The 97,371-nt window shown below is 61.2% G+C and carries 98 protein-coding genes and 3 pseudogenes (1 of these 101 running past the window's edge); 49 read left to right on the top strand and 52 right to left on the bottom strand.

Translation table 11 applies throughout. The annotated features are described in order from the left end of the window. The 6 genes from AC1ECN_RS09680 to queF all read left to right on the top strand — a co-directional run. The coding region (locus tag AC1ECN_RS09680; RefSeq protein WP_477952852.1) for a TonB-dependent receptor domain-containing protein at positions 1 to 1,063 on the top strand (1,063 nt) is incomplete at its 5' end. A 266-nt stretch (positions 1,064 to 1,329) separates the two neighbouring features. Further along, positions 1,330 to 3,519, top strand: a complete 2,190-nt coding sequence (locus AC1ECN_RS09675; protein ID WP_477952850.1) for an anthranilate synthase — start codon at positions 1,330 to 1,332, stop codon at positions 3,517 to 3,519. 121 nt (positions 3,520 to 3,640) lie between these two features. Then, a complete protein-coding gene (locus tag AC1ECN_RS09670; RefSeq protein ID WP_003561395.1) occupies positions 3,641 to 3,880 on the top strand; it encodes a hypothetical protein in 240 nt (79 codons plus the stop codon). Between the two features lie 14 nt (positions 3,881 to 3,894). Next, complete coding sequence (locus tag AC1ECN_RS09665; RefSeq protein ID WP_130672944.1) at positions 3,895 to 4,566, top strand: DUF2161 domain-containing phosphodiesterase; 672 nt, start codon at positions 3,895 to 3,897, stop codon at positions 4,564 to 4,566. Between the two features lie 319 nt (positions 4,567 to 4,885). After that, positions 4,886 to 5,800, top strand: coding sequence for a CDF family cation efflux transporter EmfA (emfA, locus tag AC1ECN_RS09660; protein ID WP_130672943.1), 915 nt, complete (start codon positions 4,886 to 4,888; stop codon positions 5,798 to 5,800). Further along, positions 5,800 to 6,264 carry a preQ(1) synthase gene (gene queF, locus AC1ECN_RS09655; protein WP_026238726.1) on the top strand — a complete coding sequence of 155 codons (465 nt, stop codon included), beginning with the start codon at positions 5,800 to 5,802 and terminating at the stop codon, positions 6,262 to 6,264. Before emfA ends, queF begins: the two co-directional genes overlap by 1 nt. Before the next feature lie 125 nt (positions 6,265 to 6,389). Here queF and AC1ECN_RS09650 read toward each other — a convergent pair whose 3' ends face one another. Further along, entirely contained in the window at positions 6,390 to 7,178 is a 789-nt protein-coding gene (locus tag AC1ECN_RS09650; protein ID WP_130672942.1) for a DUF2076 domain-containing protein, read from the bottom strand. A 231-nt stretch (positions 7,179 to 7,409) separates the two neighbouring features. Here AC1ECN_RS09650 and AC1ECN_RS09645 point away from each other — a divergent pair, with 231 nt between their 5' ends. From AC1ECN_RS09645 to leuA, 3 genes are all read left to right on the top strand, one after another. Beyond that, on the top strand, positions 7,410 to 7,994 hold the full coding sequence (locus AC1ECN_RS09645; protein WP_003561390.1) for an ATP-dependent Clp protease proteolytic subunit: 585 nt from the start codon (positions 7,410 to 7,412) through the stop codon (positions 7,992 to 7,994). 191 nt (positions 7,995 to 8,185) lie between these two features. Beyond that, positions 8,186 to 9,385: a benzoate/H(+) symporter BenE family transporter gene (locus AC1ECN_RS09640; protein ID WP_130672941.1), complete on the top strand. Its 1,200-nt coding sequence runs from the start codon at positions 8,186 to 8,188 to the stop codon at positions 9,383 to 9,385. A 429-nt stretch (positions 9,386 to 9,814) separates the two neighbouring features. After that, a complete protein-coding gene (gene leuA / locus AC1ECN_RS09635; protein ID WP_477952846.1) occupies positions 9,815 to 11,584 on the top strand; it encodes a 2-isopropylmalate synthase in 1,770 nt (589 codons plus the stop codon). 91 nt (positions 11,585 to 11,675) lie between these two features. On the opposite strand, the gene AC1ECN_RS09630 is transcribed toward leuA, so the two are convergent. Further along, the gene (locus AC1ECN_RS09630) at positions 11,676 to 12,089 is read right to left on the bottom strand and encodes a winged helix-turn-helix transcriptional regulator (RefSeq protein WP_032988639.1); all 414 of its coding nucleotides are present in this window, start codon (positions 12,087 to 12,089) and stop codon (positions 11,676 to 11,678) included. Between the two features lie 56 nt (positions 12,090 to 12,145). Between AC1ECN_RS09630 and AC1ECN_RS09625 the strand changes: the two are divergent. Continuing rightward, positions 12,146 to 12,940 (top strand): annotated as a pseudogene (locus AC1ECN_RS09625) (quinone oxidoreductase family protein); the annotation flags it as partial. Positions 12,941 to 12,997: 57 nt separating this feature from the next. Here the strand turns inward: AC1ECN_RS09625 and AC1ECN_RS09620 are convergent. The 4 genes from AC1ECN_RS09620 to AC1ECN_RS09605 form a co-directional block, all read right to left on the bottom strand. After that, positions 12,998 to 13,843, bottom strand: a complete 846-nt coding sequence (locus AC1ECN_RS09620) for an anti-sigma factor family protein (RefSeq protein ID WP_477952844.1) — start codon at positions 13,841 to 13,843, stop codon at positions 12,998 to 13,000. Between the two features lie 2 nt (positions 13,844 to 13,845). Then, positions 13,846 to 14,355 carry an RNA polymerase sigma factor gene (locus tag AC1ECN_RS09615; RefSeq protein WP_018073932.1) on the bottom strand — a complete coding sequence of 170 codons (510 nt, stop codon included), beginning with the start codon at positions 14,353 to 14,355 and terminating at the stop codon, positions 13,846 to 13,848. Positions 14,356 to 14,542: 187 nt separating this feature from the next. Next, positions 14,543 to 15,103, bottom strand: a complete 561-nt coding sequence (locus AC1ECN_RS09610) for a tetratricopeptide repeat protein (RefSeq protein ID WP_018073933.1) — start codon at positions 15,101 to 15,103, stop codon at positions 14,543 to 14,545. A 159-nt stretch (positions 15,104 to 15,262) separates the two neighbouring features. Continuing rightward, a complete protein-coding gene (locus tag AC1ECN_RS09605; protein WP_032996029.1) occupies positions 15,263 to 16,171 on the bottom strand; it encodes a metallophosphoesterase family protein in 909 nt (302 codons plus the stop codon). Between the two features lie 73 nt (positions 16,172 to 16,244). On the opposite strand from AC1ECN_RS09605, the gene AC1ECN_RS09600 reads away from it, so the two are divergent. After that, positions 16,245 to 16,721 (top strand): NUDIX domain-containing protein, encoded by a 477-nt coding sequence (locus AC1ECN_RS09600; protein WP_012758478.1) that lies wholly within the window; start codon positions 16,245 to 16,247, stop codon positions 16,719 to 16,721. Between the two features lie 3 nt (positions 16,722 to 16,724). Here the strand turns inward: AC1ECN_RS09600 and AC1ECN_RS09595 are convergent, their stop codons facing one another. Beyond that, positions 16,725 to 17,711 carry a glutathione S-transferase family protein gene (locus AC1ECN_RS09595; RefSeq protein WP_075224566.1) on the bottom strand — a complete coding sequence of 329 codons (987 nt, stop codon included), beginning with the start codon at positions 17,709 to 17,711 and terminating at the stop codon, positions 16,725 to 16,727. A gap of 193 nt (positions 17,712 to 17,904) precedes the next feature. Between AC1ECN_RS09595 and AC1ECN_RS09590 the strand changes: the two genes are divergently transcribed. Beyond that, a complete protein-coding gene (locus AC1ECN_RS09590; RefSeq protein WP_075224565.1) occupies positions 17,905 to 18,468 on the top strand; it encodes a GNAT family N-acetyltransferase in 564 nt (187 codons plus the stop codon). A gap of 155 nt (positions 18,469 to 18,623) precedes the next feature. On the opposite strand, the gene AC1ECN_RS09585 is transcribed toward AC1ECN_RS09590, so the two are convergent. The 5 genes from AC1ECN_RS09585 to AC1ECN_RS09565 are packed head-to-tail and all read right to left on the bottom strand — an operon-like array spanning position 18,624 to position 25,870. Next, positions 18,624 to 19,040, bottom strand: a complete 417-nt coding sequence (locus AC1ECN_RS09585) for a GNAT family N-acetyltransferase (protein WP_075224531.1) — start codon at positions 19,038 to 19,040, stop codon at positions 18,624 to 18,626. A gap of 4 nt (positions 19,041 to 19,044) precedes the next feature. Next, complete coding sequence (locus tag AC1ECN_RS09580) at positions 19,045 to 21,114, bottom strand: hypothetical protein (protein ID WP_130662017.1); 2,070 nt, start codon at positions 21,112 to 21,114, stop codon at positions 19,045 to 19,047. Position 21,115: 1 nt separating this feature from the next. Continuing rightward, on the bottom strand, positions 21,116 to 23,929 hold the full coding sequence (locus AC1ECN_RS09575; RefSeq protein WP_130672940.1) for a DUF4159 domain-containing protein: 2,814 nt from the start codon (positions 23,927 to 23,929) through the stop codon (positions 21,116 to 21,118). Continuing rightward, complete coding sequence (locus AC1ECN_RS09570; RefSeq protein WP_018073941.1) at positions 23,926 to 24,846, bottom strand: DUF58 domain-containing protein; 921 nt, start codon at positions 24,844 to 24,846, stop codon at positions 23,926 to 23,928. Before AC1ECN_RS09570 ends, AC1ECN_RS09575 begins: the two co-directional genes overlap by 4 nt. A 13-nt stretch (positions 24,847 to 24,859) precedes the next feature. After that, positions 24,860 to 25,870, bottom strand: coding sequence for an AAA family ATPase (locus tag AC1ECN_RS09565; RefSeq protein ID WP_018073942.1), 1,011 nt, complete (start codon positions 25,868 to 25,870; stop codon positions 24,860 to 24,862). Between the two features lie 157 nt (positions 25,871 to 26,027). Here AC1ECN_RS09565 and AC1ECN_RS09560 point away from each other — a divergent pair, with 157 nt between their 5' ends. The 3 genes from AC1ECN_RS09560 to AC1ECN_RS09550 are packed head-to-tail and all read left to right on the top strand — an operon-like array spanning position 26,028 to position 28,548. Next, a complete protein-coding gene (locus tag AC1ECN_RS09560) occupies positions 26,028 to 26,651 on the top strand; it encodes a DUF1285 domain-containing protein (protein ID WP_477952838.1) in 624 nt (207 codons plus the stop codon). Beyond that, positions 26,648 to 27,298, top strand: a complete 651-nt coding sequence (locus AC1ECN_RS09555; protein WP_018073944.1) for a CoA pyrophosphatase — start codon at positions 26,648 to 26,650, stop codon at positions 27,296 to 27,298. The genes AC1ECN_RS09560 and AC1ECN_RS09555 overlap by 4 nt, the downstream gene beginning before the upstream one ends. After that, positions 27,295 to 28,548: a CCA tRNA nucleotidyltransferase gene (locus tag AC1ECN_RS09550; RefSeq protein WP_130672938.1), complete on the top strand. Its 1,254-nt coding sequence runs from the start codon at positions 27,295 to 27,297 to the stop codon at positions 28,546 to 28,548. The genes AC1ECN_RS09555 and AC1ECN_RS09550 overlap by 4 nt, the downstream gene beginning before the upstream one ends. Here the strand turns inward: AC1ECN_RS09550 and AC1ECN_RS09545 are convergent, their stop codons facing one another. From AC1ECN_RS09545 to hemF, 3 genes are all read right to left on the bottom strand, one after another. Further along, entirely contained in the window at positions 28,549 to 28,734 is a 186-nt protein-coding gene (locus AC1ECN_RS09545) for a DUF1059 domain-containing protein (protein ID WP_018073946.1), read from the bottom strand. It abuts the gene before it with no gap. A gap of 114 nt (positions 28,735 to 28,848) precedes the next feature. Then, positions 28,849 to 29,118, bottom strand: coding sequence for a hypothetical protein (locus AC1ECN_RS09540; RefSeq protein ID WP_024319518.1), 270 nt, complete (start codon positions 29,116 to 29,118; stop codon positions 28,849 to 28,851). 103 nt (positions 29,119 to 29,221) lie between these two features. Then, positions 29,222 to 30,133, bottom strand: coding sequence for an oxygen-dependent coproporphyrinogen oxidase (hemF, locus tag AC1ECN_RS09535; protein WP_477952836.1), 912 nt, complete (start codon positions 30,131 to 30,133; stop codon positions 29,222 to 29,224). A 175-nt stretch (positions 30,134 to 30,308) separates the two neighbouring features. Between hemF and AC1ECN_RS09530 the strand changes: the two genes are divergently transcribed. After that, positions 30,309 to 30,569: a hypothetical protein gene (locus AC1ECN_RS09530; protein WP_003541775.1), complete on the top strand. Its 261-nt coding sequence runs from the start codon at positions 30,309 to 30,311 to the stop codon at positions 30,567 to 30,569. Between the two features lie 3 nt (positions 30,570 to 30,572). Here the strand turns inward: AC1ECN_RS09530 and AC1ECN_RS09525 are convergent, their stop codons facing one another. Together AC1ECN_RS09525 and AC1ECN_RS09520 are read right to left on the bottom strand one after the other, a co-directional pair. After that, positions 30,573 to 32,219: a Na/Pi cotransporter family protein gene (locus tag AC1ECN_RS09525; RefSeq protein WP_130672936.1), complete on the bottom strand. Its 1,647-nt coding sequence runs from the start codon at positions 32,217 to 32,219 to the stop codon at positions 30,573 to 30,575. A 211-nt stretch (positions 32,220 to 32,430) separates the two neighbouring features. Continuing rightward, entirely contained in the window at positions 32,431 to 32,892 is a 462-nt protein-coding gene (locus AC1ECN_RS09520) for a tRNA (cytidine(34)-2'-O)-methyltransferase (RefSeq protein ID WP_018073950.1), read from the bottom strand. A 386-nt stretch (positions 32,893 to 33,278) separates the two neighbouring features. On the opposite strand from AC1ECN_RS09520, the gene AC1ECN_RS09515 reads away from it, so the two are divergent. After that, positions 33,279 to 35,135, top strand: a complete 1,857-nt coding sequence (locus AC1ECN_RS09515) for an ABC transporter ATP-binding protein (protein WP_018495879.1) — start codon at positions 33,279 to 33,281, stop codon at positions 35,133 to 35,135. A gap of 111 nt (positions 35,136 to 35,246) precedes the next feature. Here the strand turns inward: AC1ECN_RS09515 and AC1ECN_RS09510 are convergent, their stop codons facing one another. Beyond that, positions 35,247 to 35,477, bottom strand: a complete 231-nt coding sequence (locus AC1ECN_RS09510; RefSeq protein ID WP_130662010.1) for a ribbon-helix-helix domain-containing protein — start codon at positions 35,475 to 35,477, stop codon at positions 35,247 to 35,249. Positions 35,478 to 35,639: 162 nt separating this feature from the next. Here AC1ECN_RS09510 and AC1ECN_RS09505 point away from each other — a divergent pair, with 162 nt between their 5' ends. Continuing rightward, positions 35,640 to 37,553 carry an ABC transporter ATP-binding protein gene (locus tag AC1ECN_RS09505; protein WP_477952832.1) on the top strand — a complete coding sequence of 638 codons (1,914 nt, stop codon included), beginning with the start codon at positions 35,640 to 35,642 and terminating at the stop codon, positions 37,551 to 37,553. On the opposite strand, the gene AC1ECN_RS09500 is transcribed toward AC1ECN_RS09505, so the two are convergent. Beyond that, entirely contained in the window at positions 37,509 to 38,441 is a 933-nt protein-coding gene (locus AC1ECN_RS09500) for an endonuclease/exonuclease/phosphatase family protein (protein ID WP_130662008.1), read from the bottom strand. The two genes, AC1ECN_RS09505 and AC1ECN_RS09500, sit on opposite strands and share 45 nt — an antisense overlap. A 284-nt stretch (positions 38,442 to 38,725) precedes the next feature. Between AC1ECN_RS09500 and petA the strand changes: the two genes are divergently transcribed. The 4 genes from petA (at position 38,726) to AC1ECN_RS09480 (ending at position 42,155) form a co-directional block, all read left to right on the top strand. Then, positions 38,726 to 39,304, top strand: a complete 579-nt coding sequence (gene petA / locus AC1ECN_RS09495; RefSeq protein WP_026154254.1) for a ubiquinol-cytochrome c reductase iron-sulfur subunit — start codon at positions 38,726 to 38,728, stop codon at positions 39,302 to 39,304. A 14-nt stretch (positions 39,305 to 39,318) separates the two neighbouring features. Continuing rightward, positions 39,319 to 40,587: a cytochrome b gene (locus AC1ECN_RS09490; RefSeq protein ID WP_018073954.1), complete on the top strand. Its 1,269-nt coding sequence runs from the start codon at positions 39,319 to 39,321 to the stop codon at positions 40,585 to 40,587. A gap of 25 nt (positions 40,588 to 40,612) precedes the next feature. After that, a complete protein-coding gene (locus AC1ECN_RS09485) occupies positions 40,613 to 41,497 on the top strand; it encodes a cytochrome c1 (protein ID WP_018073955.1) in 885 nt (294 codons plus the stop codon). 115 nt (positions 41,498 to 41,612) lie between these two features. Next, positions 41,613 to 42,155: an adenine phosphoribosyltransferase gene (locus tag AC1ECN_RS09480; RefSeq protein WP_018073956.1), complete on the top strand. Its 543-nt coding sequence runs from the start codon at positions 41,613 to 41,615 to the stop codon at positions 42,153 to 42,155. 85 nt (positions 42,156 to 42,240) lie between these two features. Here the strand turns inward: AC1ECN_RS09480 and AC1ECN_RS09475 are convergent, their stop codons facing one another. Both AC1ECN_RS09475 and AC1ECN_RS09470 read right to left on the bottom strand, forming a co-directional pair. Further along, complete coding sequence (locus AC1ECN_RS09475; RefSeq protein WP_130672935.1) at positions 42,241 to 42,708, bottom strand: MaoC family dehydratase; 468 nt, start codon at positions 42,706 to 42,708, stop codon at positions 42,241 to 42,243. After that, positions 42,705 to 43,169 (bottom strand): MaoC family dehydratase, encoded by a 465-nt coding sequence (locus AC1ECN_RS09470; protein ID WP_130662006.1) that lies wholly within the window; start codon positions 43,167 to 43,169, stop codon positions 42,705 to 42,707. Before AC1ECN_RS09470 ends, AC1ECN_RS09475 begins: the two co-directional genes overlap by 4 nt. A gap of 81 nt (positions 43,170 to 43,250) precedes the next feature. Here AC1ECN_RS09470 and AC1ECN_RS09465 point away from each other — a divergent pair, with 81 nt between their 5' ends. Continuing rightward, on the top strand, positions 43,251 to 44,345 hold the full coding sequence (locus AC1ECN_RS09465) for a hypothetical protein (RefSeq protein ID WP_130662005.1): 1,095 nt from the start codon (positions 43,251 to 43,253) through the stop codon (positions 44,343 to 44,345). A gap of 72 nt (positions 44,346 to 44,417) precedes the next feature. Here the strand turns inward: AC1ECN_RS09465 and ychF are convergent, their stop codons facing one another. Continuing rightward, complete coding sequence (gene ychF / locus AC1ECN_RS09460; protein ID WP_026171046.1) at positions 44,418 to 45,521, bottom strand: redox-regulated ATPase YchF; 1,104 nt, start codon at positions 45,519 to 45,521, stop codon at positions 44,418 to 44,420. A 153-nt stretch (positions 45,522 to 45,674) separates the two neighbouring features. On the opposite strand from ychF, the gene AC1ECN_RS09455 reads away from it, so the two are divergent. From AC1ECN_RS09455 to clpS, 3 genes are all read left to right on the top strand, one after another. Beyond that, a complete protein-coding gene (locus AC1ECN_RS09455; protein ID WP_018073961.1) occupies positions 45,675 to 45,953 on the top strand; it encodes an AbrB/MazE/SpoVT family DNA-binding domain-containing protein in 279 nt (92 codons plus the stop codon). After that, positions 45,943 to 46,341 carry a type II toxin-antitoxin system VapC family toxin gene (locus AC1ECN_RS09450; RefSeq protein WP_130655968.1) on the top strand — a complete coding sequence of 133 codons (399 nt, stop codon included), beginning with the start codon at positions 45,943 to 45,945 and terminating at the stop codon, positions 46,339 to 46,341. Before AC1ECN_RS09455 ends, AC1ECN_RS09450 begins: the two co-directional genes overlap by 11 nt. 95 nt (positions 46,342 to 46,436) lie before the next feature. Continuing rightward, on the top strand, positions 46,437 to 46,748 hold the full coding sequence (clpS, locus tag AC1ECN_RS09445; protein WP_003541733.1) for an ATP-dependent Clp protease adapter ClpS: 312 nt from the start codon (positions 46,437 to 46,439) through the stop codon (positions 46,746 to 46,748). Between the two features lie 31 nt (positions 46,749 to 46,779). Here the strand turns inward: clpS and AC1ECN_RS09440 are convergent, their stop codons facing one another. From AC1ECN_RS09440 to AC1ECN_RS09420, 5 genes are all read right to left on the bottom strand, one after another. Next, positions 46,780 to 47,232 carry a GNAT family N-acetyltransferase gene (locus AC1ECN_RS09440; protein ID WP_018073964.1) on the bottom strand — a complete coding sequence of 151 codons (453 nt, stop codon included), beginning with the start codon at positions 47,230 to 47,232 and terminating at the stop codon, positions 46,780 to 46,782. Between the two features lie 5 nt (positions 47,233 to 47,237). Then, positions 47,238 to 47,969, bottom strand: coding sequence for an aminoacyl-tRNA hydrolase (gene pth / locus AC1ECN_RS09435; RefSeq protein ID WP_477952825.1), 732 nt, complete (start codon positions 47,967 to 47,969; stop codon positions 47,238 to 47,240). A 106-nt stretch (positions 47,970 to 48,075) separates the two neighbouring features. Next, positions 48,076 to 48,789, bottom strand: coding sequence for a substrate-binding periplasmic protein (locus AC1ECN_RS09430; protein WP_024319530.1), 714 nt, complete (start codon positions 48,787 to 48,789; stop codon positions 48,076 to 48,078). Between the two features lie 25 nt (positions 48,790 to 48,814). Continuing rightward, positions 48,815 to 51,166: an EAL domain-containing protein gene (locus AC1ECN_RS09425; protein WP_130662003.1), complete on the bottom strand. Its 2,352-nt coding sequence runs from the start codon at positions 51,164 to 51,166 to the stop codon at positions 48,815 to 48,817. A gap of 184 nt (positions 51,167 to 51,350) precedes the next feature. After that, positions 51,351 to 51,959 (bottom strand): 50S ribosomal protein L25/general stress protein Ctc, encoded by a 609-nt coding sequence (locus tag AC1ECN_RS09420; protein WP_018073968.1) that lies wholly within the window; start codon positions 51,957 to 51,959, stop codon positions 51,351 to 51,353. A gap of 296 nt (positions 51,960 to 52,255) precedes the next feature. On the opposite strand from AC1ECN_RS09420, the gene AC1ECN_RS09415 reads away from it, so the two are divergent. After that, positions 52,256 to 54,340, top strand: a complete 2,085-nt coding sequence (locus AC1ECN_RS09415) for a putative bifunctional diguanylate cyclase/phosphodiesterase (RefSeq protein WP_477952822.1) — start codon at positions 52,256 to 52,258, stop codon at positions 54,338 to 54,340. 100 nt (positions 54,341 to 54,440) lie between these two features. Beyond that, complete coding sequence (locus AC1ECN_RS09410; protein WP_024319533.1) at positions 54,441 to 55,916, top strand: hypothetical protein; 1,476 nt, start codon at positions 54,441 to 54,443, stop codon at positions 55,914 to 55,916. Between the two features lie 47 nt (positions 55,917 to 55,963). Here the strand turns inward: AC1ECN_RS09410 and AC1ECN_RS09405 are convergent, their stop codons facing one another. Next, positions 55,964 to 56,869 carry a LysR family transcriptional regulator gene (locus AC1ECN_RS09405; RefSeq protein ID WP_477952820.1) on the bottom strand — a complete coding sequence of 302 codons (906 nt, stop codon included), beginning with the start codon at positions 56,867 to 56,869 and terminating at the stop codon, positions 55,964 to 55,966. Positions 56,870 to 56,986: 117 nt separating this feature from the next. Between AC1ECN_RS09405 and AC1ECN_RS09400 the strand changes: the two genes are divergently transcribed. The 3 genes from AC1ECN_RS09400 (at position 56,987) to AC1ECN_RS09390 (ending at position 60,066) form a co-directional block, all read left to right on the top strand. Continuing rightward, positions 56,987 to 58,015 carry an aldo/keto reductase gene (locus AC1ECN_RS09400; protein ID WP_130672932.1) on the top strand — a complete coding sequence of 343 codons (1,029 nt, stop codon included), beginning with the start codon at positions 56,987 to 56,989 and terminating at the stop codon, positions 58,013 to 58,015. A 127-nt stretch (positions 58,016 to 58,142) separates the two neighbouring features. Further along, the gene (locus tag AC1ECN_RS09395) at positions 58,143 to 58,763 is read left to right on the top strand and encodes a PadR family transcriptional regulator (protein WP_245497016.1); all 621 of its coding nucleotides are present in this window, start codon (positions 58,143 to 58,145) and stop codon (positions 58,761 to 58,763) included. A 4-nt stretch (positions 58,764 to 58,767) separates the two neighbouring features. Then, positions 58,768 to 60,066: an FAD-dependent oxidoreductase gene (locus tag AC1ECN_RS09390; RefSeq protein ID WP_018483215.1), complete on the top strand. Its 1,299-nt coding sequence runs from the start codon at positions 58,768 to 58,770 to the stop codon at positions 60,064 to 60,066. 53 nt (positions 60,067 to 60,119) lie between these two features. Here the strand turns inward: AC1ECN_RS09390 and AC1ECN_RS09385 are convergent, their stop codons facing one another. The 6 genes from AC1ECN_RS09385 to lgt form a co-directional block, all read right to left on the bottom strand. Next, a complete protein-coding gene (locus AC1ECN_RS09385; protein ID WP_018073974.1) occupies positions 60,120 to 61,052 on the bottom strand; it encodes a ribose-phosphate pyrophosphokinase in 933 nt (310 codons plus the stop codon). A 105-nt stretch (positions 61,053 to 61,157) separates the two neighbouring features. After that, complete coding sequence (locus AC1ECN_RS09380; RefSeq protein WP_130672931.1) at positions 61,158 to 61,979, bottom strand: hypothetical protein; 822 nt, start codon at positions 61,977 to 61,979, stop codon at positions 61,158 to 61,160. 91 nt (positions 61,980 to 62,070) lie between these two features. Continuing rightward, a complete protein-coding gene (locus AC1ECN_RS09375) occupies positions 62,071 to 63,222 on the bottom strand; it encodes a M24 family metallopeptidase (RefSeq protein WP_018073976.1) in 1,152 nt (383 codons plus the stop codon). A gap of 5 nt (positions 63,223 to 63,227) precedes the next feature. Then, complete coding sequence (pgeF, locus tag AC1ECN_RS09370; RefSeq protein ID WP_018073977.1) at positions 63,228 to 64,022, bottom strand: peptidoglycan editing factor PgeF; 795 nt, start codon at positions 64,020 to 64,022, stop codon at positions 63,228 to 63,230. A 111-nt stretch (positions 64,023 to 64,133) separates the two neighbouring features. Then, positions 64,134 to 65,234, bottom strand: a complete 1,101-nt coding sequence (locus tag AC1ECN_RS09365; RefSeq protein WP_075224520.1) for a class I SAM-dependent methyltransferase — start codon at positions 65,232 to 65,234, stop codon at positions 64,134 to 64,136. A gap of 19 nt (positions 65,235 to 65,253) precedes the next feature. Next, positions 65,254 to 66,102 carry a prolipoprotein diacylglyceryl transferase gene (gene lgt, locus AC1ECN_RS09360; protein WP_075224519.1) on the bottom strand — a complete coding sequence of 283 codons (849 nt, stop codon included), beginning with the start codon at positions 66,100 to 66,102 and terminating at the stop codon, positions 65,254 to 65,256. A 201-nt stretch (positions 66,103 to 66,303) separates the two neighbouring features. On the opposite strand from lgt, the gene AC1ECN_RS09355 reads away from it, so the two are divergent. The 4 genes from AC1ECN_RS09355 to AC1ECN_RS09340 all read left to right on the top strand — a co-directional run bounded on the left by AC1ECN_RS09355 (position 66,304) and on the right by AC1ECN_RS09340 (position 68,635). After that, positions 66,304 to 66,564 carry an accessory factor UbiK family protein gene (locus tag AC1ECN_RS09355; protein WP_003541711.1) on the top strand — a complete coding sequence of 87 codons (261 nt, stop codon included), beginning with the start codon at positions 66,304 to 66,306 and terminating at the stop codon, positions 66,562 to 66,564. Between the two features lie 389 nt (positions 66,565 to 66,953). Next, positions 66,954 to 67,454 (top strand): type III secretion system chaperone family protein, encoded by a 501-nt coding sequence (locus tag AC1ECN_RS09350; protein ID WP_003541709.1) that lies wholly within the window; start codon positions 66,954 to 66,956, stop codon positions 67,452 to 67,454. 1 nt (position 67,455) lies between these two features. Continuing rightward, positions 67,456 to 68,283 (top strand): pyrroline-5-carboxylate reductase, encoded by an 828-nt coding sequence (gene proC, locus AC1ECN_RS09345; protein ID WP_130672930.1) that lies wholly within the window; start codon positions 67,456 to 67,458, stop codon positions 68,281 to 68,283. 10 nt (positions 68,284 to 68,293) lie between these two features. Beyond that, positions 68,294 to 68,635, top strand: coding sequence for a tRNA-binding protein (locus AC1ECN_RS09340; protein WP_130672929.1), 342 nt, complete (start codon positions 68,294 to 68,296; stop codon positions 68,633 to 68,635). A gap of 222 nt (positions 68,636 to 68,857) precedes the next feature. Here the strand turns inward: AC1ECN_RS09340 and AC1ECN_RS09335 are convergent, their stop codons facing one another. Further along, entirely contained in the window at positions 68,858 to 69,553 is a 696-nt protein-coding gene (locus AC1ECN_RS09335) for an MBL fold metallo-hydrolase (protein WP_130672928.1), read from the bottom strand. Between the two features lie 287 nt (positions 69,554 to 69,840). Here AC1ECN_RS09335 and AC1ECN_RS09330 point away from each other — a divergent pair, with 287 nt between their 5' ends. Then, positions 69,841 to 70,458, top strand: a complete 618-nt coding sequence (locus tag AC1ECN_RS09330; protein ID WP_024319541.1) for a DUF1236 domain-containing protein — start codon at positions 69,841 to 69,843, stop codon at positions 70,456 to 70,458. A 183-nt stretch (positions 70,459 to 70,641) separates the two neighbouring features. Continuing rightward, positions 70,642 to 70,911, top strand: a complete 270-nt coding sequence (locus AC1ECN_RS09325) for a hypothetical protein (protein WP_003541697.1) — start codon at positions 70,642 to 70,644, stop codon at positions 70,909 to 70,911. Positions 70,912 to 71,046: 135 nt separating this feature from the next. Here AC1ECN_RS09325 and AC1ECN_RS09320 read toward each other — a convergent pair. Both AC1ECN_RS09320 and AC1ECN_RS09315 read right to left on the bottom strand, forming a co-directional pair. Beyond that, positions 71,047 to 71,785: pseudogene (locus AC1ECN_RS09320) on the bottom strand (branched-chain amino acid aminotransferase); the annotation flags it as partial. A 102-nt stretch (positions 71,786 to 71,887) separates the two neighbouring features. Continuing rightward, positions 71,888 to 72,015 (bottom strand): annotated as a pseudogene (locus AC1ECN_RS09315) (branched-chain amino acid aminotransferase); the annotation flags it as partial. A 279-nt stretch (positions 72,016 to 72,294) separates the two neighbouring features. Between AC1ECN_RS09315 and AC1ECN_RS09310 the strand changes: the two are divergent. Genes AC1ECN_RS09310 through AC1ECN_RS09300 form a run of 3 tightly spaced genes read left to right on the top strand, consistent with a single transcriptional unit; the run spans position 72,295 to position 74,889 of the window. Beyond that, entirely contained in the window at positions 72,295 to 72,786 is a 492-nt protein-coding gene (locus tag AC1ECN_RS09310) for a MarR family winged helix-turn-helix transcriptional regulator (RefSeq protein ID WP_477952811.1), read from the top strand. Then, positions 72,787 to 73,488, top strand: coding sequence for a response regulator (locus tag AC1ECN_RS09305; RefSeq protein ID WP_018073989.1), 702 nt, complete (start codon positions 72,787 to 72,789; stop codon positions 73,486 to 73,488). A gap of 24 nt (positions 73,489 to 73,512) precedes the next feature. Next, positions 73,513 to 74,889, top strand: a complete 1,377-nt coding sequence (locus tag AC1ECN_RS09300) for an ATP-binding protein (RefSeq protein WP_024319542.1) — start codon at positions 73,513 to 73,515, stop codon at positions 74,887 to 74,889. Between the two features lie 100 nt (positions 74,890 to 74,989). Here the strand turns inward: AC1ECN_RS09300 and AC1ECN_RS09295 are convergent, their stop codons facing one another. Beyond that, complete coding sequence (locus AC1ECN_RS09295; RefSeq protein WP_197727413.1) at positions 74,990 to 75,448, bottom strand: winged helix-turn-helix transcriptional regulator; 459 nt, start codon at positions 75,446 to 75,448, stop codon at positions 74,990 to 74,992. A 34-nt stretch (positions 75,449 to 75,482) separates the two neighbouring features. Here AC1ECN_RS09295 and AC1ECN_RS09290 point away from each other — a divergent pair, with 34 nt between their 5' ends. Continuing rightward, a complete protein-coding gene (locus AC1ECN_RS09290; protein WP_130725881.1) occupies positions 75,483 to 76,376 on the top strand; it encodes an oxidoreductase in 894 nt (297 codons plus the stop codon). 146 nt (positions 76,377 to 76,522) lie between these two features. Here AC1ECN_RS09290 and AC1ECN_RS09285 read toward each other — a convergent pair whose 3' ends face one another. The 3 genes from AC1ECN_RS09285 to AC1ECN_RS09275 all read right to left on the bottom strand — a co-directional run bounded on the left by AC1ECN_RS09285 (position 76,523) and on the right by AC1ECN_RS09275 (position 78,716). Then, positions 76,523 to 76,975 carry a BA14K family protein gene (locus tag AC1ECN_RS09285; protein WP_032996031.1) on the bottom strand — a complete coding sequence of 151 codons (453 nt, stop codon included), beginning with the start codon at positions 76,973 to 76,975 and terminating at the stop codon, positions 76,523 to 76,525. A 147-nt stretch (positions 76,976 to 77,122) separates the two neighbouring features. Then, the gene (locus AC1ECN_RS09280; protein WP_003561293.1) at positions 77,123 to 77,338 is read right to left on the bottom strand and encodes a cold-shock protein; all 216 of its coding nucleotides are present in this window, start codon (positions 77,336 to 77,338) and stop codon (positions 77,123 to 77,125) included. 487 nt (positions 77,339 to 77,825) lie between these two features. After that, positions 77,826 to 78,716 (bottom strand): DMT family transporter, encoded by an 891-nt coding sequence (locus AC1ECN_RS09275; RefSeq protein WP_075224563.1) that lies wholly within the window; start codon positions 78,714 to 78,716, stop codon positions 77,826 to 77,828. Positions 78,717 to 78,816: 100 nt separating this feature from the next. Here AC1ECN_RS09275 and AC1ECN_RS09270 point away from each other — a divergent pair, with 100 nt between their 5' ends. Then, complete coding sequence (locus AC1ECN_RS09270; protein WP_130672927.1) at positions 78,817 to 79,287, top strand: DUF3052 domain-containing protein; 471 nt, start codon at positions 78,817 to 78,819, stop codon at positions 79,285 to 79,287. A 637-nt stretch (positions 79,288 to 79,924) separates the two neighbouring features. Here the strand turns inward: AC1ECN_RS09270 and AC1ECN_RS09265 are convergent. Genes AC1ECN_RS09265 through AC1ECN_RS09255 form a run of 3 tightly spaced genes read right to left on the bottom strand, consistent with a single transcriptional unit; the run spans position 79,925 to position 84,278 of the window. After that, positions 79,925 to 81,067: a PQQ-dependent sugar dehydrogenase gene (locus AC1ECN_RS09265; protein ID WP_130672926.1), complete on the bottom strand. Its 1,143-nt coding sequence runs from the start codon at positions 81,065 to 81,067 to the stop codon at positions 79,925 to 79,927. 60 nt (positions 81,068 to 81,127) lie between these two features. Continuing rightward, entirely contained in the window at positions 81,128 to 81,901 is a 774-nt protein-coding gene (locus AC1ECN_RS09260; protein ID WP_130672925.1) for a class GN sortase, read from the bottom strand. After that, complete coding sequence (locus AC1ECN_RS09255) at positions 81,891 to 84,278, bottom strand: marine proteobacterial sortase target protein (protein ID WP_130672924.1); 2,388 nt, start codon at positions 84,276 to 84,278, stop codon at positions 81,891 to 81,893. Before AC1ECN_RS09255 ends, AC1ECN_RS09260 begins: the two co-directional genes overlap by 11 nt. A 384-nt stretch (positions 84,279 to 84,662) precedes the next feature. Between AC1ECN_RS09255 and AC1ECN_RS09250 the strand changes: the two genes are divergently transcribed. From AC1ECN_RS09250 to AC1ECN_RS09235, 4 genes are all read left to right on the top strand, one after another. Next, complete coding sequence (locus AC1ECN_RS09250; RefSeq protein WP_130672923.1) at positions 84,663 to 85,865, top strand: pyridoxal phosphate-dependent aminotransferase; 1,203 nt, start codon at positions 84,663 to 84,665, stop codon at positions 85,863 to 85,865. A gap of 285 nt (positions 85,866 to 86,150) precedes the next feature. Next, positions 86,151 to 87,041 carry a glycosyltransferase family 8 protein gene (locus AC1ECN_RS09245; protein WP_477952805.1) on the top strand — a complete coding sequence of 297 codons (891 nt, stop codon included), beginning with the start codon at positions 86,151 to 86,153 and terminating at the stop codon, positions 87,039 to 87,041. Positions 87,042 to 87,088: 47 nt separating this feature from the next. Then, positions 87,089 to 87,958, top strand: a complete 870-nt coding sequence (locus AC1ECN_RS09240; protein WP_018074002.1) for a hypothetical protein — start codon at positions 87,089 to 87,091, stop codon at positions 87,956 to 87,958. Positions 87,959 to 88,053: 95 nt separating this feature from the next. Then, positions 88,054 to 88,743 carry an LPS glycosyltransferase gene (locus tag AC1ECN_RS09235; RefSeq protein ID WP_018074003.1) on the top strand — a complete coding sequence of 230 codons (690 nt, stop codon included), beginning with the start codon at positions 88,054 to 88,056 and terminating at the stop codon, positions 88,741 to 88,743. A 40-nt stretch (positions 88,744 to 88,783) separates the two neighbouring features. Here the strand turns inward: AC1ECN_RS09235 and AC1ECN_RS09230 are convergent, their stop codons facing one another. Continuing rightward, positions 88,784 to 89,881, bottom strand: coding sequence for a calcium:cation antiporter (locus AC1ECN_RS09230; RefSeq protein WP_024319553.1), 1,098 nt, complete (start codon positions 89,879 to 89,881; stop codon positions 88,784 to 88,786). 231 nt (positions 89,882 to 90,112) lie between these two features. On the opposite strand from AC1ECN_RS09230, the gene AC1ECN_RS09225 reads away from it, so the two are divergent. Continuing rightward, positions 90,113 to 90,400: a DUF2188 domain-containing protein gene (locus AC1ECN_RS09225; RefSeq protein ID WP_018074005.1), complete on the top strand. Its 288-nt coding sequence runs from the start codon at positions 90,113 to 90,115 to the stop codon at positions 90,398 to 90,400. Here AC1ECN_RS09225 and AC1ECN_RS09220 read toward each other — a convergent pair. Beyond that, positions 90,397 to 90,912 carry a GrpB family protein gene (locus AC1ECN_RS09220; protein WP_477952801.1) on the bottom strand — a complete coding sequence of 172 codons (516 nt, stop codon included), beginning with the start codon at positions 90,910 to 90,912 and terminating at the stop codon, positions 90,397 to 90,399. The two genes, AC1ECN_RS09225 and AC1ECN_RS09220, sit on opposite strands and share 4 nt — an antisense overlap. Before the next feature lie 104 nt (positions 90,913 to 91,016). Then, positions 91,017 to 91,916 carry a LysR family transcriptional regulator gene (locus AC1ECN_RS09215; RefSeq protein ID WP_130672922.1) on the bottom strand — a complete coding sequence of 300 codons (900 nt, stop codon included), beginning with the start codon at positions 91,914 to 91,916 and terminating at the stop codon, positions 91,017 to 91,019. A 95-nt stretch (positions 91,917 to 92,011) separates the two neighbouring features. Here AC1ECN_RS09215 and AC1ECN_RS09210 point away from each other — a divergent pair, with 95 nt between their 5' ends. Further along, complete coding sequence (locus tag AC1ECN_RS09210) at positions 92,012 to 93,034, top strand: NAD(P)H-binding protein (protein WP_130672921.1); 1,023 nt, start codon at positions 92,012 to 92,014, stop codon at positions 93,032 to 93,034. On the opposite strand, the gene AC1ECN_RS09205 is transcribed toward AC1ECN_RS09210, so the two are convergent. The 4 genes from AC1ECN_RS09205 to AC1ECN_RS09190 form a co-directional block, all read right to left on the bottom strand. Beyond that, positions 93,031 to 93,819, bottom strand: coding sequence for an aminoglycoside phosphotransferase family protein (locus AC1ECN_RS09205; protein WP_477952798.1), 789 nt, complete (start codon positions 93,817 to 93,819; stop codon positions 93,031 to 93,033). The genes AC1ECN_RS09210 and AC1ECN_RS09205 overlap by 4 nt on opposite strands. Before the next feature lie 74 nt (positions 93,820 to 93,893). Further along, positions 93,894 to 95,018: an alkene reductase gene (locus AC1ECN_RS09200; RefSeq protein WP_477952796.1), complete on the bottom strand. Its 1,125-nt coding sequence runs from the start codon at positions 95,016 to 95,018 to the stop codon at positions 93,894 to 93,896. 25 nt (positions 95,019 to 95,043) lie between these two features. Next, positions 95,044 to 96,210 (bottom strand): MFS transporter, encoded by a 1,167-nt coding sequence (locus tag AC1ECN_RS09195; protein WP_024319559.1) that lies wholly within the window; start codon positions 96,208 to 96,210, stop codon positions 95,044 to 95,046. 1 nt (position 96,211) lies between these two features. Then, positions 96,212 to 96,505 carry an ArsR/SmtB family transcription factor gene (locus AC1ECN_RS09190; protein WP_018484589.1) on the bottom strand — a complete coding sequence of 98 codons (294 nt, stop codon included), beginning with the start codon at positions 96,503 to 96,505 and terminating at the stop codon, positions 96,212 to 96,214. Positions 96,506 to 96,723: 218 nt separating this feature from the next. Here AC1ECN_RS09190 and AC1ECN_RS09185 point away from each other — a divergent pair, with 218 nt between their 5' ends. Then, positions 96,724 to 97,032 carry a hypothetical protein gene (locus AC1ECN_RS09185; RefSeq protein WP_130661997.1) on the top strand — a complete coding sequence of 103 codons (309 nt, stop codon included), beginning with the start codon at positions 96,724 to 96,726 and terminating at the stop codon, positions 97,030 to 97,032. Between the two features lie 26 nt (positions 97,033 to 97,058). On the opposite strand, the gene AC1ECN_RS09180 is transcribed toward AC1ECN_RS09185, so the two are convergent. Then, a protein-coding gene (locus AC1ECN_RS09180; protein ID WP_018446649.1) for a LysR family transcriptional regulator VtlR crosses the window boundary here: on the bottom strand, positions 97,059 to 97,371 show its 3' portion. It continues 584 nt past the right edge of the window; 313 of the gene's 897 nt are visible here — the last part of the coding sequence; its start codon lies beyond the right edge, outside the window; its stop codon occupies positions 97,059 to 97,061.

Below are 97,371 nucleotides of genomic sequence, written 5' to 3'. Positions count from 1 at the left end.
GACCCAGTACAGCTCCGCGCTATGCCCGACGCCGACGACATGCCCTTCGCTCAACAACCAGTCGGAAGTGCCCGACGTCGAGAGCAAGACGATCGGCCTGTCGATCGAAGACAAGATCGAGTTCGGCGATACGAATTTTGCGTTGACGCCGGGCATTCGTTTCGACTGGTYCAGCTATGATCCGTCAACGAGCGGCGGGTTCGCCAGCAATCCGGCGCTTGCCAAGTTCGGCACGCTGTCCGACCGCAGCGATCAGCACGTTTCGCCGAAGGTGCTCGCCACCTACGAACTGACACCCGATGTGCAGCTCTACACCCAGCTGTCGTCGGCCTTCCGCGCACCGACTGTCGATGAGCTCTACAGCCGCTTCTACAATGCGGGCGGCAACTATGCCCAGCTCGGCAACCCTGACCTGAAGCCAGAAACTGGCTATGGGGTCGAGATGGGCGCCAATTTCGACACGGGTGATTTCAACGGCCGTCTGGCGGTCTTCCACAACCGGTATCACAACTTCATCGAAACGGTGACGAGCGTCAACGCGACCACTGGCATCACGGAGTTCAACTATACCAACGTCAGCAGTGTGACGATCTCCGGTATCGAAGCGAGCGCCGACAAGACGTTCAACAACGGCATCAACCTGCATGCCGCACTTGCCTATGCCTATGGCAGGAATGAAGAAACCACTCAGCGCCTGCGCTCGGTGGCGCCATTCAAGGCGATCGTCGGCGGCGGCTGGAGCAACGAGACTTTCGGCTTCGATCTTTCTTCTACGCTTTCGGCGGGCATGCTCACTGACCATCTCAATACGCCCGTCACCAACACCGCCGACACGACCTTCGATGCGCCCGGCTACGCGATCGTCGACCTGACCGGCTGGTGGACACCGGACCAGATGCCGGGCCTGCGCGTGCAGGCCGGCGTCTACAACATCTTCGACCAGGAATATTTCAACGCGCTCGCCGTGCGCGATGTCAACCTGATCTCGACGGCGTCGCAGCCGCGCGATTGGTATTCCGAGCCCGGCCGCACTTTCAAGGTCTCGCTGACCAAGACCTTCTGATCGCGATCACGCTTTCAGGGCTGGGGATGGGCGGCTTTCGGGCCGCCCTTTTTCATTCCCGCATTCGCCTCTTGCGCAATGGCTGATCTCAGGCTAACAATTTTTTCCATGATCAAGTCCTTGAACATTGCAGTTTGGTGGTGGGTTCGCTAAGGCGGCCTCGACCAATCGTGTTCAAAGACGACGAGTGAGCCGCCCGAAACTTCGAGGCGGCTTTTTTGTTTTATGGCCGCCTGTCGTCCGGGCCCCGATAACGGAGTGGAACAATGGTAACGATCCTGCGGGATGATGGTGCGGAAATCTACGAGACCAAGGGCGGCATATCCGTCACGCGGCAGCGGCGGGCGATCCCCTACGGCGATGCGGTCTCTTCCTATGTCGACAAGCTCGACGAGCGCCGCGGTGCGGTGTTCTCGTCGAACTACGAATATCCGGGCCGCTACACGCGTTGGGATACCGCCGTCGTCGATCCGCCGCTCGGCATCTCCTCCTTCGGGCGTGACGTCTGGATCGAAGCCTATAATGAACGCGGCGAAGTGATCCTCGGCTTCGTGACCGAGCGGCTGAAGACGGTGTCCGAAATCGTGCTCGGCGTGTCCTCCGCCCGTCGCCTCGACCTCACCGTCAAGTCGCCGGACCGGGTGTTTACCGAGGAAGAGCGCTCGAAGATGCCGACGGTCTTCACCGTGCTGCGCGCCGTCACCGACCTGTTCTACTCGCAGGCGGATGCGAGCCTCGGGCTCTACGGCGCCTTCGGATACGACATCGCCTTCCAGTTCGATGCGATCGATCTGAAGCTGACGCGGCCCTCCGACCAGCGCGACATGGTGCTCTACCTGCCGGACGAGATCCTCGTCGTCGACAACTACGCCGCCAAGGCCTGGGTCGACCGTTACGACTTCGAAAAAGGCGGCGTGTCGAYCGAGGGCAAGGCCCAAGATATCGCGGCGGAGCCCTTCAAACACACGGATGCCATTCCGCCGAAGAGCGATCACCGGCCGGGCGAATATGCCGAGCTCGTCACCAAGGCGAAGGAAAGTTTCCGCAAGGGCGACCTCTTCGAAGTCGTGCCCGGGCAGAAATTCATGGAGCGCTGCGACAGCAAGCCGTCCGACATTTCCAAGCGGCTGAAGGCGATCAATCCGTCGCCCTATTCCTTTTTCATCAATCTCGGCCACCAGGAATATCTGGTCGGCGCCTCACCCGAAATGTTCGTGCGCGTTTCCGGCCGTCGCATCGAAACCTGCCCGATTTCGGGTACGATCAAGCGCGGCGACGATCCGATCGCCGACAGCGAGCAGATCCTGAAGCTCCTGAATTCCAAGAAGGACGAGTCCGAGCTTACCATGTGCTCTGATGTCGACCGCAACGATAAAAGCCGTGTCTGCGAGCCGGGTTCGGTCAAGGTCATCGGCCGCCGGCAGATCGAGATGTATTCGCGCCTCATCCACACGGTCGACCATATCGAAGGGCGGCTGCGCGACGACATGGACGCCTTCGACGGTTTCCTCAGCCACGCCTGGGCCGTCACTGTCACCGGCGCCCCGAAGCTCTGGGCGATGCGCTTCATCGAGAGCCATGAAAAAAGCCCTCGCGCCTGGTACGGCGGGGCGATCGGCATGGTCGGCTTCAACGGCGACATGAACACCGGCCTGACGCTGCGTACCGTGCGCATCAAGGATGGTATCGCCGAGGTGCGTGCTGGTGCGACGCTGCTCAACGATTCCATTCCTGAGGAAGAAGAAGCCGAAACAGAACTGAAGGCCTCCGCCATGCTTTCCGCCATCCGAGACGCCAAGACGGGCAATTCCGGCAGGATCCAGCGCGACGTCGCGAGCGTCGGCAAGGGCGTCAGCATCCTGCTCGTCGATCATGAAGACAGCTTCGTCCACACGCTCGCCAATTATTTCCGCCAGACGGGGGCGACGGTTTCGACCGTGCGCACACCAGTGCCGGAGGAAATCTTCGACAAGCTGAACCCGGACCTCGTCGTGCTGTCGCCCGGACCTGGAACGCCCAAGGATTTCGACTGCAAGGCGACGATCAAGAAGGCGCGGGCGCGCAACCTGCCGATCTTCGGCGTCTGCCTCGGTCTGCAAGCGCTCGCCGAAGCCTATGGCGGGGAACTGCGCCATCTGGCGCTGCCGATGCACGGCAAGCCCTCGCGCATCCGCGTGCTGGAGCCTGGCATCGTCTTCTCCGGCCTTGCCAAGGAGGTGACGGTCGGCCGCTACCACTCGATCTTCGCCGATCCCTCGACGCTGCCGCGCGAATTCATCATCACGGCGGAAAGCGACGACGGCACGATCATGGGTATCGAACACGCCAAGGAACCGATCGCTGCGGTGCAGTTCCATCCGGAGTCGATCATGACGCTCGGTGGCGATGCCGGGATGCGGATGATCGAAAATGTCGTGGCGCATCTGGCGCGCAGGGTGAAGACGAAGGCTGCGTGACGGCAATTTTGCCTGGCCCTTCCTACTGCGGGAAGGGCCAGGCATCAGGCCGTCGGGCCGCGACTTGACTTCTTCCGGCAAATCAGAACATTTCAGGAACGATCAATCGGAACCTATTGCCGTGGCCAATGCTGAAAAGTTCATCGTTCTCCCTTACCGCAAGAACCGCGGCAATCTCGTGCCCGGCGAAATGCGCCAGGCATCGAACTCCGTCAGTGCGGAAAAGATCGCTTCGGCGATGGCTGAGCGTTTCGTCGGCGTGGCGGCCTATGCCGTGATCGTCGATGAAGAAACCGGCGACATGTCGTCGCCGCGATTGCTTGCACGATATGGCGAGATTGCCGATCTCAACGCCGCCTGAGGCGCCGTTTTTACATGGAGACGTCGCTCTACCTGCCGGTCAAAGCTTTCTTGGAGGCGGCGGGTTATGTCGTGAAGGGCGAGGTCGGCGGATGCGATCTCGTCGGCTTGAGCGATGCCGAGCCGCCGGTCGTGGTGGTCTGCGAACTGAAACTCTCCTTCAACCTTGAACTGCTTCTCCAGGCGGTTGACCGCGCGGCGATGAGTGATGAAGTCTGGGTTGCGGCCCGCGTTTCCGCCAAAGGCCGAGGGCGGGAGGCCGACAAACGATACCGCAACCTCTGCCGGCGACTTGGTATCGGCATGCTTGGCGTCTCCGATGGCGGCGAGGTCAGCGTCATCGTTAGTTCCGTCTCGCCTATGCCGCGCACCAATCCGAAGCGGCGGTCGCGCCTCGTCAAGGAGCATCAGCGCCGCCGTGGTGATCCCGCCGTCGGTGGCGGCTCGCGGGTGCCGATCATGACCGCCTATCGCCAGCAGGCGTTGCTCTGCGCGTCTGCACTCGATGGGGGGCTCAAGCGGCCGCGAGATATGAAGATGCTTGTGCCCAATGCCGGCCCGATCCTGCGCGACAACGTCTACGGATGGTTCGAGCGGATAGAAAAGGGTGTTTACGCCCTGACGTCTGCAGGGCAGGCTGCTCTCCTACGCTGGCCGCAGCCTGTCCTTTCCGACCCGGCTCCTTGAGCCGGCGCAGTACCGAGCAACGGGGATCGCTCGTCGAGGGTTGCCTTCCGGCTACTGCGTAATTCCTTGAATCGGAATCGATATGAGGATGAAATTATGCAGTAATTCAAAGTGTTACAGCGCCTTTTGCGCGTCCGAAAGGATGCGCGGCGCTGTAAGGCCGGCAACGCCTGTGAACGGCGTGTCATTCCCCTTTGACAAATCCTCCGTCATCGCCCATATCACCCTGAAATGAACCGCCTGCGCGACATTCGCGTGGGCGGTTTTGCGTTTCAACGGCTTGAAAGCTGCAATTCATTCGCAACCGCAGGGGGACGAAATGAGTGACAACGGCGATCTTACGGTTCGGAAGCTGGCGATGTGGGGGATTCCACTGTCGCTCGGCGTCATGGGTCTGAAGATGGTGGCGTGGTGGGTCACCGGGTCAGTGGCGCTGCTGTCGGACGGGCTCGAATCATCGGTCAATGTCGTTGCCGCCTTCATCGCCTTCTTCGTCATTCGCTATGCGCAGAAGCCGGCCGATCACGACCATCCCTTCGGCCATCATAAGGCAGAATATCTGTCTGCCGTCACCGAAGGCGTGCTGATCGTCGTGGCCGCCCTGCTGATCGTCAACGAGGCGGTTGGTTATCTCGCCGAGCCGCGCATGCTGGATGCGCCCGTGCTTGGCCTTGCGATCAACTTCGCAGCCGGTGTCATCAATGCGATATGGGCGCGGTTGCTGATCAGAACCGGACGCAGACATCGCTCGGCAGCACTGACGGCGGATGGGCATCACATCATGTCCGACGTCGTGACCTCCGTCGGCGTGCTCGTCGGCCTGCTGCTGGCGCTGGCAACGGGTTATGCGATCTTCGATCCGGTGCTTGCCATTCTCGTTGCCGTCAACATCCTCTATCAGGGCTGGAGGGTGATCTCGCAATCGATCGGCGGGCTGATGGACCAGGCGGTCGAGCCGCACGAGGAGGAGGCGATCAAGCAGGCGATCGCCACCCACGCGGCCGGCTCGATCGGCGTGCATGACCTGAAAACGAGGCGGGCGGGTACCGTCACCTTCATCGATTTCCACATGGTGGTGCCCGGCGCGATGTCGGTGCGGCAGGCGCATGATATATGCGACCGCCTTGAGGATGCCATCAGGGCGGTGCACGAGGGCGCCACCATCGCAATTCACGTGGAGCCGGAGGGCGAAAAGGCTCACGGCATCCGAGTCAAAGTCGTCAAGGAGGCATAATGCCGAGTACCGATGTTTCCAACCTGTCGATGCTGGGTCAGCAAACTGAAACCGCGCAATCGCCGGAGGAGGCGGTGCTTGAAAAAGTGCCGTCCAACCATGCCGGCACCGATTACGTCGTGCGCTTCACCGCGCCGGAATTCACCTCGCTCTGCCCGATGACCGGGCAGCCGGATTTCGCCCATATCGTCATCGACTACATTCCGGGCGAATGGCTGGTGGAATCGAAGTCGCTGAAGCTCTTCCTGCATTCCTTCCGCAATCATGGCGCTTTCCACGAGGATTGCTCCGTCTACATCGCCAAGCGCATCGTCGAGCTGCTCGATCCGAGGTGGCTGAGGATCGGTGCCTACTGGTATCCGCGCGGCGGCATTCCGATCGATGTCTTCTGGCAGACGGGCACGCCGCCGGAAGGCGTGTGGCTGCCGGAGCAGGGCGTTGCCACCTATCGCGGCCGTGGGTGAGCCGCGGTCGGGCGCAGCCCGAGCAATCGATCCAGTGAATCGATTGCAGCGGTGAACGCCCTGAGCTTAGAGCGAAGGGCCGGGCAACGGCGCGGCAATCGCTGCCCGTCTCCGGCCGCTAGATCTCACACATCCGTCGTGTCGTCGCCGGACGAGTCGTCGGTGTAATCGTCGCTGTCGTCGTAATCGGCCTGCTGGATATTGTCGTTATCCTTGTCGTCTGACGCGGTATCAGCGGCCTGGCGGGTGTCGTCATTGCCGTAGTAATTGTTGATGACGGTTTCCTCGGTCGGCGCGCTGGCATTGCCGAAGGGATTGGCGCCGAAGGGCGAGCCCCAGCCGAGCGAGGACATGTGGTTGCCGAAGATGCCGCTCAGCGAGTTGGCAAGCAGCATGCCGCCAGCGACACCCGCCGCCGTGCCGAGCGCGCCGTGCAGGAAGCTGCCGCCCGCAGACGGCGCAGAGACCTGCTGGGTCCAGGGGCCGGTCGGCTGTTGGGGCGGCTGGCGGACATCGCGGTCGTAGCCGCGGGAATCGTCATAGCCGCGGGACTGCTGGCCCCAGGGACCGGGATTGGAGGGGCCAGGATTCGAGGGAACTGGGGCCGGCTGCTGCGTCTGGGTATTGCCGAAAATCGAGCTCAGGAAACCGCCGCCCTGTTCGGCCTGGCGGTGTTCGCTCTCGCCGGCTTCCAGCTGGCGGAGACGCTCTTCCAGTTCCTTGATGTGGTTGGCGGCCGCCTCCAGTCCCTTTTCCTGAACGATGACGGCCTGGGCGAGATAATAGGTGGCGGAGGGCTGTTCGCGCGTCGCCTGGTCGATCAGGGCTTCGGCGTCGCGGTCGCGCGGTGTGGCCGCGGCGGTGCGTACGCGGTCGAAGAGGGCGGTCAGCAATTGGCGTTCTTCGGGTGACATTGTCCTGCCTCCTAATCATCTGATGCGGCGTTTGCCGCGTGAGGCTGAGGTAGGAACCGATTTGGGCTTTTCAAAGCCTTTCGCCGTTACAATTCGGTAAGGCTTGCAGAACGGCGCGCGGCTTCTTAAGGATATCTCTATCGCTTCGGTGCCTTGTGTTTTTCCCGCATTGTTTTAGGCATTGAGTCGCACTATGTGCGAGGAACCCGAATTCATCTCCAAGAGGTTCGAATGAACGACGAAGACCAGGACGACAAGACGAAGGAACTGCCGCTCGGCAAGGAAACGGAGGCGAATCTTTTCAAGTCGCGTTCGATCTTCATCTACGGACCGATCAATCAGGAATTGGCGCAGAAGGTCTGCTCGCAGCTCGTGGCGCTTGCCGCGGCCAGCGACGAGGACATTCGCATCTATGTCAATTCGCCCGGCGGCCACGTCGAATCCGGCGATTCCATCCATGACATGATCAAGTTCATCAAGCCGAAGGTCTGGATGATCGGCACCGGTTGGGTCGCCTCCGCCGGCGCGCTGATCTATGTCGCCACTCCGAAGGAGCGGCGCCTGTGCCTGCCGAACACGCGCTTCCTGCTGCATCAGCCCTCCGGCGGCACGCGCGGCATGGCATCCGACATCGAAATCCAGGCGCGCGAAATCATCAAGATGAACGAGCGCCTGAACAGGATCATGGCAGCGGCCACCGGCCAGCCGCTCGACAAGATCGACAAGGATACGGATCGCGACTACTGGCTTTCGGCCGAAGAGGCGAAGGAGTATGGCCTCGTTTCACGGATCGTGACGTCGCAGGCCGATATCTAAGTTTTCTCAGCCAAGCTGCCAAGAACCCGCCCTTGCCTRCCGATCGCAGGTGAGGGCGTTCTGTTTTCGGATAGTGCTTGAACGGAGATGATCTCCTAGCGGCAAGGTCTGAACGGAAAGCACTGAATCCAGACTTGCACCTGGGGCAACCATCATGCTCCATGCGCCATTAGCGCAGCTCGAGTCCCGCCATGTTCAAAGATTTTTCCGTCCAAGCCCTGTTCATGGGGCTGCTGACCGCCTTCGTCGGTTCCGCCAGCTCCTTCGCCGTTGTGCTGCATGGGCTGCAGGCGGTCGGCGCCACGGATGTACAGGCGGCTTCCGGGCTGATGGCATTGTCGATTTCCATGGGCATCTGTGCGATCGTGCTGAGTGCCGTGACCCGATTGCCGGTCAGCATCGCTTGGTCGACACCGGGCGCCGCACTGCTGGCAAGCACCGGGGCGATCGAGGGTGGCTTCAATGCGGCGGTCGGAGCATTCCTGATCTGTGCTGCCCTGATTATTGTTGCGGGACTGTTCAAGCCGCTCGGGCGAGCGGTTGCCGCCATTCCGGCGCCACTCGCCAATGCGATGCTTGCCGGCGTGCTGATCGGCCTTTGTTTCGCGCCGGTGAAGGCGATCGGCTTCAATCCGCTGTTCGGCCTGCCGATCGTCGTCGCCTGGATCGTCGTCGGCGCCTTCAAGCGGCTCTGGGCAGTGCCGGCAGCACTCGCGGCCTTCGTGCTGGTGCTCGCCTTCGGTGTCGATATCCCCGACGGTGCGCTCAGCTCGCTGGAGCAGTCGCTGGTGCCGACGGCGGAGTTTGTCCGACCGGTGTTCAATCTCGCCGGCCTCGTCTCGATCGCACTGCCGCTCTTCATCGTCACTATGGCTTCGCAGAACATTCCGGGTATCGCGGTGCTGAAGGTCAACCACTACGACCCGAAGCCCGGTCCGCTCTTTGCCGTCACCGGCTTCTTCTCGCTGCTGTCGGCGCCGTTCGGCGGCCACGCGGTCAATCTGGCGGCCATCACCGCGGCAATGTGCGCCGGACAGGACGCCCATGCCGATCCGAAGCGGCGCTATTGGGCGTCCCTGATCGCCGGCGTCGGTTATATCATTCTCGGGCTGCTTGCCGGCGCTGTGACGGCCTTCGTCGCGCTCGCGCCTTCCATCTTGATCGAGGCGGTAGCTGGGCTGGCGCTGGTCGGCGCCTTTTCGTCCTCGGCGATGTCGGCCTTCCAGGCGCCGGACTCGCGCGAGGCGGCGGCGATCACCTTCCTCGTCACCGCCTCCGGCGTTTCCTTCGGCGGTATTTCCGGTGCCTTCTGGGGTCTGATCGCGGGTGGGCTGATGCTGGCGCTGTCGCGGCTGGTGAAGATTTGGAAAGACCGAGCTCAGTCGAGGTAACGGAGGGTCGTTGTGCTCCCCAAATGCCGGATCCTGGCGCTTCAAGCAGTTCCGCCAGCAATAAGTGCGCAGTTCGTCGATTGTTGGCGGTGACCAAAAGCCCGGCAAGGACTTGCCAGCATCACCGCCCGAGGCTATAAGCGCGGTCATGAAGACCACTGGCGCCAGAATTTCTGACACGATTGCACGCGGCCGTATCGCCCTGCGTGACAATACGCGCGCCCTGACCTCGCTTCTTCTCCTCGGCCTTACGCGCGGTTGCCGGGTCCTTTGAGGAGCGCCCGGCGGCCGAAAGCCCGCCCGGCCATCGCTCCTCGCGACTCACTTTCAAAATTGACCTAACGACCGACAAGGTCCGCATTTGTTTATCGCCAAGCCCGACATGATCGGCTATGAGGCGGGCAAATGCCGGGACGAGGAGACGATACGATGGACGCGAAGACGCAATCCTCAGAGAATAAGATGGCCTCCGTGAATAACATGGCCTCCACAAACAAGACGGCCCCCGCAAAAGGCATGCCCGACGCCGCGGTAAAATACCGGGCCTACCCGCAGGTAAACATTCCCGATCGCACCTGGCCGACGAAGACCATTACCAAGGCACCGGTCTGGTGCTCGGTCGACCTGCGCGACGGCAACCAGGCGCTCGTCGACCCGATGGGCCACGATCGCAAGGCGCGGATGTTCCAGCTGCTGATCGAGATGGGCTTCAAGGAAATCGAAATCGGTTTCCCCTCGGCTTCGCAGACCGATTTCGACTTCGCCCGCTGGTGCGTGGAGGAGGGCAATGTGCCCGACGACGTCTCCCTGCAGGTGTTGGTACAGTGCCGCCCGGAAMTCATCACCCGCACCTTCGAAGCGCTGGAAGGCGCAAACCGGCCGATCGTGCACTTCTACAACTCGACCAGCGAGTTGCAGCGCCGCGTCGTCTTCGCCAAGGATGTGCAGGGGATCAAGCAGATCGCCGTCGATGCCGCCAAGATGATCACCGATATGGCCACGAAGGCCGGCGGCGGTTACCGTTTCGAATATTCGCCGGAGAGCTTCACCGGCACGGAACTCGATGTGGCGCTGGAGATCTGCAATGCCGTCATCGAGGTCGTCAAGCCGACGCCCGACAACAAGCTGATCATCAACCTGCCGTCCACCGTCGAGATGGCGACGCCGAACGTCTATGCCGACCAGATCGAATGGATGTGCCGCAACCTCGACAATCGCGAGAACCTGATCGTTTCCCTGCATCCGCATAACGATCGCGGCACCGGCATCGCCGCTGCCGAACTGGCATTGCTGGCAGGTGCCGACCGCGTCGAAGGCACGCTGTTCGGCAATGGCGAGCGCACCGGCAATGTCGACATGGTGACGATGGCGCTGAACATGTTCACGCAAGGCGTCGATCCCGAGATCGACTGCTCGAATATCGAACGCATCAAGGAAGTGTTCGAATATTCGAACCAGATGGTGATCGGCGAGCGTCATCCCTATGTCGGCGAACTGGTCTATACGGCCTTCTCCGGCTCGCATCAGGATGCGATCAACAAGGGTATGAAGGCAGCACAGGTCGCCAATCATCCCGTGTGGGAAGTCCCGTACCTGCCGATCGATCCGCGCGATGTCGGTCGTTCCTACGAGGCAATCATCCGCATCAATTCTCAGTCCGGCAAGGGCGGCATCGCCTATATCCTGCAGCAGGATTACGGGCTGAACCTGCCGCGCAACCTGCAGGTGGAACTCCGCGAAGAGATCCAGCGCATCACCGACGTGGAGGGCAAGGAGCTTCCGTCCCGGCGCATCTACGACCGCTTCATCGAGCGCTACGTGACGCAGCCGGAAGGCCGCCTGCGCTTCGTCGACCATCACACCTATCCTGACACTGAGCACAAGGGCCAGCGGATCGTCGCAGCCGAGATCACCGACAATGGGGAGATCAAGCGCATCGAAGGGCGCGGCAACGGCCCGATCGACGGCTTCATCAACGCGCTGTCGCATTATCTCGGCATCGAGATGTCGGTCGAGGACTATTCCGAGCATTCGCTCCAGCATGGCTCGAACGCGGCGGCGATCTCCTATGTCGAGACCTCCTATCCCGGCGGCAAACTCTTCGGCGCCGGCATCAATACCAACATCGTCGCGGCATCGCTGGAAGCGATCGTCTCGGCCGCCAACCGTGTGCTCGACGTGAAGGCCGGCAAGGCCTGATCTTAAAAGGACTCAGGCCGCGACCGCACTACTGCACAATTCCTTAAATCGGAATCGATTTAAGGATAAAATTATGCAGCAATTCAAAGTGTTACAGCGCCTTATGCGCGTCTGAAAAGAGGCGCGGTGCTGTAGCGCGGCGCGGCCTGACGATGCAGTCGGCGACTTTGTCGGCTTCGTTTCGCGCTTCGGCGTGGCGTTGGCCCCATTGGCAGAGCGCCAGCAGCACCGGTTCGAGCGCGAGGCCGAGTTCGGTCGCGTTGTATTCGACGCGAGCAGGGACTTCGGCGAAGATCTGGCGGGCGACCAGCCCGTGCTCCTCCATCTCGCGCAGCTGCTGGATCAGCACCTTCTGGGTGATGGCGGGCATCATCCGCTTCAACTCCGACAGACGCTTCGGACCGGAGAAGACGTAGTAAAGGATGACCGGCTTCCAGCGTCCTGAAATCACCTTCAGCGCGCGCTCGACCGGCAGCTCGGGGAGTCTTTTCATCGGCTCGGCCATGGTCACCTCCTGGTGGGTAGGACACGAAAGAGTGTGTATTTTTGCCGGATATTCGTGTCGAGGTCGCGGGTACAATCGAGCGAGCAGGGACTGGTGCCGACCCGTCGCTCCTTGGCAGGCGGGTTGGCGTTCCTCTCTTTGCGATCGGGCGCGGTTCGGGCGGTTATGCCGAATTCGTCGCGGTCGATGGCGGGGCGGTGGTGCTGCTGCCCGATGCGCTTTCCTTCGCGGCGGCGGCCGCGCTGATGGTGCAGGGGCTGTCGGCGCTGCATCTCCTGCGCCGCAGTCCGGMGAAAAACAAAAACGTTCTCGTGAGTGCGGCAGCGGGCGGTGTCGGATCGCTGCTTGTGCAGCTGGCGAGACGCGACGGGGCGAAGATGGTGATCGCGGCGGCCAGCAGCGACGAGAAGCGGGGGCTTGCCCTATCTCTCGGCGCCGATCATGCGGTCGATTATACGGCGCCCGGCTGGCAGGAGGACGTCAAAAGGCTGACCGGAGGGCTCGGTGCGGATATCATCCATGAAACCGTCGGCGGCGCGTTTTCAAAGGCGGCGCTCGATGCGCTGGCGCCTTGCGGCGAGCTGGTGCTGGCGGCGATGGGGCGATTCGGGCTTGGGGCGGCCGATGTTGAGGACATGCTTGATGACAATCAGTCGATCAAGGGATTTTCGCTGTTGCCGCTGCTGACGTCCCAGGGTGTGCGGGAGGATCTTGCCGAACTCTTCGAGCTTGCCGCGGCTGGCGCCCTGACGGTTATCGACGGCGGTCGTTTCCCACTGCATCAAGCGGCGGAAGCGCATCGCGCCATCGAAGGGCGGAGGGCGGTCGGCAAGGTGGTGCTGGTGCCTTAAATCAAAGAAGGCGAGCACGACGTGGTGCGAAAACCGCTCGACGTCATGCTCTATCAATCAGATCGCCGTGGCGATCTCCATGGCGAGCTGTCCGAGGGTTGCTTCGGCGGAGGGGCCGGCAAGCACATAGGAGGTGCCGGCATTGTGCCAGGTCACGAGGCCGATCTCGTCCTTGATCGTTTCCTTGAAGTCGTCGGTCTCGGGCGGCTGCGCGTCCTTGCGGAAACAGATGGAGATAACGTCGCCGTCGGCGTTGGAATAAACGAGCTGCCCGACAGGGCGGCTATCGCCGAGGATGACGCGCGCGCCCTGGAAGGTCCAGGCTTCGGCGCTGAGATCAGGCACGCGGAAGGGCACGCCGATCGCGGTCGTCAGCCAGCTGGAGATTTCCTCGGCCTGCGAGGCGGGCACTTCGACGAGATGGCGGGGCTGGCGGATCAGCAGGCGCTGATAGGCGGTGACGTCGCCCAGCCAGTCGTTGGTATTGGTCGGTGCCGTATTGGTGGTGGCCATGGTGGCGATCTCGTCGGCATCGGGGCCTGCGCCGACGAAATAGCCGATGCCGCAACCGACGACGAAGAGGATGATGGCGGCGGCCAGCGCCTGCGGGCCGCTCGGCGCCAGTTTCACCTGCGGACGCGTGGCGCGCTGGGCGATCGGCGTTTTCGGCGGCTGTGTGCTCTTGATGGAGCGGACGAGGGCGAGCGGCACCGGCTCCTTCAGGATATCGTCGAGGCGGYGGCGGCCAAAATCGGCGCCATGACGTAGCTTCTCATGCAGCCGGCGCGCATTCTCGTCACTTGCCAGACGCTGTTCCAGTTCGTGCCGCTGTTCGGGCGAGACTTCGCCGTCTAGAAGGGCGGTGAGCTGGGCCTCGAGCGGCAATTTCCTAAAATCGAGCAAATTCAGTACCTGTGGATCGGGTGAGTGCCGGCAAGCCCGGCGAAATGCAGCCTCGCGGTGGCGAGCTGAGAGACGACGTTTGCCACCGGAATGCCCATGATGTCGGCCGCCTGCTGGTAGCTGTGGCCTTCGACGTCGACGAGCAGGAACATGCTGGAAACGCCATCCGGCATATCGGAAATCATGTGATGGATGGTGTCGGGATCGACCGCAGCCGAGCGTTCGCGCGCGGCCTCGCGAATATCGGTGACGTTGCCGCGGACGGAAGCCTTCGGTTTGCGCTTGCGGTTGTCGTCGGCCCATTGCTGGCGGGCAAGCGTGTAGATCCAGCTTTCCAGACGGCCTTCGCCGCTCCATTGATGACCTTTGGAGATGGCACGCTGACAGACGGCCTGAACGAGTTCATCGGCCACGGCAACCTCACCCGCGAGCGTGATCGCGAAGCGGCGAAGGCGGGGCAGGAGGCCGACGAGATCACGCCGGAGATCGATGGTCGTTGCGGGCTGACGCATTGTCTATCCAAGAAGCATTCACAATAGTTTCGCGGACGAAGGGTTCGCCGTCGGGCGCGAAACCGACTTTATCGACGCCGTCGATGCATGTGCTTTATGAAACAAGTCTCCTGCACTTCGCAAGCATCCGGTCGTCTTCATCCCTCTTTCCCAAGGGATTTTCGTATTGTGGCCCGCAAAGCTTGCGTCAATATGTCTTGTAGCCGTTCAAGCTTTGCAGCAGGGAGCGATAGGCCCAGGTGCCTTCGCCGCCGCGATCACGGATTTCGACAAGCTGGACGCGGGCGCCCTGGATGTCTCCCTGTTCCACCAGCGCCATGCCCATATAGGAGCGGGCGAGGATATAATTCTCATCCGCCTGCAGCGCCTTGCGGTAGTAGGACATGCCGAGCTCCATGCGGCCTGCCTTGCGGTTGGCGTAGCCGAGATAGTTCAGGACGCGCGGGTCGTTCTGGTTGCGAGCGAGATTGAGCACCGTGATGGCGTTGTCATACTGCCCGGCATAGGCAAACTCGCGGGCGAACTGATAGAGATCGTCGTCGTTGAAGCTGCTCTTCTTCGGGTTGACACATTCCTTCTTGGCCTTGTCCCAGACCTTGCCGCCGGTGCAGGTCTTGGTCGTCTGGGTCTTCGGCGGCGGATTGGTGTCATCGTTGCTGTCGCCGGCCGCGAAAGCGGTCGTGGCGATGCCGAAGGCAAAGCCGGCGGCGAGCGAAAGTCTGGACAGGTAACGGAAAGAAGAAGTCATCGGCGCGCTCCGTTCTCAGGCAATGCAGTTGCTCGGATTGTACGCTTACCACTAAAAATACCAAGAGGGTAAGCAACCTCCATGGCAAATGTTGCGACGGTGGCCCGATGTCCTCGCAGATCGATTCAAGTGCTGCATAAAAAGCGTTCAGAGGTGACGCTAAGGCGCGAAAATATCGGCGCTTTCCGGCATCACCGCGTCGCCGGCCCTGTTGAGGCTGAAGCGCTCGCCGCTGAGCTCCCAGGCGCCGGGAGAGCCGTCGATGGAGAAGAGGTTGTAGGCGGCGGCCGGCTTGACGCTGCCCGGTCCCTGCGAGGCTGAGGCAATGCCGACGACCGGCACCGGCTGCACCTGGCCGCGCAGCCAATGCAGCGTGTTCAGGTGCGTATGGCCGTGCAGCACGAGTTCGGCGCCGCCCGTCGAAATCACGGCGGCGAAACGGCGGATGCCGATCATCCGTTTGTAGAAGGCCGTGGCGCCGCGGATCGGCGGATGATGGATCATGACAACGCGGAAGAGTCCGGCTTCGCCAGCCGCGCGCAACATGTTGACAGTATCGCGGGCCTGTCGCGCGCCGAAAAAGCCGGAGGCGGCGAAGGGAGGGGTGGCGACCGCCGTCGAACAACCGACAATCGCGACTTTGCCGCGAACACGCAGATAGGGGAAGATATGGCGGTCGTCCTGCCATTGCGGCGGAGCCAGATCGCCGCGGACATAATCGTACCAAGCGCGCATCGACTTCTCATATGCGCCTGGTACATAGGCGTCATGATTGCCGGGAACGACGGACGTGTTCGCGGGGTCGCCGAACGCGCGCAGCCATGCAGCGGCGGCGCGAATCTCAATGCCGCTCGCCAGATTGACGAGGTCGCCGGTGACGGCCAGGTGATCGGCCTGGTGGGCGCGGATGTCGTCGAGCAGCAGATCCAACGTGCTGCCGAAAAGGTGCTTGCGTCGATTTCGATGCCAGTTCACAAAGCCTGTTATGCGTTTTGAAAACAGCTCTTGAATGGAAAGACTGGGCAGCGGCCCGAGGTGGACGTCGGAGATATGCGCGAGCTTGAACATGTTACGAGACATAGACCAGCTTATTGACAAATCAAACACATTGGGCGCGATGAAGAGCTGAAACGGAGTGATAGTGGATAAAGAGAACCGGCCCCTTCACATGAGGCTGGCATTGCGCCTGCTGCATGTCTATTTCAGTTTCGTCCGCAGCATGACCGTGGGCGTGCGGGCCGCTTGTTTCGATGCAGACGGACGCATCTTTCTCGTGCGCCACAGCTATATCGGCGGCTGGCATATGCCGGGCGGCGGGCTGGAGCGCAACGAGACGGTCGAGGAAGCGCTTGCCAAGGAATTGCGCGAGGAGGGCAACCTCAGGATCATCGGCAAGCCGCAGCTGATCCAGGTCTATTTCAATACCACCACCACAAGGCGCGACCATGTCGTCTTCTACCGGGCAATCGTCGAGCAGACGGCGCCGCGGCCGCCGGACTGGGAGATATCCGACAGCGGCTTCTTTTCCCTCGACAGCCTGCCCGAGGGCACGACCAAGGCGACGCATCGCCGTCTTGCCGAGCTTCGCGGCGAGCAGGAGCCCGCCCACCGCTGGTAATTCTCAGGCGGCGGCAAGCCTGGCACGATCGTGCGGACTGTCGAAATCGAGCGCTGGGCCGACGGGAACGATGCCGGTCGGATTGATCGTCTTGTGGCTGCGGTAATAGTGTTCCTTGATGTGCTTCAGGTTCACCGTCTCCGAAACGCCCGTCGTCTGGTAGAGATCACTGAGATAGTCGGGCAGGTTGGGGTAGTCGGCGATGCGGCGGATGTTGCACTTGAAATGGCCGACATAGACGGCGTCGAAGCGCACCAACGTGGTGAACAGGCGCCAGTCGGCCTCGGTCTGCCTGCTACCGAAGAGGTAGCGGCCCTTGCCGAGGCGTTCATCGAGCATGTCGAGCGTTTCGAACAGATTGCCGACGTTTTCTTCATAGGCTTGCTGGGTGGTGGCAAAGCCGGCCTTGTAGACGCCGTTGTTGACGGTGTCGTAGACGGTGGCGTTCAGTGCATCGATTTTGGAGCGAAGGTCCTCGGGATAGTAATCGGCCTTCGAGCCGGTCAGCCCATCGAAGGCGCTGTTGAACATGCGGATGATCTCGGCGGATTCGTTGCTGACGATCGTGCCGGTCTTCTTGTCCCAGAGCACGGGAACGGTGACGCGGCCGGAATAGTGCGGATCGGCCCTGACGTAGATCTGCCAGAGCGCGGACGCGCCGAAGAGGTGGTCGCCGGTGGCACCGTCGCCGACGTTGAACTCCCAGCCGTTCTCGACCATCAGCGGATCAACGACCGAGACCGAAATCAGCTCTTCCAGCTTCTTCAGCTTGCGGAAAATCAACGTGCGGTGCGCCCACGGGCAGGCGAGCGAGACATAGAGATGGTAACGCCCGGCCTCGGCCTTGAAGCCGCCGCTGCCCGAAGGGCCGGCCTCACCGTCCGATGTCACCCAGTTGCGGAATTGCGAGGGCTGCCGCTTGAAATGGCCCTTGCTCTCCTTCGTATCGTACCAGACGTCATGCCAGACGCCATCCACCAGCATTCCCATGGTCTTCATTCCCTTGATTGCGTGTTGGAACGGAAGATATCGCAGATGGCAGCGCTTTACAGGCGACAAAGATTGAACAGTGCGTCACGTCGCGCATTTTGCGTTGGACGGCGGAAATTTTTCCTGCTATCGGCGTTTCACGATTTTCGGACCCCTGCCTGATGTTCATTTCCAGAAACCCGCGACGACGCTGATGCTCCCGAACGCCCAAGGCGTGTTCGAGACCCATCAATCTGTCCATCCGGTTTCTGTCATCATGTACAAGCACGATCTCGTCTACCTCACTGAAGACGCGTCTCATGACGCCGCCATCGAACACATCAACGAAGAAGCCTTCGGTCCTGGCCGCTTCACGCGCGCGGCTGCGCGCATCCGTGAGCAGGGGCCGCATGATCTGTCGCTCTCCTTCATCTGCACCGATAACGGCGAGACGATCGCCTCCGTGCGCATGACGCCGGTGGTGGCGGGCACGGTGAAGGGCCATCTTCTCGGCCCGCTCGCCGTCCGCCCCTCCCACAAGAACAAGGGCATCGGCCGGGAACTGGTGCGGATCGCGGTGGAAGCGGCAAGACGCAAGGGCTCGGAAGCCGTCATCCTCGTCGGCGACCCGCCCTATTACGGCCCGCTCGGCTTCGAGAAGGTCGCCTATAACGCGCTTTCCTTTCCAGGCCCGGTCGATCCCGGCCGTGTGCTCGTCGTTCCGATTGCGGAAGGCGTGCACGCGCGGCTGAGGGGTACGATCGCCTGGCGCGAATGATTTAGAGCGCCGTGCGTCCTTTCGAACGCACAAAGGATGCTCTAACTCGTTTGAAACGACGCATCCAGCAAAAGTGCACAGCGGTTTTGCGTCCGGAATTGCATGAAAACAAAGAGATAGAGCACTTCCGTGATTCGAAGAAAAACGGAAATGCTCTAGAGACTTTTCCGGAGGAAGCTGCGCCTGCGGCCTTCCGGGAAATCCTCAAGCTCCCCGAAGACCTCGTAACCCTGACGCAGATAGACGCGCAGAGCCTGCGGGCTGAACGTGTCGATCCAGGCGCCGCGGCATCCCCGGGCTCTCGCCTCTTCTTCCGCCTTTGTCAGGATATTGCCTGATATACCGGTGCCGCGCAGTGTATCGGGAATGTAGAGCATCTGGGTGAAGAGCCAGCCCCAGGCGGTAAAGCCCGAAAGACCGCCCGTCACCTTGCCGTCGGTATCGCGGATAAGGACCGCGAGCGGTCGGCGATCCGAGGGGCCGGCATCGCTGTTGTTGAACGCCGAGAGCGCATCGGTGATTGCCGCGAGTTCCTCCGGTGAGGGCGAGGCGGTGAGCTCGAATTCCGGCATGAGATTACCGCCCTTCGCGCCACCACATGGCGCCGAAGGCGAGCAGCAGGATGCCGACGCCGGCGAAACCGGCAAAGAGGGGCAGCGTGTTGATGCCCTTCAAGACGGTCTCGCTGGTCATGCGGATCATCATGCGATCGTTGTCAGAGACGCGCACCTGACCGCGCACCGGCAGGATCGGTGGCACGGAGATCGCGCCATTTGCATTGGAGACGCGGGCGACGAGACCCTTGCTTCTGTCGGCGACCGGCTGCAGCACATCGGTCGTCGAGATCATCGCCTTGAATTCCGGCGCATCGACGGCGCCGATATGGACAAGCGTCGACAGCTTGCCGTTGCGGATTTCGAAGAGGCCGATTTCGTCCATCCTCTTCTCGGCCTTGTAGAGGCCCGGTTCGGACTGGGTAAGCGGCAGGGTTTCGGTCTTGCCGGAAGGATAACGCACGGTGGCGTTGCCGGGATTGTCGCCGATCGTCTGGCGCGTGACTTCAAGAGTCCGGCCAGATGCGCGCGCCGTCAGCGCTTCTTCCTCAAGCGCCGGCTCCTTCATCAGCCAATGGGCGATACGGCGATAGAGCGAAACGTTCGGACCGCCGCCTTCGAAGCCGCGCGCCCAGAGCCAGCCCTGATCGGAAAGCAGCATGGCGACGCGGCCCTGGCCGGCGCGGTTCAGCACCAGCAGCGGGTGATTGTCGGCACCGAGCATGATCGTCTCGCCCTGCGGCCGGTCGACATCGACGCTGCGGAACCAGCGGCCCCAATGCGGCGGGTCCTCGCCCGACCCGTCAAGGCCGCGCGTGACGGGATGTTTGCGGCCTTCCTCGGAGAGGCGGGGATAGAAGGCCTTTTCGATCATCTCTCCGGTGGGCGTTGCCGGCAGGACCGAGGAAAGTGGCGTCAGTGCAATGGAATCGGGGCCAGCGTGCTCGGGACCGGCGGCGATCAGCAGCGCGCCGCCGTTGTCGACATATTGCGCGATGTAATCGTAATAGAGCAGCGGCAGCACGCCGCGGTGCTGGTAGCGATCAAAGATGATCAGGTCGAAATCCTTGATCTTGTCGACGAAGAGCTCACGCGTCGGGAAGGCGATCAGCGACAGCTCGTTGATCGGCGTGCCGTCCTGCTTTTCCGGAGGACGCAGGATGGTGAAGTGGACGAGATCGACCGACGCATCGGATTTCAGCAGGTTGCGCCAGGCGCGCTCACCGGCATGCGGCTCGCCGGAAACGAGCAGGACGCGGAGATTCTGGCGGATGCCGTCGATGACGTGGACGGCACGGTTGTTGGCGGTGGTGACTTCGCCGGGAAGGGCTGCGACCGAGAACTCGAGCACATTGCTGCCGCCACCCGGCACCTTGAACGAGAAGGGCGTATCCTGCCCGGGTGTCGCCTGCAGGGTGGCGATCTCGTCACCATTCAGCTTCACCGTGACATCAGCCGTGCCGCCGGGGCTCGGGCCGTCGTCGAAGACGCGCAAGATCACCTGCTGCTCTTCGTTGACGATGCCGAAGCGCGGCCCCTTGATGACTTCGATGCGGCGATCGAATTCGTTGGCCTTGCCGGTTACGAGGCCATGGATCGGCGCGTCGAAACCGAGCGCCTGATTGGCGGCCGGAACATCATGGACTTCACCGTCGGTCAGCATGATGGCGCCGCCGATGCGGGCGGGCGGTACATCGGCGGTGTTGGCCGACAGTGCGTCGAACAGGCGTGTCGACGGCACATCGGAATTGACGTCGCCTTCGACATCGACGAAGCGGGGCTCTATCTGGGGGAAGCGGGCGAGCTGTCCTTTCAGGGCCGCAAGCGCATCGTCGGTCATCTTGACGCGATCGGGCGTCTGCTGGCTCTGGCTTCGATCGACAAGAACGGGGACGATCGTCGACAACTGATCCCTGTCTTCCTGCAGCAGCACAGGATTGGCAAGGGCGGCCAGCATGGCGAGTGCTGCCAGTGTTCTGATCCAGGCACCGCGAATGCCGCGCCAGATCGCGAAGGCGGCGATAACAGCGCTGACCACGGCAAGTGCAGCCAGAACCGACCAAGCCAGGAAGGGCGAAAAGTCGAACGTCATCTCATTGCCCTAACCGTTCGAGGAGGTCGGGAACATGGACCTGGTCGGTCTTGTAGTTGCCGGTCAGCATATACATCATGATGTTGACGCCGGAACGGTAGGCATATTCGCGCTGCGTTTCATCCGACGGCACGGTTGGCAGTATCGGTACGCCGTTGTCGTCGATCGCCCAGGCGCCGGCGAAATCATTGCCGGTGATCAGGATCGGCGAAACGCCGTCGGCCGTTGCCGCCGATTTTTCGCTCGGCTCCTGACCGCCCTGCCGGGACTCGATCCAGAGGGGGCTGCCAGTATAACGACCGGGAAAACTCGACAGGAGATAGAAGGATTTCGTCAGCACATGGTCTGATGGTACCGGTTCGAGCGGCGGAATGTCGAGATTGGCGAGGATTGCCTGCAGCCTCTCACCGTTGGCGCTGACATTGCCGCCATTGTCCAATGCGCTGATCTGATCGCGCGTATCGAAAAGCACGGTGCCGCCATTGCGCATGTAGGCGTCGATACGGCTGATCGCCGCCGTCGACGGCATCGGCGCCGTTGCCGAAACCGGCCAGTAGATGATCGGATAGAAGGAGAGCTCGTCTTTGGTGAGGTCGATGCCCACGGGCGGTGCCGGCTCCAGCGTCGTGCGAAAGGTCAGGAACTGGGTGAGTCCCTCGAGACCCCGCTCGGATATATTGTCCACCTCCTGTTCGCCGGTAACGACATAGGCGAGGTGTGTATTATCAAGCCTCTGCAAGATGAGGTCGTCGCCGGGCTGGGAGTCGTCGGCGTGAAGCGTGCCGGGTTGCACGAGAAAGCCGGCGCCGACGGCGATCGCGATCATCGCTGCGGTGCGGACGGCCGGGCGCAATCGCGAGAACGCGCCATTCATGAAAAGGACGATCAGGCTATCGGCCAGGAGCAGCAGAAAGGCCGCGAGAAAGAGTGCCGGTTTTGCCGACCAGCTTTCGCCGCCGATCAGGCCTTCGCGCACGGCATTGGTCCCTGTTGTGTCGAGCGGCTTCAGTTCGGCGTTCTCGGGCAGCACGTTCAGGGAGGTGAAACCGTCCTCCGAACCGTAGAGCCCGGGCGGGTTGTCGAAATTCGCCGTCGGTTCAGCTCCGGCCTGTGGAATAAGCGGCCGCGCCGAACCCGTCTCGGAGACGAGCGTGCCCTTGGACGTCAGCATACGGAATGGCGGCAGGGTTTCGGAAACACGCGCATTGCCGCGCGCCTCCGATGTCACGCCGCCCGAGCGCGATATCTGCAGGAGGTGACGCAGCATGTCGACGAAAGTGCCCGAGATCGGCAGATCGGACCAGGTTGCTTCCGCGGTGACGTGAAACAGGACGATCTGGCCGGATGCGATCTGCTTCATCGTGACGAGCGGCGTGCCGTCAGCCAGGCTCGCCCAGGTGCGCTCGGCAAGATCGGGTGTCGGTTCGGCAAGCACCTGCCGCTTGACGACGACATCGGCGGGACGCGCTATGCGGGCGAAAGGCCCGAAACTTGGAAATTCCGCAAGCGACTGCGGCTCGCTCCAGGACAATGTACCGCCCAGTGCCCGTTCTCCCTGACGCAGGATGACAGGGATCAGCGGATCGTCGGCGGGTGCGGCCGCCATGCGCGGGCCGGCAAAACGCAAGAGCATGCCGCCATTCGATATCCAGCGCGTCAGAGGCTCGTAAGTCTCCTCCGGCAGTCGGCCGATATCGGCCATGATGATGATGGAGGGATTGTTGGCGAGAAGTTTTGGTATCGCGACCGAAAGATCGGAATCGGCGGGTTGGATCAAATCCGCATAGGGCTGCAGTGCCCGCTGGATATAATAGAGCGGCGAGAGCAGCGGTTGGAACTCATCGCCTCCTTCACCCGATAGCAAGACGACGCGGCGCCGCTTGAATGCGTCGTCGAGAAGGTGGACCGCGCCTGCCGTGGCGCCATTGTCGACGCTGACGCGCGCGAAATCGTTGCGCATCTCAAAGGGTGCGGTGATCGAACTCGTTGCGACACTCTGGCCGGGGCGGAAGTCCACCCTGCCGTTGGCGATCGAGCGGCCCTGGGTATCGACGGCGTTCAACGCCACGGATGCGGCATGCGAGGTGTTGAGCCGCGTGACTTTGACGGTCATGGCGTCTGCCGCATTGTTGGCCGCGGTGATCGCCACTGTCCGCGCAGCATCGCCCTCGATCAGGCGGAGATCGGCGGGCTGGAGTTCGGCGAGCCTGCGCACCGTTGCGTCGTCGGCCTTGGCGGCGGCGCCGTCAGTCAGGAAGGCGAGAGTGCCGGGCTTGATGCCGTTCAGGGCCGTGCGCAGCGCCTGGAAGGCGCGTTCGCGGTCGGGTACCAGCGGTCGCGGCTCGGCGGCGCGCAGCTTGTCGCGGGCGGCAGCGGCGGTGCCGGGCACAGCATCGTTGGTCGGATCGGCGGTGAAGGCGATCGACACGGGCGTGCCGGCGGATTCGGCGTCGTCTATCAACGCGTCGGCAGTCTGGATGCGGCGCTCCCAGTCGGGTGCCGCCGCCCAGCTATTGTCGACGAAGAGGACGAGTGGGCCACCTGATGCGAGCGAACTGGTGCGCGGATTGAAAACCGGATCGGCGATTGCAAGGATGATGGTGGCGGCGAGCACCATGCGCAGCAGCGTCAGCCACCACGGGCTTTTCGCCGGCGTCTCCTCGCGCTTCAGCACGGAGGCGAGGATCTTCAGCGGCGGGAAGACTTCGGTCTTCGGACGTGGTGGCGTCAGCCGCAGCAGCCACCAGATGACCGGCAAGGCGACGAGCGCGCCGAGAATGGCGGGGTAGGCGAAAGCGAAGGGAAGGGCGTTCATAGCTGCCCTCCATGCGTCGCCTTGGCCGGCATGCCGGACAGATACATGTGCACTGCGACCAACGCCTCGGAAGCAAGATGATCGGTGCGATGGGTGGCGAAGGTCCAGCCGAGATGGCGCAGCGACTGGCCGAGGCTGTCCCTGCGGGCGAGGTAGGCGTTGCGATAGGCCTCGCGGATGTGTTCGGCGCGGCCGGAGACGAGCTTGGCGCCGCTCTCCGGATCGGTGAATTCTGTGCGGCCGCTATAGGGGAATATCTCTTCGGCGGGATCCGCGATCTCGACCACATGGCCGCGCAGGCCGCGGCGGGCAAGCGGGCCGAGCCGTTCCATGATTGCCGGCGCATCGTCGAGGAAATCGCCGATAAGGACGAGATCGCTCCAGCCGCGGATCATCGCCGTTTCCGGCAGGCCGCCGGTTAGCGGCGTGTGCATGAGTGCGGCTGCGAGGCGTTCAGCGGCGTTGCGGGCGGAGGCGGGTTCCATGATGCCGGGGCACCCGATGCGCTCGCCGGAGCGGGCGAGGATTTCGGCAAGCGCCAGCATGATGACCAGCGCGCGGCTTTCCTTGGAGACGTTGCCATAGCTCGACTTGTACATCATCGAGGGCGACATGTCGCACCAGAGCCAGATCGTGTGCGCCGCCTCCCATTCGCGCTCGCGCACGTAGGTATGGTCGTCTCGGGCGGAGCGGCGCCAATCGATGCGCGACAGGCTCTCGCCCTCGGCATAGGGTCGGAACTGCCAGAAATTCTCGCCGATGCCGCGCTTGCGGCGGCCATGCCAGCCGGCGATCACCGTATTGGCGATGCGCTTGGCTTCCACCAGGCAGTCTGGCACCAGGGCGGCCCGCTGCCTGGCGCGGGAAAGGGCATCGCTGCCGGGTGTCGGATTGACGATCTGTCCGATAGATGCCACGCGTCCGGCTTCCTTATCCCTTTGCCTGCTTGACCAGTCCGGCGATGACGTCACGCACCGACATGCCTTCGGCGCGGGCTGCGAAAGTCAGCGCCATGCGGTGCTGGAGAATGGGTTCGGCGAGCGCGAAGATATCGTCCAGAGACGGTGCGAGACGGCCTTCATAGAGCGCGCGGGCACGTGCGCAGAGCATCATCGCCTGGCCGGCGCGCGGGCCAGGACCCCAGGCGACGTTCTTGTCGGTCGAGGCATTGCCCTGTCCGGGGCGGGCGGAACGCACCAGCGCCAGGATGGCATCGACGACCGTGTCGCTGACCGGCATCTGGCGCACCAGGGTCTGGATCTCGATCAGCCGCTGCGCATCGATGATGGCTTCCAGCCGGGTTTCGCCCAAGCCCGTCGTCTCAAGCAGGATCTGGCGCTCGGCGGCGAGTTCGGGATAGTTGACGTCGACCTGCAGCAGGAAGCGGTCGAGCTGGGCTTCAGGCAGAGGATAGGTGCCTTCCTGCTCGAGCGGGTTCTGGGTGGCGAGCACATGGAAGGGCGCCGGCAGGTCATAGCGCTGGCCGGCGATCGTGATATGGTATTCCTGCATGGATTGCAGAAGGGCCGATTGGGTACGCGGCGAGGCGCGGTTGATCTCGTCGGCCATCAGGAGCTGGGCGAAGACCGGGCCTTTGACGAAACGGAAGGAGCGCCGTCCACTGTCGTCCTGGTCCATCACCTCGGAGCCAAGAATATCCGAGGGCATCAGGTCCGGCGTGAACTGGATGCGGTTGGCGGCAAGGCCGAGCACCTCGCCGAGGGTCGTCACCAGTCTGGTCTTGGCAAGGCCGGGAACGCCGACGAGCAGAGCATGACCGCCTGACAGCACGGCGAGAATGGTGTTCTCGACGACGCTTTCCTGACCGAAGATCACCTTCGAGACTTCCCCGCGGATGGCGGCGATATCGGAGAGCGCCCTTTCGGCGGCGGCGACGATCGCCTTTTCATCGAGGCTGGCTTCGGTCTTCATCATACCCATGCGTATCTCCAACGGCTGAATCATTCGGCAGCGAATCGGCGGACTTATACATGTGCCTCATACCCGATAGAGTTATGGAGATGTGACGGGCTGACAAGTTCGTTGCGAATGACTATCTCGTGACTTTACTTCGTTAAGGACAAACCGGGACGGAAGAATGGCAGCCGAGGAAATCAGCGGACAGGCGGATGCGGCGGGACTTGCCGCACTGATTTCGCGCGCGTCTCAGGAAAATGCCGGCAAAAAACGAGGATTACCGCCGGTCGAGCGGTGGAATCCGCCTTTCTGCGGCGATATCGACATGGAAATCCGGGCGGACGGCACCTGGTTCTACATGGGCACGCCGATCGGCCGACCGGCGCTGGTGCGGCTGTTTTCGACGGTTTTAAGAAAAGATGACGACCAGAAGACCTATCTCGTAACTCCTGTGGAAAAGGTCGGTATAAGGGTCGTCGACGCGCCTTTCATCGCCGTGGAGATGAGCGTGACGGAGGGGGAAGGCCAGCAGGTGCTGACCTTCCGCACCAATGTCGGCGATGTCGTGGAGGCGGGAGGAGAGCATCGGCTGCGCTTTGCCATTGCGGGCGAGAATGCCGAATTGAAACCCTATCTGCATGTGCGCGGGCGACTGGAGGCGCTGGTGTCGCGTGCGGTAATGTATGAACTGGTCGCGCTCGGCGAGACTTTCGACGTGGAGGGGCAGGCGATGTTTGWGATCCGCTCCGCCGGCGAGGTCTTCCCGGTCATGCCGGCCGACGAACTGGATGCGCTTTGCCGATGAATGATGCAATCACCCACCGCTACCCGCTGTTTTCCGCAACCGAATTCCGCCGCCGCGCGCTCAACCAGAATGGCGGACCGATCGATCACGCCTGGCGCGATCATGGAGACCACATCCTCAACCCTGATATCGTCGCCGAGGTCGAGACCTTCAAGCTGCGCGACGCCGCCGTGCTTGTGCCCGTCGTCGACGACGGGGAGGAAGCGCATGTGATCTTCACCAAGCGCACGGCGACGCTGCGCAAACATTCCGGGCAGATCGCCTTTCCCGGCGGCTCGATCGATCCTACCGATATCTCGCCCGAAATGGCGGCGATCCGCGAAACGGAGGAAGAGATCGGCCTAGCTGGTTCCTTCGTCGAAACCGTCGGGCGGCTGCCGAATTACCTTGCCTCGACGGGCTTCCGTATCACGCCGGTGCTCGGCGTCGTCACGCCTGGCTTTGCGCTGACGCTGAATCCGGCCGAGGTGGACGACGTGTTCGAGGTGCCGCTTTCCTTCCTGATGGATCCTGCCAATCACACCCGCGACAGGCGTGTCATCGACGGCATCGACCGGCATTTCTACCGCATGCCCTATGAAACCAGAATGATCTGGGGCATCACCGCCGGCATCGTCCGCACGCTTTATGAAAGGCTTTATGCATGACCGGCCTTGCCGACCAAGCATGGTTTCGCGACCCGGCGCTCGGCCGGATCCTAACACTTCTCAGCGCCGATGGCGGGGAAGGTCGGGTGGTTGGCGGTGCGGTGCGCAACAGCCTGATGGGCCTGCCGGTCAACGATGTCGACATAGCCACGACACTCAGACCGGAGGCGGTGATGGAGCGGGCGGCGGCGGCCGGCATCAAGGCAGTCCCAACCGGCCTGGAGCACGGCACGGTGACGCTCGTCATCGACGGCAAGCCCTTCGAGGTGACGACGCTTCGCACCGACGTCGAGACCGACGGACGCCATGCCAAGGTTGCCTTCAGCACCGACTGGAAGGCCGATGCCGAACGGCGGGACCTGACGATCAACGCGCTTTATGCCGATGCAAAGGGCGAGGTGGTTGATCTCGTTGGCGGACTTGCCGACATTAAGACGCGCAACATCCGCTTCATCGGCGATGCCGCAAGGCGTATTGCCGAGGATCATCTACGCATCCTGCGTTTTTTCCGGTTCTTTGCCTATTACGGTTCCGGACGGCCGGATGCGGAAGGGCTGAAAGCGTGTTCCGCGGCGCGTTCGAAACTGACGACGCTTTCGGCAGAACGCGTCTGGTCTGAACTGCGAAAGCTACTTGGCGCCGGCGATCCCGGCCGGGCACTGCTCTGGATGCGGCAGGTGGCAGTGCTGACGGAAATCCTGCCGGAATCGGAACGGTGGGGGATCGATGCGATCCCTTCGCTGATCACCACCGAAAAGGCGCTCGGCTGGACGCCCGATCCGTTGCTGCGCCTTGCGGCGATCGTGCCGCCCGATGCGATGCGGCTGGAAGTGCTCGCAGCCCGGCTCAAGCTCTCGAATGCGGAGGCGGCCACTCTCAAGGCGTGGGCAATGGCAGCACCCGCCAATGACGAGATGTCGTCGGCTGCTTTCGAGCGGCTGCTTTACCGCAACGGTGCCGATGGCATCACGACGCGGCTGAAGCTCGCGCTTGCGGTGGCGCGCGGCAAGGCTGAAAGCGATTTCGACGAAATGGCGCGGTCGGCGCGGCTCATCAAGCTGCTGGACAGGGCAATGCAATGGAAGAAACCGCAGTTTCCGCTGAACGGTGGCGACGTGATTTCGGCAGGAATTGCGTCCGGCCCGCGCGTCGGCGAGCTGCTTGCCGGCCTGGAAAGCCAGTGGGTGGAGGAAAACTTCGTTTCCGACCGGGCGGCGCTGCTCGCCCGGCTCCAGGAACGCGTGCAATAATCAGGCTGCGTTCACCTCGTCGCGGATGCGAGCCTTGATATTATCCACCATGTTCTCGCGGATCGTGGTTTCGCCGTGAGCGCTTTTCAGGTGCTCGACGGCCCGGCGGACCACCTCGGCGTCACTATCCGCCCTGGTATGCCAGGCGCAGCCGGGAACGAGTGTGCCACATTCGAAAAGTCGCATGGTCTTTTCCTCTATCCTGAACACAACGACAATCGCGCTTTCACGCGACTGATGAATGTGCGGGAGGAGAGAAGGTTCCGGCCGGCATCGACATGCCAGCCGGTGAAAGCAGTATCAGTCGGGCATCGCCCAGGCTTTGTAGGTATCCGAAAGGTGCTCGGGCATGTTGCTGTTTGCGGCCGCTGCCTCATTCTGCAGCTGTTCCGGCGACTTTCCGCCTGCCAGTTGCAGCTTGACCTGCTCGATGAAGCAGGACAACGGCAGATCGGAGCCGCTCTTCGTTCTGAGTTGCTCGGCGATGCGCGTTAGAAACTCCGGGGTGTCGATCGTGCGGGATGTTTCCTGAACATCCGCGGACGCAGGCGAGCCACTTTGTATCGTCATGACAATCCTCCTCCGATTGTTACGCACATACATATAAAGTTAGGACGCACTGAGTTTTCGTGAAGGTCTATCACCTCGAATTTATCGATGAGATATCACAGTTTCATGGCCAGCGGACAACAGGGGGCAACGATGAGAGAATGGATTCAACGTTGCCGCCGGTTTTCAGGCCGAAGATCGTGCCGCGATCATACAGCAGATTGAATTCGACGTAGCGGCCCCGGCGGATCAATTGTTCGTCACGGTCGGCCTCTGTCCACAATTTATTGAAGTTGGAGCGGACGATCTTCGGGTAGACCATGGCAAAGGCCCGGCCGACATCGCGCGTGAAGGCGAAATCGGCGYCCCAGCCGCCGGCTTCCTCGCTTGAATGCAGCCAGTCGTAGAAGATGCCGCCGATGCCGCGGGCCTCGTTGCGGTGCTTCAGGAAGAAATATTCGTCGCACCAGGCCTTGTAGGCGTCGTAATCGGCGACGGCATGATTGCGGCAGGCGATCTCCATGGCCTTGTGGAAGAGCTGGCTGTCCTCGTCCTCCTGCGTGCGGCGGCGCGACAGCACCGGCGTCAGGTCGGCACCGCCGCCGAACCAGCGGCTGGTGGTGACGACCATGCGGGTGTTCATATGCACGGCCGGAACGTTTGGGTTGACGGGATGGGCGATCAGCGAGATGCCCGAGGCCCAGAAACGCGGATCGTCCTTGGCGCCGGGTATCTGGGCGCGGAAATCCGGGGCGAATTCGCCGTAGACGGTGGAGGTGTGAACGCCGACCTTTTCGAAGACGCGGCCTTCCATCATCGACATCCGGCCACCGCCGCCGCCGGCGTTTTCGCGCGACCAGTCCTTGGCGACGAAGCGGCCGGGCTCCTGGTCGGAGAGCGGCCCTTCCAACTCATCCTCGATGGCCTCGAAGGCGGCGCAGATCGTATCGCGCAATCCCTCGAACCAATTGCGGGCGGCGGCCTTCTTCTCTTCGATATCGTCGGGCAAGCCGATCGGCAGTTCCGGTCTTTCCATTTACGCCTCCGACGGTCGACATCTCCTTCGGAGGCGACTCGCTCATTCCTGATTGCACGCCATGATTAGCAGTTGGGGCCGCATCTCGCCAAGCCGAGGCAAGGACTGGGCGCTTCCAAGATTCGACTCGCAAATCGAGAATTTCGATATTACCTTTTCCGAGGAGGTAGGTTTGATGAAAAAAGTTCCAGGACCTCCGTCCTTCGACGGCCTGAAGCGCAGGATAGCGAGACATCGGGCGGAAAATCCCCCGAGCAAGAAAGACCATTTCGTGCGTGAGACATATTGCCTCGGCCTCATGGACGCACGCGCCAAGGCGCGCGAATGGTTCGACGAATATCCGAAAGCCGCTTACTGGACCGAGGTGGAAAGCTGGCGCCAGCTCGACGGCGACCAGATCGAATTCACCATGCGCCGCCTGCCTTCGGCCGACTGACCGTCACTTCGCGTCAGCGCGCACGCGGCTTTCGATCAAGAGGCCGCTTTCGTCCATGATCGGATGCGCCACAGAGACGATGTGGGCGTTGAGGCGCTTCAGGTCGCGTAGCATGTCGAGATGCAGCGAACTCGTCTGCAAGCTGTCGGCGCGGCCGTCACGCAGACGTTCGAGATGGCGCTCGGCAGACTGTTTTTCCATCCGGCGCACCTCGACCTTTACCTCCATCATCTGACGCGCGAGATTGAAGTCCCGGGTGACGAAGATCGTCTGGGCGACGCGCAGATTGTCGATCGTCAGATCGAACAGCTTGCGCAGTTCCTGATGACCGTCCTCGGAAAATTTCAGGCCGAGGGAGATCTTCTTCGCCACCTGCTCCAGCAAGCCCTTCTCTATGATGTCGCCCATATGTTCGAGGTTGATCGCATAATCAATGACGACGATCGAGCGGCGAGCGTTCTCGTCGCTGAGACCCTCGCGGCCAAGCTTCGAGAGATAGACTTTCACCGCCTGCTGCAGCCGGTCGACGCGCTCTTCGAGGGCCGGGATCTCGGCAAGTTTGGATGCACTGTTATGCTCGAAAGCTTCGGAGACCCGGATGAGCATGCGCTCGATCAAGTCGCCGACGCCGAGCACTTCGCGGGTGGCGCTGGCGAGGGCAACGACCGGCGTCGAAAGCTCCTGTGCATCCAGATATTTCGGCGCGTTATCGGGCTCGGCCTGATCCGGCACCAGTCGGGCCATCAGGGTGGCGAGCGGCCGGGAGAAGGGCCAGGCCAGCGCCGCCAGCAGAAGGTTGAAGGCAAGATGCGCATCGACCGGCAGCTTGGCGGAACCGAAGGGCAGCATTTGGATGAACTCCGCGCCATATCCCGCCAGAGGCAGCGCGATGAGGCAGCCGAGCGTGCGGACGGCGAGGTTGCCGAGGGTGACGCGCCTCGCCGAAGCCGGGCCGGACAATGTCGCGATAACCGGCGGTATCGCACCTCCGAGATTAGCGCCGAGCACAAGCACGATGACGAGTTCGGCGGAGACCACGCCGGCCGAGGCGAGCGACAGGATGAGCACCACCACTGCGAGGCTCGACGAGGACGCGAAGGCGAGTGCTGCCGAGACGAGCATTGCTACGGGCAGAGCGCCGTCCAGCAGGCCGATGAAGGCGGCGAGAGCAGGAGAGGCGCGCATCGGTTCCGTCGCAAGGCCAAGGAGATGCAGCGACAGCAGCATCAGCCCAATGCCGATCAGCGCCGTGCCGCCGCCTTGGCTGGAGCTTGAACGGCCGCGGTAAAGCACAATGCCAACAAGAATCAGAAGAGGAGAGAGCCATTCGATGCCGGTGGCGACGATCCAGGCAGTGATTGCCGTGCCGACATTGGCGCCGAGCAGGACGATCTGCGCCATGCGCGGCTTGATCAGGTCGCGCTCGACGAAGGAGGCTGTCATCAGTGCTGTGGCCGTCGAGCTCTGCAGCGCGACGGTTGCAACGAGGCCTGACAGGAAAGAACGAAGACTGCCACGCGTGCCGGTCGCCAGGCCTGTTCTCAGGCGGGCGCCGAAGGCCCTCGTCACGCCATCCTTCACCTGCGCGAGGCCGAACAGCAGCAGAGCCACGGCGCCGAACAGGTTGATCATGATGATTGTGGAGTCCATTTTTTGTTTTTATTCTTCTTTCGTCGGTCTGAAGAGATGCTGTTTTCCTCTCTGGCCCCAAGTTATTGGAATCGTGGAGGCTATACGAAAGTTTTGGTTGTTCGGCTAATAAATATACCCCAGTCTGACCGATTGACAACGCCGTTTTGCGACATATTCCGGAGCTGTTCGGTAAATCCATCGCATGTGCTCCGCCAGCGCTGCGAGTTGGTCAGGCCCAGACGGTTTGGCGCATTGCTTCGCCGACGATCATCGCAGCCGAAACCGCGACATTGATTGAGCGTTGGCCTTCGACCATCGGAATCAGGACGCGAGCATCGGCTGCCTCATGCACCTGATCCGGCACGCCGGCGCTTTCGCGACCGAAGAGCAGGATATCGTCCGGCCGGAAGGCAAGATTGGTGTAGCGCTCCGCAGCTTTGGTCGAGGCGAGGATCAGGCGGCGGCCGGTGGTCAGACGCCATGCCTCGAAGCGGTCCCAGCTGACATGGCGGGTGAGGGCGGCGGCGGCGATATAATCCATTCCCGCCCGTTTCAGGTTGCGGTCGGAGATGTCGAAGCCGGCGGGCTCGATTAGATCGACCGCAAAGCCAAGGCAGGCGGCAAGACGCAGGATCGTGCCGGTATTGCCTGGAATATCCGGCTGATAGAGTGCCAGTCTGAGTGAAGTCATGATCCGCCATCTTCCTGCTTTCACCGCAAAACGCCTAATGCAACTGTGATTTCGACGCAACAGGGCGCGTTTTGACCCGAAAAGATGAAATTTTTGGCAGAACAGGGCTGGAAAATTCTTCGTTTTCGCGTTATCGGTGCATATCTTTAATCGCCAGCAAGGAGCGCCAGAATGAATATTTTGCTGTATGTGCGCCTCCCGGCCGTGATGCCAAGCGGTGCGATTTTCCGCCGATAGTGCGGGTTTCTTCCCTGAATTTCCTTTTTTGATCCCTTGTGCGGCTGTCTCAGCCTCGCCCCTTGAACGTTCGGTTCCCATATGTGCTTGCATAGCGCTGGGATGGCGCGAAGCCGGGAGCCGGAATGATGACGTTTCGGAGCAATTTCATGTTTGGCTGGTTCGAACAGCGACTCAATCCCTTTCCGAGCGAGGAGCCCGTCGCCCCGCCGAAAGGTCTTTTTGCCTTCTGCTGGCACTACAGCAAACCGGCTGCGCCCTGGCTCGGCCTGATGGCGGTGCTGACCGCGCTGATCGCGATCGGCGAAGTGGCGCTCTTCCAATTCCTCGGCGACATCGTCGACTGGCTGACCAATGCCGACCGCGCCACATTCCTGGAGAGAGAAGGCCACAAGCTGTTCTGGATGGCGGCGCTGGTGCTGGTCGGCCTGCCGCTGACGGCCGGGCTCGATTCGCTCATCATGCATCAGATGATGCTCGGCAATTATCCGATGATCGCACGCTGGCAGATGCACCGCTTCCTGCTGCGCCACAGCATGTCGTTCTTTGCCAACGAGTTTGCCGGGCGTGTCGCGACCAAGGTGATGCAGACGTCGCTTGCCGTACGCGAAACGGTGATGAAGATCCTCGACGTCTTCGTCTATGTCGTCACCTACTTCCTGACGATGATCATCGTCATCGCAGCCGCTGACTGGCGGCTGATGATCCCGATCCTCGTCTGGCTCGCAGTCTATATCAGCATCGTCGCCTATTTCGTGCCGCGGCTTCGCAAGATCGCGGCGGCGCAGGCGGATGCGCGCTCGATGATGACGGGGCGCGTGGTCGACAGCTATACGAATATCGCGACGGTCAAGCTGTTTTCGCATGCGGGCCGCGAGGAGGTCTATGCCAAGGAGGGCATGGACGAGTTCCTGCAGACCGTGCACAAGCAGATGCGCAAGGTGACGCTCTTCCACATCTGCGTCTATGTGAACAACTGCGTTGCGCTCTTCGTCATCTCGGGCCTGTCGATCTGGTTCTGGCTGAATGGGGCGATCTCGGTCGGCGCCATCGCCATCGCCATCGGTCTTGCCATGCGTGTCAACGGCATGTCGCAATGGATCATGTGGGAAGTCTCGGCACTGTTTGAGAATATCGGCACGGTCTATGACGGCATGGAGATGATGAGCAAACAGCACGACATCGTCGACAAGCCGGGCGCACCGACCCTGACGGCGAAGAAGGGTGCGATCCACTACGACCGCATCCGCTTTCACTACGGCAAGAGCAAGGGCGTCATCGACAACCTTTCGCTCGACATCAAGGCGGGTGAGAAGGTCGGCCTGGTCGGCCGCTCCGGCGCCGGCAAGACGACGCTGATGAACCTGCTGCTGCGCTTCTATGATTTGGAGGCCGGCCGCATCACCATCGACGGGCAGGACATCGCCGGCGTCTCGCAGGAAAGCCTGCGTTCGCTGATCGGCGTGGTGACGCAGGACACCTCGCTGCTGCATCGCTCGATCCGCGACAACATCGCCTATGGTCGCCCCGATGCAACGGACGCCGAGGTGATCGAGGCCGCCAAACGCGCGAATGCCTGGGAGTTCATCGAAGGTCTCGTCGACTTGCAGGGCCGCGAAGGGCTGAATGCGCAGGTCGGCGAACGCGGCGTCAAGCTCTCCGGCGGCCAGCGGCAGCGCGTCGCGATCGCCCGCGTCTTCCTCAAGGACGCGCCGATCCTGGTGCTGGACGAGGCGACCTCGGCGCTCGATTCGGAAGTTGAGGCGGCGATCCAGGAAAACCTCTTCGCCCTGATGGAGGGCAAGACGGTGATCGCGATCGCCCACCGGCTTTCGACGCTGACGGAGATGGACCGGCTGATCGTGCTCGACAAGGGCCGGATCATCGAGGCCGGTTCGCACAGCGAACTGATCGCGGGAGGCGGCATCTATGCCGACCTCTGGAACCGCCAGTCCGGCGGCTTCCTCTCCGATCATGCCGAGGAAGCGGAAGTGGCGGCGGAATAAGATGAAATGAGGCCCTCCCCACGGAAGCGGGAGGGCCTCTTGAATTCTTAGGATGGCAGTGAGCTTGCCGGACGGTTGCTGAAGACCTGACCGCGTTTGCTTCTTAGCTGTTCAAAGGCTGTCGGCCCAATCAATCGCGCGGTGATGTTCGATGAGGACGATGGTGTTGGCGGCGGCGATCGTGCGCAGCGCTGTGATGCGGCGGCGCTCCTCCTGGTCGATCCAGGCGGTGATGGCCTCGGTGACGATTTCATCGCGCGGCAGCGCCAGGTCGATGGCCAGGGCATCCAGCCTTTCTGCAAGCGGAAGCGGAATATGCGCATCGAGCATTTTCGTTTCCATGGACGTTGTCTCCGGTGAAGCGCGATCGTATCGTCAGATTGTGACCGGTTGAGGGGCAGTCAATGCCGATGCCGCCGATGTTATCGATAATTACCAAAATATAACATTCTGTCCGCTTTTCATTCCCTTTGCCGGGTCGGCTAATCCGCCTATATCGCTTCTATGTTGCTGAACCCCATCCTCCGCCGGTTCGAAACCTGGATCGACCCGTTCCGCCCACGCGCCAATCTCCAACCGCCGCGCTCGACGCTCGGATTCATCTGGTTCTATATCGGCCAGGCGAGGATGCCGTTTATCGCCATGCTCGTTCTCGGTGGGACGTCGGCGGCAATCGAGGCTGCATTGTTCTGGTTCGTCGGACGCTTGGTCGATATCCTCGGGAGCATCACGCCGGGTGCGGGCTGGAACGGTCTTCTCGCCGCCCATGGCGGCGAATTGTTCGGCATGCTCGCCCTTATCGGGCTCGTACGCTTCGTCGTCGCCTTCCTGATCGCGCTCGTCGACCAGCAGGTGATCACGCCGGGCTTCTACAATCTCGCTCGCTGGCAATCCTATCTCCACGTCTCCAGGCAGTCATTGTCGTTCTTCCAGAGCGATTTCTCCGGGCGCATCGTCACCAAGGTCTGGTCGGCGGGGCAGGCAACCGGCGATCTCGTCACCTCGCTGATGGAAAGCGTCTGGTTCGTCGGCATCTATGCCGTAACGACGCTCGTGCTCGTCGCCCGGCTGGACTTTTCCCTAGCCGCCGTCGTGCTGTTCTGGCTTTGCGCCTTCAGCCTGCTTGCGCGCCACTTCGTTCCGCGGATCCGCCATCATTCCCGCGAAACGGCGGAAGCCGGATCGATGCTGAATGGCCGGATGGTCGACTCCTACAGCAACATGCAGACGCTGAAGCTGTTTGCACGCGACGAGGAGAGCGATCGCTACATGCGGCAGGGCTTCGATATCTATCAGGATACGGTGCTGCGCTTCACGCGGTTCATCACGGGCGTCAGGGCCTCCATGGCGCTGCTCTCCGGCCTGATGATCGTAACGATGGCGGGGCTGAGCGTCGATCTCTGGCTGCGCGGCCTGGTGAGTTCCGGCGCCGTGGCGTTTTCGCTGGCGCTGGTGCTCAGGCTGAATTTCCTGCTCGGACGGCTGATGACGCAGTTCAACGGCATCATGCGCAATCTCGGTACCATCCAGAATGCCGCCGAGCTGATCTCCCAGCCTCTGGTGCTCGTCGATCGGGCGGATGCGAAGAGCCTGGTGATCCGGCAGCCCGGCATCCGCTTCGACAATGTTTCGTTCCGCTACGGCAAGGGTCATCAGCCGGTCGTCGAGAATTTTTCCCTGACCATCCGCCCGGGCGAAAAGGTCGGGATCGTCGGCCGTTCGGGCGCGGGGAAATCAACGCTGATGAACCTGCTGCTGCGTCTCTACGATATTCTGGATGGCCGCATTCTGATCGACGGCCAGGATATTGCAGCCGTGACGCAGGAATCTCTCAGGATGCAGATCGGCGTCGTCAGCCAGGACACCTCGCTGCTGCATCGTTCCGTGCGGGACAATATCCTGTTCGGACGGCCGGATGCCGGCGAGGAGGGGCTGGTCGAGGCAGCCAGGCGCGCCGAAGCCATCGACTTCATCGAACGCCTGCAGGATCAGCAGGGCCGCAGGGGTTTCGATGCACATGTCGGCGAACGCGGCGTCAAACTGTCGGGCGGGCAGCGGCAGCGTATCGCGATTGCCCGCGTCATGCTGAAGGACGCGCCGATCCTCGTTCTCGACGAAGCGACGTCGGCGCTCGATTCGGAAGTGGAAGAAGCGATCCAGTCCAATCTCCACCGGATCATGGAAGGCAAGACGGTGCTTGCGATCGCCCATCGGCTGTCGACGATCGCCGCGCTCGACCGGCTGATCGTCGTCGATCTCGGCCGGATCATCGAGGAAGGCAGTCATGACGAACTGCTTCGCCGCGGCGGCCTCTATGCCGAACTTTGGGCGCGCCAGTCCGGCGGCTTCCTCGCTACGGATGAGGACACGGGCTCAAGGGTCGATGACAAATTCCGCCATCAGGCCAAAATGATTTGATCCGAAGCCGCTCTCGATACGGCGGACCGATTTCAACCGCAGCGGCGCCCGGGTAAAGACGTGATCGATCGGAATACCGAAGGCGCCAGCCCGGATCGGCCATGTCGCGGGCTCCAGCGATACCGTGCCCAAGCCCTGGGTGCGCATGAGATACTGCACGTCTGGCGCCAGAATCGACGTATTGAAATCACCGGCAAGGACGAGTGGTCCCGAAAGGGAGGGGATGATCTCTGCTAGATCCCAAATTTCGAGGCCGTGGAACTCATCGTAATAAGGTTTTGTCAGGTGCGCGGCGAGGAAATTGACCTTCTGGCCGTCGAAATCGATCGTCGAGATCGTCAGCCGATTGCGCCAGAGCAGGCCGAGATTGCGGATGCGGGGTTCGATCAGCGGACGTTTCGACAAGACCAGCGTATCGCATTGCTCCATGCCGACGCCGCATCCGATATAATAGGGATAGGCCTTCAACAACCGCGGCAGTTCAGACAGCAGCGGTTCGGCCTCCAGGATGTTGACGACATCGGCGCCCGAGGCGATGACCATGTCGGCGATGCCAGGGCCGTTTGCGAAATTATCGTTCTCGATATTGAAGGACATCAGCCTGAACAGGGCCGGGCGGCTCTCCTCGACTGATGGTTCGATGAACTCGCGCATCATCACGACGCCGTGGACGGCAAGGACCGCCGATACCGCGAGGGTCAGCAGTGCATACCAGTGCCGCTTGACGAGAAGGGCTGCGAGCGAGGCCACTACGCCGGCCACCGCCAGATGGACCTGGAAGCTGTAAAAGAACGACAGCAGATAGAAATCGGCAACATATCGCAGGGAGACGATGGCGAGAACGAGGGTCGTCAGGACGCTGAATACGCAAAAAATCGTGTCTCTCATCCGCTCCGGTCCGGCTCGCTGGCGTGGCTGCGACTGCGCCTATCACGAGGCCGTTTTTGTTGCAATGCAACATAATGGCAAGCGCGTGTTTGCCTTAAAAAATTCATCCGAAATTTCCCGCGACATTGTGCCCTCATCCCCTTGCCAAGGCTGGACATAATTTGCGATCAAGCATAGAACGCGCCGGATTGCCGGGGAATCTATGGCCGAATTGTGTCCAGAGAGATTCGCCGGTAGAGGGGGCAGGGCGGAATTCCGCGAAAATTGCGCAGAGGATGTTAGCCGTGAGCGAACACGAAACGACAAGCGAGGGCATGGGCGAACCCACTCGCCGTGATTTCCTTTATCTCACCACTGGTATGGCAGGCGCCGTCGGCGCCGTTGCGGTCGCTTGGCCATTCATCGATCAGATGCGTCCTGACGCTTCGACGCTCGCTCTCGCCTCCATCGAAGTCGACGTTGCCAGCCTTGAGCCTGGCATGTCGCTGACGGTCAAATGGCGCGGCAAGCCGATCTTCATCCGCAATCGCACGCCTGAGGAAGTGGAAGCGGCAAACGCCGTCCAGCTTGGTGATCTGAAGGACCCGATCGCGCGCAATGCAAACCTTCCTGTCGACGCTCAGGCAACGGGTGTTGACCGTTCCGGCGGCAAGGGCAAGGAAAACTGGATCGTCATGATCGGCACCTGCACGCATCTCGGCTGCGTGCCGCTCGGCCAGGCCGGCGAATACAATGGTTGGTTCTGTCCCTGCCATGGCTCGGTCTACGACACGGCCGGCCGCATCCGCAAAGGTCCGGCGCCGCAGAACCTGGCGATTCCGACCTTTTCATTTTTGTCCGATACCAAGATCAAGATCGGTTGAGGGGAGACTGATTAATGAGTGGCCATTCCAGCTACGAGCCATCAACCGGCCTCGAGAAATGGGTCGATGCGCGCCTTCCACTGCCGCGCATGGTCTATGACAGCTTCATCGCCTATCCGGTTCCGCGTAACCTGAATTATGCCTACACTTTCGGCGCCATGCTCGCCGTCATGCTGGTGGTGCAGATCCTGACGGGCGTCACACTCGCCATGCATTACGCTGCCGAATCGTCGGTCGCCTTCAACTCCGTTGAAAAGATCATGCGCGACGTCAACCACGGCTGGCTGCTGCGCTATATGCATGCCAACGGCGCGTCCTTCTTCTTCGTCGCGGTGTACCTGCACATTGCCCGCGGCCTCTATTACGGCTCCTACAAGGCGCCGCGCGAAATCCTCTGGATCCTCGGCGTGGTCATCTACCTCCTGATGATGGCGACCGGCTTCATGGGCTACGTTCTGCCCTGGGGCCAGATGTCCTTCTGGGGCGCCACCGTCATCACCGGCTTCTTCTCGGCTTTCCCGCTGGTCGGCGAATGGGTGCAGCAGTTCCTACTCGGCGGTTTCGCGGTCGAAAACCCGACCCTGAACCGCTTCTTCTCGCTGCACTACCTGCTGCCGTTCATGATCGCCGGTGTCGTCATCCTGCACATCTGGGCGCTGCACGTCGTCGGCCAGACGAACCCGACGGGCGTCGAGGTCAAGACGAAGACTGATACGGTGCGCTTCACGCCTTATGCGACGATGAAGGATGCTCTCGGCGTCTCAATCTTCCTGCTGGTCTACGCCTATTTCGTCTTCTACCTGCCGAACTTCCTCGGCCACGCCGACAACTACATCCCGGCCGACCCGTTGAAGACGCCGGCCCACATAGTTCCGGAATGGTACTTCCTGCCGTTCTACGCGATGCTGCGTTCGATCACCTTCAACGTCGGTCCGATCGACTCCAAGCTTGGCGGCGTGCTCGTGATGTTCGGCGCGATCATCGTGCTGTTCTTCCTGCCCTGGCTCGATACGTCGAAGGTGCGCTCGGCCGTCTACCGCCCCTGGTACAAGCTGTTCTACTGGCTGTTCGTGATCAATGCGATCATCCTCGGCTGGCTCGGCTCGCAGCCGGCAGAAGGCTTGTACACCACGATCTCGCAGATCTGCACGCTCCTCTACTTCGCTTTCTTCCTGGTCGCGATGCCGGTTCTCGGCTTGGTGGAAACACCGCGCCGCATCCCGAACTCGATCACCGAAGCGGTGCTCGAAAAGCGCAACATGACCGCAGCGGTCAAGGCATAAGCGAGCGACGGAAGGGAATAGAAATATGAAAACGCTTGTTACAAGCATTCTCTCGTTCGCATTCGCCGCCGGTCTCGGCAGTGCGGTGCTGGCCCAGGAGGCGACGCCCGCCAACGGCGCGGCTGCGGCCCATCACGAGGAAAGTGCGACACCGCACTATCCGCTGAAGGAGCCGAAGGAGGAGGAATGGACTTTTGCCGGTCCGTTCGGCCATTACGACAAGAGTCAGCTTCAGCGTGGCCTCAAGGTCTATACCGAAGTCTGTTCCGCCTGCCACTCGATGAACCTCGTGCCCTTCCGCATGCTCGACGAACTCGGTTATTCCGAGGCGCAGGTGAAGGCTTTCGCTGCGAACTACGAGGTTCAGGACGGCCCGAACGCCGCCGGTGAAATGTTTACCCGCAAAGCGGTGCCATCCGATCACTTCCCGGCGCCTTTCGCCAATGCAGAGGCGGCGGCGGCTTCCAACAACGGCGCGGCTCCGCCCGACTTTTCGCTGATTGCGAAGGCTCGCGAAGTCGAGCGCGGCTTCCCGCAATTCGTCTTCGACATTTTCACGCAGTATCAGGAAGGTGGCCCGGATTACATCCATTCGCTGCTGACCGGTTATGAAGAGCCGCCGGCCGGTTTCCAGGTGCCGCAGGGCGGACATTATAACCCCTATTTCCACGCTGCGGCGGTCCTTGCCATGCCGAAGCCGCTCTCCGATGGCCAGGTGACCTATGACGATGGTGCGCCGGCGACGGTCGACCAGTATTCGAAGGACGTCTCCGCCTTCCTGATGTGGGCCGCCGAGCCGCATCTCGAGGAACGCAAGCGTACGGGCTTCATGGTCATGATCTTCCTCTTGATCTTCACGGTGCTGATCTACCTGACGAAGCGGTCGATCTACGCCAACAAGGAACACTGAGCGGTTCCCGATCGACATTCAAAAGGCGGCCTCGGGCCGCCTTTTTTGTTGGTTCCGCCCCTGGCAATTGATAGGGTGCGGCCAGTTTCATGCCCTCGCAGAATATGGACTTTCCATGGACAATACGACTTCGGAGCTCGCAGCCAGCATCCGCTCCATTCCCGACTATCCCAAGCCCGGCATCATTTTCCGTGATATCACCACGCTGCTCGGCAACCCACGCGCTTTCCGCAGGGCGGTTGACGAACTGGTGCAACCCTATGCGGGCACCAAGATCGACAAGATCGCCGGCATGGAGGCGCGCGGCTTCATTCTGGGCGGTGCGGTGGCCCACCAGCTTTCCTCGGGCTTCGTGCCGATCCGCAAGAAGGGCAAACTGCCGCACGAGACCGTGCGCATCGCCTACAGCCTGGAATACGGCGTCGACGAGATGGAGATGCATCGCGATGCGGTGCAGCCCGGCGAGAAGGTGATCCTGGTCGACGACCTGATCGCCACCGGCGGCACGGCCGTCGGCGCAACGAAGCTGCTGCGCCAGATCGGCGCGGAAGTGGTCGGCGCCTGCTTCGTCATCGACCTGCCGGATCTCGGCGGCCGCAGGAAGCTGGAAGAACTCGGCGTTATCGTGCACACGCTGGTCGAATTTTCCGGGCATTAGATCAAAGAAATAGAGCATGATGTCGTCCGAAAACCGCTCACACTTTTCGGCATCATGCTCCGAACCACTTCCATTGCGGGCGGCGTCAGTCGAATTCGAGGACGCCGCTTTCGAAGCGGATAACGGGATCGCCGTTTTGATTGACGCCTTCGCAGAGGATCGTGTTGACGTGCCAGCCCGGCCGTGAGGCGAGCGCCCGGCTGGAGAGCAAGGCGACGGAATAGGTCACGTCATCGTCGACGAACACCGGCCGCAGCCATTGCAGCTTCTGAAAACCCGGTGAGGGGCCGAGCTTCGGTGCTGTCAGGCCCTTTTCCGCGAGTGCTGCGCTCTGCCTTTCCCAAAAGGCAATGAAAGTCCGCATCCAGGCGGCCGTCGTGTGCCAGCCGGAGGCGCAGAGATCGCCGAAGAGGCTTTCCTTTGCCGCCTGCCTGTCGATATGAAAACGCTGTGGATCGAAGCGCTTGGCGAAGCGGATGATGCTTTCCTCGGTGAAGGTGTAGCTGCCGATCTCGGCCTTCTCGCCGACGGTGTAGAGGTCGGACATTTTCATGCTGATGTCTCCGGGCGCATGCGGAGCATGACCGAATTTTCTGAGACCAAGACGAGTTGACCTCGCTGGTTTTCCACCTCATGGCGGAACTTGACGATGCCCATGCCGGGCCGCGAGCGCATCGGCCGGGATTCGAGCACAGTCGAATGGCCCAACAGCGTGTCGCCGGCAAGGACAGGCTTGCGCCATTCCATCAAATCGATACCAGGCGCGCCCTCGGCGAGCGCGGTCAGGAGATAGCTGTCGGCCATCATGCGCATGAACATCGAAGAGGTGTGCCAGCCGGAGGCGGCAAGCCCGCCGAGAATGCTGGCGCGGCCGGCAGCCTCATCAAGATGCATCGGCTGCGGGTCGAATTCGCTTGCGAACTCAATGATTTCCTCGGTGGTTACCGGCTTCGGGCCGAGCACGAAGCGGCGGCCGGGCCGGAAATCCTCAAAGGAAAGCTTTTCTGCCGACATTCGCTCCTCCCGCCATATGCAGCGCACAATGCTTACAATAGCATCCGCGCGGGCTCAATGATTCCGGGGAGATAAACCGGTATGACGGAACTGAGATCGATACTCGACGAAGCTGCACGCCAGGGGCTGATTTCGCCGGAGGCGGGCGGGCGGCTTTTGCCGTTTCTGGCCGAGCGCGGCGTCACCGTCATAGAGGCGCGGCCGGCAATGGCAGCGCAGGAAGAGCAGGCCTGGTCGGATACCGAGACACCGCGTTTCGTGCGCGGCTTTCACGATGTGCTGATCACGATCGGTGTCGTCGTGGCGCTCGGCGGCCTCTGGGGGCTTGCCGCACTTTATGCCGTGCTGCCTGCGATCATTGTGCTTTCGGAGATCCTGGTGCGCCGGCAGCGGCTTGCCCTGCCGGCCGTCAGCCTGACGATCGCGCTGTTCTGCTGGACATTCCTGCTGATGTCCTTCTTCTTCAAGCCGATAACATCCGCTTTCAACGGGGCGGAGGCGACGCAGTTCGTTGCCGGCTTCCCTATCATTCTCGGCGCCTATTATGTCCGCTATCGGGTGCCGTTGGCGTTGGCGCTCTGCATCATGTCGGCCCTTGCTTTCGTCCTCACCCTACTTTTGCGGCTCATGCAATGGGCGAGCGGGGATCCGCAATTCTTCGCCAACCATCCCGTCTTGCTCGCGGTGGTCTGCCTCGTTTGCGCGCTCGGGCTCTTTGCAACGGCGCTGTATTTCGACCTTGGCGATCGGATGCGCCGGACGACACGCTCCGATATCGCCTTCTGGCTTCATCTGGGTGCTGCACCGGCGCTGCTCTTCAGCGTCCGCCTGCTGATTTCGTTCGACGGCAATTTGCTGGATGTTGCCCAGACGGTTTCGATCAAGACACCGATCATCGTTATCAGCGTTGGGGTGCTGATGCTGATCGGCCTTGTCATCGACCGGCGCGCCTTCGTCACGTCTGGACTGCTGTCGCTCGGTTTTGCGATTTACGGCATTTTCCGGCAGGGAAGTGCGACGGTTGATACCTATATCTTCACGACGCTGATCGTCGTCGGGGCGATCGTACTCGTCATCGGAACGGGCTGGATGCCGCTGCGCCGCATCGTGCTGCGGGCGCTGCCGGCCGCCATTTCGCAAAGACTGCCGCCGGCCGTCTTAGGGGCAACTCGGTAAATCTTACGATTTCGCCCAAACCGCTGAGCGATTTGGGCGAAATGAATAGATCGGGATAGCGGCAGTTTCCGTTCAGGTGTTGAAGCGGAAATGGATGACGTCGCCGTCCTGAACGACGTATTCCTTGCCTTCGTCGCGTGCCTTGCCGGCATCCTTGGCGCCGACTTCACCGTTGTATTTGATGTAGTCGTCATAGGCGATGGTGTTGGCGCGGATGAAGCCGCGTTCGAAATCCGAATGGATGACGCCGGCGGCCTGCGGCGCCTTGGTGCCGCGCTCGATCGTCCAGGCGCGTGTTTCTTTCGGGCCGACAGTGAAATAGGTGATGAGGTGGAGCAGCTTGTAGCCAGCGCGGATTAGCCGGTCGAGGCCCGCCTCATCAAGGTCGAGGGCGGAGAGGAATTCCTTGGCTTCCTCCTCGGGAAGCTGGGCGACCTCAGACTCGATCGCCGCCGAGATGGTGACGGTTTCAGCACCCTGCTCCTTCGCCATGACAGCGACGGCCTCGGTGAATTCGTTGCCGGTCGAGGCATCGCCTTCGGCGACGTTGCAGACGTAGAGCACCGGATGCGAAGTCAGAAGATTGAGGCTCTTGAGGATGACGATTTCTTCCGCATCGAGCGTCGACAGCAGCGTGCGAACCGGCTTGCCTTCGTTGAGCAGCTTCAGCGAGGCTTCCATGATCGGCAGCATCGCCACCGAATCCTTGTCCTTGCTGGTGGCGCGCTTGCGGGTCTGCTCGGTGCGGCGCTCCAGGCTTTCGAGGTCGGCAAGCATCAGCTCGGTCTCGATCGTCTCGGCATCGGCGACCGGGTTGATGCGGCCCTCGACATGAGTGATGTCGCTGTCTTCGAAGCAGCGCAGCACATGCACGATAGCATCGACCTCGCGGATATTGGCGAGGAACTGGTTGCCGAGGCCTTCACCCTTCGAGGCGCCGCGCACCAGGCCGGCGATGTCGACGAAGGAGATGCGGGTCGGGATCAGTTCTTTCGACTTGGCGATATCGGCAAGCTTGCGCATGCGCGGATCCGGCACGGCGACTTCGCCGGTGTTCGGCTCGATGGTGCAGAAGGGATAATTCGCCGCCTGTGCCGCCGCCGTCTTGGTGAGCGCGTTGAAGAGGGTCGATTTGCCGACATTCGGCAGCCCGACGATACCGCATTTGAAGCCCATGGCTTGATCCATATCTATTGGTAACTTTGCCCTGCCTATGCGGGAATGGCCGCCCTGGGTCAAGGGTTCGCAACATGAATTGAAAAAGCTGAGGCGCTCGGATTGAAGGTAAGGCGATTTAGCCTTACTTTTGGAGCAAAGGATACCATCAGCATGGCAACTCTGACTGTGACGGCAAAGGGGCAGGTCACCCTGAAAAAGGAGGTGCTTCAGCATCTCGGCGTCAGGCCCGGCGACAAGATCGATGTCGATCTCCTGCCTGGCGGCAAACTTGAGGTCATTGCTGTTAAGAGGCGGCCGGTCGCCGGCTCGGTGGAAAGCTTCTTCGGGAGTCTGGAGAACAAGGAGAATATTCATGCGACGCTCGAAGAGATCGATGAGGCCATAAAGGCGGGCTGGGCAGGCGAGGTCGGCGTCGACAATGATCGTTGATACGAATGTGCTCGTACGTTCGGCCGTGCACGACAATCCGAAGCAAACTGAGCGTGCAAGGACGTTCATGCGCGAGGCCGAACGCCTGTTCATTTCCAATCTGACGTTTTGCGAATTCGTCTGGGTCGCCAGCCGGGTCTATCGCAAGAGCGCTTCAGAGATCTCAGCGGCCATCCGGCTGCTGATATCGGACAGGAAGGTTGTCTACGACAGAGTTGCCGTCGAAGCCGGATTATCCTGTCTCGATGCTGGCGGGGATTTCGCCGACGGCATCATCGTCTTCGAAGGTCGCAGACTTGGCGGCGAAACATTCGTGACATTCGACAAGAAGGCTGCCGCAATCCTGGAAAAAGCCGGCCAGAATTGCCTCCTGCTCTCCGCGGAATAACACTCCGTCATTGAACTGCCGTGCTTACGGTGCAATATATTGGTGGCGGATGTTTTCTCCGCCTTTTCCATGTCATCAACGGGTGGATTTTTCCGATGAGTGACAATGACATTGCCCTGAAACCGAAGGCCAAAGTGAAGCTCAAGCTGGACAAGCCGAAGCTCTACAAGGTCATTCTCGTCAATGACGATTATACGCCGCGCGAATTGGTGATCATGATCCTGAAGGCCGTCTTCCGCATGAGCGAGGAGACCGGCTACCGGGTGATGATGACGGCGCACAAGCTGGGTTCCTGCGTGGTCGTGGTCTGCGTCAGGGACATCGCCGAGACCAAGGCCAAGGAAGGCATCGACCTTGCCAAGGGCATGGGCTTTCCGCTGATGTTCACCACCGAACCGGAGGAATAGGCGCTTTCCGAGGGCCGCCGCGAATATGGAGTCAGGGCCGGCGGATCTGATAGCCGGTCTTTTCCTGCACGAAACCGCAATTCTCATAGAAGCGCAACGTTGCCGGATTCTTGGAGCCGGTAAGCAGCATCACCTTGTAGCATCCGGCATTCCAGGCCTCGGCGACCGCGTGGCCGATGACGGTGCGGGCATAACCGCGCTTGCGATGATCGGCATGGGTGACGACGTTTTCGATGAGCGCATAGGGCGCGCCGTTCCGTGTCAGGTTCGGCACGACGACGCTTGTGACGGTGGCGACGGCGACCTCACCCGCAACACCGATGAAGACGGTCATGCCGGGCTGGGCCAGGATGGCGGAAAAGCGTTCCTCGGCACTGGCCTCGTCAAGAACCGGATCGGTGGGGTTCAGCTGGCGGTAGAGGGCCAGGAGACCGGGAAGATCGCCGCGGACTGCGGGCCGGATGATGACGTCTCCATCCGGCATCAAGCTCAATCGCCCTTGTTGCCGAACATCTTTTTCAGCATGTCGGCCATCGGGCCGGTCACCGGCAGCTTCGGCTGGTTGTGGCCGCGAGCCTGATGGATATGCGACTGGCCGGCCGGCTTCTTCTCGGCGTCCTTTTTTTCCTTCGCTGGCTTCTCCTCCTCGGCCTTGCCGCCGAGCGCCAGCGCGATCTTGTTCATCAACTGCGAATCCTCGTTTCGCACCAGCATATCGGCATTGTCGGCGAGCGTGTCCAGAAGCGGCTCCACCCAGGCCTTGTCGGCCTTGGCGAAATCGCCGAGCACGTGGTTCTGCACCATTTCCTTGACGCCGGGATGGCCGATGCCGAGGCGCAGCCGCCGATACTCCTTGCCGCAATGGGCGTCGAGCGACTTGATGCCGTTGTGGCCGTTGTGGCCGCCACCGGTCTTCAGCCGCGCCTTGCCCTGGGGAAGGTCGAGTTCGTCGTAGATCGCCACGAGATCGGCCGGCTGGAGCTTGTAGAAACGCATCGCTTCGCCGACAGACTCGCCGGAAAGATTCATGAAGGTCTGCGGCTTGATCAGCAGCACCTTCTCGCCGCCGAGCTCGCCCTCGGCGATCTCGGCCCTGAACTTCTTCGACCAGGGCGAAAAGCTGTGGCGCCGATGAATGGCATCGACGGCCATGAAGCCGATATTGTGGCGGTTGCCGGCGTATTTGCCGCCGGGATTGYCGAGACCCGCGATGATCAGCATGGTCTGTTTTTCCTTGCTAGAACTTCCCGCCGTTCACCACCGCGAAATGAAAGCAAAGTCAAGCGGAAAGGGCAGCGGTCTGTCGGCCAAGGTCGCTCAGACAGGGTCAGTCCGACAGGTTCATGCCGTATTTCAGGAAGATCTGCTTCTGGTCACCATCGGCGATCAGCTTGTCGAGGGCAGCCTGCATCCTGGCGAGCAGATCGGCCGGAAAGTTCTTCTCGCAGGCGATGCCCATCGGCTGGGAGGAGAGCACGGTCACCATCTCCACCGGCTGGTCGACCTGCAGCTTTTCGAAATAGAGTTCGGAGATCGGCATCATGTCGATGCGCCCGCCAAGCAGTTTGCGCAGCGTCGCGTTGAAGTCGCTGGCGACATCGAGCTTGGTGAAGCCCTTCTCCTTCAGGATCGTCTCGGTGTAATCCTCGCGCTGAGTGCCGACCGTATATTTCTTCGCCTCGTCCAGATTGCTGGCGGTGACATCAGAACCCTTGCGGGTGATCAGGATGTTGCGGTCGATGAGCAGCGGCTCGACCCATTTAAACAACGGGTCGCGCGCGCCGTTATGGGCGGTCGCAAAGACACAGGTCATCGGCGCCGTGCGGGCAAGGCTGAAAGCACGCGCCCAGGGCATGATCTCGATGGTGTAGTCGACGCCGATGGCGGCCATTATCTTTTCGACCTGCTCGACGGTCGCGCCCTTGATCTCCTTGCCTTCGCGGTAGTTGAAGGGGGCATAATCCTCGGTCGCGAAGGTCACCGTTTGCGCATGGGCGGTGCATGGCAGCACCAGGCATGCGAGAAGCAGGAGCTTTTTCATCGGTATCATCTCCTTCGTTCTTCGTTTACGAGGCGCGTGCGATGGCCGATTGCGAGGCCATCAGTTCCTCGATCAGCGTGGCTGCGTGCTGCGGACGGTGGAAGAGGTAGCCCTGGCCATAGTCAAGTCCCATCTGGTGGAGCGTGCGGCACTCCTCTTCGGTCTCGATGCCTTCGGCAATAACGGTGCAGTCCATCTTGTGGGAGAGCGTGGTGATGCCTTCGATCAGCATGCGGCTCTTCTGGCGCACGTCGTCATCGCGGTCGTTGATCGCGCGGGTGAACGACTGGTCGATCTTGATGATGTCGACAGGGAAGCGGTTAAGGTAGCTCAGCGACGAATAGCCGGTGCCGAAATCGTCAAGCGCGATACGGCAGCCGAAGCGACGAAGCTCGGTGACGATCATGCGGATCTCAGGGTTGTCGTGCATCAGCACGGCCTCGGTGATCTCGACGACGATGCGCTCGGGGCGGATGCCGTGGCGACCGACGATGGCGGCAAGACGGGCCGGCAGCGCCGGCTCGAACTGCAGCGGCGAGAAGTTGATGGCGAGATAGGTATCCTGCATACCGGGGATGCGGGAAATCTTCGCGAGGTTGGCGACCGCCTTTTCCATGATGACGTTGCCGACGCGGACAATTTTTGCCGTCTCCTCGGCGACACTGATGATCTCGGCCGGCGGCATCAAGCCCTTCTGTGGATGGTTGAGACGCAATAGCGCCTCGAAACCTGATATGCCGCGACCGTTCAGGTTGACGATCGGCTGCAGGAAGGCCTCGAACCAGTTGTCGACGAGGCCGGCTTCGATATTGGCTTCGATCTCGGCGCGGCTGCGGGCACGGTCGAGCATGGCATTGTCGAAGAGCTGCGCGCCGTTTTTGCCGTCGCGTTTCTTGGCATACATCGCCATGTCGGATTTCTGCAGCAGTTCGGCCGCGGTTGCGGCATGATGCGGATAGATGGCGATGCCGACGGAAGCGCTCAGATGCATGTCCGGGGCGAATGGCGTTTCGAAGAGCGTGGCAATCTGCTCGCACATTGCCTTGGCGCGTTTTTCGGCATCCTTCGCCGGCAGCAAGATGGCAAATTCGTCGCCGCCGAGACGGGCTGCCTCGTCGGAGGGGGCAAGATGCGTTTTCAGGCGCTCGACGAGCTCGACCAGCGCCATGTCGCCGGCGGCATGGCCCATATTGTCGTTGATCCACTTGAAACGGTCGAGATCGACGAAGAGACAGGCGAGTTCCTGGCCGGCGGCGTCGGCGGCGGCGATCTTGTTGTCGAGGACGGCTTCGAAGCCCTGGCGATTAAGAAGCCCGGTCAGGTGATCGGTGATTGCCTGGCGGTGGTTGCGGTCCTCGGAGGCCTTGAGTTCGGTGACATCGGTCATGACCGATAGCGAGAGGCGGTCGTGAGCGCCGGCTCCCGCCTCTGATTCCATGATCAGGACGTCCATGGTGCGACCGTCCAAGCAGACAAACTTGACGGTGACGGTCATGCCGCTTTCGGCCCGGCGGCGCTTGACGAATTTGTCACGGGTGGCGGAAGTGACGAGATCGGCGAAGTTGCGGCCGATGACGGCGGCGCGGTTATACCCTGTGGCAAGCAGCCAATAATCACTGACGGCGGTGATGCGGTCTTCCTCGTCGAGCGAGAAGAGCATGGCGGGCGTCAGATTGTAGATGTCGGTGGCGCGGCGGTGGGCGAGTTTCAGCTCCTTTTCCTCGCTTTCGAGCTTGGTCTGCATCTCGTTAAAGCTATGGGCAAGCCGTCCCATCTCGTCGTTCGACTGCCAGTCGACATGATGGCGGGAGCCCAGCTGGCGGGTGGCCTCGATCGCCGCCGTCAGCCGCATCAGCGGCTGGATGACGAAGAAACGGTTGCCGATCAGCGCCGTGCCGAAAACGGTCAGCACCGCGAAGATGAAGATCGAAATGAAGACGACCTCTTCCTGCTTCAGGCCGGAAAACAGGCCGAGCGCGGGATAATAGACGCTGATGCTGCCGAGGTTCTTCGGACCGTCGACAGTGTTGTAGATGATGGCGCGCGACACCTGCACCAGCTTGCCGCCGAAGGAGCGCGGAATGGTAGACTGGCTGACATCGAGYTGGCCTGACTGGTCACGCACTTCGACCTTGACGATGGCGCCCTGGGAAACGACCGTCGCGCTGATCTGGGTAACGCTCTCCTCATCGAGGTCCCACAGCGGTTTGGCCAGCGCCTGGGCATTGGCGACGAGAAGAACGGAGATGTGATCGCGTATTTCCTTGTCGGCTCGTTCCGAGGAAAGGAAAAGGAAGAGAACAAAGAGGGGAGCAACAAAAACAAGCAGCGCTCCGCAAACTATCGCAAAAAATCTGTTCTCAACGGAATTGTTCATGTTTCCGTCTACTCCCCCGGGCCGCCATATTTGCCGTCGCGCATTAAGGCGGGCTTCTTCGCAGCTGACGGAACATGCTTTCACGAATTTGTTAAATGTTGCTGAAACGGGGCGTTTGCGGACAATGAAAAGCCCGCTTTCCAGGGGAAAGCGGGCCATATGCTTTACAAATTGGTCGAAGCGATCAGGCTTCGGCTCCACCTTCCGCAGCGCTCTCGTCAATGCCGCCAGCCGGGGCAATGATGGTCGCGATCGTGAAGTCGCGGTCGATCACAGGAGTGACACCCTTCGGCAGAGTGACTTCCGAGATATGGATGCTGTCGCCGATCTTCTTGCCGCTGAGGTCAATGTTGAAGAACTCAGGGATCGCATCGGCCGGGCAATGAACTTCGACTTCATGGCGAACGATGTTCAGAACGCCGCCGACCTTGAGGCCCGGGGACTTCTCTTCGTTGATGAAGTGAACCGGGATTTCGACGGTCACCTGGGTGTTACCGGAGACGCGCAGGAAATCGACATGCAACGTGAAGTCACGGACCGGATCGAGCTGGTAGTCCTTCGGCAGAACCTTGTGCTTCTTGCCGTCGACTTCGATCGTCGCCACGGTGGTCATAAAACCACCGGCGTGAATGCGCTTCGTCACCTCATTGGTGTTGAGAGCGATGGCAATGGGGGCCTGCTTGTCACCGTAGATGACAGCGGGTATCAAACCGTTGCGGCGAAGTTCACGGGCGGACCCCTTACCAACCCGTTCGCGCGCCTCGGCCTTGAGCTCGTAAGTTTCCTGGCTCATGGCTATTCCTTTCGAGGTTATTTGGAGAGTTCGGCGGCGGGCAAAAGCCTTGTTCCGACGAACCGGAGGCGGTATGATCCGACCTCATCCGCGTTGCCTCCAAGGGTGTCTACACGGACCGGTGGCCTATATTATAAGTCGATCGGAAACGCAAGTTGCGGATTTGGGTTGTTTTTTGCCCATATACACGCTTTCGCCAAGGTTTAACCATCGAAAACGAAATCGGCGGCGATTAATAAATCCTGCGTTTACCCGCCAATATAAGCAGGGCCGTCTCAATTTGCCGGTTGCCTCTCATGTTGCGTGTCCTTTCCTGCATCACCGTCGAACACAGCCTTCCGCATCTGATCTTCGCCACCGTTATCTGTGTGCTCGGATCGATGCTGTCGATGCGCCTCTTCACCCGGGTGCGCCGATCGCAGGGGCTGCAGAAAACCAACTGGCTGTTTCTCTCCGGTTTCGTTGGCGGCTCGACCATCTGGACGACGCATTTCATCGCGATGCTCGGCTACCAGACGCCGGTGGCGAACGGCTATGAGCCGACGTTGACGCTGCTGTCGCTGTTCGCCGCCGTCGCGACGACGATGATCGGCTTTGCCATCGCGTCAATCGCGCAGAAGAGCGCGCTTATCGAGGCAGGCGGCGTGATCGTCGGCCTCGGCATCGCGGTCATGCACTATGTCGGGATCGCCGGTTACGAGGTCGAGGGTCGTCTCGAATGGCAGGCCTCCTATGTCGTCGCCTCGCTGGTCTTGGCCGGCTTGTTCGGCGCAGTCGCCACCAATCGCGTCGGCCGGCCGATCACGCGTTTCTGCCGCCACGGGGCTGCCCTTTCGCTGATCCTTGCGATCGTGCTCACGCATTTCACCGGCATGGCGGGGCTGACGATCTTGCCGGATGCCACTGTTGCGGCACCCACCGAGATCATCTCGGACGGCATCATGACCGGTCTCGTCAGCGCCGTCATGATCATCATCCTGGCGCTGGGTGCCTCCACCTATATCATCGACATGCAGTCGACGCAGGCAGCCGTCGAGCGTTACCGCCATCTGTCGCTGCATGRCCCGCTGACCAATCTTGCCAATCGCGCCGCCTTCAACGAGCATCTGTCGGCGCTGGTCAACAAGCCGAGGGACATGACGGCCAATATCGCCGTGCTCTCCTTCGACCTCGACCGTTTCAAGGAAATCAACGACGTTCACGGTCACGCCACCGGCGATGCCGTGCTGCGCGCCGTCGCCGAGCGGCTGTTCAAGATCATGCAGAACGGCCAGTTCGTGGCGCGGGTCGGCGGCGACGAGTTCGTGGCCGTCATGTGCGATTATTTCGTCCGTTCGGACGCCAAGGGACTGGCACAACGCATGCTCGACGAGATCGCTCGGCCGATCGAATGGAACGGCCATGCGCTGACCGTCGGCTCCAGTATCGGTATCTCCACCTATCCCGGACAGGCGGACAATTTGGACGACCTGTTGTCGCAGGCCGATATCGCCATGTATCGGGCAAAATCGACAGCGACCAACAGCATATGCTTCTACGAGCCCTCGATGGACCAGGCAGCGCGCGAACGCAACGCGCTGGCGAGCGAGATGCGGGAGGGATTGGCGCGCGGCGAATTCGAGCTGTTCTACCAGCAGCAGAATGACACGGTGACGCGCGACATCGTTGGCCTGGAAGTGCTCCTGCGCTGGAGACATCCCGCGCGCGGCTACATCGCACCCGTCGAATTCATTCCGATCGCGGAAAAGACCGGCTTTATCATCGAGCTTGGTGAATGGGTGCTGCGGGCCGCTTGCGCGGAAGCGGCGACCTGGAAGAACCCGTTACGCATCGCCGTCAACGTCGCGCCGCAGCAGCTCGGCGACAACCGCCTACCGCAGATCGTGCATCAGATCCTGCTCGAGACCGGCCTGCCGGCGGCGCGACTCGAGATCGAGATCACCGAATCCGGCATCATCGCCGATCATCAACATGCGCTGCAGGCAATCCGCCGGCTGAAAGCGCTGGGCGTAAAGGTGGCGATGGACGATTACGGCACGGGTTATTCGTCACTGTCGACACTGCAGAGCTTCCCGTTCGACAAGATCAAGATCGACCGCGCCTTCGTCGACGGCGTCGTCACCAACAAGCAGTCTGCGGCGATCGTGCGTTCGACGCTCATTCTTGCGGCAAGCCTCGACATACCGGTGCTTGCTGAAGGCGTCGAAAACGAAGACCATATCGACTTCCTTCGACGGGAAGGCTGCCTGCAGGTGCAGGGCTTCCTCTTCGGTAAGCCGAGACCGCGCTCGGGCATCGAGGCGATCGTCACCGGCGAGGCGCCGGCCGTACAGCAGGAAACGGTTCTTGCGCCCGCCGTGAAGAAATCCGCGGCCGCGTGAGTGGCAAATTGCCATTCTCTGCCGCAGCTGAGGTTGACATCGGCGCGCTTCGCATCTTTGGATGGCCGCATTCAAAAAAGGGCTGAGGAGAATTCGGACTATGCGTCTCAAACTTGTCACGGCAACGAGCTTGCTGGCACTTTGCCTTGTCACCACGGCCCAGGGCGTCGAGATCAATCAGGATGGCGCCAATGCGGTCAAGGACAATCTGACGAAGCTGCTTCCCGAGGATCTTGCGAAGAGCGGCCTGCTCACCGTCAATCCGGCAGGCACTCGCTATGAGATCATTTACGATCTGGCGAAGCTGCTTGCCAAGGCCGATCCGGCGACATTCGCGATCAACGGGCTGACGCCGTTCTCGATGTTCGCTACGCCGCTCGACAGCGGGCTCTGGAATATTGAGGGTGACAACAAGCTCAACGTCTCCGGCCATTTCAAAGGCCCTGACCAGAAGCCGACGGATTTCTCCTACTCCATCGCTTCGCTTGTCTATACCGGCGTCTTCGACCCGGCGATCAGCTACCTGCGCTCCGGCACCTTCACCGCCAAGGACATCAAGGTCGCTAGCAAGTCCGACACCGAGGAAGTCCATGCCAGCTTTGCCGGGATGGACCAAAAGCTGACCTCGACGGACAGCGCAGGCGGCAACGGGCGTATCGATTTTGCGGGCGGCGGCTCGATGTCGACTTTCGTCGAGCAGGTTTCCGGCCTGCAAATGCCGCCCGTTGAAATCCGTGCCGACTCGATCGATTTCGATGCCAAAGTGAACGGCCTGCCGGCCAAGCAAATCCGCGAGATCGTCCTTTTCATTCTCGACCATCTCGAGGAGAAAGAACTAAGCCCAGAGAACAGCGACAAGATAAAGGGAATGCTCAAGCAAGCCTTTCCGATTCTTGCCTCGTTCAGCGAGACAATCGGGGTCAATAATCTGACCGTCAGCAGCCAGATGGGCAATGGCGGCGTCAAGGCATTCGGTTACAACCTGGTTATGGACGGGCCGAGCGACGCCATGCGTTTCGGCTTCGGCATCGATGCGCAGGACATCAGCCTCGACAGTCCGGCAATGCCGGCAAGTTATTCGCCCTTCGTGCCGACCAATTTCGATCTGCAGCTCGCCATTCCGAATCTGGATTTCGCCACCTTCGGCGACGCGCTCATGGCGATGGATTTCAACGCCAAGCCGCCAGAGCAAAGCGGCGACGAGATGGCGAAAAAGCTCTTCCGCGATGGCCGGCTCACCATCGAGTTTCCGAAGGTCAGCGCCAAGTCCGATGTCTACGACGTCGATATGACGGGCAAGATCGAGGGACGGGTCGATACCCAGAAGGACTATTCGATGGAGGCGACGATCCTTGCCCGCGATCTCGACAAGACGATTGCCGCGGTTCAGGAGCTTGCCAAGACGGATCCCGACCTCAACCAGGTCTCCTTCGGCATGATGATGGTGAAGGGCTTCGCCAAGACCGATGCAGATGGCCGCTCGCGCTGGGACATCAGCATCAGCCGCGACGGCGCTGTCGCCGTCAACGGCCAGGTGGTCAAGGAAGCGGACCAGGAAACGGTCCAGCCGCAATAGCGTATCCAGGGTCTTTCGACCGAAGATCAGATGCGCCGCCTAGGGTCTCATCCTTTGCGGCGCAGCAGCGCCGTTGCCATGTCGAGAAAGGCGCGCAACTTCAGCTGCGTCTGCGAGCGGGCGGGGAAATAGGCAAAGAGACCGGGCGTGGTCGGCAAGAAGGGATCGAGCACGCGTTCGAGCCGCCCTGATGCCACGGCCTCGCCGACGGAAATATCCGGCAAATAGGCAAGACCGAGCCCGGCCTCGGCGAGCTCGAGCAGCAGCAGGAAATCGTTGACCATCAGGTTGCCGGGCGCATCGACGGAGAAGTCGCGCCCGTCTCGCTCGAATTCCCAGCGATAGATGACGCCCGATGTCGGATAGCGGTAGCGGATCGCCTGATGGCGGGTGAGGTCCTCCGGCGTTAGCGGTCGGCCATATCGGGCGAAATAGCCGGGCGAGCCGACGACCGTCCAGGTGATATCAGATGTCAGCCGCATGACGATCATGTCCTTTTCGATCGCTTCGCCGATGCGGATGCCAGCGTCGAAACCACGTTCGGTGATATCGATTGCCGCATCATCGACCGAGATCTCGACAGAGATATCGGGATAGGCGTTGCGAAATTGCGGCAGCAGCGGCGTCACGATCAGAGGCACGGCCATGCGCGGCACGGTGAGGCGCAGGTGCCCGAGCGGGCGGTCGCGGAAGCCACCCAGCATGTCGAAGGCATCAGCAATGTCGGCGGCAGCCGGACGGACGCGCTGGAAGAGCGCGGCACCGGCTTCGGTGAGCGCGACGCGCCGCGTGGTGCGGACGAAGAGCGGCACGCCGAGCCTCGTCTCGAGCGCGCGGATCGTCTGGCTGACGGCAGTCGGCGTGACGCCGAGCGATGCGGCGGCAGCGGTGAAGCTCCTGGCGTCGGCGACGGCCAGGAATTCCRTCAAGCCGTTGAAGGGGTCGGGCGCCATCGGTCCATTATGAAGTTAAGCTTCATAAGCCTTATCGATCCGGCGGATTTTTCGCAATAATGTTTTGAGGCATTGTCTCTGCATCCGATCACGACAATCCAATGGATGGAGGATGACATGCAATATACGACCCTTGGCCGGACCGGACTTGCCGTTTCCAGGCTTGCCTTCGGCGCAATGACCTTCACATCGGGCGACCGCAGCTTAGGCGCGATCTACAAGACCGATGCCGATGTCGCTGATGCGCTTGTCGGACAGGCACTTGATGCCGGCATCAACTTCTTCGATACGGCAGACGCCTACGCATCCGGCCAGTCGGAAACGATCCTCGGACAGGTGCTGATGGCGCGGCGCAGCGAGGTGGTGATCGCCACCAAGGTCGGCTTCCGCACCGGCACGCCGCTCGGCCATGCCGGGCTTTCCCGCCGCCACATCCTCTGGTCGGTCGAGGAAAGCCTGAAACGGCTCAGAACGGACTGGATCGACGTCTATATCGTCCACAAGGAGGATCCGTTCACGCTGCTCGAAGAGACGCTGTCGGCGCTCGATGCGGTCGTGCGCTCCGGCAAGGTGCGTTATATCGGCTTTTCCAACTGGTCGGCCTGGAAGGTGGCGGCGGCGCTCGAAATCCAGAAGGCGAACGGGCTGGCGCCCTTCACGCATGGACAGATGCATTATTCGCTGCTTGGCCGCGACGTCGAGCGCGACATTCTTCCCATGATGCAGCGTTATGGCCTCGGGCTGACCGTCTGGAGCCCGCTCGCCTCCGGCTTTCTCTCCGGCAAATACACCCGCGAAACGCTCGGTGATCCCGACAACCGCTATTCCGGTTTCGATATCCTGCCCTTCGACAAGGAGCAGGGCTTCTCGCTGGTCGAGCGCATGCGGGTGATCGCCGCCTCGCACGGGGCGAGCGTCGCCCAGGTGGCGATCGCCTGGCTGCTTACGAAAAAGGCGGTCTCCAGCGTGTTGCTCGGCGCCTCGAAGCCGCATCAATTGGCCGACAATCTCGGTGCGGCGGAGCTGGTGCTTGATGAAGGCGACCTTGCAGCGCTCGATGCGGCGACTGAGCCGGCCCCGGTCTATCCGAACTGGTTCATCGACAATCTCGTCGATGAATCGCAGAAGGTGGCCCTCGGCCGCTGATCGCCGATAGAGGATTTTTGTCGCAAGGGGCCTGTCGCCACGCCATTGGGTCGAACTTACGTCGAGCCGGGCTCCGGCAATCATCATCGCATTGACTAGTCGTAAATTAACTAGTAATACTATGACTATGACATCAATCAAACGCTCCCCGACCGCGCTCGCTGTTCTTGGAATGCTCATGGAGGAGCCGCTGCATCCTTACCGGATGCAGCGGCTCATCAAGGAGCGCGGCAAGGACGAGGTGATCAATGTCACGCAGAGGGCGAGCCTCTATCAAACAATCCAGCGGCTCGAACGCGAGGGGTTGATCACTGCGCAGAAAACAGTCCGGGATGACAAGCGTCCCGAGCGGACCGTGTACGAGATAACCGAGAAGGGCCGCGACATGGCGCTGGAATGGATGCGCGAGATGTTGTCGACCGTGACGCGGGAATATCCGGAATTCCCCGCGGCCATATCATTTCTTCCTCTGCTCACGCCGAACGATGTGTTGGGTCGGCTTGAGCAAAGGGCAAAGATCATCGAGTCGGAGCTCCGCCGGATCGACGGAGTCCTAAGGGAGGCGCAGGCGGTACCAAGGCTCTTCCTTCTGGAGATGGAATATCTCCGGGCGCTTCACGCAACCGAATTGTCTTGGGTCAACGGCGTTGTCGAGGACCTGCGCGCCGAGCGCATCACCTGGACAGACGAGTGGCTGAGGCAGATCGCCGCGAAGTTCTCCATCGACCCCAACCTTGACCCGGAATAGTACCATGAAGGTTTTGATTATCGGCGCCGGGACCGGCGGTTTGGCACTCGCCCATCTGCTTAAGCAGGCTGGGGTTTGCATAGCGGTGTATGAGCGCGACCTCGCGCCGAACGCCGACACCGGTGGCTATCGCGTCGGCATCAGCCCGGCTGGAAGCCGAGCGCTAAAAGCCTGTATCCCCGGCGAACTCTACGACCTCTATGTCGCCACCTGCGCCAGGTCGCCGCGCTATTTCAACATGCTCACGGAACAGCTCGGCGAAGTGCTGAGCTTCGACGTCGATGATGCAGACCCGAACGCTCTCGACGGTGAAAAGAACGTGGTTCGAAAGACGCTGAGGCGGGTTCTGCTCAGGGGACTTGAAGACGACGTGTTCTTTGGGAAGGCGCTTCAAGGTTACACAAGTAACGCGGACGGGTCGGTCACCGCGTGCTTTCAGGATGGAAGCCTCGCGACGGGAGATGTCCTGGTGGGTGCTGACGGCACGAGTTCCACTGTATGCAAGCAACGCTTGCCGGACGCGCGTCTGGAAGACACTGGGATCGTATCGCTCGGGGGCAAAATTCCTATGTCGGCCGAGACGAAAGCTCTGCTGTCGGACAAAATGTTCAAAGGCATGTCGCTGATTATGGCGCCGATGGGCTTCGGAGCAATCATTCACTCGCTCGAGTTCGCCGACAGCCGAAGGGACCCAGGGTTTGCTGCGCGTTGGCCGGATTTTGTCGAAGCACTCGACGAGGACAGCATCGGCTGGGGTATCTGGGGCGCCCGGCAGAATTGCCCGCGGGATCCGTCCGGCCTGAACGGTGAACAATTGAGAGAGCTGGGCTTGGAGCTCGCTCGAGACTGGCATCCGCACTTACGTGCTCTCATCCTTATGACGGAGCCCTCGACGATCTACGATGTCAAGGTCAGGACCTCCGTCCCGCTGACGCCTTGGACAAGTTCGAATGTCACGCTGCTCGGTGACGCCGTCCATACGATGACACCCGGACGAGGCGCGGGCGCCAACACCGCACTTCGCGATGCAGCTCTGCTTGGACGTATGCTGGTCGAAGCGAACCAAGGGCGAAAGCCGCTCGTTGAAGCCATCCACGCCTACGAAATCGAGATGCTTCGCTACAGTACCGAAGCAGTCCAAGAATCGAAAAAGCAGATGGATGCTAACGATCTTGCTCATCGGCCGATTGTCGGCACAGTTCAGCTCGCTTTCATGCGCAGCATGATGCGCATCGTCAACGCAATACCTGCACTAAAGCGGCGCGCCTTTCGGCAGATGATGCGAGTTCGCGGCGAAAACTAAGGTAGTCGCTGACAATCAGCAAAATCCGGAGGTTCGTCGGATGCCTGATGTTTTCAGTCAAACAGACTGGAGACGGACTCTTCCTGGGCCGTTCGGCTGATGGCTTCGCCGATCAGCGGCGCCGTCGTTACGACGCGGATATTGTGGGCCGAAAGCACGGCCGTGGTCGGCTGGATCGAATCCGTGATGACGAGTTCGCGCAGCTTCGAGGAGGTGACGCGGGTGACCGCGCCGCCGGAGAGAACGCCGTGGGTGATATAGGCGGTGACGCTGGATGCGCCCTTGGCCAGCATCGCGTCGGCCGCGTTGCAGAGCGTGCCGCCGGAATCGACGATATCGTCGATCAGCAGGCAGTCCTTGCCGGCAATGTCGCCGATGATGTTCATGACTTCGGATTCACCCGGCCGATCGCGGCGCTTGTCGACGATGGCCAGAAGACAGTCCAGGCGCTTCGCGAGCGCGCGGGCGCGAACCACGCCGCCGACGTCGGGCGAGACGACCACGACGTTGCTGAGGTCATAGTGGCTCTTGATGTCGCGGGTCAGCACGGGCATGGCAAAGAGGTTGTCGGTCGGGATATCGAAGAAGCCCTGGATCTGCCCGGCATGGAGATCGAGCGTCATGACGCGGTCAGCGCCGGCCTCGGTAATGAGGTTTGCGACCAGCTTGGCGGAGATTGGCGTGCGGCCGGAAGCCCGGCGGTCCTGACGGGCATAGCCGAAATAGGGTAGGACGGCGGTGATGCGGCGGGCTGACGAACGACGCATGGCGTCGATCATGATCAGCAGTTCCATCAGATGGTCGTTGGCAGGAAAGGCGGTCGGTTGCACGAGGAAAACATCCTCACCGCGCACATTTTCCTGGATCTCCACGAAGATTTCCTGATCGGCAAACCTTCGAACACTGGCTTTCCCCAAGGGAACATTGAGATAGTTGCAGATCGCTTCGGCGAGTTGCCGGTTCGAATTGCCTGCGAAAACCTTCATTTTGGTCCGCCTGTTATGCGCTGATAGCCGCGCTTTTTAGTCAGCTTCCCCGTGAATGCAAGGGCAAAGGCGCCACAGGCTTCCATATTTGCAAAAAGTTTGTGACTAACCACCCTGAGTCTGCCGCCAGGAGGAGAATTCCGCGATCGTTTTTGAGCCGATCTGCTGCATCACCGAGGCCGGAACGCCCGCCCATGGATCGGTCGCGGCCGTCGGCACGCTTTCTTGCCCCTGGATTCGGTGCACGCGGCCCCCGCCGCTGTCGAGAATATCCCAGACATAGACCACGGTGACCTTGCCATCGTCGCTGAAGGCGGAGAGGTAGCCTTTGAGAATATAATCGCTGCTCGCATCGTTGGAACTCTTGATGGAAAGGCCATGCGCGCGCGCCTCGGCGCCGAGCTGGCGCGAGAGCGGGGTCACGGCCTGCACCGGCGCGCCGATGATCGGCAGGAAGCGCACGGTATTGCCGCGGGTGGAGGAGGGGGCCGGGCTGAGGGCGGCGGTCTGCTGTGGCTGTTGCGTCTCGGCCGGTTCAGCCGACTGTGCGGGAAGCCCACCACTGGCCGCCGGCGGTGGCAGCGATTGTTCCTCGATCGGGGCGGAGGCAGCCGGCGAGGAGCCGCTCCTCGATAGGGCGTTTGCCTGCTCCTGCATTGTCGTCGGTGGCGCGCCGGTGCCGGGTCGATAGGCCTGTTGCGACTGATCATAGGCCGGATGGTAGCCGCCCTGCTGCGAGCTTCCCGAGAAATTCGGCTGGCGGGTGCCCGCCAAACGCTCGGCTTCACTCTGCGTCACCGGGCTCGACGACGCGCCGCCCGAGGAATCGCCGATATCGACCTGCGGTGTCAGCGCATCGGTGGTATTGCAGGCGGTCAGCAGAGCCATGACGAGTAGGAGCGTGGGCACAATCGCAGCTCGCGTCATCCCTTGATCCGTCCTTCCCACAATCGCAATCAGCCCCACCCGAATTTATGCGGGTGGGGACCGTCGTCTGTCAATTCCGGATTCTCACCGGTCAGAGGCCGATGAAATCGAGCGGATGGCGGGACAGCGCGCGCGGCGCATCCGCTGTGGTCAGATAAGTCTGGCCGAGCGTCATCGCCGTGCCCGTATCGGAATCGGCGATGATCATGTGCACGAAGAGCGACATGTTCGGCTCGATTGGCTGCGGATTGCCGACATGGAACATCTGATGCTCCATCCAGGAGGGCGAGAAGCGGGCGCCGAGCGAATAACCGCAGGCATTCAGCCGGTGGCGGGCCAGGCCGCGCTCGTCGATTATCTTGGCATGCATGTCGAAGACATCACCAAAGGTCTGGCCGGGCTTCAGCACGGTCTCGATCGCCTCGATAGTTTCGCGGCAGGCGTTGTAGAGTTCGCGGTGGCGGTGCGTCGGCTCGCCGATGACGATCGTGCGCATCATGGCGGCATGGTAATGCGCATAGGCGCCGGCCCATTCGAGCGTCAGCTGGTCGTTGGCGTCGAGCTTGCGGCGGCCGGCCTTGTAGCGGCAGAGCAGCGCGTCGGCGCCGGAGCCGATGATGAACTCGTTGGCGGGGTAGTCGCCGCCGCCGGAAAAGACCGCGCCCTGCATGGCGGCAAGGATATCGGCCTCGTCGGCGCCGGGCTTTGTCAGCCGGATCGCGGCATCGAGCGCATCGTCGGCGAGAACGGCGGCGCGCTCGACATAGGCGACCTCCGTCGGGCTCTTGATCAGGCGCAGGCGGCTGACGAGGTAGGAAGCGTCGACGATCTGGCCGAAGGTGGTCAATTGCGCGTCGAGCAGACGGGCGACGCGGCCGGTCATGCCGTGCGTATCATATTCGACACCGATGCGGGCGCCGAGCAGATCCATCTCGACCAGCAGGTTCTTCAGGTCAAGCGTCGGATCGGCATTGACCCGATCGACCCAGATATGGATGTCCTCGAGGATCGAGGTATGCCTCGCCTGGCGAAGATCGGCCGAGCGGGTCATCAGCGCCATGGTGCCGTCGCTCTTGACGACCAGCGTCTGGAAGAAGCAGTAGCCGAAGGTGTCGTAGCCGGTCAGCCAGTACATGCTTTCCTGGGCGAAGAGCAGCAAGGCGTCGAGCTTTTCTTCCTTCATTTTCTCGGTGAGGCGCGCAAGCCGGCTTGCGAATTCGGCCTTTTCGAAATGCAGTGCCATTCTGCTCAAGTCTCCCTGATTGATATCGCGGAAATCTGGCGGCCGTAATCCGGCTCCTTGCGATGTGTCGTCCTGCGGTAGGAAAAGAAGCGCTCGCTATCCGGATAGGTGCAGAGGCCGAGGCTTTCGGCACGCACGCCGGCTTTCGTCAGCCGGTCGACGGTCAACGCCGGCAGGTTGAACATGGCATGGCCGGGCGTCTCGGAAGGCACAAAAAAGCGCACGTCCTCCGGGTTTTCGGCGACGAAACGCTCGACGAACTCGGGACCGACCTCATAACTTGCCTGGCTGATCGAGGGGCCGAGGCAGGCGACGATGCGAGCGCGATCCGCACCCAGCGCCTCCATGGCGGCGATGGTATTTTCGAGCACGCCCGTCAGCGCGCCCTTCCAGCCGGCATGGGCTGCGCCGATGACGCGGTTATCGGGATCGGCAAAGAGGATCGGCCCGCAATCGGCCGCGAGCACGCCAAGCGCGATACCAGGGGTGTGCGTTACCATCGCATCGGCGTCAGGGCGGGCGCCGTCATAATCGGCACCGACCACCACGACATCGGGAGAATGGACCTGATGCACGGTTGCCAGCCGCTCGACCGGCAAGCCAAACCAGGCGGCGACACGGCGCCGGTTTTCGAGGACCTTGTCACGTTCGTCGCTGGAGCCGAGGCCGACATTGAGGCCACGATACAGACCTTCGGAAACGCCGCCGGCCCGCGTGAAATAACCGTGCCGGATGGTGCTACCCGCCGCTTCGTTCAGCAGCGCGCTTTCGATCGGTGCGGGAGAGGCCGCGTCCTGCATCTGTGATTCCGGGGTTTTCGAGGGGTTTGTTACTATCCCAAGCGCATCGCATATGCGGCGCGCTTCAAGTTCTTGTTTCGGGCCGATGTTGAACCAGCCGCGTGCGCCCTGTCAATCCACCGGACGAAAGGGCATGAGATCGATGGCGGGATGGGAGACCGCCATCACCTTGAAGAGTTCGCCCATCCGGCCTTCACCGGCGCCGGCAAGCCTTTCGACCGCCGCCTGAATGACCTGCTGGGTTTGCGGCTCGCGATCGCGACCGAGGGCCGCCGCACGTTCGAGAATGCCGAGGCCACTTAGAAAATCACCTTGATGCAGGGCGCCGTTCAGATGGAGGCCGGCCGCAAGCGCCGTTTCGGCGAGCTGCTGGAAGTCGACATGGCTTGTCAGATCGGCTTCACCGGGATGGGCGAGCGGCGGGTCGAATTCATGCATGCGCACGGCCTGGAGCGTATCGCCGAAGCCGGTGACGAGATGGCCGTAGTCGATCGTAAGCGCCGTGCCGCCGAAGACGCGCAGCCGCTCGCAGATTGCGATCATCACCGCCTGGCGGGCCGGCGAGATTTCAAAGAGGGTGCCGACCGGCACGTTCTGCACCGGTTCGGGAAGAAGCGCGGGATCGAGGCCGGCGACGCCGGCGGCGAAGGTCAGCTCGCCATCGGCGTCGATGCCGACCATGCGCTCGCGGAAACCCGTCGGCATGCGGACGAACTGGCGGATCGGGATGGCGTCGAAGAGTTCGTTGGCGGCAATCAGCGTGAAGCCGGGCGGCACTTCGTCGAAGCCATTATGCCAGGCAATTTTCTCGCCGTAAGGCTCGAGTGTCTGGCTCTGGACGTCGCGCAGGCGCTCGCTGGTTTCGACGAGATGCACGCTCATCGCATCCAGGAGTGGCGGGGCGATGCGGGAGATGACGCGCAGCATGTCAGCCATCATCGTGCCGCGGCCGGGGCCGATCTCGACGAGGCGCACATCAGTCGGTGCGCCGTGGCGCTGCCAGGCATGGACGAGGAAGACGCCGATCATCTCGCCGAAGATCTGGCTGACCTCGGGCGCGGTGACGAAATCGCCGGAACGGCCGAAGGGCTCGCGCGTCCGGTAATAGCCGTGTTCGGGATCGGCGAGGCAGAGCGAGAAATAATCGGTGACGCTGATCGGGCCGTTGGCCTGGATGATCGCCTTGATCTTTTTGCCGAGAGCGGTGGTCATGTCGCGCGTCCTGCCGTTTTCAAAGCTGCAGCGCAGCCTGGCGGCAGGCCCGCAGCATCGCCCAGAGGCCGAGCAGGATCATCGGGGAGGAGAGCACCATGCCCATGGTCAGCCAGTTCGTGCCGAGGAGGTAACCGAGCTGGGCGTCGGGCTCGCGGAAGAATTCGACGAAGATGCGCGACAGCGCATAGCCGCAGACGAAGACGCCTGTGATGAAGCCGGGGCTTTTCAGCGCGCGCATGCCGTAGACCAGGGCGGCCAGCACCACGAGCAGAACTATGCCTTCGAGGCCGGCTTCGTAAAGCTGGCTTGGGTGGCGGGCGAAGGGACCGCCGGTCGGGAAGACCACGGCCCAGGGCACGTCGGTCAACCGGCCCCACAGCTCGCCATTGATGAAATTGGCGATGCGGCCGAAAAACAGACCGAAGGGAACGACGGTGGCGACGATATCGAACAGGCTCCAGATCGGTATGGCGTTGCGGCGCGCAAAGAGGATCATGGCAATCGTCGTGCCGGTCAGGCCGCCATGGAAGGACATGCCACCGTTCCAGATCTCGAGCGCACGGACGGGACTGCGCAGGACGGCGGGGAGATCATAGAAGAAAATATAGCCGAGACGGCCGCCGAGGACGACGCCAAGTGCTGCCCAGACGATGAAATCGTCGAGCTGCGTCCTTGACATCGGCGAGACGTTGCCGGGCCAGAGACTTTCATTGGCGGCGAGGCGGCGCGCATAGGCCCAGCCGAGCAGGATGCCGGCGACGTAGGCGAGGCCGTACCAGTGAATCGCCAGCGGACCGATCGAAAAGGCGATCGGATCGATATCCGGGAAAGGCATGATGGCAAGGAGATCGGCTGCTATCGGCAAGGTTTTCCACCTGTTGAGTTGGGCGGAACATGCCGCTGCGATCCCGGACGGTCAAGTCCATTGTTCGTGATGGCTCGTTCCCGGCCGGCGCCGGCAAGCTTATCCCGTGCAAAGCGCTTGCATCGTGGGTGGCGAAGCCCTACCTCAATTCCTGAGGCCCCAAAGGGCTGAATTCACCTCATGCGAAGGGAGAAAAACGCCATGACGACCGGAACGAACCGTATCATGGACGAATTCGCCAAGCTGATGACCGATGCGGCCGGTGCCGCCCAGGGCGTCCGCAAGGAGATCGAAACCGCCTTCAACGCCCAGGCCGAGCGTTGGCTGAACAGCATGGACATCGTCAAGCGCGAGGAGTTCGAGGCCGTGCGCGAGATGGCGATCAAAGCACGCGACGAGAACGAGGCGCTCGCCGCCCGCATCGCAGCGCTCGAGGCGAAGCTTGCCGGCGAGGGCGCTTAAGTCCCGGTATGACACAGATGCGGCGTTGCCTTCATGCCACACGCCGCATCTTCCGTAAAAAAACCAGGTGAGTTTTCCACCTGTGGACACTGCCAAAAAAGCCAATTCGCAGAGTCGCTTATTCTCCCTTCTGAATTGAATTTCGAAGAGCCTTTCCACAGTGGCCGGTCCTATTTTCCCTTCAGGGGGCTGGCAGGGGGCAAGGGGCGCTATACACTGATTTTAAATGATGATTCGAAGCGACTTGGTAAGCTCCGGGCAGGTTATCTGCGTTAAGTCTGGCGGCGGTTCAACGATCATCCGAGTGGTGTTTCCGGTATTTGCGTGTGTCTTTTCTTGTGTTCGTACACGAAGTTAGGCCGCATTCGTTCCGGTCAAGAAGGTGCTGCATGAACCTGATGGAATTGGAAGTCGAGCGTCAGTCGAACCCGGTCGATATGATCGAGTACGTTGCCTCCAACAACGACTGGTCGTTCGAACGGTCCGGCGAGGACGAGATCGCGATGACGGTCGAGGGCCGCTGGACGGACTACCACGTCTCTTTCTCCTGGATGGAGGAATTCGAGGCGCTGCATCTTGGCTGCGCCTTCGATATCAAAGTTCCCGACATCAGGGTCAACGAGGTGGTCAAGCTGCTCTCGGCGATCAACGGGCAGGTGCTGATGGGTCATTTCGACCTCTGGCGTCAGGAAGATGTCGTCATATTCCGCCAATCGCTGCTGCTTGCCGGCGGTGCGGAGCCTACCAATCGCCAGGTTGAGGTGCTGCTTTCCAGCGCGCTCGATACCTGCGAAGCCTATTTCCAGGCATTCCAGTTCGTCGTCTGGTCCGGCATGGAAGCGACGAAGGCGATGGAAGCCGTGCTGTTTGAAACGGTCGGCGAGGCATAAGATGCCGACGACCCCTTTCTCCTCGACACATCCCGTCGTTCTGATCGGTGCCGGAAACATGGGCGGGGCGATGCTCTCCGGCTGGCTGAAAAGCGGCGTTCCGGGCTCGGCGGTCATCATTGTCGATCCCGGCCCGTCGCCGGCGATGTTGGCGACGATCAGCGAGGCTGGTGCGGCGCATCTGACCGCGCTTCCCATGGATTTGAAGGCAAGCGTGCTGTTCCTCGCGGTCAAGCCGCAGGTGATGGAGACGGTGCTGCCGGCGGTGAAAAGTGCGGTCGGGCCGGGCACGGTCGTCGTCTCGGTCGCAGCCGGCAAGACGCTCGATTTCCTTGAGAGGCATCTCGGCAAGGCCGCCATGGTGCGGGCCATGCCGAACACGCCGGCCATGGTCGGGCGCGGCGTCACCGGCGCCTTTGCCAATTCGGGGGTCAGCGATCAGCAGCGCGAACGCGTCCATTCCCTTCTGCGCGTCTCGGGCCCGGTCGAATGGGTGCCGGCGGAAGCCGATATCGATGCCGTGACGGCGCTTTCGGGCAGCGGTCCGGCCTACGTATTCTATCTCGTCGAATGTATGGCGGAGGCAGGCCGTAAACTCGGCCTGCAGGCGGACCTCGCCATGCGTCTTGCGCGGGAAACAGTCGCGGGGGCTGGTGAACTCATGCACCAGTCCCCCGACGACGCTTCGCGGCTGCGAGAGAATGTGACTTCTCCCGGCGGCACCACGGCGGCGGCGCTCGCCGTGCTGATGGCCGAGAACGGCATGCAGCCTCTGTTCGACGCCGCCCTTGCGGCGGCGCGCAAGCGGGCCGAGGAACTGGCCGGCTGACGGAGACCATATGGCAGAAGAGATCAACTACGCCGATTTCGAGCGTGTCGACATTCGTGTCGGCACGATCATCGAGGCCAGTCCCTTTCCGGAAGCGCGCAAGCCGGCAATCAAGCTGGTGATCGATTTCGGCCCTGAGATCGGCGTTAAAAAATCCTCGGCGCAGGTCACCGTGCATTATACGCCGGAAAGCCTGCTGGGCCGGCAAGTGCTCGGCGTCGTCAATTTCCCGCCGCGCCAGATCGGGCCGTTCCGCTCGGAAGTGCTGACGCTGGGTTTCGAGGACGAGAACGGCGCGATCGTGCTTGCTGCAGTCGAACAGTCGGTGCCAAACGGCCGAAAGATGATGTGAGCGGGAGCTTACACTTAAAGCGCGTCGCGTCGAATCGGATTCATGCGACGCGCTTTAAGTATTTATGCAAGTCGTTATCCCAAAACCGCTGCGTACTTTTGGGCGACATGCATTAGATCAGGGTGATTTTAGGCCTGATCGGCCTAAAATCACCCTGATCTAAATCAAAGAAATAGAGCATGATGTCGTCCGAAAACCGCGCACACTTTTCGGCATCATGCTTTAGTTGTTCGGGGCTTCGCCTGATGCGCCGGCATCGGATCCTCGACGAGGTCTGATTTCCTGCAGAAATGGATTGCTTCGCCGCTCGTCGCCGATGCGGCTGCCCGGGCCGTGGCCGCAGATGAAGCCGACCTCGTCGCCGAGCGGCAATACCTTGTCGCGGATCGAATCGAGAAGCTGCTGATGATCGCCGCCGGGCAGGTCGGTGCGACCGATTGAGCCGTTGAAGAGGACATCGCCGAGATGGGCGAAATTCTGCGCACGGTTGAAATAGATGACGTGGCCGGGGGCATGGCCGGGCGTGTGATAGACCTCGAATTCATGGGCGCCGAAAGAGATCTTGTCGCCGTCCTTCAGCCAGCGGTCGGGCACGACGTTACGCAATCCTGATATGCCGTATTTCGCGGCCTGGGTCTCGATCCGCTGCAGCAGCGGCAGGTCGTCCTGATGCGGGCCGACCACGTCGAGGCCGAGAGCTTCCTTCAGCTCGCTGGCACCGCCGGCATGGTCGAGATGGCCGTGTGTCAGCCAGATTTCCTTGATGGTCAGGCCGTTCTGGGCAATCGCCTGCAGGATGAGCGGCACGTCGCCGCCGGGATCGACGACGACGCCTTCCTTGGTATCGGGATCGAAGAAGATCGTGCAGTTTTGCTGGAAGGGTGTCACCGGAATGATGCCGGCCTGGAGCATGCCCATAAGTGCCTCGCTTGGTGTCTCTGCTGCTTCGGGTATAGTCCGAAACCGCGGCAAGGACAGCCGGAATCTTGTGCCATTGGCGGTGTGCCTCACGGTAAAAAGACGGACTGCAACAAGAATTTATGCCCTCTTCGCCATCGTCACAGAGCGAGAAAATCGAGTTTTTGTCAATTTTTCCAAATATTTGCATGAAATCTCCCGCAAGTAGTGTTTCGCTCGGCGGAGCACAGGGGAACATCGTGGAACCCCGTGCGTTGTCAGCCCATCGAAACCAAGGAGACGCTCACATGACCTTGAAGAGAAACATTCTGCTGGCAGGCGCGGTGCTGATGGCTAGCGCCGGTCTTGCGCAGGCTGAGATGATGGCGACGACGGTCAACGATCTTAACGTCCGCGCCGGTCCGGGCCCGCAATATCCGACGGTCGGCCTTGCCACCCGCGGCTCGACAGCGGTCCTCGACGGCTGCATCGAAGGCAGCCGCTGGTGCCGTGTCGACGTCAATGGCATGCGCGGCTGGGTCTATGCCGATTATCTGCAGGTCGATCAAGGCGGCAGCCCTATCATCGTCGAGCAGCACCGTGCCGAGATCGGCGTTCCCAGCGTGACTTATGAGTCGACCGCGAGTGTCGTGCCGGCCGAGCCACAGCCGGCACCGGGCGACGAGTTGCTCGGCCCCGTCGGGGCGGTCGAGACCATCACCCCGCCAGAGACGGTCCGCACTTATATCGAAACCAATCCGGGCCAGACGGTGCAGCTCGGCGGCGATGTCGTCGTCGGCGCTGAGGTGCCTGACGATGTCACCTTCCAGTCGATTCCCGACTACGAGTACCGTTATACGAGGATCAACGATCGGCCGGTGCTGGTCGATCCCGGTACACGCCGGATCGTCTACGTCTATCAATGACGTGTTCGACAGAAACTGAGGCGAGGCGGACGTCGGACCGCCTCGTTCCGGGGCGCTTCTCCCTGCCTTAATCCCGCATCGGTTGATTTTTCTTAACGCTTTCCTCCAAAATATGATAAAATACTAATATGCCGAAGGTTCGGCATGGATCGGCGATCGGGGAGATCGCCAGAGGAGGAAATCATGGAAGCGCTACTTCCGCTCATCACACAATTGATTGCCGGTGCAATCGGCGGCAACGCCGCGAGCGCCGCTTTGAAGCAGCAGGCGATCAACGTCGTCGCCCGGACCATCGCAGGTGCGATCGGCGGTGTTGCCGGCGGTATGCTGCTCAGCATGGTCGGCGGGGAAGCGGCCATGACCGGCCTGATCGCCGACGGCATCGGCGGCCTGATCGGCGGCGGCATTCTCTCGACGCTCGCCGGACTGGTCATGGCACGGGCGCATAGGTAAAAAGGCCCGGCAGGCGGTTATCTACAGCGCCGCGTGTCTTTTGAGACGCGCAATGGACGCTGTTGCACTTTAAATTGCTGCATAATTTTATCCTTTTAGGAATTATGCAGTAGCCGGACCGATTGCGTGAGGGTCTTATTCGGCGGCGATCGCCGCCGGATAGACTTCCTTCATGTAGTCGTCATCAGCACTTCGGAGATCTTCGACGGCGTGAAGCGGTACGGGCCGATTTCGGAAACCGGGGTCACTTCCGCAGCCGAGCCGGTGAGGAAGCATTCGCTGAAGCCGGGAAGCTCTTCCGGCAGGATAGCGCGTTCGATCACCTCGATGCCGCGGCGTTTGGCGAGTTCGATGACGGTCTGGCGGTGATGCCGTTCAGGAAGCAATTCGGGGTCGGCGTGTGAATGACGCCATCCTTGATGAAGAAGATGTTGGCGCCGGTCGCTTCGGCGATCTGGCTGCGATAATCGAGCATCATGGCATCGGCGTAGCCTTTGGCCTCGGCGGCGTGCTTGGAAATGGTGCAGATCATGTAGAGACCGGCAGCCTTGGAGGCGCAGGGCGCCGTCTTCGGATCGGGACGGCGGCATTCGGCGATATCGAGGCGGATGCCCTTCAGCTTTTCGGTTGGGTTGAAATAGCTGCCCCATTGCCAGATGGCGATGGCGACGTTGATGCGGTTGGCCTGCGCCGAAACGCCCATCATCTCACTGCCGCGCCAGGCGATCGGACGCACATAGGCATCGGAAAAACCCTGGCGCGCCAGGAACTCGACCGTTGCGACATCCAGTTCCTCGACGAAGTAGGGCGCTTTGAAGCCGAGGATCTCAGCGCATTTGTGCAGGCGCTGGTTATGTTCGGTGAGTTTGAACATCTAAAGCGCGTCGCGATCTTTCAGATTCGCTCCTCGCGCTTTAGGTCCTTGTTTTTAGGCATGTCGTTGTCGCAAAACCGCTGCACACTTTTGCGCGACATGCTCTAGCCGCCATAGGCGCGCTCGCCTTCGAAGACGGCGTTGGCATAATGCAGGCCGTGGGTCAGTACGTGGATCTTGGCGTCTTTCCAGGCGACGAACTCGCCGTTGAACCAGATTTCGCCGTCCAGCTGGTCGAAAGGAACTGAAGCCTTCCCTCAACTCCTCCGATGCTTGAGCGCCATGCCTGTTGATTGTTGTCCCCATTACGTTTTATCCACAGACGCAAGGGGAAATCGCCTATTGCGTCGGAGTGCCGAACGGGCCTTGGTTTCCAGGGAAATGAGAGACCGTGCGGGCCACCCGCAGAGTTCGGGAAAGCTAGCAGCGACGCAAATTTATCTCAGCAAAGCTGACATATCTTCGCGAAAGCTTCCTGCAGCGCGCGGAAAGAGAAAAGGAAATGCCGAGTGTCACGACAGACCGGTCCGAAAGCAGGCAAGCCAGAGCCGCTGGCCACGCCGATGGAAGATACAGGGATTATCGATTTCGAGATCATCGAGCTGTTCTTCTTCGCCTATCGTGACTTCGTTTCCGACCCTGACGCCATCCTCGAAAAGAGCGGCTTCGGCCGGGCGCACCATCGCGTCGTGCATTTCGTCAACCGCAACCCTGGCATGACGGTTGCCGATCTTCTCGATAMCTTAAAGATCACCAAGCAGAGCCTCGCAAGGGTGCTGAAACAGCTGATCGATTCAGGCTATATTCGCCAGGTGGCCGGCCCCGAGGATCGGCGGCAGCGCAAGCTTTATCCGACGAAATCGGGACGAGAGCTGGCGCTTGCCCTTGCTGAGCCGCAATCGCGCCGCATTGAGCGGGCATTCGAAGGGGCTTCTGCGGAGGTGCGGGAGGGCGTAAAAGCTTTCCTCAGCGGAATGCGGGACAGACAGAGGGCGGATTGAATGGCGGTCAAGACAGGTATTTCCGACGATGCGGCGCACTTGCTGGTGGTCGATGACGACTCCCGCATCCGCGCGCTGCTCAATCGTTATCTCGCCGAGAACGGCTTCCGCGTTACCGTCGCCGCCGACGGCGCTGAGGCGCAGCGCAAGCTCACTGGTCTGGATTTCGACCTCATCATCATGGACGTGATGATGCCTGGCGAATCCGGCATCGACGTCACCCGCGGACTTCGCGCCATCAAGAACGTGCCGATCATCATGCTGACGGCGCTGGCAGAATCGGGCAATCGCATCGAAGGCCTCGAGGCCGGCGCTGACGATTATCTCTCCAAGCCCTTCGACCCGCGCGAGCTGGTGCTGCGCATCAACAACATCCTGCGTCGCAATGCAGGCGGCGAGGGACCGAAGATCGAACAAGTGATGTTCGGGCCCTACACCTTCTCGCTGACCCGCAAGGAGCTGAAGAAAGCCAGCGAGGTCATCCGGCTCACCGACCGCGAGCAGGAGATCATGCTGCTCTTTGCACGGCGTGCCGGTGACACGATCCCCCGCCATGAACTGATCGGCAACGATACCGAAGTCGGCGAGCGGACGATCGACGTGCAGATCAACCGGCTGCGGCGTAAGATCGAGGATGATCCCGCCAATCCCGTCTGGCTGCAGACCGTGCGCGGCATCGGATACAGGCTGAGCATCGACTAAACTCAAGGTTCGGGACCGGCGCTGATGGTGACGATCGACAGCTTGCGGCGGGAAGACCGCACTTCTGCGCCGGGCTGGCGCTGGGTCGTCCGCTGGCTGCGCCGCCGGCTGCCGACCGGACTTTACGCGCGCTCGCTGCTGATCATCATCATTCCGATGGTGCTCTTGCAATCCGTCGTCGCCGCCGTCTTCATGGAGCGTCATTGGCAAATGGTGACGGAGCGGTTGTCGCTTGCCGTCACCCGTGACATCGCCGCGATCATCGAGATCATCGAGACCTATCCGCAAAATTCGGACTATAGCGAGATCGTCCGTATCGCCCGCGACCAGCTCAGCCTGCAGATCTCGATCGAGCCGGATGGCGACCTGCCGCCACCGCGCGTCAAACCGTTCTTCTCGATCCTCGACGGCATCCTCAGCGACGAGATCACCGACGAGATCCACCGGCCCTTCTGGATCGACACGGTCGGCAACTCGAACCTCGTCGAGATCCGCATCAAACTCGACAACAAGATCCTGCGGGTGCTGACCAAGCGCAGCCAGACCTATGCGTCGAACACTCATATCTTCATCGTCTGGATGGTCGGGACCTCGCTGGTGCTGATCGGCATCTCGATCCTTTTCCTGCGCGGGCAGATCCGGCCGATCCTGACCTTGGCGCGAGCGGCTGAAAGTTTCGGCAAGGGGCAGAAGCCCGATAATTTCTATCCGCGCGGCGCCGACGAGGTCAGGCGTGCCGGTCTTGCCTTCATCCTGATGCGCGAGCGAATCGAACGGCAGATCGAGCAGCGCACCGCGATGCTCTCCGGTGTCAGCCATGATCTGCGCACCATCCTCACCCGCTTCAAGCTGCAACTGGCGCTCGCCGGCGACAATCCCGACCTGCATGGTCTGAATGACGACGTCAACGACATGCAGACCATGCTGGAAGCCTATATGGCCTTTGCACGCGGCGAGGTCGAAGAGGATGTCGGCGAACTCAAACTCAGCGAGATCTTTGCGAAGCTGGAATCCGATTTCGCCCTGCATGGCAAAAAATTCAGCTATTCCATCGAAGGCGATGACGACATATCCGTCCGGCCGAACGCCTTCATGCGTCTCGTCACCAACCTTGCCTCGAACGCGCGTCGTTATGCCGATAGGCTCGACATCGAGGCCAAGCACAATGCCAAATGGCTGACCGTCATCTTCGACGATGACGGGCCGGGCATTCCGGAAAAGAATCGCGAGGACGTGTTCAAGCCATTCTTCCGGCTGGATACGGCGCGCAATCTCGATGCGTCGGGCACCGGGCTCGGCCTTGCGATCGCCCGCGACATCGCCCGCAGCCATGGCGGCAACGTCACGCTCGGCGACAGCCCGCTCGGCGGACTGAGAGCAACGATCCGCATTCCGGCCTAAAGCATGTCGCGCAAAAGTGTGCAGCGGTTTTGCGCTAGCGACGTGCGTAAAAACAAAGACCTAGAGTGCGAGGAGCGAATCTGAAAGATCGCGACGCGCTTTAGGCACGGGCCGCCGTCAGCTTCACGGCTTTGCGCGCATCGAAATCGTCCAGGTGTTCGACGATCCAGCGCCAGAGCGCGGCGACCTGCATGAGGAGGTCGCGTCCGAGCGGCGTCAACTCATATTCGACGCGCGGCGGCACTTCGGGATAGAGTGTGCGGATGATGAGGCCATCTCTTTCGAGGGTGCGCAGCGTCTGCGTCAGCACTTTCTGGCTGATGCCCTCGACCCTTTCCATAAGGCGCGAGAAGCGCAGGGGTGCGCCGGCATCCGAGAGCACATGCAGAATGCGCAGCGGCCATTTCGCCGCCGCCCGCTCGATCAGTTCGCGGGCCCGCGCATCCTGTTCATCCGTCATGCTGATGCAGAAATCGAACATGTCGCTGGTCACGTTGGTTACCTCAAGGTGTGTATGGATCGTCTGGGTACCTTCTTTCGATCGGATACAGTAGAGCATACATGAGCCGGGGACCAAAGAAGGAGGGTTTCCGATGTCCAGGGTCTGGTTGATAACAGGGAGTTCGCGCGGTCTCGGCCGGGCGCTGGCGGAGGCGGTTCTGGCCTCCGGCGACAATCTGGTGGCGACGGCGCGCGATCCCGGCCAGCTTGCCGATCTTTCCGAGCGGTATGGCGATCAGGCGCTGACGCAGGCGCTTGACGTGACCGACGAGGCGGCGGCAGCGGCGGCAGTCGAGGCGGGTGTGAAGCGGTTCGGGCGCATCGACGTGCTTGTCAACAATGCCGGCTACGGCAATGTCGGCTCGATCGAGGATACCAGCCTTGCCGATTTTCGCGCCCAGATCGAGACCAACCTCTTCGGCACGATCATCATGACCAAGGCAGTCATCGCCCTGATGCGTGGGCAGGGAGCGGGGCACATCATCCAGTTTTCATCCGTCGGCGGCCGGATCGGACCTGCCGGGCGCGGCGCCTATTCGGCGGCGAAATTCGGTGTCGAGGGCTTTTCCGAAGTGCTGGCGAGGGAGGTCGCGCCATTCGGGATCAAGGTGACAGTGATCGAGCCCGGCGGCTTCAGGACCGATTTCGCCGGCTCCTCGACAGTGCTTGCCGAAGGGCGGCAGGACTATGCGGAGACGGTCGGCGCCACGGTGCGCTTCCAGCGTGAATACGATGGGCGCCAGCCCGGCGATCCTGCCAAAGCGGCTGCGGTCGTCATCCACATCGCCGGTCTCGAAGAGCCGCCGTTGCGGCTGCTGCTCGGCAGCGATGCGGTACGCAATGTCGAAAAGGCGGATGCGGCGCGTATCGAAGCTGATCGGATGTGGCGCACCGTGAGCGTCTCGACCGATTTTGATACCGAGGCCGAGTCCATGCCCCAGATCAGGATGATTTTAGGCCAGATCGGCCTAAAATCTGAATCCTGATCTAAATCAAAGAAATAGAGCATGATGTCGCCCGAAAACCGCGCACACTTTTCGGCATCATGCTCTAGGAAAAGAAGGCCGGTTGACCCATGCAAAACAAAAGCGCCGCTGAAAAGCGGCGCTTTGCATCAGGGATATTCGACGATTCAGCCGGCGGTGCAGAAGTGGCTGCGGCCGTCATTGCCGATGTAGGTGCCGCTGCGCGGATCGAAGGAGCGGTAGCGGTACGAGCAGTAACGCTGCCATTGCGGTGACCAGGGCTCCACCGCCGTGCGAACCGGTTCGTAATATTGCGGCTGATCGACATAGACGCGGCGCGGGGCGCGATAGACTGGAGCGGGCTCGTAGTAATCCGGCTCGTAGGCTGGGTCGATGTAGCGACGCTCTTCGTAAACCGGACCATTATTGGCGTTGGCGATGGCAGAGCCGACGATCAGGCCGGTGGCCAGGCCGACGGCGCCGCCGACCCACGCATCGTTGTTGCCGTGATGATTATCGTGGCGCCAGTGGCGGTCGCGGGCCGACGCTTCACCGATCGCGGAAAGCGTGAGTGCGGCAGCGGTTGCCGTCAGCAGAAGGGTCTTGGCGAGCCTGTTCATAAGCAAAAATCCTAATCCCGGGAACCGAACGCCGGTCCCTTTCTCGATGGTCACAGCAGTAAAGATTTGTAGCTGAACGAAGGCTGAACGACAAAACCCGGCATTGCTGCCGGGCTTCAACTCGAACTCGCCAGCCTTGTTAAGGGTTCAGCCCGCAATCTGCAGATTGACGGCCTTCGGGCCCTTGCCGCGGCGATCCGGCTCCGTGTCGAAGCTTACCTTCTGGTTTTCCGTCAGACCGGCCAAGCCGGAGGCCTGAACGGCAGAAATGTGAACGAAGATATCGGCGCCGCCCCGGTCCGGCTTGATGAAGCCGAAGCCTTTGTCGGTATTGAAGAATTTTACAGTGCCAGTCTCTGCCATGCGTCAGGTCCTTTTCTCTCTGCCCGCCATCCACACGGGCAGCATCATAGCATTGCCTCCCTTGCAGGAGGCGTTGGCAGGCAATTCTTGAAATTTGAGAAAAAGGTCCCCTCTACCTCGGCCTGTTCCAGGCAGGACTTTCGCCCGCCATTTTCGGAACCGGCTGACCGGAATATTAGCGTTCCCGGCGCGCAAATACTTAAGGACTTCCCATGCTCGCAAAATGCCCGAACGCGCTGAGAGTGCTGCGTTTAAAGGATTTTGGCAAGCAAAAGTTTTTTTACGTGTCGTTCCTGGCACACCCCTGCCGATATCCAATTTGCGCAAAAACGCAAAATTTCCTTCGCCGACAGGGAATGATTAACGTTTTATATCGTCAGCAATATAAGTTCCGAGCAGATTTTCCCAAAAATGCAACGTGAACGCGTCTCCCGCATCGGATAAAATTTTTTTCCGATGCGTGACTTACCCAAATTTGGACGCGTGTTCACGCGGCCGGCAGGCGCCGCCGGGTGAATCCGGGTACGAGTTCGACCACAAGCATAGCGATAAACATTAGCGCGCAACCTGCATAGCCTGTTACCGGCATCGTCTCGCCGAGCATCAGGGCCGCAAGCGAGGCACCGAAGAGCGCTTCGGAAGAAAGAAAGATCGCGGCCTGCGAGGGYGTCGTGTAGCGCTGGCCGATCACCTGCAGCACGAAAGCCACGCCCGACGAGAAGATACCGACATAAAGGATCTCCGGCGCCGCGGCCTGTATCGCCGAAAGGCTGACCGGTTCGACGGCTGCGGCAACGGCCAGCGCACAGACCGCGGTGACGGCGAATTGCACGGCGGAGAGCGCGAGCGGCCTTCCGGTCTCCGAAACGGTCATGCCGGCGAGGGTGATCTGGATCGCCCAGAAGACGGCGCAGACGACGGTCAGCAGATCGCCAGGCGCCATCGCCGAGAGCTGGCCGCCGGACAGGAGGTAGATGCCGGTGATCGCCATCAGTGCGCCCGGCCAGATGATCCAATGCGGAGCACGGCGTAGGAAGAACACGGCGATCAGCGGCACGAAAACGACGTAGAGGCCGGTGATGAAGCTGGAATTCGTCACCGTCGTCGTCTGCAGTCCGACCTGCTGCGTGGCTGCACCGCCGAAAAGGGCAAGGCCGATCAGGATGTAGAGCTTGGCATGGCGCGCGCTTGTCTTCTCCGTTGCCTTGCGCGCTTCAAAAAGGACAAAAGGCAGCACGGCCAGGGTGGCGACGGCAAAGCGCAGGCCGATGAACCAGAAGGGGCCAATCGCCTTCATCGCCGTCGACTGCGCGACGAAGCCGCCGCCCCAGATGGCGGCTGCAAGCAATAGAAGGAGATTCGCCTGAACGCGCGTCATGTCGTCCTCGATGGGGAAGGGAGATGTGCCCAAGCGGTTAGCAGTTGCGTTTCCTTTCGGCAAGGGTGAAGACTTCGTGTCGGTTGACGGAGATGAATGCATGCGACGCGAGGAACGGAAGCCGGCCGGCGATGCGGCTGCGCCTAGGACGGCAGGTTATTCCGGCACGCCGCTTGTCAGGAAGCTCGGCCTTGCACAAGGGCAGGCCGCCGCCCTTCTCGGCATTCCGGAAACGATCGGTGACATCAATGGTTTCGACGGTTTTGCTTCGGTCGTCCGCGCGCTTCCCGAGACGCCTCAGCGTGCATTTGACTATGTGCATCTGTTTACGACCGAACGGGCGGCGCTGGATGCGGTTGCGCCTGCGCTTTTCCGTGTCCTCAGGCGGGACGGCATGGTCTGGATATCATGGCCGAAGAAGAGTTCACGCGTGCCGACTGACATCTCGGAGGACGTACTGCGGGAGGTTCTGCTCCCAACCGGTCTGGTCGACGTCAAGGTCTGCGCCGTCGACGAGATCTGGTCCGGGCTGAAGTTCGTCATCCGCAAGGAGCTGCGCGGCGCGTTGTGATCGCTCAGCCGTTGCCGCCGTGCGCCGTGTTCGATTTGATCGCAATCTGAAGACGGCAACTATCGCGCAGGGCTGGTCCAGATTGCAGATTATGTATATGGCGGAAGACCGTATCATCAAGTCGAATGCAGCCGGAGCGCGTTCTAATGTATGGCAGATATGTAAAGTATATCACTTTGTGGGGACTTCTTGCGGTTGCCACAGAACCAGCGGATGCGCGCGACGCTATAGATAGTGGAGCAACACAGCTTAGCGGCTCGAAATTCAATTATTCAGTCATTGCTCTAGCTTCCAAAGATCGAAGGATCGAAGTCACTCATAGCGGGGAAAAATACCGTGGCCCGCTAGCGAATATGTCGTTTCGGGATCGTCATTTGCAGGTCTTCGAGATGGTGGCGAGGTTGATCAAAAACAGCTGCCAGAACGGCGTCTCTTCGCTCGGCGATATATGGTTGAGCAAAGACCCGGAACAAGATGTGGATCCGGACGCTAGGCATCCCCAATACTTCATTTGGGAATATAGTTGTAAATAGACGCACGAGTTTGGGGTCCCAGTTCGCTGTCGAGATCGATGACGGCGTTCCATTCCGGGTTGCTAGCCTCGACCTTTAGTCCGTTTCTCGTCGTCATCGTGACCTCAGCCGTTGCTGGCTTCCACGCGCGAAACCCTGAGCAGCGCGCCGTTATCCTCGTCCGTCACCATCAGCAGCGCTCCGTCGGGTGCGATGACAACGTCGCGGATGCGGCCGTATTCGCCCTCGAACAGGCGCTCTTCGGCGACAAAGGCGCCGCTATCGTCACGCTGCATGCGCGAGAGCAGTTGGAACTTCAGAGCTGCGACAATGAAATTGCCGTCCCATTCCGGAAACATGGCGCCGCGATAGATGGCGAGCGCGCCGGGTGCGATCGAAGGATCCCAATAATGCAGCGGCTGTTCCAGCCCTTCCTTGGCCGTGCCTTCGCCGATCTCGGCACCCGAATAGTCGCGGCCATAGGTGATGATCGGCCAGCCGTAATTCTTGCCGGCCTCGGGCTGGTTGATCTCGTCGCCGCCGCGCGCGCCGTGCTCGACGGTATAGAGCTTGCCATCCTTGGCGTCGAAGGTGATGCCCTGCGGGTTGCGGTGGCCTTTCGACCAGATTTCCGGCAGCGCCTTGCCGCCGTCTTTGAACGGATTGTCGGCAGGGATGCTACCGTCGGCATTGATGTGGATGATCGAGCCGGCATCGTCCTGCCAGTCTTGCGAGCGGTCGCGGTCGCCACGGTCGCCGACGCTGATGAACAGCGAGCCGTCACCTGATATCGCGATGCGCGAGCCATACTGGATATTGCCTGAGGTGAAGCGCCGCATGGTGAAAACAGGCGTCACGGCGTGGAGCGTCTTTTCGTCAGTTGAAAGCGTGGCGCTGAAGGCTTCGGTGCCGGAGCCCTGGCTGTTGGCGATGGCGGCGGTGAAATAGAGCTTTCTAGATGTCGCAAAGTCCGGCGCGAGCGCCACGTCCATCAGGCCGCCCTGGCCACGGGCGCTGACCTTGGGCACGCCGCCGATCGGGTCGGAGACCGTGCCGTCGCGGACGATCCGCATGCGGCCCGGCCGCTCGGTGACGAGATAGGCGCCATCGGGCAAGACCTCGACCGCCCAGGGATGTTGGAGGCCGTCGGCGAGCTTGTCGACACGGACCGCGAGATCCTGCGTGTTGATGGTGTCGGCTGCATCCGCCGATGCGGTGCCGAACAAGACCAGCGCTGCGGCGAAATGGAAGGCGGACATTCTCTTCATCTTGCTTCCCCGTCGTCTCTCCAGGCTGAACGTGGAGCGGGCAGGGGAGAGCTTCAACCCTCATTCGGTCTGCAATAACGGCTTTGTGTTTACCGGTTGAACCGATCCCGTTGCCTGGCCATCGACCAATTCCGCCTCGAGGATGTAGCGCAACGGCCCGCGTTCCGTCGCGTCGAAGGGCCAGCAGGTGGTCAGCACCAAGTGGCGGCCATCGGAGGAGGGATCGATACCGCTTGCATCCCACGGGGCGATGCGGCCCTCGCCGGCCTTGAAGGTCAATAGTTTGCCGTCGCGGCGCGTGACTTCAATCGCATCGCCGGACCTTATATATTGCAGCCAGCGGAAATGCGTGTCGCGATGGGCGGCGATGACGGAGGTGCCTTCCTCGCCCGGTTGCGGCGTGTTGGCGAGCCAGGCCGGACCGAAGGCGAGAGCCTCGCCGGAGGCGCCGGAGAGCACGATCGCCTCCTTGCCGAGGCGCGGGGCGCGCACCTTGGCCTCGGTGGTAAAATCCGCCCAGGGCCAGGGTTTTGTTTCTTCGCCCCGCAATTCGGCAGCGAAGGCGCGTTTCAGCAGAACCTGGGAAAGCTCTGCCTTCGCCTTCAGCAGGAAGCCGTCGCCGGTCAGCGCCAGGCCATAGAGGGCAAGGCCGGCGATGGCAAAGGCAATTGCTTTTTCGATCGAGGAAAGGCGCCAGAGGAAGAAACCCTTCTTCTGGCGCATCTTCGGCCGATCATAGGCCGTGGCGGCGGCCATGGCGAGTTCCAGATAGGTCGGAAGCGGCTCGAATTCGGCCGCTTCCTCATTCTGGCTTGCGGAGAGCCTAGAGACCATTTCGCTTGACTCCGACCGCAATAATGCCCTTGAGGCGTCGCCGCCACACGGCAAGCCCGCTTGCCGCCGTCAGCGCCACGAGCAGCATGGTCAGCCCGCGGATGATCTGCTCGTCGGCGCGCGTCGCCGTCTGCGGCAGGTTCACGGTCGTGCTTTTTTGCGCGATCATGGTGGCCGCCTTAGCGGTCGGGGCTGCGGCCATCATGTTTGCGATCTCAGGCGATGCGGCGAGCTCCTGTGTTTCGGCCGCAGCCTGCTCCGGTCCGGCGTTTCCTGTCGGCGTAGCCGAGCCATGGTGCTCCGTGCCGCCAAGAGGGGCAGGGTTTTCGCCGAGGACCTTATCGAAATCCCAGCCATCCGGCAGGTTGAGCGGCAGCTTGGTTGAGCCGAGCGGCTGATCGACCGGGCGAGACGGGGTGACGTCGACGGCGACCAGGCTGGTGACGCGGGAGACGAGGTGATGGGCGAGCGCCACGGTCTCTATATCCTTGTCGAGCGCGGCCGGATCCTGACGCTCATAGGCGCGGGCCTCGAAATCGTCGATCTTGCGCCGCGCCCAGAGCTTGGAAATGCCGTTGCCGTTGGCGGCATTGGCGATATCCATCTCGACGCGCCAGGGTTGGTCRCCTGTCTTGCCGATGATCTGCAGCTTGCCGGCGGGCTTATCGTCAGGCAGTTGCGCGGTCAGCACGACAGGCTCGCCGCTGTAGAGGTCTGGCATCGGGTTCGGCGTGATATCCTCGGCTGCGATGCCTTCGAAGGTCGCGGTGATATCGGTCATGGCTGGGTTCTGCAGCTTGGCGAAAAGCTCGCCCATGCGGCTTGCCACCTGATCGGTCGAGCCGATCGCCGTGAAGGTGCCGCGGCCCATCTCGGCGGCCTTGGTCATGAAATAGGTGTTCGGCGCCGAGCCGATGCCGACGGTGAAGACGCGGGCATCGGCTCGGTTCGCGGTGATTTCCTCAAAAAGCTGCTGTTCGTTGCCGATCGCACCATCCGTCAGGAATACGACCTGGCGCAGCGCTCCGCTTGCGACCGGTCCCTGGTTACGCAGCGCAGCCTGCAAGGCAGGCAGCATTTCCGTGCCGCCGTCGGCAGTCAGGCCCCGGACATAGGCAATCGCCTTTTCGCGATTGTCAGGGGTGGCAGTGACGAGACCCTTGAAATAATCGGTCATCGTATCGTCGAAACGGATGACGTTGAAGCGGTCGTCGGGGTTCAGCTTGGAGATCGCAAGCGCCAGGCTCTGCTTTGCCTGCTCGATCGACGAGCCGGACATGGAGCCGGAATTGTCGATGACGAAGACCACCTCGCGTTTTGCCGGCGGCGCTGCCGTATCCGGGGCCATGGGCGGGGTGACGAAGGCGAGCAGATAGGTCTTACCATCAATCACTTCGCGAAAGAGGCCGGCACTCGGCATCTTACCGGGAGCGGCCTTCCAGGTGAGCTCGAAATCCTTGTCGGCCGGAACGGAGTCCGCCTTCAGACTGATCGTCCTCGCCTGGTCGCCGTCCTGGCTGATATCGACCGCGTGGAAGGAGGATTTGACGTCGCCAAGCGGGAAGCCGGCTTTCAGGTTGACTGTCAGCGCGACGGGATTGATCTTGGCGTTCTGACGCGGATCAAGCACGGGGGCTTCGATCTTGTCGCGGTTTTCCACCGGGTCACGCGGTGTGGCAAAACCAGCGCCGTTGTTGAACTCGACGGTCTGGACGATCGGCGCCGGATTGTAGCGCGGGGCGACGACCATCGGGAAGCGCAGCGAGAACTCGCCGCCCGACTGGTGGATCATCTGTTGATATTCGATCTGGACGACGATGGTTTCGCCGGGACCGATATTGGCGACCTGGTTGGTGAAAATGTTCGGCCGCTGCTGTTCGAGCAACGCCGTCTTCTTGCCCTCGGCCTTGGCCTGCTCGTAGATCTCGCGGGCTTCCTGGCGCGGCTTGATCTGGCCTTCGATGAAGCGTTCGCCGATCTGCATTTTCAGCGCGTCGACGGCGGAATTATCCGGCAGCGGGAAGACGTAGGTGCCTTCGACCCAACCCTGGCTCGGATTCTGGAAGTGCTGCGTCACCTTCACCCTGGCGATCGGGCCGGAGACATCGATGGCAACATCACTCTTCAGCCGCGGCGCTTCGACATAGAAGCCCGGCTCCTTCGACGGAAAGAGCAGCGAGCCGCTGTTGACGTCGTTCGGCCGGACAAGCGCTGCGAGCTGGACGGATGCCTGCGGCGTCTCGGCGGCGCGGGCGGCGGAGGCAAGCCCCAGCATCGCGGCGATGCAGGCGGCAAAGGCGGTGACGGCAACAAGGACTGAAACGGAAATTCGGCGCGCACGAATGCGCCCTATGGCAAACTCATCTTCCAGAAACATTGGCATACCCTCAATAACCAATTTCGGATGCCGGATGATGCGGCTTCGATCTCGGCGCGCTCGCGACCGAATTGCGGCGTGGCGCGGCATTTGTTGCGGCTTATTCGTGGCGATGGCCGAATTCGACGATGCCTCTGATTTCAGGGGATAAATCCGGATGACTTCAGAGATTGATTCAAGATCTGCGAATGGCCTTTCGACCGCGTGACGCAAGCCTCTCCCAAGGGCGCGGCATGCCGGGCGGGCGGCGCGGCGAACCGATCAATAAGAATCATGCCACCATGACGCCTTTCCGCTTGAAATGCCGTCATACATTGGACATAGAGCTAACCGCAGAACTCCGGTCCCGGCTTTCTGCCCGTTTCAACCATTAGGACCGTTATCATGGCTTTCCTTGCCGATGCTCTTTCCCGTGTGAAGCCTTCAGCCACCATCGCCGTCTCCCAGAAAGCGCGCGAGCTGAAAGCAAAAGGACGTGACGTCATTGGCCTCGGCGCAGGAGAGCCGGATTTCGATACGCCCGATAATATCAAGACGGCCGCCATCGACGCGATCAACCGCGGCGAAACGAAGTACACGCCGGTTTCCGGTATCCCGGAATTGCGCAAGGCGATCGCCGCCAAGTTCAAGCGCGAGAACGGCCTTGACTATTCCTGGGAGCAGACGATCGTCGGCACCGGCGGCAAGCAGATCCTTTTCAACGCCTTCATGGCAACGCTGAACCCCGGCGACGAAGTCGTCATCCCGGCGCCTTACTGGGTTTCCTATCCTGAGATGGTGGCGCTGTGCGGCGGCACGCCGGTTTTCGTTTCGGCCACCCAGGAGCATAACTTCAAGCTCCAGGCGGCCGATCTCGAAAAGGCGATCACGCCGAAGACCAAGTGGTTCATTTTCAACTCTCCGTCCAACCCGACGGGGGCGGCCTATACACAGGACGAGCTGAAGGCGCTGACGGATGTGCTGATGAAGAATCCGCAGGTCTGGGTGCTGACCGACGACATGTACGAGCACCTGACCTATGGCGACTTCAAGTTCGTCACGCCTGTGGAAGTCGAGCCTAAGCTCTACGACCGCACGTTGACGATGAACGGCGTCTCCAAGGCCTATGCGATGACCGGCTGGCGTATCGGCTATGCGGCCGGCCCGATCCAGCTCATCAAGGCCATGGACATGATCCAGGGGCAGCAGACCTCGGGTGCGACGTCAATCGCCCAGTGGGCGGCTGTCGAAGCGCTGAACGGCACGCAGGACTTCATCCCTGCGAACAAGAAGATCTTCGAAGGCCGTCGCGATCTCGTCGTTTCGATGCTGAATCAGGCCAAGGGGATCGTCTGCCCGGTGCCGGAAGGCGCCTTCTATGTCTATCCGTCCTGCGCCGGCCTGATCGGCAAGACGGCGCCGTCAGGCAAGGTCATCGCGACGGACGAGGATTTCGTCTCCGAACTGCTGGAATCCGAAGGCGTTGCCGTCGTTCATGGTTCGGCCTTCGGCCTCGGCCCGAACTTCCGCATCTCCTACGCGACTTCGGAAGAGTTGCTCGAGGAAGCCTGCCGCCGCATCCAGCGCTTCTGCGGCGCCTGCAAGTAAGCGGGTTTTCAAAAACACCGATCGAAGGCCTGCCGGCGACGGCGGGCCTTTTTGTTTGCTGCGACGTTGGACTGGCGCTGCGATTATCGCTCACATCCCGATTCAACGTGCTGCGGAGTTGATTCCGCTTTGCCTTGCAAGCCGTTGAAATCGGATTCAAAACGTGACGCAGAGTGACGGTCCGGCGGCTGATCTGCGGTTGCGGGTTGGCATCAAACCAACTAGATATCCGGCATCAAGTTGAAGTTGTCGCTTCGGGAGGCCGGGATTTTGCAGCAGAGTGCCGTGATCGTCTGTTCAGATGTCAACATGCTGCCTGCCGCCTGCTGCACCCTGCTTTCCGTCAAGCGCAATCTGTTAGGTCCTGCCGTAGAGTTCCTGCTTCTCGGCATCGACCTCAAGCCGAACGAGATCGCCGATGTGGAAAATTTCGCGCGGMTGCATGACATGGCGATCAGGGTGCTGCCCTACAATACGCCGGATACGGCGCTGCAGGCGCGGGGCCGCTGGTCGGGTGCGACATTGGCGCGACTCTACATGGATCTGCATATACCCGATCATATCGAGCGCCTGCTCTATCTCGACGCCGATGTGCTGGCGGTTTCGCCGGTCGACGAACTCTTCACGAGAAATCTTCAAGGCAAAGCCCTTGCTGCGGTCGACGATTATGTCATGGCCTTTCCTGAGAAGGCCGGTGCGCGACAGCGGAAGATCGGCATGCGTGAGGATGGCCGCTACTTCAATGCCGGCGTGCTGCTGTTCGACTGGTCGGCCTGCCGGGAGAGGGAGCTTTTTGCCAGGACACGGGAGATCTTCGAGGAGCGGTCGCATCTTTTCGAGAATAACGACCAGGATGCGCTGAATGTCACTTTCGACGGCGACTGGCTGGTGCTCGATCCGCGCTGGAACACGCAGACGGGCTTGCTGCCCTTCGTCGGCCGGCCGGCGATCCTTCATTTTACCGGCCGGAAAAAGCCGTGGCAGGCCACCGTGCCCTGGGTGCACCGGCGGATGGCCAAGCACTATATCGAGGATCTCGGCAATACACCGTGGGCCTCTTTCTGCAGGCAGCCGTCGATGGCGGGCCGGGTTGCGGGTTTCCTCTCGCATTTGGGGAAGCGCCTCGGCGGGCTGACGCGGGTGGCACGAACGCGCGCCTATTTCAGCAACAACTAGTAAGGCGGGCAGAGCGCATCGTCCTTGGAAAGTGCATGTGAGGCGATATGGAAGCAATCCCCAGCGATAACAAGGCTACGACCGCTCCGGATGGCGGCTTCAATTTCTTGACGCCGGAAGCGTGGAAGGCGCTATTGTCGGGCTATTCCCATGTCGTGCTGGTAGCAAACAGCGAGGCGGTCGATCTCGAACGGCTGCGGAGCGAATTGCCGGAGACGGCGCTCTACGTCTTCTTCAACAAGGTCTATAAGGTGCTCGACGAACCCTTCGTCGGCCATTCCATGCTGGTTGCCCGCAGCGACGTGATGGGCGCCCATATCGTCCATCGGCGCGAAGCGGCGGATGTCTTGCGCTTCTTTGGCGGCGACGATTTCCTCGGCGTCGTCAACATCCGGGTCTCCGCCGAGGAAAATCTCAGCGAAAAGAGCTGCTTCGAAGGCGCTAAGGCCCGTCACCTTGATCTGACACAAATGCTCGCCGATCTCTATCCGATCGGCAAGATCGCGACGAGCGGCTTTGCGGTAGCGCTGTGGCTCGGCGATCTGCAGCTGCCGGGCAAGATCCTGCTTGCCGGCTTTTCGGCGAAGCGGAGCGAGAAGTGGAAGGTGTTCGACGTGCACGACTGGACGTTCGAGCAGATCTTCCTGCGTCTCTTTGCGCGCATGGGGTCGATCTCGATGGTGGGCGGCGTCAATGCCAGCCCCTATTCGGCGCTCGCCAAACGGTTTCCTGAGGTGCCGCCGATCGAGATCGCGATGACTGCGGCTGAGGTCTTGTCGGAGCGGCTCGACAATACGAACAGCCAGATCGACAGGCTGATGTCAGTCACTAAATTCATCCGCGCCGTCGACAATTTCTTTCGGCGGTTCAAACCGAAAACCCGCAAGCAGCGTTTTCTCGAAAAGTCGCAGGGATGACTGTCGCAGGCCTTTGCTAACAGGCGTGGGTGGCCAAAAACGCTGTTTCCGATACCAATCAATTCATCTCTCTATACTGGCGATCGAGGTGGGCAATGGAACAACAGAACGTCCGAATTTTCGTGGGATTCGATCCCAAGGAAGTGGTTGCCTACCACGTTCTCGTGCAGAGCATCATCGAGAAGTCGTCGATCCCGGTCGAGTTCTCGCCCATTGCGCTCTCCAATCTTGGCGGGATTTTCACCCGCCAGCGCAACGCGCTGCAATCCACGGAGTTCTCCTTCTCGCGTTTCCTGACTCCCTATCTGAGCGGTTACGGGGGCTGGAGCATCTTCATGGATTGCGACATGCTGATGCGTGCCGATATCGCCGAGCTTTGGGCATTGCGCGACTGGCGTTACGCCGTCATGTGCGTCAAACACGATTACCAGCCGAAGATCGACACCAAGTTCCTCGGCCAGGCGCAGACCAAGTACGAAAAGAAGAACTGGTCGAGCTTCATCCTCTTCAACAATGACGAATGCCGCGCACTGACGCCCAACTACGTCAATACCGCGACCGGGCTGCAACTGCATCAGTTCAAATGGCTGGAGAATGAAGACCTCATAGGCGAATTGCCGGTGACGTGGAATTACCTCGTCAATGAATACGACTACCGCGAAGACGCCAAGAACGTCCATTTCACCGATGGCGGGCCGTATTTCGAGGAATACAAGAACGACGATTACGCCGAGGAATGGTTCGCAGCCCGCGAACGCCTGCTCTTCGCCCAACAGCCCGCCTAAACAGCTTGTTCTTTCCCTTTCTCCGCGGGGGCGGGAGCCTTCAAAGCCCCAGCGCGGTCAGCATGACGAAGGTGGCGAAGAGGATGAAATGCGTCATGCCCTCGATAGCGTTGGTCTCGCCGTCGTTGAGGTTGATCGCGGCCGCAATCAGCGTGATCGCGACCATCACCGTCTGTACCGGGGTCATCGCCATCATGAAGGGCTGGCCGGTATAGAGCGCGATCGCTTCCATGACGGGCACGGTCAGGATGACCGTCGACAGCGAGGCGCCCATGGCGATGTTGACCGTCGCCTGCATGCGGTTCCTGAGTGCCGCCCTCAACGCGGTCAGGATCTCGGGTGCGGCCGAAATCGCCGCGACGACCACGGCGGTCACCGCGATCGGCGCGCCGCTGTCGCGCAGGCCTTCGGTCATGAAGGCCGCCATGAACTCCGCCAGCAGGCCGATGATGACGACGCCGACGAGAATGGTGGCGATCGAAATCGCGGCCGACTCGTCGGGGCCATGCTCGTCCGGACTTTCCTTCTTTCGTTCGGAGCGCGGATAGCTGTAGCTGAAGAAATAGCTGTGCTGGCCAACCTGCATGCGCAGGAAGAGGCCGTAAAGCGCGATCATCGCGACGATGGTGAAGGCGGAATAATAGTGCCATTTGTCGCTGGGCACGAATTCCGGCACGATCATCGAGATGCCCATGGCGGTGAGGATCATCACGCCGTAGGTCTTGCCGGAATTGTCGTTATAGGGCTGTTCGCCGTGCTTGAGGCCGCCGAGCAGGGCGGCCAGGCCGAGAATGCCGTTGATATCGAGCATCAGGGCCGAATAGATCGTGTCGCGTACCAGCGTCGGCGAGCTCTCGCCGCTCATCATGATGGCGAGGATGATAACTTCGACGGCAACAGCCGAGAGCGTCAGGATCATCGTGCCGTAGGGATCGCCGACCTTGACGGCGAGCAGCTCGGCATGATGGGCAACACGGATCGAGGCGAGCACGATGGTGCCGACCAGGGCAGCAGCGGCAATCAGCGCGACGCCTCGCCCCATCTCGATCACTGCGTGTTCCAAGAGATAGGCAATCGCCGCAACGACAAGTGCGGCGACCAGAAACTTTTCCTCTTTAAAGCGTGACGCGATCCCCAAGCCTCTGCTCCGGTTCAGATTCATGCATTTTATCTAAGTCACTGATTTCGCCTATCAAGTAAGCCCCGGTCGAGTGCCATTTGCAGTCTTCGGCGTTTAATGGAATACTGAACGTCATCGGGGCCGGAAAGCAGATCGCGGCGTCCTCGAATTCTCGTCAAGCGGCCGCGATGATCCGGATCCTGTCCGGAAGCGTGCGAATGCGCAACAAGAAGATGAGGAGACGGATGCATGATCAAGGTGGTCTACGAAGTCGTGCCGCATGACGGCGGCTGGGCCTACAGGCTGGGAGGTGTCTATTCCGAGGCATTCCCGACCCATGCCGAGGCGCTCGAAGCTGCACGCATCGTCGCGGCCGAACAGCAGGTCGGCGGCGATTCCGCCGAGATCAGTTGGCAGGACGAGAACGGCAAGTGGCATGAGGAATATGCCGAGGGCGGCGACCGGCCGGAAACCGAGGTGGTGGACGGCCAGTGGAAGGATCGCACGGCCGAGGCCTCGCAAGGCATCGGAAACTAACCATCTCCCGCCAATGCCCGCGCGACGATCGCATCGACGAATTCGCGCTTATGCGCAGTATAGCCGTCGCCGTCCATCCGGAATTCGGCTGCCAGCCTGCGTTTGAGTGCGGCATAATCGGCCGCCGCCAGTGGATGCGCGATGAGGTAATCCCGGAAAGCCAGCCTGTTTCGATGCGTGCCGTTGCCTGTCGGGCAAAGGTAGACCCGTTCCGCCGGCACCGAACCTCTCGATAGAAGAGCCCAGACATCGTCGTCATAGCGGTTGCCGCGCGGCTCGTAGCCTTCGGCCAGAAGCACCCGTGTGGCGTCCTCGATATGCCCGGGGCCGGGAAGAACGATGTCGATATCGAYGAGCGGCTTGGCGATCATGCCCGGTATGGACGTGCTGCCGATGTGATCGATGAACAACACCTGCGGCAGCAAAGCCAGAAGCCTGCCGCGGATGCGCTGGAAGGCTTGTGGCCATTGCGGATCGCAGGGCACGAGTTCAACCGCATGGTGCTTTGTCATTTGCATCCCGCTGGGGTGCACGTCCGATAAGACGCGTTAAGGAGGCTCTATCGCTTCGAAATTTGCGCATGATTCTTTGCGAAAATCGATTCTGATTATTGCGATTATGCGCTGGTCGAATATCGGAGATAGTCCTGAAGCCCCTTGACCAATACGTCAAAGGTAGCGCGGCAGCGCGGCGAAGACTTCAGGCTCTCATGCATCGCCACCCACGTGCCGAGCGGTAGGCTGAAGGCATCAGGCAGGATGTGAACAAGGTCGGGATTTTCACGCGCGAGCCCTCTCTGGCAGATGCCGATGCCGACGCCGGCGCGGATTGCGGAAAGCTGGGCAAGATTGCTGTCGGTCCTGTAGGAGAACTCGATGCCGGGCACCGCATAGCGTTTCATCACCATGCGGACATAGGCCGTCTGGCGGTCGAAGCCGATAAGCCGGTGGTTTGCGAGGTCAGCCAGGGTTTGCGGTATGCCGTATCGTTCGAGATAACGGCGATGGGCGTGAAAGCCGAGCGGGATATCGCCGATGCGGCGCACGACGAGTGCAGCCTGCTGCGGCTCCGCCATGCGCACGGCGATATCGGCCTCGCGGTTCACCAGGTCCTCGATCGTATCGGATGCGGAGAGCTCGATCTGCAGTTCGGGATAGGTTTCCTGCAGCGGTCCGAGAATCCCGGGCAGCACTTCGACGGCGATGACCTCGCTGGCGCTGATTCTGACCGTTCCAGCCACGCGCTCGCGCTGCCCGGATGCGGTGCGTAAAAGGGCGGCCGTGGTTGCCGCCAGCGTCTCGGCGTAAGGCTTCAGCGCCAGTGCGGCGTCCGTTGGCAGCAGCCCATTCGGTGAGCGGGTGAAGAGTTCGGCGCCGATCGCCAGTTCCAGTGCGTCGACATGGCGGCCTATGGTCGGCTGGGTCAGCCCCAGTTCGCGGGCGGCGGCCGACAGCGATCCCTGTCGGAGCACGGTCAGGAAACTGCGGTAGAAATCCCAGCTGGGTTCAGAGTTCATATATTTTCGTATAGCAGATGCATTTCTTTCGTCAATTTCGTTTATATCCCTCTGATGGCATGATCCTCTCGATTCCATCGAAGGAGATGATTGTCATGAACAGCGAAATGAAGACAACGGCCCTCATTCTCGGCGCCACCGGCGGTATCGGCGGCGCGGTGGCCCGCAAGCTGCTTGCGCGCGGCTGGCGCATCCGGGCGCTCAATCGTGATGCCGCCAAGGTGTCGAGGAACGAGCCAGCCTTCGACTGGGTGCAGGGCGATGCGATGAATGCCGGCGACGTCCTGAAGGCGGCTGAAGGCGTCGGCCTGATCGTCCATGCCGTCAACCCACCTGGCTACCGCGACTGGGAAACGCTTGTGCTGCCGATGCTCGACAATACCATCGCCGCTGCTCGCGCCGTCGGCGCGCGAATCGTGCTGCCGGGCAATGTTTATAATTTTGGTCCCGATGCCCTGCCGACGCCGACGGAAGAAAGCCCGCAGCATCCGGTGACGAAGAAGGGGGCGATCCGCGTCGAAATGGAGAAGCGGCTGAAGGCGGCCTCGCAGTCCGGTGCCGGCGCCATCATCGTCAGGGCAGGGGATTTCTTCGGTCCAGGCACCACGGCCAACAGCTGGTTTTCGTCCGGTCTCGTGACGCCAGGCAAGCCGGTCGGCACGATCAGGAACCCGGCACGGCGCGGCATCGGCCATCAATGGGCCTACCTGCCCGACATGGCGGAAACCATTGCCCAGCTCGTCGATCGGGCCGATCGGCTGCCGGCCTTCGCCGTCTATCATATGGAGGGCTTCTGGGATGCGGACGGCATGCAGATGGCCGAAGCGATCAAGCGCGTCGTCGGCGGTAAGGCGAAGATCGGCAACTTTCCCTGGTGGATCGTGCCGCTGGCGGCGCTCTTCGTTCCTGTGATGCGGGAGATCAAGGAGATGCGCTATCTCTGGAAGGTGCCGGTGCGGATGCGGAACACCAGGCTTACGGCCGAACTCGGCGGGGAACCGCAGACGCCGATCGACGAGGCGGTCAGGGCTTCGCTCGTGGCGCTTGGCTGCCTGCCCGAACCGCGTCGTGACACGGCGGCTGCCTTTGTCGGGCACCCGTCGCAGAACGCGGGTTAGCTCTCGAGTTCGGCCAGCGCGATCCGGGCGACCGTCATGGCCGTTTCTGCCTGCTGAATATTCGGATCACCGAGGAACCAGGCGGCGGAAAGACCGGAATAGGCGGCGATCCATTGCAGCAGTCGCTTCGCCTCCGCTGAAACGATGGCGAGTTGGCGGCGGAAACGGGCGGGATCGGTGATCGTTGGCAGTTCTTCGTTGGCGAAGATATTGGCGAAATCGAAGCCGCGCTCGCCGTACAGCCGCTTCGGATCGATCGCCAGCCAGCCGCGCGCCTGGAAATCGAGAATGTTGCCGTGATGGATGTCGCCGTGGAGGATGGTGACATCACGCTGATCGRCAAGGAGGACGTTGGCGATCGCCGAGCAATCGGCAAGCGTGCTGCCATGCTTGCCTGCTGCCGGCTCCAGATCGCGAAACCAGCGGGTGAGGGGCACGGGATCGGGAAGCGGTTTTTCGCGCGGCGCATGCAGCCGTGCCGCCGTCCCGCAGAGGATGCGGCTTGCCTCATCGTCCTCGCCGTTCATCGCCATGGCAAGCAGCGAGCGTTTTCCCGTCGCCCGTTCCAGCAGCACGGCGTCGCCCTCATGGGCGTAGACATAGGCTGCGCCGTCACCGTCCCACCACTGCATCAGAAGCGCGCCGTATCGTTCGTCGATATCTGCCGCCACTTTCAGCATGGCGGGCCTGTCCCGCCAGAGGACCGGCAGCAGGCGGCTGGAATGGGTAATGATGGGCTCGCCGTCAGCAATCAGCGACCAGCGATCAAGATGGGAACTAAACATGGTGCAAGTTACCGAGACGTCGTGAAAATGGAAATCCCGCCTCTCGGCGGGATTCGCGTTTGCGTGTGAAAGGTTCAAGCGACCTTTTCGAGGATGGGATAGTCGATATAGCCCTTGCCGGTGCCGCCGTAGAAGGTCGACTGGTCGGGCGTGTTGAGCGGCAGGTTGTGTTCAAGGCGCTCGACGAGATCGGGATTGGCGATGAAGGGCTTGCCGAAGGCGACGAGATCGGCGCGGCCGCTTTCGACGGCGTCGATCGCCAGATCGCGATCGTAGCCGTTGTTGACCATCCAGTCGGCTTTGCCGCCGGCCTTTTCATAAGTCTGGCGCAGTGCCTTGTAATCGAAGGAGGGATTGTCGCCCTGCTTGTRGTCGCGCTCGCCGCCGGTTTGGCCTTCGATGACATGGATATAGGCGAGGTCGTATTTGGCCAGTCCTTCGACGACATGGGTGAAGGTCACCTGCGGATTGGAATCGTAGCTTTCGCCGGACGGCGTCACCGGCGAGATGCGGATCGCCGTGCGGCCGGCGCCGATTTCCTTGACCACGGCATCGACGACTTCGAAGGTCAGGCGGGTGCGGTTTTCGATCGAGCCACCATATTGGTCGGTGCGGTCGTTGATGCCGTCGCGGATGAACTGGTCGAGCAGGTAGCCGTTGGCGCCGTGGATCTCGACACCGTCGAAGCCAGCGTCGATCGCCGCCCGGGCAGCCTTGCGGTAATCCTCGATGATGCCGGGGATTTCGGCTGTTTCGAGCGCGCGCGGCTCGGAGGTGTCGGCAAAGCTGCCGGTGCTGTCGGCATTGACCAGATAGGTCTTGGCCTTGGCGACGCGATTGGTCGAAGAAACCGGCTTGCCATCGTTCGGCTGCAGCGTCGTGTGCGAGATGCGGCCGACATGCCACATCTGGACGACGATCTTGCCGCCGGCCGAGTGAACGGCGTCGGTGACGCGCTTCCAACCGTCGAGAGCCTCTTTGCTGTAGAGACCAGGCACGTTGGCATAACCCTGGCCCTGATGGGTGATCGCGGTTGCTTCGGTGATAATCAGGCCTGATGTGGCGCGCTGGCGGTAGTATTCGACGTTGAGGTCGTTGGGGATTGCGCCCGGCGAACGGTTGCGGGTGAGTGGCGCCATGACGATGCGGTTCTTGACTGATATGTCGCCGACTTTCGTGGGTTCGAAAAGCTTGGCCATGATGGTCCTTTCTTTTGCGGGAGGATCACTCGGCAGGGGCGAGGGCGGCCCGGCCCCTGGCGGAGAGATAGGTGAGCGCCGTCGCGCCGAGGCCGATCAGGGCCATCAAGGCTGCAGCGAGCGGAACGCGGGTGAGATCGAAGCCGGCGTCGATGACCAGGCCGCCCACCCAGGCGCCGAGCGCATTGCCGGTGTTGAAGGCGCCGATATTGATTGTCGAAACCAGGTTCGGGGCGTCCTTCCCGAAGCCGACGACGCCGACCTGAAGTGCCGGCACGGCGGCGAAGCTTGCCATCGCCCAGAGGAAAAGGGTGATTTCAGCCGGGATGAAGAAGCGGCTCGTATAGCTGAAGGCGATCGAGGTGATGGCGATCGCGGCAAAGACGCCGGCAAGCGTCGCGCCGAGGCGCCAGTCGGCAAGTTTGCCGCCGACGAGGTTGCCGATGGTCAGTCCGAGGCCGATCAGGAACAGCGTCCAGGTGACGCCTTCCGGTGACACGCCGGTGACGTCGCGCAGCAACGGCGCGATATAGGTGAAGAGGGCGAACATCGAGGCGGCGAAGAAGACAGTGGTGGAGAGCGCCAGCCACAGGCCGCCGTTCCTGAGGGCTGCGATCTCGCGCAGGATGCTGCCGTTTTCCTGCTGCTTATCCCTGGGCAGGATGGCGATCAGGCCTGATATGGTGACGATGCCGATGACGGTGACGACGCCGAAGGTGGCGCGCCAGCCATAGGCCTGGCCGATCGCGGTGCCAAGCGGCACGCCGAGAACATTGGCGAGCGTCAGGCCGGTGAACATCAGCGCGACGGCGCGGGCCCTGCGGTCTTCGGCGACGAGGCCGGCGGCAACCACCGAGCCGATGCCGAAGAAGGCGCCGTGGCAGAGTGCCGTCACAACACGGGCGATCATCAGCACCCAATAGTCGCTCGCCAGAGCGCAAAGCAAATTGCCTGCGATGAAGAAGGCCATCAGCGCAATCAGGGCGGTACGGCGCTTCAGCTTCGCGGTCAAAACGGCCATCACAGGGGCACCGATCGCGACCGCCAGGGCATAACCGGTGACCAGCCATCCGGCCTGCGGGATGGTCACAGAGAGATCGGTGGCGACCTCCGGCAACAGACCCATGATGACGAATTCGGTGGTGCCTATCGCAAACGAGCTCAAGGCGAGAACGAGGAGGGCGAGGGGCATTCTAAAGATCCTGCGTCAGTTGCTTGAGGAAGGCGGCGATCGTTTCTTCGTTGCGTTTGTAAAAGATCCACTGGCCGACGCGTTTGGTGGTGACGAGGTCGGCGCGATGCAGCGTGCCGAGATGGGCCGAGACCGTCGACTGCGATAGGCCGCAGCGCTCGAACTGGCTGGCGCAAACGCCCATTTCGAAAGGATGCTCCTGCGAGGGGAAATGTTCCTCGGGGTTTTTCAGCCAGCTCAGAATGTCCATCCGGGTGGGATGGGCGAGCGCCTTGATAATTTCGTCTTTGTCCATCGTTGTTCGCCGAACTATAAATCGTGTTTAATCGATATATTGATCGTCAGACTTCGATATGCAAATCACGGAGGCGTGAGGCAATGGTTTTTAGTGAATGCGCAAATTTTGGGCAAAAAAAGAGGGCCACCGGAAAACCAGGGCCCTTATAATTGTGAAGGTCAAAAACCTCCAGAGGGGAACAGCTAATGCGGTGGTACTGGGAGAGAAACCACAAGATGCATCAGCTGAGAGAGATATGGTGCTTCCTTGAGCAGGTTTCAATGCTTTTTTGTGCATGCCTGCTATGCGTCGCACAATTTTTTTGCGGTGCGGCATTTATCAAGGAAGCAAAGACAAAAAAAGAGGGCCACTGGAAAACCAGGGCCCTTATAAGTGTGAAGGTCAAAAACCTCCAGAGGGGAACAGCTAATGCGGTGGAACTGGGAGGAAAAGCCACCATGTGCATCAGCTATGTGCGATATGGTGGTTTATTGGGCAAACCGCAACCCTCATTTGTGCATGCCAGTCATGCACGTTCTGCATAGTCGGCAATTTATCAATAAAACCGGGCTTAAAAGTTCCAGTTTCTCGCCTTGCTGACGATAAAATCGCGGAAGGCCTTCAGCTTAGCGGCGTTCTTGATCTCGTCGGGATAGCAGAAATAGGTGTCGAAGGAGGGGACGTCGGCATTGATCGCCAGCTGAATCAGGCCGGGGTCGCGGCCGACGATGTAATCCGGCAGGCAGGCGACGCCGATTCCGAGCAGGGCGGCGCGCTTGATCGAGGTCTGGCTGTTGATCTGCAGATGCGGGATGCGCTTGTTGTCGGAGGAGCGGCCGGCGACCTCAAGCCAATTGACATCGAGCAGGTAACTCGGCGCCGGC

Source organism: Rhizobium sp. 01N447_2 (assembly GCF_056399245.1).
Note: the sequence above shows the minus strand (reverse complement) of the source record. Positions and strands in the feature narration are given on the sequence as shown.

Excerpts from the sequence above, each read along its gene's own strand:
- AC1ECN_RS09665 (WP_130672944.1), top strand. The coding sequence starts at position 3,895 with ATGGAGACGTCGCTCTACCTGCCGGTCAAAGCTTTCTTGGAGGCGGCG.
- emfA (WP_130672943.1), top strand. The coding sequence starts at position 4,886 with ATGAGTGACAACGGCGATCTTACGGTTCGGAAGCTGGCGATGTGGGGG.
- queF (WP_026238726.1), top strand. The coding sequence starts at position 5,800 with ATGCCGAGTACCGATGTTTCCAACCTGTCGATGCTGGGTCAGCAAACT.
- AC1ECN_RS09650 (WP_130672942.1), bottom strand. The coding sequence starts at position 7,178 with ATGTCACCCGAAGAACGCCAATTGCTGACCGCCCTCTTCGACCGCGTA.
- AC1ECN_RS09645 (WP_003561390.1), top strand. The coding sequence starts at position 7,410 with ATGAACGACGAAGACCAGGACGACAAGACGAAGGAACTGCCGCTCGGC.
- AC1ECN_RS09640 (WP_130672941.1), top strand. The coding sequence starts at position 8,186 with ATGTTCAAAGATTTTTCCGTCCAAGCCCTGTTCATGGGGCTGCTGACC.
- AC1ECN_RS09630 (WP_032988639.1), bottom strand. The coding sequence starts at position 12,089 with ATGGCCGAGCCGATGAAAAGACTCCCCGAGCTGCCGGTCGAGCGCGCG.
- AC1ECN_RS09615 (WP_018073932.1), bottom strand. The coding sequence starts at position 14,355 with ATGCGTCAGCCCGCAACGACCATCGATCTCCGGCGTGATCTCGTCGGC.
- AC1ECN_RS09610 (WP_018073933.1), bottom strand. The coding sequence starts at position 15,103 with ATGACTTCTTCTTTCCGTTACCTGTCCAGACTTTCGCTCGCCGCCGGC.
- AC1ECN_RS09605 (WP_032996029.1), bottom strand. The coding sequence starts at position 16,171 with ATGTTCAAGCTCGCGCATATCTCCGACGTCCACCTCGGGCCGCTGCCC.
- AC1ECN_RS09595 (WP_075224566.1), bottom strand. The coding sequence starts at position 17,711 with ATGGGAATGCTGGTGGATGGCGTCTGGCATGACGTCTGGTACGATACG.
- AC1ECN_RS09590 (WP_075224565.1), top strand. The coding sequence starts at position 17,905 with ATGCTCCCGAACGCCCAAGGCGTGTTCGAGACCCATCAATCTGTCCAT.
- AC1ECN_RS09585 (WP_075224531.1), bottom strand. The coding sequence starts at position 19,040 with ATGCCGGAATTCGAGCTCACCGCCTCGCCCTCACCGGAGGAACTCGCG.
- AC1ECN_RS09580 (WP_130662017.1), bottom strand. The coding sequence starts at position 21,114 with ATGACGTTCGACTTTTCGCCCTTCCTGGCTTGGTCGGTTCTGGCTGCA.
- AC1ECN_RS09575 (WP_130672940.1), bottom strand. The coding sequence starts at position 23,929 with ATGAACGCCCTTCCCTTCGCTTTCGCCTACCCCGCCATTCTCGGCGCG.
- AC1ECN_RS09565 (WP_018073942.1), bottom strand. The coding sequence starts at position 25,870 with ATGGGTATGATGAAGACCGAAGCCAGCCTCGATGAAAAGGCGATCGTC.
- AC1ECN_RS09555 (WP_018073944.1), top strand. The coding sequence starts at position 26,648 with ATGAATGATGCAATCACCCACCGCTACCCGCTGTTTTCCGCAACCGAA.
- AC1ECN_RS09550 (WP_130672938.1), top strand. The coding sequence starts at position 27,295 with ATGACCGGCCTTGCCGACCAAGCATGGTTTCGCGACCCGGCGCTCGGC.
- AC1ECN_RS09545 (WP_018073946.1), bottom strand. The coding sequence starts at position 28,734 with ATGCGACTTTTCGAATGTGGCACACTCGTTCCCGGCTGCGCCTGGCAT.
- AC1ECN_RS09540 (WP_024319518.1), bottom strand. The coding sequence starts at position 29,118 with ATGACGATACAAAGTGGCTCGCCTGCGTCCGCGGATGTTCAGGAAACA.
- AC1ECN_RS09530 (WP_003541775.1), top strand. The coding sequence starts at position 30,309 with ATGAAAAAAGTTCCAGGACCTCCGTCCTTCGACGGCCTGAAGCGCAGG.
- AC1ECN_RS09525 (WP_130672936.1), bottom strand. The coding sequence starts at position 32,219 with ATGGACTCCACAATCATCATGATCAACCTGTTCGGCGCCGTGGCTCTG.
- AC1ECN_RS09520 (WP_018073950.1), bottom strand. The coding sequence starts at position 32,892 with ATGACTTCACTCAGACTGGCACTCTATCAGCCGGATATTCCAGGCAAT.
- AC1ECN_RS09515 (WP_018495879.1), top strand. The coding sequence starts at position 33,279 with ATGTTTGGCTGGTTCGAACAGCGACTCAATCCCTTTCCGAGCGAGGAG.
- AC1ECN_RS09510 (WP_130662010.1), bottom strand. The coding sequence starts at position 35,477 with ATGGAAACGAAAATGCTCGATGCGCATATTCCGCTTCCGCTTGCAGAA.
- AC1ECN_RS09505 (WP_477952832.1), top strand. The coding sequence starts at position 35,640 with ATGTTGCTGAACCCCATCCTCCGCCGGTTCGAAACCTGGATCGACCCG.
- AC1ECN_RS09500 (WP_130662008.1), bottom strand. The coding sequence starts at position 38,441 with ATGAGAGACACGATTTTTTGCGTATTCAGCGTCCTGACGACCCTCGTT.
- AC1ECN_RS09490 (WP_018073954.1), top strand. The coding sequence starts at position 39,319 with ATGAGTGGCCATTCCAGCTACGAGCCATCAACCGGCCTCGAGAAATGG.
- AC1ECN_RS09485 (WP_018073955.1), top strand. The coding sequence starts at position 40,613 with ATGAAAACGCTTGTTACAAGCATTCTCTCGTTCGCATTCGCCGCCGGT.
- AC1ECN_RS09480 (WP_018073956.1), top strand. The coding sequence starts at position 41,613 with ATGGACAATACGACTTCGGAGCTCGCAGCCAGCATCCGCTCCATTCCC.
- AC1ECN_RS09475 (WP_130672935.1), bottom strand. The coding sequence starts at position 42,708 with ATGAAAATGTCCGACCTCTACACCGTCGGCGAGAAGGCCGAGATCGGC.
- AC1ECN_RS09470 (WP_130662006.1), bottom strand. The coding sequence starts at position 43,169 with ATGTCGGCAGAAAAGCTTTCCTTTGAGGATTTCCGGCCCGGCCGCCGC.
- AC1ECN_RS09465 (WP_130662005.1), top strand. The coding sequence starts at position 43,251 with ATGACGGAACTGAGATCGATACTCGACGAAGCTGCACGCCAGGGGCTG.
- ychF (WP_026171046.1), bottom strand. The coding sequence starts at position 45,521 with ATGGGCTTCAAATGCGGTATCGTCGGGCTGCCGAATGTCGGCAAATCG.
- AC1ECN_RS09455 (WP_018073961.1), top strand. The coding sequence starts at position 45,675 with ATGGCAACTCTGACTGTGACGGCAAAGGGGCAGGTCACCCTGAAAAAG.
- AC1ECN_RS09450 (WP_130655968.1), top strand. The coding sequence starts at position 45,943 with ATGATCGTTGATACGAATGTGCTCGTACGTTCGGCCGTGCACGACAAT.
- clpS (WP_003541733.1), top strand. The coding sequence starts at position 46,437 with ATGAGTGACAATGACATTGCCCTGAAACCGAAGGCCAAAGTGAAGCTC.
- AC1ECN_RS09440 (WP_018073964.1), bottom strand. The coding sequence starts at position 47,232 with ATGCCGGATGGAGACGTCATCATCCGGCCCGCAGTCCGCGGCGATCTT.
- AC1ECN_RS09430 (WP_024319530.1), bottom strand. The coding sequence starts at position 48,789 with ATGAAAAAGCTCCTGCTTCTCGCATGCCTGGTGCTGCCATGCACCGCC.
- AC1ECN_RS09420 (WP_018073968.1), bottom strand. The coding sequence starts at position 51,959 with ATGAGCCAGGAAACTTACGAGCTCAAGGCCGAGGCGCGCGAACGGGTT.
- AC1ECN_RS09410 (WP_024319533.1), top strand. The coding sequence starts at position 54,441 with ATGCGTCTCAAACTTGTCACGGCAACGAGCTTGCTGGCACTTTGCCTT.
- AC1ECN_RS09400 (WP_130672932.1), top strand. The coding sequence starts at position 56,987 with ATGCAATATACGACCCTTGGCCGGACCGGACTTGCCGTTTCCAGGCTT.
- AC1ECN_RS09395 (WP_245497016.1), top strand. The coding sequence starts at position 58,143 with ATGACATCAATCAAACGCTCCCCGACCGCGCTCGCTGTTCTTGGAATG.
- AC1ECN_RS09390 (WP_018483215.1), top strand. The coding sequence starts at position 58,768 with ATGAAGGTTTTGATTATCGGCGCCGGGACCGGCGGTTTGGCACTCGCC.
- AC1ECN_RS09385 (WP_018073974.1), bottom strand. The coding sequence starts at position 61,052 with ATGAAGGTTTTCGCAGGCAATTCGAACCGGCAACTCGCCGAAGCGATC.
- AC1ECN_RS09380 (WP_130672931.1), bottom strand. The coding sequence starts at position 61,979 with ATGACGCGAGCTGCGATTGTGCCCACGCTCCTACTCGTCATGGCTCTG.
- AC1ECN_RS09375 (WP_018073976.1), bottom strand. The coding sequence starts at position 63,222 with ATGGCACTGCATTTCGAAAAGGCCGAATTCGCAAGCCGGCTTGCGCGC.
- pgeF (WP_018073977.1), bottom strand. The coding sequence starts at position 64,022 with ATGCAGGACGCGGCCTCTCCCGCACCGATCGAAAGCGCGCTGCTGAAC.
- AC1ECN_RS09365 (WP_075224520.1), bottom strand. The coding sequence starts at position 65,234 with ATGACCACCGCTCTCGGCAAAAAGATCAAGGCGATCATCCAGGCCAAC.
- AC1ECN_RS09355 (WP_003541711.1), top strand. The coding sequence starts at position 66,304 with ATGACGACCGGAACGAACCGTATCATGGACGAATTCGCCAAGCTGATG.
- AC1ECN_RS09350 (WP_003541709.1), top strand. The coding sequence starts at position 66,954 with ATGAACCTGATGGAATTGGAAGTCGAGCGTCAGTCGAACCCGGTCGAT.
- proC (WP_130672930.1), top strand. The coding sequence starts at position 67,456 with ATGCCGACGACCCCTTTCTCCTCGACACATCCCGTCGTTCTGATCGGT.
- AC1ECN_RS09340 (WP_130672929.1), top strand. The coding sequence starts at position 68,294 with ATGGCAGAAGAGATCAACTACGCCGATTTCGAGCGTGTCGACATTCGT.
- AC1ECN_RS09335 (WP_130672928.1), bottom strand. The coding sequence starts at position 69,553 with ATGGGCATGCTCCAGGCCGGCATCATTCCGGTGACACCCTTCCAGCAA.
- AC1ECN_RS09330 (WP_024319541.1), top strand. The coding sequence starts at position 69,841 with ATGACCTTGAAGAGAAACATTCTGCTGGCAGGCGCGGTGCTGATGGCT.
- AC1ECN_RS09325 (WP_003541697.1), top strand. The coding sequence starts at position 70,642 with ATGGAAGCGCTACTTCCGCTCATCACACAATTGATTGCCGGTGCAATC.
- AC1ECN_RS09305 (WP_018073989.1), top strand. The coding sequence starts at position 72,787 with ATGGCGGTCAAGACAGGTATTTCCGACGATGCGGCGCACTTGCTGGTG.
- AC1ECN_RS09300 (WP_024319542.1), top strand. The coding sequence starts at position 73,513 with ATGGTGACGATCGACAGCTTGCGGCGGGAAGACCGCACTTCTGCGCCG.
- AC1ECN_RS09295 (WP_197727413.1), bottom strand. The coding sequence starts at position 75,448 with ATGCTCTACTGTATCCGATCGAAAGAAGGTACCCAGACGATCCATACA.
- AC1ECN_RS09290 (WP_130725881.1), top strand. The coding sequence starts at position 75,483 with ATGTCCAGGGTCTGGTTGATAACAGGGAGTTCGCGCGGTCTCGGCCGG.
- AC1ECN_RS09285 (WP_032996031.1), bottom strand. The coding sequence starts at position 76,975 with ATGAACAGGCTCGCCAAGACCCTTCTGCTGACGGCAACCGCTGCCGCA.
- AC1ECN_RS09280 (WP_003561293.1), bottom strand. The coding sequence starts at position 77,338 with ATGGCAGAGACTGGCACTGTAAAATTCTTCAATACCGACAAAGGCTTC.
- AC1ECN_RS09270 (WP_130672927.1), top strand. The coding sequence starts at position 78,817 with ATGCGACGCGAGGAACGGAAGCCGGCCGGCGATGCGGCTGCGCCTAGG.
- AC1ECN_RS09265 (WP_130672926.1), bottom strand. The coding sequence starts at position 81,067 with ATGAAGAGAATGTCCGCCTTCCATTTCGCCGCAGCGCTGGTCTTGTTC.
- AC1ECN_RS09260 (WP_130672925.1), bottom strand. The coding sequence starts at position 81,901 with ATGGTCTCTAGGCTCTCCGCAAGCCAGAATGAGGAAGCGGCCGAATTC.
- AC1ECN_RS09250 (WP_130672923.1), top strand. The coding sequence starts at position 84,663 with ATGGCTTTCCTTGCCGATGCTCTTTCCCGTGTGAAGCCTTCAGCCACC.
- AC1ECN_RS09240 (WP_018074002.1), top strand. The coding sequence starts at position 87,089 with ATGGAAGCAATCCCCAGCGATAACAAGGCTACGACCGCTCCGGATGGC.
- AC1ECN_RS09235 (WP_018074003.1), top strand. The coding sequence starts at position 88,054 with ATGGAACAACAGAACGTCCGAATTTTCGTGGGATTCGATCCCAAGGAA.
- AC1ECN_RS09225 (WP_018074005.1), top strand. The coding sequence starts at position 90,113 with ATGATCAAGGTGGTCTACGAAGTCGTGCCGCATGACGGCGGCTGGGCC.
- AC1ECN_RS09215 (WP_130672922.1), bottom strand. The coding sequence starts at position 91,916 with ATGAACTCTGAACCCAGCTGGGATTTCTACCGCAGTTTCCTGACCGTG.
- AC1ECN_RS09210 (WP_130672921.1), top strand. The coding sequence starts at position 92,012 with ATGAACAGCGAAATGAAGACAACGGCCCTCATTCTCGGCGCCACCGGC.
- AC1ECN_RS09195 (WP_024319559.1), bottom strand. The coding sequence starts at position 96,210 with ATGCCCCTCGCCCTCCTCGTTCTCGCCTTGAGCTCGTTTGCGATAGGC.
- AC1ECN_RS09190 (WP_018484589.1), bottom strand. The coding sequence starts at position 96,505 with ATGGACAAAGACGAAATTATCAAGGCGCTCGCCCATCCCACCCGGATG.
- AC1ECN_RS09185 (WP_130661997.1), top strand. The coding sequence starts at position 96,724 with ATGCATCAGCTGAGAGAGATATGGTGCTTCCTTGAGCAGGTTTCAATG.